The 112,199-nt window shown below is 65.2% G+C and carries 100 protein-coding genes, 3 pseudogenes and 1 CRISPR repeat array; of the genes and pseudogenes, 45 read left to right on the forward strand and 58 right to left on the reverse strand.

Features of this window, described 5'->3' with window-relative positions:
• Positions 1-108 (forward strand): annotated as a pseudogene (locus EYE42_RS12680) (IS5/IS1182 family transposase); the annotation flags it as partial.
• A 9-nt stretch (positions 109-117) separates the two neighbouring features.
• Here the strand turns inward: EYE42_RS12680 and EYE42_RS12685 are convergent.
• From EYE42_RS12685 to EYE42_RS16025, 3 genes are all read right to left on the reverse strand, one after another.
• Positions 118-726, reverse strand: a complete 609-nt coding sequence (locus EYE42_RS12685; protein WP_130991693.1) for a TetR/AcrR family transcriptional regulator — start codon at positions 724-726, stop codon at positions 118-120.
• Between the two features lie 128 nt (positions 727-854).
• Positions 855-1,415 (reverse strand): peptidoglycan L,D-endopeptidase MepK, encoded by a 561-nt coding sequence (gene mepK / locus EYE42_RS12690; protein WP_130991694.1) that lies wholly within the window; start codon positions 1,413-1,415, stop codon positions 855-857.
• Positions 1,416-1,557: 142 nt separating this feature from the next.
• Entirely contained in the window at positions 1,558-1,725 is a 168-nt protein-coding gene (locus EYE42_RS16025; RefSeq protein ID WP_165455787.1) for a hypothetical protein, read from the reverse strand.
• A gap of 126 nt (positions 1,726-1,851) precedes the next feature.
• Here EYE42_RS16025 and EYE42_RS12695 point away from each other — a divergent pair, with 126 nt between their 5' ends.
• The 4 genes from EYE42_RS12695 to EYE42_RS12710 are packed head-to-tail and all read left to right on the forward strand — an operon-like array spanning position 1,852 to position 6,002.
• Positions 1,852-3,318 (forward strand): L,D-transpeptidase family protein, encoded by a 1,467-nt coding sequence (locus EYE42_RS12695; RefSeq protein WP_246020785.1) that lies wholly within the window; start codon positions 1,852-1,854, stop codon positions 3,316-3,318.
• 59 nt (positions 3,319-3,377) lie between these two features.
• Positions 3,378-4,478, forward strand: a complete 1,101-nt coding sequence (locus EYE42_RS12700) for a UDP-3-O-(3-hydroxymyristoyl)glucosamine N-acyltransferase (RefSeq protein ID WP_130991696.1) — start codon at positions 3,378-3,380, stop codon at positions 4,476-4,478.
• A gap of 13 nt (positions 4,479-4,491) precedes the next feature.
• Positions 4,492-4,758, forward strand: a complete 267-nt coding sequence (locus EYE42_RS12705; RefSeq protein ID WP_130991697.1) for an acyl carrier protein — start codon at positions 4,492-4,494, stop codon at positions 4,756-4,758.
• The gene (locus tag EYE42_RS12710) at positions 4,755-6,002 is read left to right on the forward strand and encodes a beta-ketoacyl-[acyl-carrier-protein] synthase family protein (RefSeq protein ID WP_130991698.1); all 1,248 of its coding nucleotides are present in this window, start codon (positions 4,755-4,757) and stop codon (positions 6,000-6,002) included. The genes EYE42_RS12705 and EYE42_RS12710 overlap by 4 nt, the downstream gene beginning before the upstream one ends.
• 52 nt (positions 6,003-6,054) lie before the next feature.
• Here EYE42_RS12710 and EYE42_RS12715 read toward each other — a convergent pair whose 3' ends face one another.
• Complete coding sequence (locus tag EYE42_RS12715) at positions 6,055-6,882, reverse strand: invasion associated locus B family protein (protein WP_130991699.1); 828 nt, start codon at positions 6,880-6,882, stop codon at positions 6,055-6,057.
• Positions 6,883-7,353: 471 nt separating this feature from the next.
• Here EYE42_RS12715 and EYE42_RS12720 point away from each other — a divergent pair, with 471 nt between their 5' ends.
• The gene (locus EYE42_RS12720) at positions 7,354-8,916 is read left to right on the forward strand and encodes a helicase HerA-like domain-containing protein (protein ID WP_130991700.1); all 1,563 of its coding nucleotides are present in this window, start codon (positions 7,354-7,356) and stop codon (positions 8,914-8,916) included.
• On the opposite strand, the gene EYE42_RS12725 is transcribed toward EYE42_RS12720, so the two are convergent.
• Positions 8,879-9,286 (reverse strand): DUF6477 family protein, encoded by a 408-nt coding sequence (locus EYE42_RS12725; protein WP_211657944.1) that lies wholly within the window; start codon positions 9,284-9,286, stop codon positions 8,879-8,881. The two genes, EYE42_RS12720 and EYE42_RS12725, sit on opposite strands and share 38 nt — an antisense overlap.
• A 217-nt stretch (positions 9,287-9,503) precedes the next feature.
• Between EYE42_RS12725 and EYE42_RS12730 the strand changes: the two genes are divergently transcribed.
• Positions 9,504-10,643, forward strand: coding sequence for a DUF6456 domain-containing protein (locus EYE42_RS12730; RefSeq protein WP_246020787.1), 1,140 nt, complete (start codon positions 9,504-9,506; stop codon positions 10,641-10,643).
• A gap of 40 nt (positions 10,644-10,683) precedes the next feature.
• Here the strand turns inward: EYE42_RS12730 and EYE42_RS12735 are convergent, their stop codons facing one another.
• Complete coding sequence (locus EYE42_RS12735) at positions 10,684-12,165, reverse strand: catalase (RefSeq protein WP_130991701.1); 1,482 nt, start codon at positions 12,163-12,165, stop codon at positions 10,684-10,686.
• Between the two features lie 93 nt (positions 12,166-12,258).
• On the opposite strand from EYE42_RS12735, the gene EYE42_RS12740 reads away from it, so the two are divergent.
• Both EYE42_RS12740 and EYE42_RS12745 read left to right on the forward strand, forming a co-directional pair.
• Positions 12,259-13,164: a hydrogen peroxide-inducible genes activator gene (locus tag EYE42_RS12740; protein ID WP_130991702.1), complete on the forward strand. Its 906-nt coding sequence runs from the start codon at positions 12,259-12,261 to the stop codon at positions 13,162-13,164.
• Between the two features lie 71 nt (positions 13,165-13,235).
• Positions 13,236-13,982 carry a TerC family protein gene (locus EYE42_RS12745; protein ID WP_130991703.1) on the forward strand — a complete coding sequence of 249 codons (747 nt, stop codon included), beginning with the start codon at positions 13,236-13,238 and terminating at the stop codon, positions 13,980-13,982.
• 358 nt (positions 13,983-14,340) lie between these two features.
• Here the strand turns inward: EYE42_RS12745 and EYE42_RS16595 are convergent, their stop codons facing one another.
• The 8 genes from EYE42_RS16595 to EYE42_RS12785 form a co-directional block, all read right to left on the reverse strand.
• Positions 14,341-14,877, reverse strand: a complete 537-nt coding sequence (locus tag EYE42_RS16595; protein WP_165455788.1) for a hypothetical protein — start codon at positions 14,875-14,877, stop codon at positions 14,341-14,343.
• 184 nt (positions 14,878-15,061) lie between these two features.
• Positions 15,062-19,997: a CRISPR direct-repeat array (repeat unit 32 nt; unit sequence GTTTCGATCCACGCCCCCGCGTGGGGGGCGAC).
• A gap of 186 nt (positions 19,998-20,183) precedes the next feature.
• Complete coding sequence (gene cas2, locus EYE42_RS12755; protein WP_130991704.1) at positions 20,184-20,474, reverse strand: CRISPR-associated endonuclease Cas2; 291 nt, start codon at positions 20,472-20,474, stop codon at positions 20,184-20,186.
• Position 20,475: 1 nt separating this feature from the next.
• Positions 20,476-21,510, reverse strand: coding sequence for a type I-C CRISPR-associated endonuclease Cas1c (gene cas1c / locus EYE42_RS12760; RefSeq protein ID WP_130991705.1), 1,035 nt, complete (start codon positions 21,508-21,510; stop codon positions 20,476-20,478).
• Positions 21,507-22,145, reverse strand: coding sequence for a CRISPR-associated protein Cas4 (gene cas4 / locus EYE42_RS12765; protein ID WP_130991706.1), 639 nt, complete (start codon positions 22,143-22,145; stop codon positions 21,507-21,509). The genes cas1c and cas4 overlap by 4 nt, the downstream gene beginning before the upstream one ends.
• Positions 22,146-22,150: 5 nt before the next feature.
• The gene (gene cas7c, locus EYE42_RS12770) at positions 22,151-23,104 is read right to left on the reverse strand and encodes a type I-C CRISPR-associated protein Cas7/Csd2 (RefSeq protein WP_130991707.1); all 954 of its coding nucleotides are present in this window, start codon (positions 23,102-23,104) and stop codon (positions 22,151-22,153) included.
• Positions 23,101-24,849 carry a type I-C CRISPR-associated protein Cas8c/Csd1 gene (cas8c, locus tag EYE42_RS12775; RefSeq protein WP_130991708.1) on the reverse strand — a complete coding sequence of 583 codons (1,749 nt, stop codon included), beginning with the start codon at positions 24,847-24,849 and terminating at the stop codon, positions 23,101-23,103. The genes cas7c and cas8c overlap by 4 nt, the downstream gene beginning before the upstream one ends.
• A complete protein-coding gene (gene cas5c / locus EYE42_RS12780) occupies positions 24,846-25,610 on the reverse strand; it encodes a type I-C CRISPR-associated protein Cas5c (protein WP_130991709.1) in 765 nt (254 codons plus the stop codon). The genes cas8c and cas5c overlap by 4 nt, the downstream gene beginning before the upstream one ends.
• A gap of 329 nt (positions 25,611-25,939) precedes the next feature.
• Entirely contained in the window at positions 25,940-28,213 is a 2,274-nt protein-coding gene (locus EYE42_RS12785; RefSeq protein WP_130991710.1) for a CRISPR-associated endonuclease Cas3'', read from the reverse strand.
• 754 nt (positions 28,214-28,967) lie between these two features.
• Between EYE42_RS12785 and EYE42_RS12790 the strand changes: the two genes are divergently transcribed.
• The 6 genes from EYE42_RS12790 (at position 28,968) to EYE42_RS16115 (ending at position 33,248) form a co-directional block, all read left to right on the forward strand.
• Positions 28,968-29,381 (forward strand): hypothetical protein, encoded by a 414-nt coding sequence (locus tag EYE42_RS12790; RefSeq protein WP_130991711.1) that lies wholly within the window; start codon positions 28,968-28,970, stop codon positions 29,379-29,381.
• A 71-nt stretch (positions 29,382-29,452) separates the two neighbouring features.
• Positions 29,453-29,665: a hypothetical protein gene (locus EYE42_RS12795; protein ID WP_130991712.1), complete on the forward strand. Its 213-nt coding sequence runs from the start codon at positions 29,453-29,455 to the stop codon at positions 29,663-29,665.
• Positions 29,666-29,673: 8 nt separating this feature from the next.
• Positions 29,674-31,077 carry a TolC family protein gene (locus tag EYE42_RS12800; RefSeq protein WP_246020791.1) on the forward strand — a complete coding sequence of 468 codons (1,404 nt, stop codon included), beginning with the start codon at positions 29,674-29,676 and terminating at the stop codon, positions 31,075-31,077.
• Positions 31,074-32,441 carry a multicopper oxidase family protein gene (locus tag EYE42_RS12805; protein WP_130991714.1) on the forward strand — a complete coding sequence of 456 codons (1,368 nt, stop codon included), beginning with the start codon at positions 31,074-31,076 and terminating at the stop codon, positions 32,439-32,441. The genes EYE42_RS12800 and EYE42_RS12805 overlap by 4 nt, the downstream gene beginning before the upstream one ends.
• Positions 32,442-32,476: 35 nt before the next feature.
• On the forward strand, positions 32,477-32,947 hold the full coding sequence (locus EYE42_RS16110; RefSeq protein WP_170309509.1) for a cupredoxin domain-containing protein: 471 nt from the start codon (positions 32,477-32,479) through the stop codon (positions 32,945-32,947).
• A gap of 19 nt (positions 32,948-32,966) precedes the next feature.
• Positions 32,967-33,248, forward strand: coding sequence for a copper-binding protein (locus EYE42_RS16115; RefSeq protein ID WP_170309510.1), 282 nt, complete (start codon positions 32,967-32,969; stop codon positions 33,246-33,248).
• Positions 33,249-33,418: 170 nt separating this feature from the next.
• Here EYE42_RS16115 and EYE42_RS12815 read toward each other — a convergent pair whose 3' ends face one another.
• Positions 33,419-33,688, reverse strand: a complete 270-nt coding sequence (locus EYE42_RS12815; protein WP_130991715.1) for a hypothetical protein — start codon at positions 33,686-33,688, stop codon at positions 33,419-33,421.
• Between the two features lie 173 nt (positions 33,689-33,861).
• Between EYE42_RS12815 and phnD the strand changes: the two genes are divergently transcribed.
• The 3 genes from phnD to phnE all read left to right on the forward strand — a co-directional run bounded on the left by phnD (position 33,862) and on the right by phnE (position 36,481).
• Positions 33,862-34,743 (forward strand): phosphate/phosphite/phosphonate ABC transporter substrate-binding protein, encoded by an 882-nt coding sequence (gene phnD, locus EYE42_RS12820; protein ID WP_130991716.1) that lies wholly within the window; start codon positions 33,862-33,864, stop codon positions 34,741-34,743.
• Between the two features lie 120 nt (positions 34,744-34,863).
• Complete coding sequence (gene phnC / locus EYE42_RS12825) at positions 34,864-35,655, forward strand: phosphonate ABC transporter ATP-binding protein (RefSeq protein WP_130991717.1); 792 nt, start codon at positions 34,864-34,866, stop codon at positions 35,653-35,655.
• A gap of 10 nt (positions 35,656-35,665) precedes the next feature.
• Positions 35,666-36,481 carry a phosphonate ABC transporter, permease protein PhnE gene (phnE, locus tag EYE42_RS12830; RefSeq protein ID WP_130991718.1) on the forward strand — a complete coding sequence of 272 codons (816 nt, stop codon included), beginning with the start codon at positions 35,666-35,668 and terminating at the stop codon, positions 36,479-36,481.
• 164 nt (positions 36,482-36,645) lie between these two features.
• Here phnE and EYE42_RS12835 read toward each other — a convergent pair whose 3' ends face one another.
• Positions 36,646-38,892: a heavy metal translocating P-type ATPase gene (locus tag EYE42_RS12835; protein WP_246020793.1), complete on the reverse strand. Its 2,247-nt coding sequence runs from the start codon at positions 38,890-38,892 to the stop codon at positions 36,646-36,648.
• Positions 38,893-38,979: 87 nt separating this feature from the next.
• Here EYE42_RS12835 and EYE42_RS12840 point away from each other — a divergent pair, with 87 nt between their 5' ends.
• Both EYE42_RS12840 and EYE42_RS12845 read left to right on the forward strand, forming a co-directional pair.
• Positions 38,980-39,405, forward strand: coding sequence for a MerR family transcriptional regulator (locus EYE42_RS12840; protein WP_130991720.1), 426 nt, complete (start codon positions 38,980-38,982; stop codon positions 39,403-39,405).
• The gene (locus EYE42_RS12845; protein WP_130991721.1) at positions 39,402-39,731 is read left to right on the forward strand and encodes a YnfA family protein; all 330 of its coding nucleotides are present in this window, start codon (positions 39,402-39,404) and stop codon (positions 39,729-39,731) included. The genes EYE42_RS12840 and EYE42_RS12845 overlap by 4 nt, the downstream gene beginning before the upstream one ends.
• Before the next feature lies 1 nt (position 39,732).
• Here EYE42_RS12845 and EYE42_RS12850 read toward each other — a convergent pair whose 3' ends face one another.
• The 14 genes from EYE42_RS12850 to aldA form a co-directional block, all read right to left on the reverse strand.
• Positions 39,733-40,743: a phosphotransferase family protein gene (locus EYE42_RS12850; RefSeq protein WP_130991722.1), complete on the reverse strand. Its 1,011-nt coding sequence runs from the start codon at positions 40,741-40,743 to the stop codon at positions 39,733-39,735.
• Positions 40,740-41,957 (reverse strand): acyl-CoA dehydrogenase family protein, encoded by a 1,218-nt coding sequence (locus EYE42_RS12855; RefSeq protein WP_130991723.1) that lies wholly within the window; start codon positions 41,955-41,957, stop codon positions 40,740-40,742. Before EYE42_RS12855 ends, EYE42_RS12850 begins: the two co-directional genes overlap by 4 nt.
• Positions 41,958-41,964: 7 nt before the next feature.
• Positions 41,965-42,702, reverse strand: coding sequence for an SDR family NAD(P)-dependent oxidoreductase (locus EYE42_RS12860; protein WP_246020794.1), 738 nt, complete (start codon positions 42,700-42,702; stop codon positions 41,965-41,967).
• A gap of 19 nt (positions 42,703-42,721) precedes the next feature.
• Positions 42,722-43,996 (reverse strand): TRAP transporter large permease, encoded by a 1,275-nt coding sequence (locus EYE42_RS12865; protein WP_130991725.1) that lies wholly within the window; start codon positions 43,994-43,996, stop codon positions 42,722-42,724.
• Positions 43,993-44,481, reverse strand: a complete 489-nt coding sequence (locus EYE42_RS12870; protein WP_165455789.1) for a TRAP transporter small permease — start codon at positions 44,479-44,481, stop codon at positions 43,993-43,995. Before EYE42_RS12870 ends, EYE42_RS12865 begins: the two co-directional genes overlap by 4 nt.
• Positions 44,482-44,542: 61 nt before the next feature.
• The gene (locus EYE42_RS12875; RefSeq protein ID WP_130991727.1) at positions 44,543-45,547 is read right to left on the reverse strand and encodes a TRAP transporter substrate-binding protein; all 1,005 of its coding nucleotides are present in this window, start codon (positions 45,545-45,547) and stop codon (positions 44,543-44,545) included.
• A 34-nt stretch (positions 45,548-45,581) separates the two neighbouring features.
• On the reverse strand, positions 45,582-47,312 hold the full coding sequence (locus EYE42_RS12880) for a thiamine pyrophosphate-binding protein (RefSeq protein WP_130991728.1): 1,731 nt from the start codon (positions 47,310-47,312) through the stop codon (positions 45,582-45,584).
• Positions 47,313-47,406: 94 nt separating this feature from the next.
• Complete coding sequence (locus tag EYE42_RS12885; protein ID WP_130991729.1) at positions 47,407-48,975, reverse strand: class I adenylate-forming enzyme family protein; 1,569 nt, start codon at positions 48,973-48,975, stop codon at positions 47,407-47,409.
• A gap of 62 nt (positions 48,976-49,037) precedes the next feature.
• Complete coding sequence (locus tag EYE42_RS12890) at positions 49,038-50,306, reverse strand: ABC transporter substrate-binding protein (RefSeq protein ID WP_165455790.1); 1,269 nt, start codon at positions 50,304-50,306, stop codon at positions 49,038-49,040.
• Positions 50,306-51,142 (reverse strand): type 2 periplasmic-binding domain-containing protein, encoded by an 837-nt coding sequence (locus EYE42_RS12895; RefSeq protein ID WP_130991731.1) that lies wholly within the window; start codon positions 51,140-51,142, stop codon positions 50,306-50,308. The genes EYE42_RS12890 and EYE42_RS12895 overlap by 1 nt, the downstream gene beginning before the upstream one ends.
• Positions 51,143-51,160: 18 nt before the next feature.
• A complete protein-coding gene (locus EYE42_RS12900; RefSeq protein WP_130991732.1) occupies positions 51,161-52,900 on the reverse strand; it encodes a PQQ-dependent dehydrogenase, methanol/ethanol family in 1,740 nt (579 codons plus the stop codon).
• A 50-nt stretch (positions 52,901-52,950) separates the two neighbouring features.
• Entirely contained in the window at positions 52,951-53,487 is a 537-nt protein-coding gene (locus EYE42_RS12905) for a c-type cytochrome (protein ID WP_130991733.1), read from the reverse strand.
• A gap of 108 nt (positions 53,488-53,595) precedes the next feature.
• Positions 53,596-54,276 (reverse strand): GntR family transcriptional regulator, encoded by a 681-nt coding sequence (locus tag EYE42_RS12910; protein ID WP_165455791.1) that lies wholly within the window; start codon positions 54,274-54,276, stop codon positions 53,596-53,598.
• Positions 54,277-54,373: 97 nt separating this feature from the next.
• Entirely contained in the window at positions 54,374-55,807 is a 1,434-nt protein-coding gene (aldA, locus tag EYE42_RS12915; protein ID WP_130991735.1) for an aldehyde dehydrogenase, read from the reverse strand.
• Between the two features lie 223 nt (positions 55,808-56,030).
• Here aldA and EYE42_RS12920 point away from each other — a divergent pair, with 223 nt between their 5' ends.
• The 7 genes from EYE42_RS12920 (at position 56,031) to EYE42_RS12950 (ending at position 66,801) form a co-directional block, all read left to right on the forward strand.
• Positions 56,031-57,002: an ABC transporter substrate-binding protein gene (locus EYE42_RS12920; RefSeq protein WP_130991736.1), complete on the forward strand. Its 972-nt coding sequence runs from the start codon at positions 56,031-56,033 to the stop codon at positions 57,000-57,002.
• A complete protein-coding gene (locus EYE42_RS12925; RefSeq protein WP_130991737.1) occupies positions 56,999-58,699 on the forward strand; it encodes an ABC transporter permease in 1,701 nt (566 codons plus the stop codon). The genes EYE42_RS12920 and EYE42_RS12925 overlap by 4 nt, the downstream gene beginning before the upstream one ends.
• Positions 58,687-59,760: an ABC transporter ATP-binding protein gene (locus EYE42_RS12930; RefSeq protein WP_130991738.1), complete on the forward strand. Its 1,074-nt coding sequence runs from the start codon at positions 58,687-58,689 to the stop codon at positions 59,758-59,760. Before EYE42_RS12925 ends, EYE42_RS12930 begins: the two co-directional genes overlap by 13 nt.
• Before the next feature lie 383 nt (positions 59,761-60,143).
• Positions 60,144-61,358 carry an MFS transporter gene (locus EYE42_RS12935; protein WP_130991739.1) on the forward strand — a complete coding sequence of 405 codons (1,215 nt, stop codon included), beginning with the start codon at positions 60,144-60,146 and terminating at the stop codon, positions 61,356-61,358.
• A 12-nt stretch (positions 61,359-61,370) separates the two neighbouring features.
• Complete coding sequence (nirB, locus tag EYE42_RS12940) at positions 61,371-63,797, forward strand: nitrite reductase large subunit NirB (RefSeq protein WP_130991740.1); 2,427 nt, start codon at positions 61,371-61,373, stop codon at positions 63,795-63,797.
• A complete protein-coding gene (gene nirD, locus EYE42_RS12945; RefSeq protein WP_130991741.1) occupies positions 63,794-64,129 on the forward strand; it encodes a nitrite reductase small subunit NirD in 336 nt (111 codons plus the stop codon). The genes nirB and nirD overlap by 4 nt, the downstream gene beginning before the upstream one ends.
• Positions 64,130-64,146: 17 nt before the next feature.
• Positions 64,147-66,801 carry a nitrate reductase gene (locus EYE42_RS12950; RefSeq protein WP_130991784.1) on the forward strand — a complete coding sequence of 885 codons (2,655 nt, stop codon included), beginning with the start codon at positions 64,147-64,149 and terminating at the stop codon, positions 66,799-66,801.
• A 71-nt stretch (positions 66,802-66,872) separates the two neighbouring features.
• On the opposite strand, the gene EYE42_RS12955 is transcribed toward EYE42_RS12950, so the two are convergent.
• The 4 genes from EYE42_RS12955 to EYE42_RS12970 all read right to left on the reverse strand — a co-directional run bounded on the left by EYE42_RS12955 (position 66,873) and on the right by EYE42_RS12970 (position 71,057).
• Positions 66,873-67,445: a DUF2076 domain-containing protein gene (locus tag EYE42_RS12955; protein WP_130991742.1), complete on the reverse strand. Its 573-nt coding sequence runs from the start codon at positions 67,443-67,445 to the stop codon at positions 66,873-66,875.
• A gap of 338 nt (positions 67,446-67,783) precedes the next feature.
• Positions 67,784-69,226, reverse strand: a complete 1,443-nt coding sequence (locus tag EYE42_RS12960; RefSeq protein WP_211657945.1) for an aldehyde dehydrogenase family protein — start codon at positions 69,224-69,226, stop codon at positions 67,784-67,786.
• Positions 69,226-70,023, reverse strand: coding sequence for an SDR family NAD(P)-dependent oxidoreductase (locus EYE42_RS12965; RefSeq protein ID WP_130991743.1), 798 nt, complete (start codon positions 70,021-70,023; stop codon positions 69,226-69,228). Before EYE42_RS12965 ends, EYE42_RS12960 begins: the two co-directional genes overlap by 1 nt.
• An 86-nt stretch (positions 70,024-70,109) precedes the next feature.
• Entirely contained in the window at positions 70,110-71,057 is a 948-nt protein-coding gene (locus EYE42_RS12970; protein WP_130991744.1) for a LysR family transcriptional regulator, read from the reverse strand.
• A 120-nt stretch (positions 71,058-71,177) separates the two neighbouring features.
• Between EYE42_RS12970 and EYE42_RS12975 the strand changes: the two genes are divergently transcribed.
• Positions 71,178-72,125 (forward strand): glutathione S-transferase family protein, encoded by a 948-nt coding sequence (locus EYE42_RS12975; protein ID WP_130991745.1) that lies wholly within the window; start codon positions 71,178-71,180, stop codon positions 72,123-72,125.
• A 24-nt stretch (positions 72,126-72,149) separates the two neighbouring features.
• Positions 72,150-72,560 (forward strand): ester cyclase, encoded by a 411-nt coding sequence (locus EYE42_RS12980; RefSeq protein ID WP_130991746.1) that lies wholly within the window; start codon positions 72,150-72,152, stop codon positions 72,558-72,560.
• 19 nt (positions 72,561-72,579) lie between these two features.
• On the opposite strand, the gene EYE42_RS12985 is transcribed toward EYE42_RS12980, so the two are convergent.
• A complete protein-coding gene (locus EYE42_RS12985; protein WP_130991747.1) occupies positions 72,580-74,070 on the reverse strand; it encodes a fumarate hydratase in 1,491 nt (496 codons plus the stop codon).
• 208 nt (positions 74,071-74,278) lie between these two features.
• Between EYE42_RS12985 and EYE42_RS12990 the strand changes: the two genes are divergently transcribed.
• The 9 genes from EYE42_RS12990 (at position 74,279) to EYE42_RS13030 (ending at position 86,557) form a co-directional block, all read left to right on the forward strand.
• On the forward strand, positions 74,279-75,472 hold the full coding sequence (locus tag EYE42_RS12990; RefSeq protein WP_130991748.1) for an ABC transporter substrate-binding protein: 1,194 nt from the start codon (positions 74,279-74,281) through the stop codon (positions 75,470-75,472).
• Between the two features lie 10 nt (positions 75,473-75,482).
• Entirely contained in the window at positions 75,483-76,088 is a 606-nt protein-coding gene (locus EYE42_RS12995; protein ID WP_130991749.1) for a glutathione S-transferase family protein, read from the forward strand.
• Entirely contained in the window at positions 76,085-76,837 is a 753-nt protein-coding gene (locus EYE42_RS13000; protein ID WP_211657946.1) for an ABC transporter ATP-binding protein, read from the forward strand. Before EYE42_RS12995 ends, EYE42_RS13000 begins: the two co-directional genes overlap by 4 nt.
• The gene (locus EYE42_RS13005) at positions 76,830-77,528 is read left to right on the forward strand and encodes an ABC transporter ATP-binding protein (RefSeq protein ID WP_130991750.1); all 699 of its coding nucleotides are present in this window, start codon (positions 76,830-76,832) and stop codon (positions 77,526-77,528) included. The genes EYE42_RS13000 and EYE42_RS13005 overlap by 8 nt, the downstream gene beginning before the upstream one ends.
• A 1-nt stretch (position 77,529) precedes the next feature.
• A complete protein-coding gene (locus tag EYE42_RS13010) occupies positions 77,530-78,417 on the forward strand; it encodes a branched-chain amino acid ABC transporter permease (protein ID WP_130991751.1) in 888 nt (295 codons plus the stop codon).
• Positions 78,418-78,427: 10 nt separating this feature from the next.
• The gene (locus tag EYE42_RS13015) at positions 78,428-79,381 is read left to right on the forward strand and encodes a branched-chain amino acid ABC transporter permease (RefSeq protein ID WP_130991752.1); all 954 of its coding nucleotides are present in this window, start codon (positions 78,428-78,430) and stop codon (positions 79,379-79,381) included.
• A gap of 17 nt (positions 79,382-79,398) precedes the next feature.
• Complete coding sequence (locus tag EYE42_RS13020; protein WP_130991753.1) at positions 79,399-80,496, forward strand: CaiB/BaiF CoA transferase family protein; 1,098 nt, start codon at positions 79,399-79,401, stop codon at positions 80,494-80,496.
• Between the two features lie 151 nt (positions 80,497-80,647).
• Positions 80,648-85,942, forward strand: coding sequence for an ExeM/NucH family extracellular endonuclease (locus EYE42_RS13025; RefSeq protein ID WP_130991754.1), 5,295 nt, complete (start codon positions 80,648-80,650; stop codon positions 85,940-85,942).
• Positions 85,943-85,978: 36 nt separating this feature from the next.
• A complete protein-coding gene (locus EYE42_RS13030; protein WP_130991755.1) occupies positions 85,979-86,557 on the forward strand; it encodes a hypothetical protein in 579 nt (192 codons plus the stop codon).
• A 102-nt stretch (positions 86,558-86,659) separates the two neighbouring features.
• Here EYE42_RS13030 and EYE42_RS16035 read toward each other — a convergent pair whose 3' ends face one another.
• The 15 genes and pseudogenes from EYE42_RS16035 to soxX all read right to left on the reverse strand — a co-directional run bounded on the left by EYE42_RS16035 (position 86,660) and on the right by soxX (position 100,597).
• Complete coding sequence (locus EYE42_RS16035) at positions 86,660-86,827, reverse strand: hypothetical protein (RefSeq protein WP_165455792.1); 168 nt, start codon at positions 86,825-86,827, stop codon at positions 86,660-86,662.
• Positions 86,824-88,191, reverse strand: a complete 1,368-nt coding sequence (locus EYE42_RS13035) for an amidase (protein ID WP_130991756.1) — start codon at positions 88,189-88,191, stop codon at positions 86,824-86,826. The genes EYE42_RS16035 and EYE42_RS13035 overlap by 4 nt, the downstream gene beginning before the upstream one ends.
• The gene (locus EYE42_RS13040; RefSeq protein ID WP_130991757.1) at positions 88,175-89,599 is read right to left on the reverse strand and encodes a TRAP transporter large permease; all 1,425 of its coding nucleotides are present in this window, start codon (positions 89,597-89,599) and stop codon (positions 88,175-88,177) included. Before EYE42_RS13040 ends, EYE42_RS13035 begins: the two co-directional genes overlap by 17 nt.
• Positions 89,600-89,645: 46 nt before the next feature.
• Positions 89,646-90,230, reverse strand: coding sequence for a TRAP transporter small permease subunit (locus EYE42_RS13045; RefSeq protein WP_130991758.1), 585 nt, complete (start codon positions 90,228-90,230; stop codon positions 89,646-89,648).
• Positions 90,231-90,296: 66 nt separating this feature from the next.
• Entirely contained in the window at positions 90,297-91,433 is a 1,137-nt protein-coding gene (locus EYE42_RS13050; protein ID WP_130991759.1) for a TRAP transporter substrate-binding protein, read from the reverse strand.
• 267 nt (positions 91,434-91,700) lie between these two features.
• Positions 91,701-92,039, reverse strand: a complete 339-nt coding sequence (locus EYE42_RS13055) for a c-type cytochrome (protein WP_130991760.1) — start codon at positions 92,037-92,039, stop codon at positions 91,701-91,703.
• Between the two features lie 55 nt (positions 92,040-92,094).
• The gene (locus tag EYE42_RS13060) at positions 92,095-93,468 is read right to left on the reverse strand and encodes a PQQ-dependent sugar dehydrogenase (RefSeq protein WP_130991761.1); all 1,374 of its coding nucleotides are present in this window, start codon (positions 93,466-93,468) and stop codon (positions 92,095-92,097) included.
• A 558-nt stretch (positions 93,469-94,026) separates the two neighbouring features.
• Complete coding sequence (locus EYE42_RS13065) at positions 94,027-94,464, reverse strand: pseudoazurin (RefSeq protein WP_130991762.1); 438 nt, start codon at positions 94,462-94,464, stop codon at positions 94,027-94,029.
• A 119-nt stretch (positions 94,465-94,583) separates the two neighbouring features.
• Positions 94,584-95,294: pseudogene (locus EYE42_RS13070) on the reverse strand (c-type cytochrome); the annotation flags it as partial.
• A complete protein-coding gene (gene soxC / locus EYE42_RS13075; protein WP_130991764.1) occupies positions 95,278-96,549 on the reverse strand; it encodes a sulfite dehydrogenase in 1,272 nt (423 codons plus the stop codon). The gene soxC and the pseudogene EYE42_RS13070, both read right to left, overlap by 17 nt.
• A gap of 14 nt (positions 96,550-96,563) precedes the next feature.
• Entirely contained in the window at positions 96,564-98,255 is a 1,692-nt protein-coding gene (gene soxB, locus EYE42_RS13080) for a thiosulfohydrolase SoxB (protein ID WP_130991765.1), read from the reverse strand.
• 75 nt (positions 98,256-98,330) lie between these two features.
• Positions 98,331-99,200, reverse strand: coding sequence for a sulfur oxidation c-type cytochrome SoxA (gene soxA / locus EYE42_RS13085; protein WP_130991766.1), 870 nt, complete (start codon positions 99,198-99,200; stop codon positions 98,331-98,333).
• Positions 99,201-99,262: 62 nt separating this feature from the next.
• Complete coding sequence (gene soxZ, locus EYE42_RS13090; RefSeq protein WP_130991767.1) at positions 99,263-99,592, reverse strand: thiosulfate oxidation carrier complex protein SoxZ; 330 nt, start codon at positions 99,590-99,592, stop codon at positions 99,263-99,265.
• 22 nt (positions 99,593-99,614) lie between these two features.
• Positions 99,615-100,061: a thiosulfate oxidation carrier protein SoxY gene (soxY, locus tag EYE42_RS13095; protein WP_130991768.1), complete on the reverse strand. Its 447-nt coding sequence runs from the start codon at positions 100,059-100,061 to the stop codon at positions 99,615-99,617.
• Positions 100,062-100,117: 56 nt separating this feature from the next.
• Positions 100,118-100,597 carry a sulfur oxidation c-type cytochrome SoxX gene (gene soxX, locus EYE42_RS13100; RefSeq protein WP_130991769.1) on the reverse strand — a complete coding sequence of 160 codons (480 nt, stop codon included), beginning with the start codon at positions 100,595-100,597 and terminating at the stop codon, positions 100,118-100,120.
• Positions 100,598-100,775: 178 nt separating this feature from the next.
• On the opposite strand from soxX, the gene EYE42_RS13105 reads away from it, so the two are divergent.
• Together EYE42_RS13105 and EYE42_RS13110 are read left to right on the forward strand one after the other, a co-directional pair.
• Complete coding sequence (locus EYE42_RS13105) at positions 100,776-101,180, forward strand: ArsR/SmtB family transcription factor (protein ID WP_130991770.1); 405 nt, start codon at positions 100,776-100,778, stop codon at positions 101,178-101,180.
• 13 nt (positions 101,181-101,193) lie between these two features.
• Positions 101,194-102,240, forward strand: coding sequence for a YeeE/YedE family protein (locus EYE42_RS13110; protein ID WP_130991771.1), 1,047 nt, complete (start codon positions 101,194-101,196; stop codon positions 102,238-102,240).
• 32 nt (positions 102,241-102,272) lie between these two features.
• Here EYE42_RS13110 and EYE42_RS13115 read toward each other — a convergent pair whose 3' ends face one another.
• Together EYE42_RS13115 and EYE42_RS13120 are read right to left on the reverse strand one after the other, a co-directional pair.
• Positions 102,273-102,755 (reverse strand): DUF302 domain-containing protein, encoded by a 483-nt coding sequence (locus tag EYE42_RS13115; protein ID WP_130991772.1) that lies wholly within the window; start codon positions 102,753-102,755, stop codon positions 102,273-102,275.
• 36 nt (positions 102,756-102,791) lie between these two features.
• A complete protein-coding gene (locus EYE42_RS13120; protein ID WP_211657947.1) occupies positions 102,792-103,235 on the reverse strand; it encodes a thioredoxin domain-containing protein in 444 nt (147 codons plus the stop codon).
• A 115-nt stretch (positions 103,236-103,350) separates the two neighbouring features.
• On the opposite strand from EYE42_RS13120, the gene EYE42_RS13125 reads away from it, so the two are divergent.
• Genes EYE42_RS13125 through EYE42_RS13140 form a run of 4 tightly spaced genes read left to right on the forward strand, consistent with a single transcriptional unit; the run spans position 103,351 to position 106,549 of the window.
• On the forward strand, positions 103,351-104,088 hold the full coding sequence (locus EYE42_RS13125; RefSeq protein WP_130991773.1) for a cytochrome c biogenesis CcdA family protein: 738 nt from the start codon (positions 103,351-103,353) through the stop codon (positions 104,086-104,088).
• Positions 104,085-104,624 (forward strand): thioredoxin family protein, encoded by a 540-nt coding sequence (locus EYE42_RS13130; RefSeq protein ID WP_130991774.1) that lies wholly within the window; start codon positions 104,085-104,087, stop codon positions 104,622-104,624. Before EYE42_RS13125 ends, EYE42_RS13130 begins: the two co-directional genes overlap by 4 nt.
• Before the next feature lie 39 nt (positions 104,625-104,663).
• On the forward strand, positions 104,664-105,590 hold the full coding sequence (locus EYE42_RS13135) for an MBL fold metallo-hydrolase (protein WP_130991775.1): 927 nt from the start codon (positions 104,664-104,666) through the stop codon (positions 105,588-105,590).
• A gap of 20 nt (positions 105,591-105,610) precedes the next feature.
• Complete coding sequence (locus EYE42_RS13140; RefSeq protein WP_130991776.1) at positions 105,611-106,549, forward strand: MBL fold metallo-hydrolase; 939 nt, start codon at positions 105,611-105,613, stop codon at positions 106,547-106,549.
• An 83-nt stretch (positions 106,550-106,632) separates the two neighbouring features.
• On the opposite strand, the gene EYE42_RS13145 is transcribed toward EYE42_RS13140, so the two are convergent.
• Positions 106,633-107,952, reverse strand: a complete 1,320-nt coding sequence (locus EYE42_RS13145) for an MFS transporter (RefSeq protein WP_130991777.1) — start codon at positions 107,950-107,952, stop codon at positions 106,633-106,635.
• A gap of 148 nt (positions 107,953-108,100) precedes the next feature.
• Here EYE42_RS13145 and EYE42_RS13150 point away from each other — a divergent pair, with 148 nt between their 5' ends.
• A complete protein-coding gene (locus EYE42_RS13150) occupies positions 108,101-108,604 on the forward strand; it encodes a MarR family winged helix-turn-helix transcriptional regulator (protein WP_130991778.1) in 504 nt (167 codons plus the stop codon).
• Between the two features lie 79 nt (positions 108,605-108,683).
• Here the strand turns inward: EYE42_RS13150 and gph are convergent, their stop codons facing one another.
• The 5 genes and pseudogenes from gph to EYE42_RS13175 all read right to left on the reverse strand — a co-directional run.
• On the reverse strand, positions 108,684-109,349 hold the full coding sequence (gph, locus tag EYE42_RS13155) for a phosphoglycolate phosphatase (protein WP_130991779.1): 666 nt from the start codon (positions 109,347-109,349) through the stop codon (positions 108,684-108,686).
• A 55-nt stretch (positions 109,350-109,404) separates the two neighbouring features.
• Positions 109,405-110,109: an HAD family hydrolase gene (locus EYE42_RS13160; RefSeq protein WP_130991780.1), complete on the reverse strand. Its 705-nt coding sequence runs from the start codon at positions 110,107-110,109 to the stop codon at positions 109,405-109,407.
• Positions 110,099-110,794, reverse strand: coding sequence for a ribulose-phosphate 3-epimerase (rpe, locus tag EYE42_RS13165; protein WP_130991781.1), 696 nt, complete (start codon positions 110,792-110,794; stop codon positions 110,099-110,101). The genes EYE42_RS13160 and rpe overlap by 11 nt, the downstream gene beginning before the upstream one ends.
• Before the next feature lie 57 nt (positions 110,795-110,851).
• On the reverse strand, positions 110,852-111,934 hold the full coding sequence (fba, locus tag EYE42_RS13170) for a class II fructose-bisphosphate aldolase (RefSeq protein ID WP_130991782.1): 1,083 nt from the start codon (positions 111,932-111,934) through the stop codon (positions 110,852-110,854).
• 153 nt (positions 111,935-112,087) lie between these two features.
• Positions 112,088-112,199, reverse strand: a pseudogene (locus tag EYE42_RS13175) (erythrose-4-phosphate dehydrogenase); the annotation flags it as partial.

Consider the following 112,199-nt stretch of genomic DNA (forward strand, 5'->3'; position numbering starts at 1 on the left):
TTCTGTCGCATCAAGGACTTCCGCCGCGTCGCCACCCGCTACGACAAGCTCGCCTGCACCTACACCGCAGCCATAGCCCTCGCCGCTATCGTCACGTGGTGGTTATGAGGCTGGACCCTAGTCGGACCGTTGCCCCAGCATGGCGGCGGCAGACTGGATCAGCGACAGGTTCTCGCGCGCGGTTGCCAGGAAATCCTCGACCTCGCCACGTGCCCAGGCCTTTGTGGCGGCATTGGTCGCGGCGACAATGGCGGCGGCCAGGATCTCGATCTGCGCGGGCTTCGCCTCGGGGCAGCGGCGATGCAGAAGGTCTCGCATCTGCGCGCGGCGCGACAGAACGGTGGAATTGCGCAGGGCGTCCAGCTTGGGGTCGGTATCGGCCAGGATCAGGATATGGCGCAGCATGTCCCGTTCATCCATGAACCGCGACAGATGCGCGGCGATCAGGCGGTCCAGATCCTCGATCAGGATGCCTTTGCCCTTGATGAATTCCTCGGATGCCGTGGCGGGATAGTCGGGCGGCGGCCCCATCATGGCCGCTTCCTTGTAGGGATAGTAGTTGAAAAAGGTCCGGGTGCTGATTCCCGCCTCGCGGGCAATGGCCTCGGTCGTGACATTCGCAACGCCGTCCTGCACGGCCAGGCGCACCGCGGCCGCCTGGATCTTCTTGGCGGTTCGGTAGCGGCGCGTCATGGGAACCATTGGATTACCTTCGATATTGGTCATGGCCAAAGCCTTGATGAGCGCAAGGGCGCCGTCAAGCGGCTTGGCAGAGCCTGTGTCCCGATGTCATGCAAAAACGCCGCACGCGGGTGCGTGCGGCGCAGGTCCGGCGATCATGGGTCCAGTGACGATCAGGCGCCCCAGTTGCGGACCGGACCGCAATCCATGTGAACGAAGTTCGACCGCGAATACTTGCCGACCCCGCCTGCGCGACACGACAAGGCGGCCCGGTACATCTGGTTCACCGAACGCGACTTCAGCCGCAGATCCGCTGCCTTGCCAACCATGTGCAGGGAATTTCGCGCCACCCCGCTGGAACTGCGGCGCAGCATCGCGTTGGTGCGCGGCGACCGGTATCCCGACAGCATCATGTAGGGTTCATTGGTTTGCAGCAGCCGATGAGAGGCCGCTGCGACATCGACCGCCCGGGGGTCGATGCCGATCGCCTCGCCCGTGCGCCAGTCGCGCATGAAGATGTTGATCTCGTTCAGCGCCTCGCGGATGTACCGACCGTCCACCCAGTAAACGGTATCCAAGCTTTCGCCCGTCCGGCCCGAATACATGCGGATGCGGCGCATGTCGCCCGCGCCTCGCAGCAACCCGAAGGCGTTCGCCATGACGGGGGCTGCCGCAACGGTTGTGGCCGCGAATGCACCAAGGAGGCTGCGGCGCGAAAGAAGGTCGAATGTCATGTCAGATCGCCTGTCCCGTATCGTCTTTTTCCGCCACATTCGATGCGACGCCGCCGAGGTTATCCCCGGCTTCTTAACAATATGTCAAAAGACCGTGCGGTCAAAACCAGATTCGTGTTGCAAGAGAGTCGAGGGACTGCATTTAAGCGGTTCTTTGCCGATGGCGGCCGCTTGTGGCAAGATTGCCCGGCCCCTGTGGCGGCTGCGCAACGGCCTGGGCGATTTCCTTAAAAAGCCCTGTAATCACTAGAATAATGACGGTTTTCATGCAAGCATCGGTTATCTGGAATGGGGTGCTGGTATGTGGCATGGGCTTGTCCTTGCGGTCTTTGCGCTGAGCACGTTCACGCAACCTGCGGTTGCTCAGCATTCCCTGGCTGTCAGCCCTGCCATGGGTGTTGCCTCGGCGCCACGCCTGGATTTCTCGGCTGAGGAGATGGCTCTGGCCCAGGCCGTCGCGCCGATTCCCGATCTTGCCTCTTTCTATGGCGCCTACGGACAGCGCCCGCTTTTCGATGGACCCCAGGGCGCACTGCGTCGGCAGGCTCTGGCGGGGGCGATTGCCCGGGCCCCCTCCCATGGGATTGCTGCCGAACGCTATGGTGTCCGATCGATGCCCGGTGTTCCCGGTCCCCTCGCCGATGAGGTGGGCCATGCCCGCATTCTGGCACGCTATCTTCGGGACATGACAGGGGGCGTCGTCAGCCCCTCGACCGTCGATCCGCTGATCCGGCGCGAGGTTCGGCGGCCACCAATTCCGGATCTGATGCGAGATTTTGCAGCCTCCGATGATCCGGCCAGCTTCCTTGAGGGACTGCAGCCTCGCCATCCGGCCTATCGCGCCCTTCAGCAGGCCTTGTCGGCCGGCGACGATGCCAGGGTTCCGGCAGGTTTGCCCCGCATCCTCGAGGGTCTCTGGCGGACCGGAATGCGGGACGACGCCATTCTGGCCCTGCGCGCACGGTTGGACAGCCTCGGGTTTGTGGTCCCGGCCGCGGATCCGCGCCTTTACGACGCGGCTTTGGCGGATGCGGTGGCCCAGTATCAAGGGACCGTGGGCCTGCCGCCGGATGGAATCGCCGGGCCCCGAACCATCGGTCGCCTGAATGGCGACACGCCCGATGACGATCGAGCCCGCGCCATCATCGTCGCGCTTGAACGGATGCGGTGGATGGGAGCTGATGACCTGGAGGCCCGTCATGTCTGGGTGAACATTCCCGAATTCAGCGCGCGGATCATGGAGAACGGGACCGAGGTGTTTCGCACCCGTGTCGTCGTCGGCAGTGCCGAACGGGACCGGCAGACCCCCGAATTCTCGGACGAGATCGAATATGTCGTGCCAAATCCCCGCTGGAATGTGCCCCGCTCGATCACCGTCAAGGAATATTTGCCCCAGTTGCAGGCCAACCGGCACGCCGTATCCCATCTGGACGTGGTGGACGGCAACGGCAACGTGATCGCGCGTGATCGGATCGACTTCGGTCGCTATACGGCCGCGACCTTCCCCTATCGGATGCGCCAGAAACCCAGCGAGGATAATGCCCTGGGGCTGGTCAAATTCATCTTTCCCAACCCCTGGAACATCTATCTGCACGATACACCCACCAAGCATTTGTTCCAGAATGCCTCGCGCGCCTATTCCCATGGCTGTATCCGGATCGGCGATCCCTTTGATCTTGCCTATAATCTTCTGTCGATCCAGACTGACGATCCTCGCGCCATGTTCCATCGCGCCCTGGATCGCGGGTCCGAGGCCTGGCTGAAGCTGACGCCTGCCGTGCCGGTTCATCTGGTTTATTTCACCGCCTTCCCGGATGCCACGGGCACTATCCGGCGCTTTGACGATGTCTATGGCCGCGATGCGGCGGTCTATGACGCGATCCGGCAGGCCGGGCTGGATTAGGCCGGGCTGGATTACGGCGGTCAAACCGACTAGATCGCTTTCCGACAGGGGGGCGATCCATGGCAATCACCGTTCGCGAACTGGCGCAGGCACTGGATGCACGGGCTTGGGGGGATCTGGACCTGCCGGTGACGGGCGCAGCCGAACCCGCCGCCACCGATCCGGTCGGACCCCAGGGCGGCACAATCGCCATGGCCATGGCTCCGAAATATGCCGCCGCCCTGAAGCCCGGCAGCATCGCGATTCTGGCAGAGGGCATGGACCCCGAGGCATTGGGCCTGAGGGCGGCAATCCTTGCGCAGCGGCCGCGCCTGCTGATGGCGGGGCTGACGCGGGCCTTCGATCCCGGTCCCGGCATCGCACCCGGCATTCATCCCACGGCCATCGTCGATCCGTCGGCGACCATCGGGCCCGATGCGGCGATCGGGCCGTTCGTGGTGATCGGCGCGGGCGTCAGAATCGGACAGGGCGCCCGGATCGGGCCCCATGTGTCGATCGGGCGGGGAACGGCGGTGGGCGATGACGCGCTGATCCACGCGGGCGTCCGCATCGCCCACGGCGTCACGGCAGGCGATCGGCTGATCGTGCAGCCCGGCGCCGTGATTGGTGGCGACGGCTTTTCCTTCGTCACGCCCGAGGAATCGGGGATCGAGGAGATTCGCCGCACCCTGGGCAGCCGCGACGCGATCCGGCAGCAGCACTGGACCCGCATCCATTCGCTGGGCGGGGTCGAGATCGGCGATGATGTCGAGATCGGCGCCAACGCGACCATCGACCGCGGCACGATCCGCGCGACCCGCGTCGGCAACGGCACCAAGATCGACAATCTGGTGATGCTGGGCCACAATGTCGTGGTGGGTGACGACTGCCTTTTGTGTTCGCAGGTGGGCATCGCCGGATCATCGCGGGTGGGCAACCGTGTGGTTCTGGCCGGGCAGGTCGGCGTAAACGACAATATCGAAATCGGCGACGACGTGATCGCGGGCGGGGCCAGCAAGATATTCACCCGCGTGCCCGCCGGGCGGGTGATCCTGGGCAATCCGGCCGTCAGGATGGAGACGCAGATGGAGATCCAGAAGGCCATGCGCCGGTTGCCGCGATTTGCGCAACAACTGGCAAAACTTCAGGAAGCTGTTACACGGCTGTTGGAAAAAGGCTGAAGCAGGAGGCGTCATGAACGACCAGATCAGAAACCGCATCCGGGCGATCATCGCCGAACAGGCCATGTTGGAGCCCGAGCAGATTTCCGACGATTCCACCCCCACCGAACTGGGCATCGACAGCCTCGGGCTGGTCGAGTCCATCTTTGCGCTGGAGGAGGAGTTCGACATTTCCATTCCCTTCAACGCCAACGAACCCGACAAGTCCGACTTCGACATCTCGACCATGGGAACCATCATGGCGGCGGTCGAACGTCTGGTGGCGCAAAAGGCCGCATGACCCTGGACAGCACCAGCCGCGCCGCGGGCAATGGCGGACGCCGGGTCGTCATCACCGGGGCGGGCACGATCAATGCGCTTGGCCACGATGTGCCCGCCACCCTGACGGCCTTTCGCGAAGGGCGCTGCGGCATCAGCCAGCTTGATTTCCAGGATGTTGACCGCTTGTCGATCCAGATCGGTGCACAGGTCCACGACTGGCGGGCCGAGGATTATTTCAACCGCCAGCAGATCCTGCTTTACGACAAGTTCACCCAGTTCACCCTGCTGGCGGCCAAGCAGGCCGTCGCCCAGTCTGGACTGGATTTCCAGGGCGAACTGGGCCTTTGTTCAGGGGTTGTCCTGGGCACTGCGGGCGGCGGGCTGAACACCTGGGACGAAAACTATCGCGCCGTCTATGAGGAAGGAAAGAACCGCGTCCATCCCTTTGTGGTGCCCAAGCTGATGAACAACGCCGCCGCCAGCCATGTCAGCATGGAATTCGGCCTCCGCGGGCCGGCCTTTACGGTGGCGACCGCCTGCGCCAGTTCCAACCACGCGATGGGCCTGGCCTTCCAGATGGTTCGGTCGGGGGCTGCGCGCGTCATGCTGACCGGCGGATCCGAGGCGATGCTGTGTTTCGGCGGCGTCAAGGCGTGGGAGGGGCTGCGCGTCATGTCCAGGGATGCCTGCCGCCCGTTTTCCGCCAACCGCAACGGCATGGTTCAGGGCGAAGGCGCGGGCGTCTTTGTCTTCGAGGATTACGAAAACGCCCGCGCGCGCGGCGCCGACATCCTGGCCGAGGTGGTGGGATTTGCCATGTCCTCTGACGCGCAGGACATCGTCATGCCCTCGGCCCAGGGGGCGGAACGGGCGATCACCGGGGCGCTGAAGGATGCAGGGCTGAATCCCGAAAGCGTGGGCTATATCAATGCCCATGGCACCGGTACGGCGGCCAACGACAAGACGGAATGCGCCGCCGTGGCCCATGCCTTCGGCCATCATGCCGACCGGCTGATGATCTCGTCCACCAAGGCGATGCATGGCCATATCATCGGCGGCACCGGTGCGGTCGAACTGTTGGCCTGCATCATGGCGCTGAGGGATGGCGTGATCGCGCCCACCATCAACTATCAGGAACCCGACCCGGAATGCGCCCTCGACGTGGTTCCGAACGAGGCCCGAGAGGCCCGTGTGGACGCCGTGCTGTCCAATGCCTTTGCCTTTGGCGGCCTGAACGCAGTGATCGCGCTGCGACGCATCTGATCGTATAAGGGGCATGGCCGCGCCCCGATCGGGGGCGCGGCCGGCTGGCTGCTCAGTCGGCCGGCGCATCCTCGGCGGGTGCTTCGGCCGCAGGGGCTTCCGCCGCCGGCGCTTCCGTTTCTGGGGCATCGGCCGCCGGGACCGGTTCGGCGGCATAGGCCGCCAAGGCGTCGAAGGCTGCGGTGAATCCCGACAACGAAACGGTCAGGCGGACCGGGTTTTCACGATCCCCGCCAAAGGGCAGCAGGCTGACGGTTGCCGTGCTGCCGCGCTTCAATGCCGTGACTTCGGCTTCTGTAAAGCCCAGACGCGACACGCAGCCTACCGGCGCGCAGAAGCTGAAGGGATAACCGTTCGGTTCGGCATTGCCGACGGCAAAGCCAAGCCCCTGGATCAGGTCGGTTTCCAGCGGCGCAACCAGGGTGGCGCCGGCCGCGACATCCCCATTGGTCAGCGGGATGACGGTCATTTCGGCAACCGAATTGCCCTCGTCATCCTGCAGCAACTGATAGAGTTCGCAAGGATCCTTGCCCTGTTCGGCTTTGAGGCAGCGGGTCGTCCAGTCGTCGTCGGTGGATTTGGCGTAATACTGCCCGACCTGCGGATCGGCGTTGTCGGAAGGCGCGGCGGCCGCGTCGGCAGCCGGCGGCGCGTCAGAAGCTGGCGGGGCGTCAGAAGCTGGCGGGGCGGACGGTTCCCCTTGCGCCGGCGCCGCCTCTGCCGGAGCCTGGGGGGCAGCCGGTGCTTCCCCAGCCGGTGCGTCCTGAGTCTCCTGGGCAGGCTGCCCGGCAGGTTCTGGCGATGCGGCATCCTGTGCGAAGGCCGGAACTGCAACCAGGGCAAGCGCGGCCAGAAGGGCCTGCGAGGGTTTGATCGGCATGGTCAATGTGATCCCTTTGCTGAATGCGTCCACGCGGCCTAGCATGTCCCATCGGCGCTGTCAGGCGGCGATCGGCGCCCGGCCTTCACCAAGCCTTGACCGTGCGAATCCTTGCCGGTCAGGGAAATCTCATCGGACCTTGGCCGATAGTGGTCCGTGGCTGGAATTGGAAAGGGTCGTGGATGAACCACGACCCTGGCGCCCTTGGCGCATTCCCCCTGCCGGACTGGCCGGTCATCATTGATGGGCACGCTAGTCTCGCAGCCTCCGTCCGTCAACTGTCCAGTCGGGCAGGTCCGGCCATGAAAAAAGCCGCGCCCGAAGGCGCGGCAGTCCAACAGGGAGGAAGGTTCGCGCATCAACGACCGTGGATGCCGAACGATTCCCATACTGGCATGAAGGTCTTAAAATAGTATTGTCGCGGCGAACGCCGGATCGCGGCATTCGGCAACACCACGAATGGGGACAGGCATGGCTGGCGTTGTGGATGGAACCGCGAACACGATTTTCGTCGGCGGTGCCGGGCAGGATCACGCGGTTCCCCAGGCGCTGCTGCTGAAATACGCAAATCGCCATGGCCTGATCGCAGGGGCCACGGGCACCGGCAAGACCGTGACGCTTCAAACGCTGGCCGAAAGCCTGTCCCTGGCGGGAGTCCCGGTGTTTCTTGCCGATGTAAAAGGCGATCTGGCCGGCATGGCGCAGCCCGGCAGCGGGGATGGCACGCACCATCAGGCCTTCGCCGACCGGGCCGCGCAGATCGGCCTGATGCTGGATTATCAGGCGTTTCCGGTGACGTTCTGGGATGTCTGGGGCGACAAGGGCCACCCCGTCCGCACGACGCCTGCCGAGATGGGGCCGCTGCTGCTGTCGCGCCTGATGGGCCTGACGGAGGCGCAGGAAGGGGTGATGAACATTGCCTTTCGGGTGGCCGACGCGCAGGGGCTGGCGCTTCTGGATCTCGAGGACTTACGGGCCCTGCTGGTCTGGGTCGGCCAAAACGCGGCCGACCTGTCGCTGCAATATGGCAATGTCGGCACGACCAGCGTTGGCGCCATCCAGCGAGCGCTGCTGGTCCTGGAAAATCAGGGCGGCGACCGGCTGTTCGGCGAGCCGGCGCTGGAATTGGCCGATATGATCCGGCAGGATGCATCAGGCAAGGGGATGATCAATATCCTTGCCGCCGACCGGCTTATGACGTCGCCCCGGCTGTATGCGACATTCCTGCTGTGGCTGCTGTCGGAGCTATTCGAGCAACTGCCCGAGGTGGGCGATTCCGATCGCCCGCGCGTTGCGTTCTTCTTTGACGAAGCGCATCTGCTGTTCGATGGCGCGCCCAGGATTCTGGTGGAAAAGGTCGAACAGGTCGCACGGCTGATCCGGTCCAAGGGCGTCAGCCTGTGGTTCGTCAGCCAGAACCCGGCCGATATTCCCGAAAGGGTTCTGGGCCAGCTTGGCAACCGCATCCAGCACGCGCTGCGCGCCTTTACCCCCAAGGATCAGAAGGCCCTGCGCATGGCCGCCGAGAATTACCGCCCCAATCCTGAATTCGACACGGCCGACGCCATCCAGCATGTCGGCATCGGCGAGGCAGTGACCTCCTTGCTCGAGGCAAAGGGCGTGCCGGGCATCGCGCAACGTACCCTGATCCGCCCGCCTTTCAGCCGCATGGGACCGGTTTCGGACGCCGAGCGGGCCGAGCTGATCAGCGCATCCCCCATGGGCCTGAAATACGGCCGCACGATCGACCGCGATTCGGCCCACGAAATTCTGGCCCGGCGGGCCGCCGGGGCTGCAACGGCCCAAGGCCAGGCCCCTGCAGACGATGCGGGGCTGTTCGACATGGACCGCCGCGAATACCGCAACGCCCGCCGATCCGAGCCGCGCGAGGATATCCAGCCGCCGCGCGGTCGGTCATCGCGCAGCGACTCGATCGTCGAAACCTTTGGCAAAAGTCTTGCCCGGCAACTGGGCACGAAGTCGGGACAGGCCATCGTCAGGGGCGTGCTGGGATCGCTGCTGCGGGGACGCTGAGCCCCGACCCGACCGAGGCCAGCATCGCCGCCCCGAGGCCCAAGCCCGTGCGGACCGGGGCAGGCGCATCGGCCACGGCGGCGCGCATTTCCGCCAGAATCGCGATCATCAGAAGAACATGACGATGCATGTCGTATTCCGCCAGTCGCTGGAGACGGGCATCGTTCATGACTGCCTCTTCCGCGCGAAGCCGGGGCAGGGACGTGCCGGGGGCGGGACAGCGGTCGGACCGCAACAGCCGCTTCAGATCCCGTTCGCGCCGCCAGCCGGACTGGCCTTCGCGCGCGGCACGGATCAGCACGCTGGGACGGCGGAGGGGCGCGGTCACAGGGCGGGGGCGAAAGGCGACGACATTCGGCATGTAGCTCATCGAGACTGTCCCATTCTGGTTGGTCCGATCAGCTTCACACAACCTTTGCGGGTGTTGCCTGCCGTCTTGTCGCAGCGTGCGCTGAGGCAACGCATCTTTAGGGTTTGTTAGGGAATGTTGCGGCTATCTGCTGGTTAGCAGCCGTTTCATTAACCACGCTTAACGCAACCCAGGGTGGTTCAGTTCCTTAGCCGCCCAGGATGACAAGGGACCAGACATGACGCTATTGACCGGTGATTTCGCCATCGACAGCTTTGCCGCGGAGCACCGTTCGCCATCCGAGGCAGCCATTCCCCAGGACAATCTGCCGGACGACGCGCGCCTTTACCTGCGCCATGTGGAGCAGGGCCAGTCGATCCGCGCCCTGGCGCGGGCCGAGGGCTGCCATGCCTCGACGATCCTGCGCCGGATACGCCGCTTCGAGGCTCGGCGCGACGATCCGCTGGTGGACGGAGCCCTGACCGAGGGTACCGAACGGCGGGGAATTCTGGACGACCGGCAAGCGATGCGCCTGTTGCGGCGTCTGGCCGAACCGGGCGCGGTTCTTGTGACGGCCGAGGGCATGGACCGTGCCATCATCAGCCGCGACGATATCCGAACCGCCGTTCTGGACCGCTGGATCGCCGAACTCATGGCGCTGAACGGATGGGTACTGCCGTCGGCTGCGCCGGGCCGGGTGCAGCGTTATGCCATTGCCCCCGCAGGCCGCGAGGCGCTGCGCCGGATGCTGCGCTCGCCCCGGCAGCGCAAGGCGGTGCCCGGCCCCGCCGATTTCACCGATGCCCGGCCCGTGGCCAACGACAACGATCTGGGCATGGCCGAGGCCGCGGCAGGCTTTGACCATGCGGAAAAACATCGTGTCTGGGACAGCCGGATCGTCCCCGATCCCGAAGACGGGCGCCGCCGCCGCCGTGCGCGCGTCAACATTGCCGAAAGCCCTCTGCTTCTTCTGGCGCGCCGTCGCGACAATGACGGCACGCCGTTCCTGACGCCCGGAATGGTCGGCGCAGGAGAGCGTCTTCGCGAGGATTTCGAGTTGGCGCAGATGGGGCCGCGGGTCACGCAGAACTGGACCGGCTTCATGACCTCGGGGATCGATGTCAGCCGCAGTGGCGGAGGCTATCGCGGGGGGTCCGAATCGGCCCGCGACCGGGTGGCGGTTGCGCTGCGCGATCTTGGCCCCGGCATGGGCGACATCGTGCTGCGGGTCTGCTGTTTCCTGGAAGGAATCGAAATGACCGAGCGTCGCCTGGGCTGGTCGGCGCGGTCGGGAAAGATCGTGCTGCGCTTGGCGCTGATGCGGCTGGAACGCCATTATCAGGAAACCTATGGCAGTGGATCGCGCCTGATCGGTTGACGAAAAAGGGGCACTCGGCCCCTTTTCCTTTGGTACAGGTTTACTCGGCGGCGTGGCGATGCGCCGCCTTTTCTGCCCGTGCAGCCCGGATGCCGGCCCCATAGGCGGGGCTGATGCGGTCGAAGTGAACCAATACCCGGTCAACCACGTCCTCGTCCGCGCCCTCCATGGCGGCGGCGATGTTGCGATACAGTCGCGCGCGTTCCTCATCGGACAATACGCGGTCATGCAAGGCGCGGGGCTGTTCGTAATCGTCGATAAGCTGCCGGTGGGGCTGGCGTGCGGCCACGCCGGCCAGACGCAGCGGCGGTTCGGTAAAGGACGGGTCTTCCACTGCGCCGCCCCGGCTGTTCGGTTCGTAATAGGCATCCGTGCTGCCGGTCACCTGACCGTAAAAGTTCATCTGCCCATCCTTGTGATAGTGATGGACCGGGCATTTCGGGGCGTTCACCGGCAGATGTTCGTAATGTGTGCCAAGGCGATAGCGATGCGCGTCGGCATAGCTGAAGACACGGGCCTGCAACATCTTGTCGGGGCTGTAGCCGATGCCGCGAACCTTGTTCGACGGACTGAAGGCCGCCTGTTCGATCTGTGCGAAATAGTTGTCGGCGTTGCGATTCAGTTCGAATTCGCCCACCTCGATCAGGGGATAATCCCCATGCGGCCAGACCTTGGTCAGGTCAAAGGGATCGTAAGGGGTCTTTTCCGCATCCAGTTCCGGCATGATCTGGACGAACATTTTCCAGCGGGGAAACTCGCCGCGGTCGATCTTGCCAAACAGCGCCTCCTGATAGCCTTCGCGCGTATGGCCGATGATCTCGGCGGCCTGGGCATTGGTATAATGACGATGGCCCTGCTGAGTCTTGAAGTGGAACTTTACCCAGAAACGCTCGCCGTCGGTGTTCCAGAAGGAATAGGTGTGGCTGCCGAAGCCGTCCATGAAGGTCGGATCCTGCGGCAACCCGCGATCCGACATCAGGATCGTCACCTGGTGCAGCGATTCGGGCACTTGGCCCCAGAAATCCCACATGGCGGTTGCGCTGCGCAGATTGGTGCGGGGATGACGCTTCTGGGTGTGGATGAAATCCGGAAACTTCAGCGGGTCGCGGACAAAGAACACAGGGGTGTTGTTGCCGACCAGATCCCAGTTGCCCTCATCGGTATAGAACTTGAGGGCGAATCCACGGACGTCGCGCTCGTGATCGGCGGCGCCCATCTCTCCGGCGACGGTCGAAAAGCGAGCCAGCATCGGGGTGGCCTTGCCCACCTGGCCGAAGATCGAGGCACAGCTATAGCGTGTGATGTCCTGCGTTACGGTGAAGGTGCCGAAGGCACCCCAGCCTTTTGCATGGACCACCCGTTCAGGGATGCGTTCACGATTCTGGTGTGCCAGCTTTTCCAGCAACTGATAATCCTGCATCAGCACCGGGCCGCGGTCGCCTGCTGTTTCGCTGTGCTGATTGGAAGCGATGGGCGCACCGGCGGTCGTGGTCAAACGGGGGCGGCTACGGTCCTGGGTCATGAAAACCTCCTGAAAATTGGCTGAACGAATGGGTGACACAGCAGGGTGATAATGTAAAATTGGAATAACTGACCCGCAGAATAAGGCTTCCTGATGAACATTACCCTGCGGCAATTGCGCTATTTTCTGGCGTTGGCCCGGCACACGCATTTCACGCGCGCTGCCGAGGAAATGCATGTGACTCAACCTGCCCTGTCCATGCAGATCCGTGCCCTAGAGGATGACATCGGCACGGCCCTGGTGGAACGCACCCCTGCGGGCGTCGTTCTGACTCCTCAGGGCCGCGCCCTGGCCGAACAGGCGCGGCTGGTGATGGCTGCCATGGCGGGACTGGAACAGGCGATGCGCCAGCCGGGGCGGGGCGGGAGGCTGATGCTGGGGATGATTCCGACGGTCGCCCCCTATCTGCTGCCCGAGGCGCTGCCGATCCTGCGCGCCCGCGACATTGGCCGCGACCTGCATCTGCGCGAGGCTCAGACCGACCGGCTGGTCGAGGAACTGTCGCAGGGGCGGCTGGACGCGGCCGTGACGGCTACGGCGCCGGATACGGCTGATCTCGTGGCGGTGCCGCTGTTCACCGACCGTTTCTGGCTGGCCGGCAGCCGCGACCAGATCGCGCGGTTCGGCAGTCTGCATCCCGGCCCGCGCGATCTCGATCCGGGACGGCTGCTGCTTTTGGACGAGGGGCACTGCCTGGGCGACCAGGCGCTGGAGGTATGCGGCTTGGGAAGAGGCGCAGCGCGGCTGGATCTGGGGGCCGCGTCGCTGTCCACGCTGTGCAGGCTGGCTGCGCAGGGGATGGGTCTGACCTTTCTGCCGCAGATCGCCGTGCGGCAGGAACAGGCTGCGGCCCCCGGCCTGTCGGTTGTGGCCTTTCCCGAACCGCAGCCCTCGCGGCAGGTGATGCTGCTGCGCCGCGCCTCGACCCCGGCGCAAGGATGGTTCGACGACCTGGCCACGATCCTGGCGCAGGCGGGTGAAAAGGTCATTGCCGGTTGAAAGGATGCAAGGGAACTGACAGGACAGGCCAAGACTTTTCATTCCGATAGAAGCCGAACCGGACCAATCTCATGCAGAACATCCTTGCCCTCATGCAACAACCCGAAGCCTGGGTCGCCCTGGGAACCCTTGTGGTGATGGAGGTGGTTCTGGGCATCGACAATCTTCTGTTCATCTCGATCCTGTCGAACAAGCTGCCCGAGGATCAGCGGGAACGGGCACGCAAGATCGGCATCAGCCTGGCCCTGGTGCTGCGCCTGGGCCTGCTGGCGACGGTGGCCTGGATCGTGCAACTGACCCAACCGGTCGTGACCCTGCTTGGAAACGAATTTTCCTGGAAGGACATTATCCTGATTGCAGGGGGCCTGTTCCTGGTCTGGAAGGCGACAAAGGAAATCCATCACCACGTCGATCCGACCGATCACGAGGATACGATGATCGGAACCGCTGGAATGACCTTCGGCAGTGCCATCGTACAGATCCTGATCCTGGATCTGGTCTTTTCGATCGACAGCATCATCACCGCCGTCGGCATGACCCCACATGTCGAGATCATGGTGGTCGCCGTCGTCACCGCCGTGACCGTGATGCTGCTTGCCGCAAACCCGCTGGCCAACTTCATCGGCAAGAATCCCACGATCGTGATGCTGGCCCTTTCCTTCCTGCTGCTGATCGGCACCACGCTGATCGCCGAAGGCTTTGGCGTCGATGTGCCCAAGGGCTATGTCTATGCGGCGATGGCCTTTTCGGCCACCGTCGAGGGTCTGAACATGTGGGCCAGAAATGCGCGACTGCGCAAAAAGGCCGCCGCACGCTAAGGGAAAGATCAAATCCGCAGGGGCCGCCAAAGCGGCCCTTGTTTCCCGATCCGGAGGGCTGGTACCCGAGGTCGGTGTGTCTGATCCATTCCAGAACGAGTTCCTGCCTGTAGGCTGGTGTCGGGGTTTCGAACCATGGGGAAACGTCGAATGCATGTGACACAGCCATGGTAGTGACCTGCCGTCCTGTACGGTAGAAGCCGGACCGGTTCGGCATTGGTCCCTGACGCCACCTCTGCCAGCAAGGGGAGGTTGTGTAGTCTGGGCGACAGCAAAAAAGCAGCGCTATCCGGCCGCGTGGCGCTGGCTCAGCAGAAGCAAATCACCCATCAAAGCCTTCTTCCACGAAGATTGGGAATCACGCCTCAAACGTGATGAATAGCTCCTGAGCCGCTTGAAGCATCTGCGTTGGCCACATCTGCCGCTTCCAGCGTCGAGCGGAACCGGATTTTCGAGCGCTCGACGTGACGGAAAAAGGCTTCCTGCGCGCGTTCACGATTTCCCGAAGCAAGCGCGTCCAACCGCCTATGCGGCGAAGTTCTCGACCCCGTCCGGCGTGGCGCTCGGCCTTGCTCGTGGGCATGCCAATCTCGGCGACTTCACCGAGGAGGCGATCGCCGATCCCGAATTGCTTCGGCTTTGCGCGCTTGTTGATTTCGAGGTTGACCCCCATAACCCCTATCCCGGAGCCTAGACCGGCCATGTGCGCATCGAGTACGAGAACGGCGCCGTGGACGAGGCCGACCAGGGTCACATGCGCGGCGGCATCGAAGAGCCCCTGACGCGCGAGGAAATCGACGCCAAATTCCGGGCCAATGTCGCATTCGGCGGACATGGCGATGCCGGCGCGCTTCTTGACGGATGCAATCGCATCGGCCGCATGAGCGGGGGCCATGAACTGATTGCGGAGCTGGCGAAATGAAAAACGAAGACCTGACGGATCGGGTGGCCCTCGTCACGGGGGCGTCACGCAACATTGGCCGCGCCATCGCCGTCGCTCTGGCTTCGAGGGGCGCCAATGTGATCGTGCATGTGGCGACCGACACATCGGCCGGGACCGAGACGGCCGGGGGGCCACCGTTTCGATCCACGCCCCCGCGTGGGGGGCGACTCGCAACTGCGTCCTGCTTGATCGCGATGGTCGGGTTTCGATCCACGCCCCCGCGTGGGGGGCGACGCGGCATACTTCGACCGGCTGGCCGACACCTATTCCGTTTCGATCCACGCCCCCGCGTGGGGGGCGACGATAGGTCCGTCCCACGTCTCCCGCTCGACCGCGTTTCGATCCACGCCCCCGCGTGGGGGGCGACCCCGGCTCGACCGCATAGCAGTCGGGCGGCAGGTAGTTTCGATCCACGCCCCCGCGTGGGGGGCGACAAAAACGCCATGGTCAGCGTCCGCCCGGACGGCCGTTTCGATCCACGCCCCCGCGTGGGGGGCGACTCTTCGAGAACTGCCAGGTCCGTGATGACATACACGTTTCGATCCACGCCCCCGCGTGGGGGGCGACCTGCCGGGGGCCTCGCCTATGGGCAGCATTTCGTTGTTTCGATCCACGCCCCCGCGTGGGGGGCGACGATGGCGATGGCCTCGTCCTGGGGCAGCGGCTCGTTTCGATCCACGCCCCCGCGTGGGGGGCGACGCAACGCCTGCATGGTGGAGCACGTCTTCAAGCGGTTTCGATCCACGCCCCCGCGTGGGGGGCGACGCCCCCTCGCAACTGGAAGCCGCATACCAGGTCTGGTTTCGATCCACGCCCCCGCGTGGGGGGCGACAGCACGAGCGGCAGGCGATGTTCGCGCTGTTCCTGTTTCGATCCACGCCCCCGCGTGGGGGGCGACATCCCCGCGACTTCCCAGGTCATCGAGGATTTCTGGTTTCGATCCACGCCCCCGCGTGGGGGGCGACATCTGCCCGGTGACGTTCACGCCGTTCATGCGCAGTTTCGATCCACGCCCCCGCGTGGGGGGCGACAAATGCGCGGGACGTTATTGTAAGGCGCGGAATTGTTTCGATCCACGCCCCCGCGTGGGGGGCGACACCGGGTCCATCGGCGTCTCCATGGCGGCTATGGCGTTTCGATCCACGCCCCCGCGTGGGGGGCGACCGCCTCGGCAGCATCAAGCAGGCCTCGCTGACGCAGTTTCGATCCACGCCCCCGCGTGGGGGGCGACGTCAAGGGTGGGGGGGATCATGTCGGAGACGAACAGTTTCGATCCACGCCCCCGCGTGGGGGGCGACCTGCGGACAACACGACCAAGGACCAGACCTCGCTGTTTCGATCCACGCCCCCGCGTGGGGGGCGACGCGTCGGCCAACTGGTCGGACTGTGCGATAACCTTGTTTCGATCCACGCCCCCGCGTGGGGGGCGACGCGCGCGTAGCAGCATTTCGGGACGCGTCGCGATGTTTCGATCCACGCCCCCGCGTGGGGGGCGACGCCTTTTTGAACGGCATTTCGGTTTCGGGATCACGGGTTTCGATCCACGCCTCCGCGTGGGGGGCGACCGCGCGCCAGCCCGTCGCCGTCCTCTGGTCCGCTGTTTCGATCCACGCCCCCGCGTGGGGGGCGACCGCAGTCGTCGCCGCGATCCCGACCGGCAGCCCGGCGTTTCGATCCACGCCCCCGCGTGGGGGGCGACGAGTTCAGGGGGTTCTTTCCTAGATTGTTGGCCTGTTTCGATCCACGCCCCCGCGTGGGGGGCGACAAATCGCGCATGAAATTCGGCAGGGTCGAAACATCGGTTTCGATCCACGCCCCCGCGTGGGGGGCGACTTCGGCCACGGAATAAAGTTATCCGTGTCCCGAAGTTTCGATCCACGCCCCCGCGTGGGGGGCGACAACGAAAAAGGGCGGCCCAAAGCGGGACCGCCCAGTTTCGATCCACGCCCCCGCGTGGGGGGCGACGCCTGCGTGGCCGTCGCCATGGCGTCCAGCCCGCCGTTTCGATCCACGCCCCCGCGTGGGGGGCGACGCCACGGTTGCCGTGTCCGTCATGGCAACATTCTGTTTCGATCCACGCCCCCGCGTGGGGGGCGACATTCGGCCACGGAATAAAGTTTTCCGTGTTCCGAAGTTTCGATCCACGCCCCCGCGTGGGGGGCGACACGATCCGGCACTTTGGGACCTGACACAACATCCCGTTTCGATCCACGCCCCCGCGTGGGGGGCGACCGGCGTCATGCCGGGCTTCCAGCGTTCTGGAAGAGGTTTCGATCCACGCCCCCGCGTGGGGGGCGACTTCCTTCGTGCCCCCATAGAGGGCATCCCGCAAATGTTTCGATCCACGCCCCCGCGTGGGGGGCGACTCGACAGCATTTCCTGCTGGCGCATGACGCCCAGGTTTCGATCCACGCCCCCGCGTGGGGGGCGACCGGCGCAGCTCGTCGTCGAGCCCCTCGGATTCGATGTTTCGATCCACGCCCCCGCGTGGGGGGCGACTGCGCGATCACCATGTCACGGTCGTCATCCACCGTTTCGATCCACGCCCCCGCGTGGGGGGCGACGGCCACCGCATCGGCCACCATTGCCGACTTCGAGGTTTCGATCCACGCCCCCGCGTGGGGGGCGACAAGGAATGGGCCGTTCTCGGCCTTATCGGCAAGGTTTCGATCCACGCCCCCGCGTGGGGGGCGACAAATACACCCGTGACACCGACCAGGGTAACCCCGTTTCGATCCACGCCCCCGCGTGGGGGGCGACTTCTTGGTGGAGGCGGACGCCGTGTTCGTACCGACGTTTCGATCCACGCCCCCGCGTGGGGGGCGACTCGGAAATCTGTCGGGGCAGCCGCCGTTGGGACAGTTTCGATCCACGCCCCCGCGTGGGGGGCGACGCCATGGGCGCCCGCGTCCGGCCCTACTGATACGAGGTTTCGATCCACGCCCCCGCGTGGGGGGCGACCTAACGTGTCAGCAATAGACCGCCTGATTGCACAGTTTCGATCCACGCCCCCGCGTGGGGGGCGACGAGGCAGACATGGCGTGGATGAAGGCGGTAAATTGGTTTCGATCCACGCCCCCGCGTGGGGGGCGACATCTTCCGCGCCTCTGCGCTTCCCGGCAGTGGAGTTTCGATCCACGCCCCCGCGTGGGGGGCGACAACTGGAATTCCAGTGCATCTATCGGGCTGACACGTTTCGATCCACGCCCCCGCGTGGGGGGCGACTTGTGCTGTAACAGCCATGTAACACTACATAGGCGTTTCGATCCACGCCCCCGCGTGGGGGGCGACGAACAGATCTACTCCGTGTTTCAAGTGGCGTGGGTTTCGATCCACGCCCCCGCGTGGGGGGCGACAAAAGCTTGCGTTGTCGGATCAAAAGCCTTCGCAGTTTCGATCCACGCCCCCGCGTGGGGGGCGACCGCCGCCGCACAGCCCGCCCCCGATGAGGTGGCAGTTTCGATCCACGCCCCCGCGTGGGGGGCGACTATAGGGCAAGGGCTCGTCGGAAATGCCGGGCACGTTTCGATCCACGCCCCCGCGTGGGGGGCGACTAGCGCAACCGGGCCAGGTTGTGAGCGCCGTGGTTTCGATCCACGCCCCCGCGTGGGGGGCGACTTGCCCCCCGACGGATCGGACGCGGCCGCCGGAAGTTTCGATCCACGCCCCCGCGTGGGGGGCGACCGCGGTATCCAGACCCCAAATGCAGGCCATCGTCGTGTTTCGATCCACGCCCCCGCGTGGGGGGCGACTGGATCAGGTCGGAAATCTCGGCTTCCTGCGTAAGTTTCGATCCACGCCCCCGCGTGGGGGGCGACGCGGTCGCGCGGCGCGCCGCCCTTAGCCTTGGAGTTTCGATCCACGCCCCCGCGTGGGGGGCGACAAAGTCATTGGCAGAGGCGTTGTCTGTGATCCAAGTTTCGATCCACGCCCCCGCGTGGGGGGCGACGCGTCATAAGCCTTGGGCCGACGAGATGATCAGGGTTTCGATCCACGCCCCCGCGTGGGGGGCGACGGACTTTCGGATGCCTGTTCAGCGGCTCATTGCAGTTTCGATCCACGCCCCCGCGTGGGGGGCGACGCGATCATGCCGCAGCCCCGGCGTTCTGGAAGAGGTTTCGATCCACGCCCCCGCGTGGGGGGCGACCCGGCGCACCGCCGCGGCGGATGCAGATGCGGAGTTTCGATCCACGCCCCCGCGTGGGGGGCGACATGTGCGCGTGACCAGTCGAGACGCTGACAGGGTGTTTCGATCCACGCCCCCGCGTGGGGGGCGACGGCCCGCTGCCGCCAGCTCCATGATGCCTTCCAGTTTCGATCCACGCCCCCGCGTGGGGGGCGACAGGAGCGCGCCGTGGCCGCCAAGAGGGCCAACGAGTTTCGATCCACGCCCCCGCGTGGGGGGCGACCTGCGGTCGATATGCCGATAGGCCACGCGCGGGTGTTTCGATCCACGCCCCCGCGTGGGGGGCGACTGTTCTGGACACGGTCGACCTCGTCCAAGCGACTGTTTCGATCCACGCCCCCGCGTGGGGGGCGACCAGATGCTCGGTCTTCACGATGCCGGGCGTCAGCGTTTCGATCCACGCCCCCGCGTGGGGGGCGACGACGGCCTGGACGGGGGCGGGGGAAGGGGAAGGGGTTTCGATCCACGCCCCCGCGTGGGGGGCGACCTGGCAACGTCCGTGCAGGGCTATCTTGGTCAGATGTTTCGATCCACGCCCCCGCGTGGGGGGCGACGCCGTGTCGGCCGCGACGACGGCTGAAACGCACATGTTTCGATCCACGCCCCCGCGTGGGGGGCGACCGTGGCCGGGACGCTGGAATTCCGCCCAGGCATTGTTTCGATCCACGCCCCCGCGTGGGGGGCGACAGGCTGGTGCTGGTGGTGAGCTAAGGCAAACCGGCGTTTCGATCCACGCCCCCGCGTGGGGGGCGACGCACGCCCCCGTCCGACGACGGGGCATTGCCCGCGTTTCGATCCACGCCCCCGCGTGGGGGGCGACAACTTCCCCTTTGAAGGTCACGACATGGGCAAAGGTTTCGATCCACGCCCCCGCGTGGGGGGCGACTGCCGAGGATTTAACCTGTTTGAAGGCATAAGTGAATCCTCAAGCAATTGCGAAGGCCGAGCTAACGGGCGCTCGGGTTTCAGAGCGGGAAAATCCCGCTCTCTATAAGACAATGATTTCAAAAAGCTGGCCAGGATGCGAACCTGCGCGGAAAAACCGGCACGCTTTGGGTTCGCACAACGGCGTTTAGACGATCAGGGGACCGTTGAGATCCGTGGCGGGCTTGGCGCCGACATGCTCGACGCGGCGGGTCCAGTTCGCACCCAAGTAATAATAGCGAAGACTGTCATGCGCAGGCCGAATGATGGCCTCGAGCCGCGCCTTCAGCCTGGTCCATTGCGCCGGATCGACCTCGATTTCAAAAACAGAGAACTGCACGCGCTGGCCATAATCCTCGCAGGCGCGGGCAACCTGGCGCAGGCGTTTCTTGCCGCCTTCCTCCAAGGTATTCACGTCATAGGTCACAAGAACCAGCATGTCAGCTCCAGAACCAGGGGGGATAGGCGTCGATGTCGCCGCGCAGGTGGCGGGCCAGCATCTGCGCTTGAAGATAGGGGACAAGGCCGAAGGGCGCCTTTTCGCCAAGGAAGGGGTGCAGGCGTTCTTCCTTTTTGCGTTCCTGCCAGGCGGTCAGCACCAGCTTGCGGGCGTCGTCGGACATCAGAACCGCACCGCCCTCCATTTGGCGAAAATCGCCGGCGCGCAGTTGCCGCCGGTTGACCAGCGACAGGGCCAGCCGATCGGCAAGGGGCGCACGCAGTTCTTCCATCAGGTCCAGGGCCAGCGACGGGCGCCCTGGCCGGTCGCGGTGCAGAAAGCCGACCGCCGGGTCCAGGCCCACCGCCTCGCATGCCGAACGGCAGTCATGGGTCAGAAGCGTATAAAGGAACGACAGCAGCGCGTTCATCGCGTCCAGCGGCGGGCGGCGGGACCGGCCGGTCCAACGCAATTCCGGATCAGGCGCGCGGATCAGATGGTCGAAGATGGCGAAATACAGATTGGCCGCCTCGCCTTCAGATCCGCGCAGCAGGTCGATGCTGTCATCTTTCAACTGCACCCGGCGCAGGATCGTCGCCATGCGGTCGGTGGTTGTTTCCAGGCCGGCGCGCGCCGCCGGGTCCATTTCGGCGCCGTAATCGCGCAGCGCCCGGCGAATGACCGCGCGTTGGTTGGCGATCTTGCCCAGGACGATCGAGCGCACGATGTCCTCGGCCGCCTCGGCCTGGCGGTATTGGGCGCGGCGCAGCAGCACGTTGCCCGCCACCGGGCCCTCGATCCGGGCCTGGAAGCGTCCTGCCCGGTCCAGGATCGTAATGCTGATGCCGCGTCCCGCGCAGGTGCCGATCAGCGCCGGGCTGACCAGGATCGGCCCGAACACCACGACCGAGGCCAGCATGTGCAGCGGCACCCGCGCCTTTTCGGCGCCCTCGATCTCGGCCACCAGGTTCTCGCCGTCCTTTTTCAGGGCGGCGCCTTCGGTGGTGACATAGACGGTGTTGAGCAGTTTCTTCACGGTGCCTCCAGCGCGCGGGACAGCATCCGGTCGCGCCATTGCCGCACCGGGCGGGCGACGGTGTCCGGGCGGCAGAGGTCAAGCAGCGAACAGGCCCGGCAGCGCGACTTGTGCGGCGTGGGCGGCGGGGTGATGCGGCTGGCAAGGACGGCCGCAAGGTCGGCGATGGCGCCTTGGGTCAGCGCGCGAAGGTCGGGATCGAAGGGCACGGTGACGCGGCGCTTGGTCTGGGCATAGAACAGCGCGCCTTCGGGCACGGACCGGCCGGTCATCTCCTCGAGGCACAGGGCCTGGGCGCAAAGCTGCGCCTCGTCGGCGCGGTGCAGTTTCGGCTTGCCGCGCTTGTATTCGACCGGGAAGGCGGTTTCGCCATCCGGGCCGGGCGCGAATTCAACCAGATCGGCCACCCCCGTCAGGTTCAGCCGCCGCGAGGCCAGCGGCAGCGCCAGCACCCGCCGCACCCCGCGCGCCTTGCGGCTGCCGCCCTTGTCGGCCACCGCGTGCAGCACGTCGCCTTCGGCGGTAAAGCGGTTTTCGGCCCAGACCCGTTCCAGATGGATCAGCGCCGCCTGTCGCAGGCAATAGACCGCGTGCTGCACCGCCGAGATGGGGATGGGTTCCGTATCGGCGGGCATGGGGGTCAGACCAGATCCAGAACCTCAACGCCGTCCGGCAAGCCGTCGCGGTCAATCTGAACGACATAGTCCGAAAACTTGCGCGCCGGTGCGTGGTTGCCAAGCCCGCGATCATCCAAGGCGCGGAATTCGCCATCCACGTTGCGGCCAATGGTGACACGGTCGAACAGCTTGTGCGCCGGGGCGTTGCCAAGGGCATTTTCATGCCGGAAGACGATCAGGCGCCGGGTCGTCATCTCGCCCCGCGCTGCCGAACGGTCGTGTTCGAACATGTTCGTCAGGGCCTCGAACAGCAGTTCCAGGTCGGCTTCGGAAAACCCGGTCCGTTCGGCGAACTTGGCCGAGATGAAGCCATGCGCGACATAAAGGCCGTAAGGCACAATGTGCTTGCGGCCCATGGTGCGGTTGTCGGTTCGGGTGTCGCCGTCCTCGGCACCCTCGGCACGTTTTTTCTGTTCTGCCTCGTTGGTGGCGGCCATCCGGGTAATCGAGATTTCCACCGGCAGGATCGGCTCGACCGAATTGGCAAAGGTCATCTGCACCGGCCCCTTGACCTGTCCGCAGTTGATGCCGGTGGACATGACCGCGCCAAAGGTCCGCACGTCGAAGAAGTTGCGGCACATCCAGTCGCGCAATTCCCTGGCCTCGGCGTCATCCCTGGGGTTCAGCTTGGCCTCTTTCTTGCCGGACGTTTCGCCCCGCAGGGCGGTATAGGCTTGACGGTGTTTTTCGTTCAGAATCGCGCCTTCCTGGACATAGATGTGGTGCCCGGCCTCGCCCGTCCGGGCCAGTTCGACATAATTACGGATCTTGCGTTTCAGGCTGACATCGCTGACCAGCCCGTGGCTGGTCTCGGGGTCCAGCCGAGGCAGGTTGCCCGCATCCGGGTCACCGTTGGGATTGCCGTTGGCGACATCGAAGATCAGCACGAAGTCATGGCGGCGGGAAAGCGTGGTCATTCGGTCACCTCGGAAACAGATTCTGTTTGTGGAGCAGACGTCTTGCGTAAACTAGCTTGGTGGTAATACCCCAAGGCAAACTTAGCCTGTGCGGTCGGTGGCAGGGAAGCTGGAAATGGTTCTCCTGAAACATCGAGCAGATTGGCAATCTTTTCTATTTCGTCCTGAAGGTAGTGCGCGAACGCAGGCTTTTCTTTGCGAATCTTGCTCAAATGATTGAATGCGTTTGCTGCAAGAGATCCAAAGACGCGAGATGGCGTGGAGGATGCTGATCCATAAAATTTATCTCGGATAGTAGCATTCACATTTTTACCTAAAGCAGTTTTCTGGACATTTTCGTAAGCAGCGAACAAGCGTCCTAGCACATAGCCAATGTCCTTAGATGTGGGATCCAAAGCCACAGGAGCCTCCCTCGAATTGAAATTGCGGATCAGGACGGATTTCAGGATCGCGGCGCGCAGGGCGTTCACCTCGCCATCGGCGCGGATGCGCATCAGCGCGGTGGACATCAGCGTCAGCGGATAGGGGGTGCCGGTGACGATCGCGCGCATCCAGTCGCCCGCCACCAGCGGCGGCACGTTTTCCCGTTTGCCCAGCACGGCCAGTTCGGTCAGGTAACGCCACAAGGGCGGCCAGCCGTCGCGGGGCGGTGGTTCGATGGCGATGTCGGTCAGATAGCGCCGATAGTTTTCGGCCAGCGTCCCGAAATCGTTTTCCCACCAGAACCGCACCGACAGGCGGGCGGCGTTGGGGGCCAGACCCAGGACATGAAAGCGCACCCCTTGGGCCAGTTCGGGGGCGATCTGGGCCAGCGGCTTGCCGTCGCGCATCAGCAGCAGCTTGTCCCGGATCTTGCCTTCTTCGATTGCCTCGTCGTCCCCGGCATGGGTGCGCGCCCCGAACATGACGGCCACCCATTTGTCCGCCTTCTCGGCGGCGGCCTGATCCGCGCAATCGGCCCAGAATATCGTCGAGGCATCGCCGATCTGGATGCGGTGGTTCGGGTCGGCAAGGTAACGGTTCAGCGCGGTGGTATAGGCAAAGGCGGCGGCCTCGGACACGGGGGCGTTGTCGCCCTGTTCGTGGCCATAGGAGGTGAAGGCATCAAGGTTGAACGAGATCAGACTGGCACCCGAGGATTGCGCCCCCCAGACGCCCTTGATCGACGGATGCAGCCGCGCCACCGGGGCGGCGTCGCCGGTGACAAGGCAGATTTGCGGGTCCGAGGCTCCTTCGGCCCCGATCTTGCGCCACAATTCCCTTGCGGCGGGGCGATCATGCAGAAAGGTGAATTCGGATGACAGGCGGAACACCAGGTTCTGGTCGCGAACATCGTCGTGCCATATCGGGGCAGCAAACCTTTCGGGTGTCCAGCCTTCCAGAAACAGGCGCAAGGCTGCAAGCCCTTCATCGGTGGCGTCGGTCAGCCAATCCAAGTGTTTCGCCTTGAAGGCCGCATGTTCCTCGGACGTGCGTTTGCTCAGGCCACTGGTGATACCCAGCACATAGGCAGTCTTGTCCCACAGCACATTGGGATCGATCCCGACCGTGCGCTTCTTGGCCTGCGGCACCAACATCATCCTGGGACTGCGCTTCTTGTCGTCGCCGCGCAGATCCACCACCTCGGCCACCGATCCGTCCGGGTTCAGCACCACGCAAAAGCCGATCTTTTCGGACGAATAGCCGAAGGGCGGGGCGTCGGGCAGGCGGTCATGGGCGCGGACCAGGGCGGCAAGCAGGCTCATCGTTTCACCTCGGGGCTGCCGGGGGGCGGGACGTCGATCACGCCGTTGCGCAGCGTGGCGCGGAACAGCAGCGACGGGCGGCCGGGGGCGGCGTGGTCGATGTCCCACAGCATGAAGCCCAGATCGCGCGGCGTCCCAAAGCCAAGGTCCGGCATTTCGGCCTGGCGCGCCCGGGACGGGGCCGGTGTCGTGGTGGGTGTGCCGCCTTGGCAAAGATCGCCCCAGCCGGGGCCTTGGGGGCTGGGCAGGGATGCGCCAGGATCGACCAGCGCAAAGCTGGCGGCGAATTCGCGGGTGCCCAGACAAGGCTGGTGAAAGCACTGTCCGCGCGCGGCGCGGCGGTTAAAGATGTCCAGATGCTTGCCCTCGGTGTCCGAGGCATCGGCGCGGGCGGTCAATTCGAAATGCGCCTCGATCACATAGGCGGGGTTGACCAGCACGGTCGAGGCGCGCTGCTGGCGATCCTCATCGACCAGCAGTTGCACACCTCCCAGGTCGCCCCGGTTCATCGCCCGCTTGATCGTGCCCGCCGGGGCCTTGTGGCCGACCTCGTTGCGGCGGATGGACTGAAAGCGGATCGGTTCCAGCACATGGATGCGGTCGATCACCCAACGGATCGCGGGCTTCCAGTGGATCGCCTCGAGGATGCCGCGCGCGGCCGATGGGGGCATCACGTCGTAGGACGTGCGCTCGACCTTGAGTTCCGGGCGGGTGAACAGGGCATGACGGCCCCAGACGTGCAATCGGATACCGTAGGTCACTTTTTACCCCAATATTTAGAATCACATTATCCATTCGCCATCTTCACGCAAGCGAGATTCTATGTAAGCTATAACCCTCACCGCAAGCGGCGAGGGTTATCTCCAAACAGCAGAAAACCTAGGTTTCTATCCACACCTTGCAGGTGACATTTACTGATTAAGGAAGCAGTCTTAACACCACCCGTAAAGCTAAAGCAGTGCATTCCAGCAACGCTTCTAGGAGGCGATTAGGCGTTGGGGGCTTGAAGAACATGGTCGGCTCCATCCTCAGATGCCTAAAAATAGATCTAGAATGGCAGCTTGTCAACTTCCTAGGATTTCTTCTGAAATCAAATCACCGCCATATCTGCATCCAGGTAATCTGCCCGTTCCCACCACAAACCGAAATCCTTTCGGTAAAGGCTATCGGTTTCCAGCACGCAGAACTGGTCGCCGCGCAGGTCGGGGGCGCGGAACGTGGCGTGGCCATTGGCCAGCAACAGATCGCGGGCCTTGGCGGGCACCTGCACCGTGAACATCTGCACGTCCCGCGCGATGGCACTTGACGGAATATCGGCGACCGTCAGTCGGTCCACGATCTTGCGGGCTGCGTCCTCGGTTCTGACGATGACCGGGACCATCGGGCTGTCGATCATGCGGAACGCCTCGGCGGTAGTCCGATAAGCAAAGTCTGTGCCTGAATGACCAATCTTGAACTTATCGAGGATGCCTTCCCGATCGAGTTCCTTGTTGCCGTTTTTGTTGGTGCCAGCCATCGCTCGCCAATAGACCTGTTCGAACCAGTCGCGGATCGCCTCGGCGTCCAGCAGGTTTTTATGGCCGAACCGGGCGGCAGTGCCGCGCATCGCGTCGGCCAGCGGCTTGATCTGCCGGTGGGGCGGGTGGCCGGGGGCGCTGAACACGGTCAGGGTGCTGTCCTCGACCGGGCGCCGGCCTTCGCGGTTCACGCGGCCTGCGGACTGGACGATGCTGTCCAGCCCAGCCTCGGCCCGCCAGCCTTTCGGAAAATCCAGATCGACCCCGGCCTCGATCAGACTGGTGGCGATCAGGCGACAGGGCTGGCCGGTGGCCAGCCGCTGCTGGATGTCGGCGATGATGCCGCGGCGATGGGCGGGATACTGGCGGGTGGTCAGGTGGACCAGCCCATCCAGCCCCTCGGACCGCGCGGCCTGGAACAGTTCCAGCGCGTGGCGGCGGCTGTTGACGATCATCATGGCTTTCGGCGTGTCGCGAAGGGCGGCGATCAGGGCGTCGTCGTCCATTTCTCCGCCGTCCCGGATGCGGGCGCGGCGCAGGCGGCGGGCCAGTCCCGTGACGTCGGGGGCCAGTTCGCGCCCGGCCAGCGGCAGGCCCCCCGCCAGTTGCGCGCTGTCGAAGGCGGGCTGGGTCGCGGTGCAGATGACAACCGTGCAGCCGTAATGGATTGCCAGCACATCCAGCATCCGCAGGACCGGCATCAGCAAGGGGCGAGGCAGAACCTGCGCCTCGTCAAGGATGACGATTGACCCTGCGATGTTGTGCAGCTTGCGGCAGCGCGAGGGACGGGCGGCGAACAGGCTTTCAAACAGTTGCACGTTGGTGGTGACAACGATGGGCGCCGCCCAGTCCTCCATCGCAAGGCGCAGCTTGTCGCGCCCCTGCTGGCCCGGGCGCTCGGTGTCGATCGAGGAGTGATGTTCCAGCACCACGTTGCCGAACAGGTCGCGAAAGGTCTTTGCGGTCTGGTCGATGATCGAGGTATAGGGGATCGCATAGATGATCCGCCGATGCCCGTGACGCGCGGCGTGATCCAGCGCGAACCCCATCGAGGCCAGCGTCTTGCCGCCGCCCGTCGGCACGGTCAGGGTGAACAGGCCTGGCGACATCTCGGCCTTGTCCCGGACATGGGCCAGGATATCCGCGCGCAGACGGTTCAGGTCGTTGGGTTCGAAACCCGTCATCCGCTGGTCAAAGGCTGCCCGCAGGTCTGGCAGGATGTCGGACAGGGCGGGCCATTCGCGATCATGCTGCCGGTCCTCAAGCCGGTCGTAGAACGCCTCGGTGTCCTTGAAGTCGGCATCCACCAGGCAGGAAAACACCATCCGCCCGGCGACCGACAGGTCGAATCCGGCCTGGTCTCCGGGCCGGACCTTGGGCATGATCTCGTCCGCCAGCGGGCCAAGATCCGCCTCGGCCGCGGCGGTGATAGCGGGGGGGAGGGGGTCGCGCTGGCGAAAGCCCTCGATCCGGCGGCTGCGGGCAGCGTCCGACCCGGTGGCGTCCGGCAGGCCCGCATGGTGGCCCAGGATGGCATGGGCCAGAACCTCGGCCACCCAGGTCTGAGAGGTGGACTTGGCGCGTTCCAGCAGCAGGCTGGCCCCGGCGGACGAATGATCGACCGGTGATCCGTTGCCGTGCAGGCGTCGCTGGAAGGCTGGGTCATATTTGCCAAAGTCGTGATACCGCCCAGCCATCTGTGCGCACCGCGACAGGCCGGCATGCCTCCCCGTATCCGCCGCACGACAGGCGGTCTGGTCTAAGTGGACTGGAAGGGCCTGCCAATCACTGCAATCACTCTGCTTGCCCGAGTGAGCAAAATAGGGCTTTGAGGATTTTGAATACATCCATCACCTTGATCTGGGACTTTGGCCATCCACAACCTCGGACATGACTTTACAAATGCTATGGGGCGTCCCGTATGGCCGCAATCGTGTTAGTTTCTATCTAAGAATGATCCGGGTTCAGAGTAAATCCTTGGAGCGGGACGGCCTTGCGCCAACTGATCCAACCCGCCTTCTGACCGAAAGAGGTGTGATCTCCTCCAAGGGTTCGGCGGCCAAGGGAAATATCCTGCCCAAGCATCCTCGCGTGAGCCATTGCTGCCATCAACTACCTTGGACGACCTGCGATTGCCGGCGATTAGCGGCTGTTCCTTCAGCGCAAGCCGAGATCGCCTTGGGATTACATCATCCCAGAGTTGGCTCTTTGACGTCAAGAACTGCCGAGCCCGATGACCCGCAAGCCGGGTGGCGACTGCGGGATGGTCGATATCTTCATCCTGGTTCCACAGCGTGACGAATAGGCCATGCCAGGGGCGGTGAAGCTAGTCTTCGCCTTGGTCAGGTGCCCCAGCATGATCATCGGCGCGTCGATGAACCTGCGCATTGCGAACGGGGGACAGATGCCGTTTCAGTCGCAAAATCTTCCGCCAAGCCAGACCGGCAGAGGCCATCACCACCCGGTCTGGGAACATCACAAAAATCAAGACCCGCGCGAGGGACGAAGCTAAACCTTCGGTTGAGTGTCGGTTTGGCATTTTCCTGCCGACAGCAGCAGAATTGCATTGCCGCGGCATTCCGGCGGATTTAACGAGACGGCATGTGGATCCTGCTTCGTCAGCTTGTTGCCTTGTTTGTCGTGACGATTGTCGCGGCAGGTCTGGCCATCTCGATGACCACGGCAGCGATGGCCCTGGATTGTGAAATCGCGGCGCTGCGTGCGGTTCCCGATAGCGCCATTGATGGGGCTTTCGCCGCGGATTCCGATCGCTTCGGTCAACCCGCGCTGACCGACACCAGTGCGCATGCACACCAGGAGCATGACAGCGACGGCGGCTCTCTTGATGCCGGTGCTTCTCATTGTGAGGCCCATGCCTGTCCTTCAAGCGCGATCCCCGCGTTCCATGCCCTTATGCCTTCTGCCGATGTGGGCCAGAGCCTGACTGTGATACGCGCCGGATCCCTGGTCGAACTTACGGTCCCGGAAGGACTCCGCCGCCCTCCGCGCGGCTGATTGGAATGATGTCTGCTGCGGTCTGAAAACCGCACCTTTCTTGTTCCAATCCCAAGCGGAATCCCAAACTCATGAAACCACTCGTCACGGCGGTCTTTCCGCTGTTGGCAGCAGCCTGCGCGCCGCTGCCGCCACTGGACCTGTCCGTCCCCGCTGCCGCGGATGCCGCAGGCCCCGTTTCCATCGCTCCATCCGGACCATCGGTCGACTACACGCCCCGGCAGGTTGCCGAACCTGCGGACTGGACCACCCTGAACTCTCGACAGATCGGAGGCGTCGAATGAAAAAACTCTTGTTTCTCCCGCTCGGGGCCGCTCTGACGCTGTCGGCCTGCGCCGATGTCGGAACGATGCGCACAGCCAGCGATCAGCGGGCCGGGTTTGCCCCGGTGTCCGACATCTCTCGACGCGCTACGGGTTCGGACGCCGTCTGGCTGCAAAGCCCGGCGGAACGACAGGCGAATGCTCAGCGGGTTCGCGCCTTGGCGCATGGCAAGACGCTGAATGCGGATCAGGCGGTCCAGATTGCCTTGCTGAACAATCCGGGGCTTCAGGCGCGGTATGCGGACCTGGGTCTGTCGGCGGCCGACCTTTGGGAAACCGCGCGCGGCCCGGTTCCATCGGTGGGTTTGTCGGTTTCCGGCTTGGCGGGCGGCGACGTCACCCGCTCTATCGAGGCGACGCTGATCGCGTCGATCCTCGATATCGTGACTCAAAAACCCCGTACGAAAGCGGCCGAGATCCGGTTCCGGCAGGCGCAACTGGCGGCGGCGGGCGAGACGCTTGCCCTTGCACATGAAACGCGCCGCAGTTGGATCGAGGCGGTGGGGGCCTTCGAGGCGGCGGCCCTGATCGGCCAGTCGCAGAACACGGCAAATGCAGCCTCGGAACTGGCGTCCGAACTGGGCGCCACGGGTGCGCTGAGCCGAGCCGATCAGGCCCGAGAGCACGCCTTCACAGCCGAATTGGCCGCCGAACAGGCGGCCGCCAGACTGGAGGCACAGCTTGCCAAGGAAAAGCTGGTCCGGCTGATGGGCCTGTGGGGCAGCGGGACCGAGTTCTTTGTGCCCGATCGTCTGCCGGCACTGCCCGGCGGCGCCCCTGGCCGCGCCGACATCGAGCGGTCGGCCCTGGCCAATCGCGTCGATCTGGCCGCCGGCCGCCTGGAATTGCAAGCCATTGCCAGCCAGTACCGCCTGGATGGCCAGACCCGGATGATCGCGGATGCCGAATTTGTTACCGGTGTCGAGATCGAACGCGAAGACGGCGAATCCAGACGGTCTCCGGTCCTGGATGTCGAGTTCCAGATCCCGGTCTATGACACGGCAGGTCTGCTGTCACGTCGCGGACAGCTTGAATACATGCGCTCGGCCAACAACCTGGCACAGGCAGCCGTCGATGCCCGGTCCGAAGCCCGCGCGGCCCATACCGCAGTGACCGGCAGCTATCAGATCGCCCGGCACTGGCGCGACCAAGTGCTGCCGTTGCGGCGCGAGATCAACGAACAGGCGCTCCTCAGCTATAACGGCATGCTGACCTCGACCTTCGAGCTGCTGAACGATGCGCGTGAGGAACTGGAATCGCAGCTGAGCGCCGCCGAAGCAAAACAAAACTACTGGCTGGCCGAGGCCGACGCCACCGCGGCGATCTGGGGCGGGGCGACCGGCGGCGCGGGCGATGAAGGAGACGAGGGATGATGAACCGCAGAACCATGCTGGGTGCCGGGATCGGTGCCGGTGCGGCGGCGTTGGCCGTAAAGGCGGCTCAGGCCGAGACACGCTTTCGCGATCTGCCGGAAGCGGCCAGCACCGACAACCCCAATACCCAGGTGCCGCCGCGTCCCACAACGGGGATCGAGTATAACCCCGTCGTCACTCTGAACGGCTGGTCGCTGCCCTATCGGATGAACGGCAACATCAAGGAATTCCACCTTGTCGCCGAGCCCGTCGAGCGGGTCATGGCCGACGGGATGGTGGCCCGCCTCTGGGGCTATAACGGCCAGTCCACCGGGCCGACGATCGAGGCCATCGAAGGCGAACGGGTCCGCATCTATGTCACCAACCGCCTGCCGGAACATACCTCGGTTCACTGGCACGGCATGATCCTGCCGTCCGGCATGGATGGGGTGTCGGGGTTGAGCCATCCCGGCATCCCGTCCGGCAAGACGTTCGTTTACGAGTTCGATCTCGTGAAGTCGGGGACGTTCATGTACCACCCGCATGCCGACGAGATGGTCCAGATGGCCATGGGCATGATGGGATTGTTCATTGTGCACCCGCGCGATCCGGCCTTCATGCCGGTGGACCGCGATTTCGCCTTTTTGCTGGCCGCCTATGACATCGATCCGGGCACCTATATCCCGCGCGTCGCCGAGATGACCGACTTCAACCTGTGGACCTTCAACAGCCGGATTTTCCCCGGCATCGATCCCCTGGTGGTGAACCGGGGCGACCGGGTCCGGGTGCGGGTCGGCAATCTGACCATGACCAATCACCCGGTCCATATGCACGGCTATGATTTCGAGGTGACCTGCACGGATGGCGGCTGGGTCCGGCCCGAGGCACGCTGGCCGGAGGTCAGCATCGATATTCCGGTAGGCGCAATGCGCGCCTACGAATTCAACGCCGTTCACTTGGGCGACTGGGCAATCCATTGCCACAAGTCGCACCATACCATGAATGCGATGGGGCACGAACTGCCCACTCTCATCGGTGCCGACAAGGCGCGTGTGACGGAGATGATCCGCAGGCATCAGCCGGACTACATGCCGATGGGGACCGCCGGCATGGCGGACATGGGCGAGATGTCCATGGAGATTCCCGAAAACACCATCCCGATGATGACCGGCTGGGGACCCCATGGCCCGATCGAGATGGGCGGCATGTTTTCCGTCGTCAAGGTGCGCGAGGGGATCGCGCCGGACGACTATTCGGATCCGGGTTGGTACGAGAACCCTCCCGGTACGCAGGCATGGGAGTGGACGGGCGAACTGCCTGAACATGCCAGCAACGACAGCCCAGAAACCATTTTGACGCCTCGCGGCGGCAATCGGCTGGGCTGACCCCGACCATCGAGCAACGACGCAGGAAAAATCTGATGAAATCCTTGATACTGATCACGTCCCTGGCCCTAGTCCCCACCCTTGCATCGGCTGCGGGCACTCATGAGGGAAGCCATGACCACCCCATGGGTTCCCCCGCGACACAGGGGGAAACCAAGACCGTCGAGGTGACCATGCGGGAAACCGACGATGGCGCCATGGTTTACGAACCCGCAGAGCTGTCGTTCGCAGCCGGCGAGACCGTCCGTCTGGTCATCACCAACAAGGGCGAACTGGAACATGAATTCGTCATGGATACCGTTGAGGCCAATGCAAAGCACAAGGAACTGATGGCAAAGTTTCCCGAGATGGAGCACGAAGACCCGAATGCGGTCCGCCTCCAGCCGGGCGAGACCGGGGAAATCCTCTGGACCTTCACGAATGCAGGCGAATTCGAATTCGCCTGCCTGATGCTGGGCCATTACGAGTCCGGCATGCACGGCCCCCTGAACGTTACCAAATCCTGAAAAAAGCAAGGACAAGACCATGAAACTGATCCAACTGACCGCAGCCGCCCTGATCTTTTCTGCCGGTGCCGCTATGGCCGATACGCACATCACCAGCGGGACCGTCACCAAGATCGACACCAAATGGAGCAAGGTGACGATCGATCACGAGGAACTGAAGAACCTCGACATGCCGGCCATGAAAATGGTCTTTCAGGTGGCAGAACCCGAGATGCTGGAACAACTGAGCGAGGGAAAGGAAATCCGGTTCGCCGCCGATCGCGTGAACGGCAAACTGACCGTCACGGAGATCGTCCAATAACCTCCCTTTAAATCGGGGTGACGAAACGGGGTCACCCCACGCGCTGATCGGTCAAGCTGGTATTTGCACTGCAGACCAGCTTGGCACGAGGCTTATGACAGGACAGGCGGCGGCGGTGGTGGCCGCGCGATCGGCCCAGCGGGCGGCGGCCTGATGGTCCTGTTGCTGGATCAGCATCTGCGCACGGACCCGTGAATGCCGTAGCGCAGCGGGACGAGCGGACTGAGACGGAGCAAGGTGTCCAGACCCGCGAACGTCGCAGCCGCCTTTCCCGTCAGCATCTCGGTGAAGGCCCCGGCGTAGATTCCCTGAGCATAGCTGGGGTTCAGTGCGGTCGCGCGGGCCAGCCACTCGGCGGCGACTTCGGGCTCGTCGGTCAGCCAAAGCGAACGACCCATGATGAAGTCTGCAATCCGACGGCAGAGGCCCTTTCGCAGCATGCCACGTTCCACCGAACAGTTCCGGGCGCAACGGTGCAGGGGGTTCTTTCACGACGAAAGGTCAGCTCGCTGCCCACGGGTCGCTTCATGCAATGGTCATTCATTTGTAACGGCAGTGTCACCTGTGGATGAAAGTGTGTGCTGTCTCGAGGTTGGAAAAGGGGGTTTGAACGATGAAGATATTCTACGCCGCAGCCATGGCAGCGACCGCACTGATCGGCACGACGCAGTTTTCCGCCGCACAGACCGCTGCTGACGTCTGTCCGGCTACGTTGCGCATGGCCGATACCGGCATCGAAGGCATGGGCGGTCTGGCAGAAGCTTTCGGGCCCTTCGCTGAAAAATTCCAAGAGGTCTCTGGTGTCAAGCTCGAGATGTTCGGCCTCTCCAACCGCACGGCCGCAGGCACCGCTCTACAGTTCGAAGAGGTCGACCTGGTTTTCGCCGGCCCTTCGGAATTCGTGCTCTTTGCAGAACGCAATCCGGATATTGAAATCCTTTTCTCGATCAACCGCCCGCATTACGGCACGAGCTTCTTCGTTCCCGCCGACAGCGACGTGCAATCCCTCGAGGATCTTCGTGGCAAGCGCGTGGCGCTCAAGGATGTCGGTTCCACTTCGGGCCACATCTTCCCAAGCCAGATGCTGGTTTCGGCCGGCCTCGATCTTGACCGCGACCTGGAAATCGTGATGGCCGGTGACGCCCGCGTCGCAGCGCTGGTCAACGGTGACGTCGATGCGATGGGTGGCGGCAACCGCGACATCGACGATGTGACCGCCTTCGATCCGGATTTCGAATACCGCGTGATTGCCCAGAGCGATGTTCTGCCTGGTGACCCGATCATTATGCGCGGCAGCCTGGCCGAAGACTGCAAGGCGGCGCTGCGCGAAGTGTTGGCTGCCAATGCCGATGCGCTTTGGACCGCCTTGATCGAGACGCCGCGCAACAACGACAAGTTCCTCGACAACGACGCCAGCCTGACCTTCGACATGACGGCTGACGATTACGACATCGTTCGGGAAGCCTATGAGGCTGCCGGCATCGAGCTGAACTGACGGTTCCGCGTCGAGGCCCAGCGGCTGACTGCTGGGTCTTTTCCGACGACATCAGAGCGCGCCTTCAGGCTCTGGCTGCGGCCCGATCCGCGGATGCGTATCGTATAACTGGACATGACAATGGCTGCTGCGCTTGAGGTCAAGGGCCTGAAAAAGAGCTTCGGGGACGTGACGGTCCTTCGGGGCGTCGATTTTACCCTGGCAAAGGGCGAAGGCGCCGTGCTGCTCGGCGCCAATGGCTGCGGCAAGTCCACGATGCTGCGCTGTCTCAACCGGCTGACGTCGTTCGAGTCAGGCACCGTCCGGGTTCATGGAACCGATGTATCGACGCTGGCCGGCGCCAAACTCAAGATCGTGCGCCGCGAACTCGGCTACGTCTTTCAGCAATTCAATCTGATCGGGAACGTGTCGGTGTTTCAAAACGTGCTGTTCGGTGCGCTCGGTCATCCCGGCGGCGGATTGATCAACTCGCTCTCGGCATTTGCGCCGCAAGCGGAGCGCGACCGCGCGATGCACTGCTTGGAGAGGGTCGGTTTGGCCGACAAGGCGCCGTTTCGCGCCCATGCACTCTCTGGCGGCCAGCAGCAGCGCGTCGCCATTGCACGGATGTTGATGCAGAGCCCGACGATCGTGATCGCCGACGAGCCGATCGCCAGCCTCGATCCGAAAGCCGGGCGCGAGGTGCTGGAGCTTCTCTTCCGCATTGTATCGGAGGAGCGTCTGACGGTGCTCTGCACGCTGCACCAACTCGACCTCGCCCGCGAATTTGGCCCGCGGATCATCGGCATGAAAGACGGACGTGTCGTAATCGACGCAGCGACCGACAGCATTCACATCTCGGAACTCGAAGGGCTCTACCGAGCAGACGGGGCGACCAGCGCGGCCTCGGCGTCACGCCACGCAGCGGAATAAGGACAGGGCCATGACGACAGACATCCATGACAATGCCGTCGCCGTGCCCGCAGCGCCGCCGCGCTTTCACCGTCCGTCAGTCTTTGCGGTCGTCATCGCAATCGCGTTCGCGGCGTTTTTCATCCAAGGTGTGCTGCTGGCAGGCATCACGCCAGAGCGCCTGATGCGCGGTATTGTCAATCTTGGTCGCTTCATCGCGCTAGCGATGCCGCCAGATTTCACGAAACTTGACGTTATCGCCTATGCAATGCTCGAAACATTGAACATGGCGATCGTGGGTGTTGCGGTTGGTGTCGTGCTCAGCGTGCCTTTCGCGCTTCTGGCATCAACCAATACGACACCGCACCGGCTGGTGCGGACCGCGACGCAGTTCGTGATTGCGACGATGCGCACAATCCCGGACCTCATCTGGGCGCTGATTTTCGTCGTGGCGGTGGGGCTTGGACCACTCGCCGGAATCCTTGCCATCATCGTCGATACGATCGGGTTTTGCGCGCGCTTCTTTGCAGAGCGCATCGAAGAGGTGCGGCCAGGACCATCGGAGGCGCTGGCGTCGACGGGGGGCGGGCGCTTGTCGGTCATCTTCGGAGCCGTAGTGCCAGAAACGTTCGCATCCATGACCGGCACCAGCCTTTTTGCGGTAGAAAAAGCGATCCGCTCGGCTGTCACGCTCGGTCTCGTCGGCGCGGGCGGGATCGGGGTGGAACTCTCGACGGCAATGCGGCTCTTCAACTTCGACGAAGCGGCGGCGATCGTCATGGTCATCCTTGTCGTCGTTGTGGGTTTCGAGCAGATATCCTCTCTGATCCGTCGTCGGGTGATGTAACAGCTAATCACCCTTTGCCAAGCAACTTGCCATCGCAAAATCTCTCAATCGGTCGTTCAGCGAGGATGGTTGTTCAATAGGCGAAGCTGACCCCCAGGCGACGTCACGACAGACCAGATCCCGATGGCGAAGCTTGAGACAGCCTGCCCGATGCGTGCGGCAGGTCATGTCTTCTCGGGGTTATAGGCCAAAAGCCGCAGGGCGTTCAGCGTGACCAGCACGGTGGCGCCGGTGTCGGCCAGGATCGCGATCCAGAGGCCGGTGATCCCCAGGACGGTTGTCACCAGGAACACGACCTTCAGGCCCAGGGCCAAGGCCACGTTCTGCCGGATGTTTGCCATCGTTGCGCGGGCCAGCCTGACCAGGGCCGGGATATCCGTCACACGGTCGCGCAGGATCGCGGCATCCGCCGTTTCCAGCGCCACATCGGTGCCCGACCCCATTGCCACGCCGATGCCGGCCTGCTTCAGCGCGGGGGCATCGTTGATGCCGTCCCCGACCATCATCACGCCCCCCCGGTCGCCCATGGCGCGGATCGTGGCCAGCTTGTCCTCGGGCAGCATCTCGGCCCTGAACTCGGCGCCCAGGCTGGCGGCGATGGCGGCGGCGGTGCGTGGGTTGTCGCCGGTCAGGATCGTGGGGGTCATTCCCATGGCGCGAAGCTGGCGAACGGCCTCCACGGCGTCGGCGCGAGGTTCGTCGCGCATGGCAATCAGCCCCAGCGTCGATTGGCCCTCGAACAGGACGGCGACCGTCTTGCCCGCTTCCTCCAGGGTCGTCGCCTGGTCGATCCAGATGCCCTGCAAGGCACCCTGTTCCGCGGCATGGCGCGGATTCGCGATGGTCAGGCTGCGGCCATCGACCGTCGCCATGGCCCCCTTGCCGGGAAGGGCGCGGGCCGCCGTGGCAGGCGGCACCGCAATCCCTTCGGCCTGGCGCAGGATCGCCTGGGCAAGCGGATGGCTTGACCCGGTCTCGACGGCGGCGGCAAGGCGCAGCACCTCGGCCTCGCTCATGCCGCCCGCCGGCACCACATCCACCACCTGGGGCCGGCCATGCGTCAGCGTGCCGGTCTTGTCAAAGGCGATCTGCCGGACGTTGGCCGCCGCCTCGATCACCGCCCCCCCTTTCATCAGAAGCCCCCGCCGCGCCCCTGCCGACAGGGCCGAGGCGATGGAGGCCGGGACCGAGATCACCAGCGCGCAGGGGCAGCCGATCAACAGAAGCGTCAGGCCACGATAGATCCAGGTGTTCCAGTCGGCGCCGGCCGCAAGCGGCGGCACAAGAACCACGGCGACCGACAGGATCACGATCAGCGGCATGTACCAGCGGCTGAAGCGGTCGATGAACCGTTCGGTCGGCGCGCGGGCTTCCTCGGCCTCTTCGACCAGACGGATGATGCGGGAAATCGTGTTGTCCTGCGCTTCCTTCGTGACGCTGATACGAAGCGCGGCCTCGGTGTTGATCGACCCGGCAAAGACCGCCTCGCCCGGCCCGCGGGTCTTCGGGATGCTTTCGCCGGTCACCGGGCTTTCATCGACGCCGCTGGTGCCGTCGACGATCACCCCGTCCGCCGGGATACGGTCACCGGGGCGGGCAAGGACGGTCTGGCCGACCGCCAGCGACGCCGCCGGCACCTCGCGGGACCCCGCCCCGTCGACAAGAAGCGCGGTTTTCGGCACCAGGTCGGCCAAGGCCCTGATGCCATCGCGGGCCTTGTTTGCGGCAACCCCCTCGAGTACCTCGCCCACGGCGAACAGAAACACCACCAGGGCCGCCTCCTCGGCTGCGCCGATGAACAGCGCGCCGATGGCCGCGATCGTCATGAGGCTTTCGATCGTAAAGGGCTGACCCATCCGCAACGCGGCAAAGGCCCGTTGCGCAACCGGTGCAACGCCGATCACACAGGCTGCGAAGAACGCCCAATAGCCAATCTCGTGCCCGCCCGTCAGGTCCACCGCCCAGGCCGCGGCCAGCAAGAGCCCCGTGCCGATGACCAGTCGCCCCTTGCCGGTCTGGAACCATCGCCTGCCGCGGTCGGCCGGATCGTCATGCAGATGGCCGGAACTGTCGTGACCATTGTTGTCCGTTCCCGCCGCCCCGGGGCGGTCGCGGCCATCGCCATGCCCTTCTGCGGTGTCCTGCGGCAAGGCCGCGTCGGGCAGCACAAAACCCTTTTTCTTCGGAACAGCCGCGCCGCGCGGGGCGATGCCATATCCAAGCGCCCGGACCGTTTCCTCGATCTTTTCCCTGGGGGTCGTTTCGGGCGTCAGATTCAGCGTCAGCTTTTCGGCCATCAGCGCGACCGACACGTCGCTGACCCCCGGCATCCGCTCGACCGCCCGCGTGACCTTGGTGACGCAGGACGCGCAATCCATGCCACTGACGCTCCATTCCAGCCGTTCCGCCATCGCCGTTCCTTTTCTTGCATCCATTGTCCGAATCGGATCGGCATTCTATCTAGGGGCTCTAGTCGCTATAGCTTCAAGGACAATCTTATGCTGACCATCGGCAGGCTCGGGCAGGCGGCGGGGGTCAAGGTGCCGACCATCCGCTATTACGAACAGATCGGCCTTTTGCCCCCGGCGGACCGCAGCGCCGGCAACCAGCGGATTTACGACCGCGCGACGCTTGACCGTCTTTCCTTCATCCGCCATGCGCGCGAGCTTGGCTTTTCGCTCGAGGCGATCCGCGATCTTCTCAGCCTGTCGGACAAGCCTGACCAATCCTGCGCCGCGGCCGATGCCATCGCCAAGGCCCAATTGCAGGCGGTGCAGGCGCGCATCGCCCGGTTAAGGGCGCTCCAGACCGAACTGCACCGGATGATCGACCAATGCGCCTGCGGCACGATCCGGGACTGCCGTGTGATTGAAACGCTTGGGGATCACAGTCTTTGCGCCCAGGACCACGGTGCCGAGGCATGATCCCATGGCCCAGCCTGGGGATCTATGCGCTTGCGGCCGTGGCCGAGATCGCGGGCTGTTTTGCGGTCTGGGCCTGGATGCGCCTGAATGCAAGTCCGCTGTGGCTAATCCCCGGCATGGCAAGCCTTGCCGCCTTCGCCTGGGCGCTGAGCCTTGCGCCCTCGGACTTTGCAGGTCGCGCCTACGCGGCCTATGGCGGGGTCTACATCGCGGCTTCGCTTGGCTGGCTGTGGATCGTCGAAGGGGTCAGGCCGGACCGTTGGGATCTGGGAGGCGCCGCGATCATTCTGGTCGGCGCGGCGATGATCCTGTTCGGGCCACGGTGAATCATCCCTGACCGGACCCTTCTTCCAGAACCTGCCAGGCCCGCTGGGCAAATCGTCCGGCCAGGGGCGCATAGCGCGCCGCCTCGGGATCGGCGGCGTTGCCTGCCTTGGCGCGGTCGGCGATGCCGACAAAGATCACCGCGAAACGGAACAGGGCAAAGGCGATGTGAAAGGGCTGCGGGGCGGGAACCTGGGGCAGGATGTCGCGATAGGCGGCAAAAAATTCCGCTTCGTCCGGAATGCCCGGCGTTTCCGCGCCCAGGATGCCGCCGTATTCGTCCGGGCTGGTGTGAAAGGGCATCGCCACAAAGCCCAGATCCGCCAAGGGGTGACCGATGGTCGAAAGTTCCCAGTCCAGCACGGCGATCACGCGCGGCTCGGTCGGGTGGATCAGCATGTTTCCCAGGCGGAAATCGCCATGCGCGATGGATGTCAGCCCGTCGTCGGGGGGCTGCACCTGTGCCAGCCGCCGCGACAGCGCCAGCAACAGCGCGTCTTCGGCAAAGCTGGAAGCCTCGAGCTGACTGGTCCAGCGATGCAGTTGCCGGGCGAAATAGTCGCCGGGACGGCCAAAATCCGACAGCCCGATCGCCTCGGGCCTGACACGATGCAGCCGCGCCAGGGTCTGCACCATCGACAGATAGATCGCGCGCCGGTCGGCAGGCTCCAGTTCGGGAAGGCGACAGTCCGAGAAAACCCGGCCTTCCACGAAATCCATCAGATAGAAGGGCGTGCCCAGCAGGGCAGGGTCCTGATGGAACAGCACGGTCCGCGGCACCGGCACGTCGGTGTCGGCCAGCGCGTGCATGACCCGGAACTCGCGGTCGATGGCATGGGCGCCCCTGAGGATCTCGCCGGCCGGCTGCTTGCGCAGAACCATCCGGCGGGCGCCGTGATCGACGATAAAGGTCGGGTTCGACTGCCCGCCGCCGATCCGCGTCAGCCGGGTTTCGGCAGGGCCGAAATGGCCGGACAGGAAAGGGCCGAGCTGCTCGGGCGTGATCTCGTTCATGCGGTTTCTCCGGTGACCGGCCAGGACCAGAAATCCCGGCCCTCGGTATCCAGGTTGCGGCTCAGCACCATCTTGTGCACTTCGTCCGCGCCATCGACCAGCCGCGCCTGCCGGGCATAGCGATAGATCCATTCCAGCGGCGTATCCTTGGAATAGCCGCGAGCGCCGTTGATCTGGATTGCGGTATCGGCGGCCTTGTGCAGCAGATTGGCGACATGGACCTTGGCCATCGACACCTCCTTGCGGGCATAGCTGCCCTGATCCAGCGCCCAGGCCGCCTTCATCACCAGCAGGCGCCCGACCTCGATCTGCATGGCCAGATCGCCCAGCATGATGCTGATGCTTTCGCGTTTCGACAGCCGCTCGCCAAAGGCAAATCGTTCGTGGGCATAGGCCGTGGCGATCTCGACGCAGCGCTTGGACAGCCCCAGCCAGCGCATGCAATGGGTCAGCCGCGCCGGCCCCAGCCGTATCTGCGTCAGCTTCAGACCGTCGCCTTCGTTCAGCAGCATGTCCGATGCGGGGATTTCCATATCCTCGAACACCAGTTCGCAATGGCCGCCATGCTCCTCGGGACCCATGATCGGGATGCGGCGGTCGATGCGCCAGCCGGGCGTGTCGCGATCGAACAGAAAGGCGCTGAGCCCCTTGCGCGGATCGTCCGAGGTGCGCGCGATCAGGATGAAATGGCGTGCGTCCTCGGCCCCGGTGATGAACCATTTGCGGCCTCGGATGCGGTAGCGGTCGCCCTGGCGGGTTGCGGTGGTCAGCATCATGCCGCCGGGGTCCGAGCCCGAGCCGGGATGAGGTTCGGTCATCGCAAAGGCCGACCGAACGCGGCCGTCCACGATGGGCTGAAGCCAGCGTTCCTTCTGCCGGGGCGTGCCGACCTTTTCCAGCACCATCATGTTGCCGTCGTCGGGCGCAGCCGAGTTGAACACGACCGGCCCGAAGATCGAGCGGTTCATTTCCTCGTAACACACCGCCATGCCCATGCGGCCCAGATCCTGACCGCCGGTTTCCTGCTTCAGTTGCAGGCACCACAGACCCTCGGACCTGGCCCTGGCGCGCAGCGTTTCAAGAAGATCGAGGCGGATGTTCTCGTGCGGGTCGAAGCTGGCGCGATCCTGTTCGAGCGGCAGAAGCTCGTTTTCCACAAAACGGGCGATGCGGCGCCGATAATCCTCGATGCGCGGGGAAATGGTGAAATCCATCGAAACCTCACAGGCTGGAGCAAAGGTGGCCGCCGTCAACGACGATGGACGATCCCGTCATGTAGCGTGATTCCTCGGAACACAGCAGTCGCAGGGGCGCCTCGAGGTCCGAAAGCTGACCCAGACGGCGCTGCGGAATCCGCCGGATCAGCGTCTGGCCTGCATCGGTGGCGAAGAAATCGCGGTTTAGGGGCGTCTCGATATAACCGGGGCAGAGCGCATTCACGCGGATGCCGTACCGCGCCCATTCCAGGGCCAGGGCTTGCGTCAGTTGCACCACCGCCGCCTTGGACGCGGTATAGGCGGCGACATTGCCCGCCACGCGAAAGCCCAGGATCGAGGCCACGTTCACAATGGCGCCGCCTTTCTGGTCGCGCATCCGCCGGGCGGCCGCCTGCGCCACATGGAAGACGCCCTTGACATTGGTGTCGAGCACCTTGCCGAATTCGGCAGGATCGGTGTCGATGGCAGGCCCGGTGGCGGTGATCCCGGCATTGTTCACGACCACGTCGATGCGCCCGTCGACCTGCCCGAACGCCTGCGCAACCGAGGCCGGATCGGCCACGTCCATCGCCACTGCCTCGGCCAGTCCGCCTGTGTCGCGGATTGCCTGGGCCTGCCGGGCGATCCGATCTTCGCTGCGGGCGGCAAGGATCACGCGGATGCCGTCCTGCGCCAGGACCTGGGCGAAATGCGCGCCAAGCCCGCTGGATGCCCCGGTAACAAGGATGGTTCTGGGATGCACCTGCACCTCCTTTTGCATGTCAGTATCCCGGCAGGATGCGGTACCACAGCGCAATTCCGGGCACATAGGTGATCGCCGCCAGCATGACGAGGCAGGCCAGCAGGAACCAGCCGATCTGACGCAGCAGCGCCATGATCGGAATGCGGTTCGTCAGCGAGGCCACGTAGAGATTGGCGGCAAGCGGCGGCGTCAGCAGGCCGATCTCGATATTGATGACGACAATGATCCCGAAATGGATCGGGTCGATCCCGTATTGGGTGGCTGCGGGGGCCAGCAACGGACCCATCAGAAGAATGGCCGCGCTGGTTTCCATGAACATGCCGACCACCAGCAGCGCCAGATTGACCAGCAGCAGGAACAGCAGCGGGTTCTGCGTCAGGTCGATCGCAAAGGTCGCAAGGTCTTGCGGAATCTGTTCCAGGGTCAGCGCCCGGTTGAAGATCGTGGTAAAGCCGATGATGAACATCACAGCAGCCGCACTGATCGCGGCGCGCACGAAGGCGTCGCCAAGCTGGCGCGATCCGACCGAGCGCGAGACGACGATGTAAAGCAGGGCATAGACCGCAGCCACGCCCGCCGCCTCGGTGGGGGTGAAGATGCCCGTGTAGATGCCGCCCAGAACCATGACCGGCATGAACAATGCAGGCAATGCCGACAGGAATTCGGCTGCAAAGGTCCGGCTGGCCGTCGCCGAGGGGGCCTCGTGTTCGATGCCATTCTCAAGGACATGGCGCGCCCGCAGGGCATGGACCGCCATGATCGCGACGACAAAGATCAGACCCGGCAGCAATGTCGCCAGGAAAAGCTGGGTGATCGACGCGCCCACCGCCGAGCCATAAAGGATCAGTGGGATCGACGGCGGCAGCAGAACCCCCAGCAGGCCGGCCGAGGCGTTGAGCGCACCGACATATCCGGGCTTGTAGCCCCTTTGCAGCATCTCGGGGCCAAGCGCGCGCCCAATGGCCGCGACGGCTGCGACCGACGAACCCGTGACCGCCCCCATCATCGCGCTGGCGCCGATCATGATGTGACCCATCGAGGCCGGGACATGCGCCATCATGCGCTTGCTGACGCCGACCAGTTGGCGGGTCAGGCCGCCCTGGGTCATCAGCTCGCCCGCCAGCATGAACAGCGGGATGGCCAGGAAGGGATAGACCAGCAGCGCGTCCAGGGTCGTTTGCGCGGCATAATCCAGAGAAACGTTCCAGCGTTCGGGCTGGATCAGGATGAACAGCGAAAACGCGATCCCGACCGGCAGGCCGATCAGCAGAAAGCCCAGAAGAACCAGGATCATGGCGCAACCCCCCGGTTGTCGGGGCCGATCGCCATCGCGATCACCTGCAGGACAACATGAAAGGCCATCAACGCCATTCCCACCGGGAACAGCGCCGCCAGCGGCCACAAGGGCGTCCCCAGATCAAGCAGCTTGTCGCCCGTCAGACGGAATTCCTGCATCAGGATCCAGCCGCTGCGAAAGTAGATGGCGGCAAAGGCCAGCACTCCAACCGCCGTGATGGCCGCCGCCGCCCGGCGCAGCAGGGGGCTGCCCAGGGCATGGACGATCTCGACCGAGATATGGCTGCCCAGATAGGTGCACAGGGCGCCCCCGATCAGGGTCAGCGGGACCAGTGCGGCAAGGCCGATTTCGGAATAGTTCGGCAGCGCCAGCCCCAGGTTGCGCACCACGACCGATGCGACCGTGGTCAAGGCCATGACCAGCAGCGCCACGGCGCAGACAGTCTTTTCACCCGCCACGATTCCCCTTTCCAGCGACTGCATCCGGCGGAACCACGGGTACCGGTCCGCCGGTAAAGGGGGGCGCGCCGCCGTCCCGCCGCGTTCAGCCATCGATCAGGGTCCGCAGCTCGGCCACCCGCTCCTCGCCATAGACGGGGGTCAGTTCGGCCCAGACCTCTTCGGCCAGCGCGCGGAATTCGGCCACCGCCTCGGGGGACAGTTCGGTGATCTCCAGCCCGGCGGCGCGAATGTTCTCAAGAGCGGTTGCGACATTCTCGCGGTTGCGCTGGACCTGCCACTTGCCGACCTCGTCACCGATGGCTGTCAGCAGCGCCTGATCCTCGGGCGAAAGATCGTCCAGGGCCCGCTGGCTGGCAGCGATGCTGGACATCACATAGGAATGGTTCGACAGGGTGACGTATTTCTGCGCTTCGAAGAAACGCGCCTGGTCGATCAGGATGACACCGTTTTCCTGCCCATCCACGGCGCCTTGCTGAAGCGCGGTGAAGATTTCCGGAAACGGCAGGGTGACGACCTGAACGCCCGCCTTCTCGAACAAGAGCTTCAGCGACTGCGACGGCACCACACGCATCTTGAGGCCCTGCAGATCGGCCACGGAAGCGACCGGCCTGCGCGAGTTCGAGATGGCGCGGAAATCGTTCTCGAAATAGCCGAGGTTCTTCAGCCGGTGACGCTCCATCGTCTCGTTCAGGGTGCGATGGATGACGTTCGGCTCTCCGTAATAGATCCGGTCGGCTTCCTCATAGGATTGCGCCACGAAGGGCAGGATGTGAAAGTCGAACAGCGGATCGATCCCGACCATCGAGTTCGGGTTGATGAAAGCCAACTGAATGGTGCCGCGCGACAGCTCGCGCCCGATCGCCTCGTCACCGCCAAGCTGGCCCGCCGGAAAGACCGCGACCTCGATGCGTCCGTTGCTGCGCTCACTGGCCAGTTCCGCAAAGCGGTTGGCCGCCTCGCCGACCGAACTTTGTTTGGGAAAGACGTGGGCCAGCCGCAGCGTGACCTCTTGGGCCTCCGCCGCCAAAGGCAGCGCAAGGCCGACAGCCAGCGCCCATGCGCGCGACAGTTTTCGTACGATATTCATGTTCTTCTCCCTTGATGTCCTTCTGGCGGCAGGCTCACTCCTCCGATGATCCTGCCAGCCACTCCCGTTCTGCGGTGTCCCAGGCTTCAAGCGCCTGGTAATCGGGCACCCATGCCAGACCCGATTTGCTGTCCGAGGACGCGATATCGGGGCTGGTCACTGCATCGATCAGCGCAGGCGCGCCGTTGCGCACCACGGCCAGCGCCTGATCCAGCGCCGGGCCGATTTCCTCGTGCGTCGTGACTCGCCATGCCTGCATGCCAAAGGCGCGGGCCATCGCCGCATGGTCGGCATATTGCAGCCGCGTGCCGACGACGCGGCCAAAGCTTTCCGTCTGGTCGCGGACCTCGATCGCCCATGACCCGTTGTTGCTGATGACGATCAGCGCCGGGACGCGATGGCGCACGGCCGTGTCGATCTCCATGGCGGTAAAACCGAAGGACCCGTCGCCCGTGACCGCCACGACCTGTCGTCCCGGGGCAGCCTTGGCCGCGCCGATGGCAAAGGGCGTGGCAATACCGATGCAGCCCAGCGGGCCGGGGTCGAGATAGGTCCGACCCTCGAGCGCGACGCGGGCAAAGCTGAGGATGTCGCCGCCGTCGGCGATGACGATGGCCTCGGGGTCCAGCCTGCGGCGGATTTCGGCCAGCAGGCGGTTCGGGTTGATGCGGCCATCGGGTCCGGGGGGCGCCGAATCCATCTTGGCCTGCATGGCCCCGGCGCGCGCGCGATGTCCCTGGGACATCTCGGCCAGCCAGGAGCGCCCCCCGGTCAGTCCGCTTTGGGAAAGCCGTTCGGCCAGTGCCGCAAGGATTTCGGCCACCTCGCCAGCCAATGCGAGACTGCCCAGCCGATTGTCCGAAAGTTCGGCCTGCTGATCCGAAATCCGCAGAAAGGCCGCGTTCCCAAAGACCGCAGGCGAGCCGTAGGCAAGCTGGAAATCCAGCTTGCGGCCCACGGTGATGACCAGATCCGCCTGTTTCATGGCGGTCCCCCGCATCGCGGCGATATGGGACGGGTGGTCGGACGGAACGAGGCCCTTGGATTCGCCGGTATCCAGATAGGCCGCGCCCGATGCTGACAGGAACGCGGCCAGTTGGGGCCCTGCGCCATTCGCCCCCCGCCCCGAGACCACAAGCACGCGGGAGGCGCGGGCGATCATGTCGGCGGCGGCATCCAGATCGGCGGCAAGGGGCACCACCCTGGGGCGGTCCCTGCCGCGCAGATGCTCGCCCTGGCACAGCACCGGGGGCACGGTTTCCCGCTGCAGGTCCACCGGCAGGTCCAGATAGCTCGGCCCGGCCTCGCCGGCCTGTCCCATGGCCGCGGCGATGGCCGCGTCCAGTTCGCGCGGCACGGCGGTGACGTGGCGCACGGTGCGGGCATACCGGGTCAGGGGGCGCAGGAATTCGACATGGACCATGTCCTGCAGCGCACCGCGGTTTTCCTGCGGACGAGGCGGCAGGCCCGAGATCACCAGCACCGGAATGCGCGAGACATGGGCATTGGCGATGCCGGTCATGGCGTTCGTGACGCCCGGACCGGCAGTGACCAGGGCCACGCCCAGCCGGCCGCTGACGGCTGCGGCGGCATGGGCCATCATCACCGCCGACCGCTCGTCGCGCACATCGACGATCTCGATGCCTTCGGCGTCCAGCGCCATCCACATCGGCATGATATGTCCCCCGCACAGCGCAAACACCCGCTGCACGCCGCGCGCCTTCAGGGTCCGTGCAACCAGCGCCGCAACCGTGACATCCGTCATTCTTCCGTCCCTCCTAACCTGAACCGTTTGTCTGGAAATCGGGAAAAGAACCCCGACCCCGGACAGGGTGCCCCCATGTCCCGCAACCGCCGCATCAGGCTGCGGCGGTCCGATCCATCAGCCGTTCGCGCAGCAGGCGGTGCTGCACCTTTCCCGTCGCGGTGCGCGGTATGTCCTCATCGGCCACAAAGCTGATGCTGCGCGGCAGCTTGAACCGCGCGATCCGGGTTTCGCACCAGGCGATCAATTCCCGTTCCGAGGCGCTGGCGCCGTCGTGCAAGACGACGACCGCATGCACCCGTTCGCCCCATTTCTCATCGGGGAGCCCGATCACGGCCACATCCCTGACGGCAGGAAACGCGCCCAGCACCGTCTCCACCTCGGAGGGATAGATGTTTTCGCCGCCGGATATGATCATGTTCTTCTTGCGGTCGATCAACCGGATGAAGCCCTGTTCGTCGCGCAGCGCCATGTCGCCCACGGTGCAATAATCCCCGCGGAACGCCTCGGCGGTCTTTTCGGGCTGGTTCCAATAGCCGTCGAAGGTATAGGGCGTGCAGGAATACAGCTCTCCGGCGCTGCCGTCGGGAACCTCGTTCCCGGCGTCGTCCAGCAACCGGATCGGGGCAGAGCCCACGCATTCGCGCCCCACCGTGCCGAGGTTGGTGAACTGTTCATCGGGATGCAGCATCGTGACCCAGCCCGCCTCGGACGAGCCGTAAAGCTCGAACAGGCCCGAGTTCGGAAACATTTCCATGACCTCGCGCTTGGTGTCCGCACGGGCCGGCGCGGACGAGATCATCATCTTTCGCATCGCGCCCAGGTCACGGTTGCGGCCCGCCTTTTGTGCGGCCAGCATCATGATGTAGTGCGTCGGCACCAGCGAGGTGAAGGTAGAGCCGATCCTTTCCATCACCGACAGGGCATGTTCGGGATCAAAGCTCGGGCGCGAATAGATCGTGTTCACGCCGCCGCAATGTGCGAACGAGCAAAAGAAGTTCAGCGAATTCGCGTGGCACATCGGCATGACCAGCAGCGCGTCGTCCTTGCGGCCGATCGACAGTTCGATCTCGGTGACCAGCGACACCAGTGTCATGCCGCGATGGCTGCGGATCACCCCCTTGGGCTTGCCGGTCGTGCCAGAGGTGTACATCAGCGCCCATGGATCGCTGTCCGCAACCACCGCGCCCGGCGCGCTGTCGGACGCCTGGGCAATCAGATCCTCATAGGACCGCCAACCCGGGGGGGGCGTCTCGGCCCCGAAATGGACAAAGCGGCTTGCGGAAACCGGCAGGCTTTCGCGCACTTCCTCGATCAGCCCGTGCAGCGCATGTTCGGCCAGCACGCAGGCGGCCCCCGCATCCTCGAGAATGAAGCGCATCTCAAGCGCGGCAAGGCGGAAATTGAGAGGCACCACGATCAGTCCGGCCTTGGCGCAGGCCGCATAGATTTCGGCCCATTCCAGCCGGTTATAGGCCAGCACGGCGACGCGATCGCCCTTGACCAGCCCCAGTCCGGTGGTCAAGGCATTCGCCAGACGCCGCGCCCGGGCATTCCATTGCCCAAAGGTCAGCGCGCGGTCCAGATCGCGGGCGCCCAGTCGATCCGGGGCCATTCGCGCCTGAGCATCGAGCAGGCCACCCAAAGTCAGCAACTGCCTCATGTTTCCTCCTCGACCCAGCCGGGCCTTTCCTTCATCGGTTCCTTGCCGCCTGAACCGGCGGGCTATCCAGCGCGGGGCGCCGTCGCACAGTCCGCCGCCGCCGTCGTTCGCGGTTCGATCAGGCCAAGCAGTTCGGCGCGTCCGGTCATGGCCGCCGGGGTCAGATCGCTGGTGGCGGCGGGATCGACCCGCACCGCGTAAAGCGTCTGGCACAACTGGCCGGTCGCGGCGTCAAAGCTCGCGCCGTCCTTGCCGATGGCAGGGGCGCGCGTCGGATCGGACATCCATGCGGCCAGATCGCGACCGCCGGTGGCGCCGACGGCGTCCGCCGCCTGGGCCGTAAGGCGGAGGGCGGCCTGCGCGGCCCAGGCCGAGGCATCCATCGGAACGCGCCAGCGGGCCAGAAAATCGGCGCTGAGGGCGGCGGCCTCGGCCCTGTCCACCCGTGCTTCCCACAGCGCGACGCGCGCGGCGCTGCCCGTGGTCGGCGCAAGCTGGCGACAGCGGTTGTAGAAATCGCGGGTCTGCGTGGCGGCCCAGGGAAAGCCGGTGATGGGCAGTTCTGCCTTCATGCTTTCGGCGGTGGCCAGCAGGTTCAGTTGCACCAGCCAGTCGGTCAGCAGCAGCGCCACATCCGCACCGCTGTCGCATGCCTCGGACAGCGCCCGGCGGAACATGACCGATTCCCCACCGACCGTGCTGATCCCCGCGATCCGGGCGCCCGCGCGATCCAGCTCGTTCTGGGCCCGAACAAGCAGATCGGCATGGGTGGAGTCGTCCTGCTGGATCAGATGCCAGCGATGGCGGCCCTGACCTGCGTGCAGTTCGTGCAGGGCGGACAGATAGGTGCTGCCCGCCGCCTCGAAGTGCAGCGCGTTGCCCCCGCAGAACCTGCTTCGCAGCGCATCGGCCGGGGCGGCAATGTTGATGAAAAGAGCGCCGGCATCCTGCGCGACCGTGCCGATTGCCTCGGCGTCTTCTGCCGAAAAGCCGCCGATCAGGACCGTCGCGCCATCGCGTTCGACCAGCCGTTCGGCCGCACGCTGCGCCGGTTCCGCATTGGGCGCGTTGGCCAGCAGCAGCCTGTGGGGTTCGGTGCCGGCGGGGGTGGCGCGTTCCAGATCCTCGGTTGCGATCAACAGGCCCTTGCGCGCAGCCTCGGCAGGGATCGACAGGTTGCTGCCGACCAGCGGCAAGCCGCCGCCGGCAAGGGGCAGGATCGCACCGACCCTGAGCGATGGCCGGGCCGCACGCACCAGAGCCGGGGCGGCAAGGCCGGCTGCCAAGGCCGTTGTCAGGATATGCCGCCGCGTCAGGACAAGGGACGGCATCATTCCCTCCCTTCGCGGGGGGCGCCGCCGCGGCGGTTGACGGGCCGTGTCGGGATCCCCGCATCCCGCAGGACCACCTGGATTTCATCCCATCTCTGATCCAGGGTCCGATCGATGTCGTTGCGCAGCGCAAGGTCGCCCGGCCTCATGCCGATCGTGAACATCGCCACCATGGGCAGCACCGGCAGGTCGATTTCGGGCGTGACCAGGGAAAGGCGCAGTCCGGGCCGGTGCGCGGCCACCGACGCGGCCGTCGGCCCCCAGAGAATGGCCAGGTCGATCTCGTTGTCGGCCAAGGCCTGGACCATCCGCCCGGTGGCCGCATCATCCAAGCGGGCCTGCGGGAAATAGCGCAGCCGGTCGGTCAGGCCGCGCTTGGCCAGGGCGATGACCGGCGGGATCGGATGCTGCGGATCGCCCGCGACCCCGATGCGCAGCGACCCGAGCGCAGGATCATCCAGCGAGGCGGGCAACCGGGCGCCGCCATCCTGCGTCATGAAGACGAACCCGGTCGCATAGTACACCTGGGATGTCTGGAACCCTTGCCGCTTGTCCGGCACGCTCAGCGCGATGTCGCATCCGCCCCCATGCAGGAACCGGCGCAAGGTGCGGGTGCGCCGGTCGGGCAGGGGAACGATCTTCAACTCGGCCCCCATCGCCTCGGCAAGGATCGTGGCCACGCGGTCGTCGATGCCGGTCCCGTCGGGGCGGGTGTAGGGTGCCGAATCCGGCGCCCTGCACACCGACAGGGTCCATGCCCGGGCGGGGGCCGGGATCAGCGGCAGGGCCAGAAGGCCTGCCAGTCCCAGGATCGTCCCCCATCCGCGCATGGCCATGGCTCCCTCCGTTCCGTTTCAGGGCAGGGCGAACACGTAGACCGTGCCACCCTGAGGAACTTCGGTCTTGGTGCCCCAGGCCGCGTCGATATAGCCCTGGAAACGTTCGGCATCGACGCCCCAGCCGGTCGTGACGGCGATGTACTGCTTTCCGTCAACCTCGAAGCTGGTGGGCGGAGAGACCACGCCGCCATCCAGCCGGGTGGACCACAGTTCGTCCCCGGTTTCCGCGTCAAGGGCACGGAACATCGCGTCGTTGGTGCCGCCCAGGAAGACAAGGCCGCCCGCTGTGGACAGGGTCGGACCCCAGTTCGGCGACTTGAAGTTCACCTGCCACTTCTTTTCCATCGTGCGGATGTCCCAGGCCTGCACGGCCCCGATATGATCCTTGGCCGCGTCGGTCGGGGTCATTTCCAGGCCGGAACCCAGGAACAGCACGCCCGGTTCGTATTCGACCGGGGAACCTTCCATGGACCCGCAATGGTTTTCGTTGACCGAGATGAACACCGTCGCGGTTGCGGGGTCATAGGATTCCGCCGGCCAGTCGCGCCCGCCCCAGGCCGAGGGGCAGAATTCGACGCGCTTGCCGAGGCCGGGCAGGTTTTCCTGGTTGTATTCGGGACGGCCCGTTTCCGGATCCAGCCCGGTGAAGGCGTTCTGGTACACATAGGGCTTGCCCTCGATAAAGGACAGTTTCCCGTCGCTGCGGTCCAGCTTGTAGATATAGCCGTTGCGGGCGAACCGGACAGCCAGCTTCTGCGCCTCGCCGTTTTCGCCCTCGAGGTCGATCAGCGTCGGCGGGACGACCTCGTCCCAGTCCCAGGTGTCGTTCCAGTGATACTGGAAATGGGTGGCGATGGCGCCGGTGTCCGGATTAACACCGATGGTCGATGTGGTGTACAGGTTGTCGCCCGGCCGCAGCGCACCCACCCAGGGCGCGGCGTTGCCGACGCCCCAATAGGCCAGGTTCGCCTCGGGGTCATAGTTGCCGGTGATCCAGATGGGGCCGCCCCCGGTCTGCCAGGTGTCGCCCGGCCAGGATTCGCTGCCCGGCTGGCCTGGTTCGGGAATGGTATAGGTTTTCCAGACAGGATCGCCGGTTTCGGCGTCGAAAGCCTGCACAAAGCCGCGGATCCCGAACTCGCCGCCCGAAACTCCGGCCATCACCTTGCCGTTCACGACCAGCGGGGCAAGGGTCGAGTAATAGCCTTCGAGCCAATCCGCCATGGTCTGGGACCACAGCTTCTCGCCCGTGCGCGCGTTCAGCGCGACCACCATCGCATCCTGGGTCGCGATGAAGACCTTGTCCTCCCACAGGGCGACACCGCGGTTGGCGGGATGAACGGGCACCAGGTCGGGGGGCAGCGGATGCTGATAGCGCCAGTGTTCCTCGCCCGTCTTGGCATCCATGGCGATGACCTGGTTGTCATGCGTGGTCATGAACATCACGCCGTCGTTGACGATGGCTGCCGCCTGATGGGCGCCGCTGGCGGGCAACGCCGTGAATTCCGGTGCCGGGCGATAGGGGCCGGTCGGATGGCTCCACACTTCGGTCAACTGGGCCACGTTGTCCCGGGTGATCTGGGTCAGCGGGCTGTGGGCCTGGCCGTCATAGGTGCGGCGGGTTTGCAGCCAGTTGCCATCTTCGGGATTGGTCAGGCGTTCGGCCGTGACGTCGCTGTAATCGGCGATCTCGGCCAGGGCCGGTCCCGCCAGCACAAGGGCGATCAGCGAGACCGATCGGAAAAGTCCGTGCATTTAAGTCTCTCCTCCATGTTGAGTGGTGCCGGGCAGGCTGGGCCGGCGCCTTATCGCATGTCCTGGACGTCCTGCGGGGTGACGGGTCCATAGGCGTTGCCCCAACTGTTGCGGGCAAAGGTGGCGATGGCGGCGATCTGGTCATCGTCCAGATGACCCCCTAGGGCCGGCATGTAGCCTGCCCCGTTGATGATCATTCCGGCGATATAGCTGGGATCGGCGATGTTCTCGTTTCCGGCCAGGGGAACCCCTGCCTTGCCCCGCATCCCGTGGCAGCGCCTGCAGTTCTGGAAGAACAGCTCTTCGCCATCGGCCATCATCTCGGGGGTGACGCCTTCGGGCAGGGCCGCCGTCTGGTCACCCGTCTGGACATCCGCCGCCGCCGGGGCCGCCGCCGAGGGGGCTGCCGCCGAGGGGGCCGCCACGGCGGGCTGCGTCGAAGATGTGCCTTCTGGTTGCGCGGCCGGGGTTGTGGCGGCCTCATCGGCAGCCGCAGACGGTTCCGTTTCGGCCGAAGACAGGACAGGCCATGTCGCCGTCGACAGGGCGCAGGCCAGAATCAGCCCCTTGGTCAGACTCAGCTGCATTTCTCCCCCCTGCTGCTGAATTCGGAATTCAGAATGTGGCAAGAGGTCGAGGCTGTCAACTGATTCGCAGGCTTCGGCGCCATCCGGTCAGAAGAATGGTTCAGTTATTCAGAGTTCACGTTCGGAAAGCGTGCGGAGCAGCGCATTCTGTGCGCCAATCACATGATGAGCCGCCAGGCGTTCCGATGCGGCAGGATCACCCGCCAGCAAGGCATCCAGGATTTCACGATGCTGATGCCACACGATCTTGCCCCGTTCTGCGTGCAGCAACACGGCGATCATCACGCGGCGGAGATAGTTCCAGTGTGCCGAGGCCGTGTCCGCAATAAAGGGATTGCCCGACATTTCGTAGATGAAGGAATGAAAGCGGACATCGTGACTGACGGCATCGGGGGCGCTGTGGCGGTTTCGCGCGGCTTCCCCCTCGATCAGGATTTCCTCTCCGCGCCGGCGCAGTTCGGCGGCCCAGGGGGACGACGCGGCAGCCCTTTCCGTCACCAGCCGCGCGGCCAGTTGATCCAGCACGATGCGGATCTGGTAATGATGGATCACGTCATCGGGGTTCAACGGCGCCACATACAGCCCTCGGGCGCCCACCTCGACCACCAGCCGTTCGTTTTTCAACAGCAGCAGTGCCTGCTGCACCGGCTGGCGCGACACCCCCAGTTGCGCTGCCAGTTCCTCTTGGACCAGATGGGTGCCGGGGGTCATCTTGCCATCGCAGATGCTGTCGCGAATGGCCGTATAGACCTGTTCGGCACGGCTGGGGGCGGTGGCGATGGGGTGCATCTCAAAACTCCTGCTTCGACCGAAAACGGCCGGATGGTTCCCCTCCGGCCGCATGGTGCCGACACGTTGCGGCGGTCGTCAACAAGCAACTCAGAGTTTAGTTCTGGACATAGCAGATATGGGTTTCCGTGTATTCATACAGCCCATGCTTTCCATCCGCGCCGCCAATTCCGGATTTTCCGCGGCCGGCATGGAAGCCCTGCATAGCCTCGAAGTTCTCCCGGTTGACATAAGTCTCGCCAAAGCGCAACTCGTTGCAGGCCCGCATCGTCGATCCGACATTCGTGGTATAGATCGACGAGGTCAGCCCGTATGACGTGTCGTTGGCATAGGTGATCGCCTCGTCCAGGCCATCGACTTCGACCAGGGGCAGCACGGGGCCAAAGGTTTCACGGCTGATGATGTCCATGTCCTGCCGGCAGTTGACCAGCACCGTTGGCTTGTAGTGGTTGCCGACGCCCAGATCGGCTACATTGCCCCCCAGGGCGGGCTGGGCACCCGAGTCGATGGCCGAGCGGACCAGCGCGTCGATCTTTTCCACGCCGGCGCGGTTGATGATCGGCCCCATGTCGATTTCGTCATTGCCCAGCGGATCGCCATAACGCACCGCATCCATGGCCTTGACCAGCTTGTCGGTGAATTCATCCGCCACGCGCCGGTCCACATAGACGCGTTCCGCGGCGTTGCAGACCTGCCCGGTGTTCAAGGTCCGCGACTGGGTGATGGCCCGCGCGGCAAGATCCAGATCGGCATCCGCCGTGACGATGGCCGGCGCCTTGCCGCCCAGTTCCAGGTTGACCTTGGTGATGTTCGTCGCGGCATCGGCCATGATCTTGGACCCGGTTTCCACGCTGCCGGTAAAGCTGACCATGCGCACGTCCGGGTGCTGGGTCAGGGCCCGCCCGGTGGTGCCGCCGCGGCCATAGACGATGTTGAACACGCCCTGGGGCAGGCCGGTCTCGGTCACCAGCCGCGCGAACAGGGCAGCATTGTTCGGGGTTTCTTCGCTGGGTTTGATGACGATCGTGTTGCCCGTGATCAAGGCCGGGGCCATTTTCCGGGCGATCAGGAAGAACGGAAAGTTCCAGGGCAGAATTCCCGCCACGACGCCGACAGGCTGGCGGAACAGGAAAATGTTTTCCCCCGGACGGTCGGATTGAAGAATCTCGCCCTCGATCCGGCGCGCCCATTCGGCCATGTAGTCGATGTAATCGGCCGTAAAGGCCGCCTCGACCCGTGCCAGCGGCAGAATCTTTCCCTGTTCCTCGGAAATGACCCGCGCGATTTCTTCGGCATTGTCGCGTATCCGGGCCGATATCTCGCGCAGGAACCCGGCGCGCTGGATCGCGGGCAGGCGTTCCCAGTCGCGTTGCGCGCGGCGTGCGGCATCCACCGCGGCGCTGACCCCTTCGGCCGAGGTGTCGGGCACCTGCGAGATGCGCGTATCGCGCGCCGGGTTGAACACGTCGATAAGATCGCTGCCGGCACTCTCGACAAAGCGGCCGTTCACGAAATTCTGCTGAATCGTCATTGAGCTTCTCCTCCCACAGCCGCCGATCTCGTCCCGAGACAGCGATTCGCCCTTGGTGACGAGATGAGGATAAAAGTATTGCATTCTGAATTCAAGGAAACTGTCCCCATCGGTTCAACCCTGCCGCATCAGGCCCGATACGGACCATCGTGGATCTGTCATCGTTTCGTCACCCGGCGCAGATATGGCCTTGCCTGAAAACGAAATCCGTCTGGAGATCACCATGTCCCGTCTTGCCCTTGCGATGATGCCCTTTCTGGCGATACCGGCTGCCGCCTCGGCCGAAACACTGAGGCTTTACACATCGCAGCCGAACGAGGATGCCCAAAAGACCGTGGACGCCTTCGAGGCCGCCAATCCCGGAATTGACGTCGAATGGGTGCGGGACGGCACAACCCAACTGATGACGCGCATGGCCGCCGAGATTGAGGCAGGCGCCCAGCAGCCGGACGTTCTGCTGATCGCCGACACGGTCACGCTGGAAGGACTGGCGCAGGACGGCAAGCTGGCGGCCTATGCCTCGCCCGAGGCCGACGGCTATGATCCGGCCCTCTACAGCGCGGATGGCTATTACTATTCGACCAAGCTGATCACGACGGGCATCGTCTACAACACCGGGGCGACCGACATCCCCGCCTCATGGGCGGACCTCGAGAAGCCGGAATACAAGGGCATGGTCGTTTCGCCCTCGCCCCTCTACTCGGGTGCGGCGCTGATCCATCTTGCGACGCTGACCGGCAATGGCGATCTGGGATGGGATCATTACGAGGCGCTGGCCGCCAATGAGGTGCGGGCCGAAGGCGGCAATGGCGGCGTGTTCAAGGCGGTTGCCTCGGGTGAAAAGCCCTATGGCATCCTGGTGGACTACATGGCCCTGCGGGCCAAGGCCGAAGGTTCGCCCGTCGATTTCGTCTTTCCCGCCGAAGGTCTGACCTATGTGACCGAGCCGGTCGCCATCATGGAAGGCGCGGCCAGCCGCGAGGCGGCCGAAAAATTCGTCGATTTCGTTCTGTCCGAGGAAGGCCAGCAACTGGTCGCCGACATGGGCTATATCCCGGCGCGTAACGGCATCTCCAGCCCCGAGGGCTTTCCGTCCCGCGACAGCCTGAAGCTGATGGAATTCGATGCCGCCAAGGCCCTTGCGGACACCGAAGCGAACAAGGCCCGCTTTGCGGAGATCTTTGGCGTTCAATGACCGCCATTTCCGGGGATGCCGTCAGCCGGTCCCTGGACCGGCTGATTCCGTTGCTGATGCTGCCGGTCGTGCTGATCGCGCTTGGGCCGATCATGCGCCTTCTGGCCGAAGCCCTCGGCATCGGCAGTGGCCTGACGCTGTCCCATGCGGCCGAGGTTCTGGGCCGCGACAGCACGCGGATCGCCTTGTGGCATTCGCTTGTCACGGCGGGGTCGGGCACGGTGATCGCGGTCCTGATCGGGGCCGCATTTGCCTTTGCCGTTGCCCTGACCGACATCCGCGCCAAGGGGGCGCTGGTGTTCTGCCTGATGATTCCGATGATGATCCCGCCGCAGATCACCGCCCTGGCCTGGATGCAGGTCACCGGACCGTCCTCGGTCCTGTTGCGCACGCTTGGCGCCGCGCCGCCGCTGGGCAGTCCGCAGCCGTTGCATTCCGCTTGGGGAATCGCGGTGCTGCTGGGCATCCAGCACGCCTCGATCGTGTTTCTGACCCTGCGCGCGGGCCTGCGGTTGATTCCCGGCGATCTGATCGAGGCGGCCCGAATTTCCGGCGCCCGGGGCTGGCGGGTCTGGGCGCAGATCGTCCTGCCGCTCAGCCTGCCAAGCCTGGCCGCCGGCGGCGCGATGACCTTTGTCACCGCCCTTGGCAATTTCGGCATTCCTGCGATGCTCGGCATTCCCGCCCGTTACTCCACGCTGCCTACCCTGATCTATCAGCGGCTGACGGGGATGGGCCAGTCGGTGCTGCCCGAGGTGGCGGTGCTGGCGTTGCTGATCGGAACGGTCGCAATCGCGGGGGTGCTTGCGGGCAGGCTGTTTTTGGGCCGTCGCGCCTATGGCCTTGCGGGATTGTCCGCGCAGCCCTTGACCCTTTCGCTCGGCCGCAGGCGTCCGCTGGTCGAGATGCTCTTGTGGATCTTTATCGTCCTGACGCTTGTGGTGCCGCTTCTGGCGCTTCTGGCGACATCGCTGATCCCCGCCTATGGGGTGCCCCTGACAGCGGAAACGGCAACCCTCCGCGCCTGGGTCGAGGTTCTGCTGAACCAGCCGGTCACGCGCCGCGCCTATGCCAATTCCCTGTTCCTGGCGGGCCTGGCCGCCCTGATCCTGATGGCCGTCGCCATTCCGCTGGCCTGGATCACCAGCCGCCGCCCGACGCGCATGACCCGCGCCGTCGATACCCTGATCGACCTGCCCTACGCCTTGCCGGGGGTGGTGCTGGCAATCTCCTGCATTCTGGCGTTTATGCGGCTGCCTTTCGGGATCACGCTTTACGGCACGCTGACGATCATCCTGCTGGCTTACCTGTCGCGCTTTCTTGTCGTGATGCTGCGCCCGGTACAGGCGGCCATCGGCCAGCTTGACCCCGCGATGGAGGAAGCGGCCGCCAGCGCAGGGGCGCGCCTGGGCCGCCGCCTGCGCACCATCGTGCTGCCCTTGGCCGCGCCCGCGGCGGCGGCAGGGGCGATCCTTGTGTTCCTGACGGCGGTGAATGAACTGACCGTTTCGGCCCTTTTGTGGACGGGCGGAACGGAAACGCTGGGCGTGGTCATCTTCAACCTCGAGGACAGCGGCGATACGGTGATGGCCTCGGCCCTTGCCGCCTCGATCGTCGCGCTGGTCATCCTTCTCATGGGAATCGTTCAGCTTGGTTCGTCCCGTCTGCCAAAAGGAACCGTGCCATGGCAGATCTGATCTTTTCGGGGATTTCAAAGACCTTTGCCGGCGCACGCGCCCTGGACGGGATCGACGCCCGGATCCAGAAAGGAGAGTTCGTGGCCCTTCTGGGTCCGTCGGGCTGCGGCAAGACCACGCTTTTGCGCCTGACGGCGGGATTCGAGGTGCCGGACACCGGCAGCGTGACCCTGGACGGGCAGGTGCTTGCAGGGCCGGGAACGTTCGTGCCGCCCGAGGACCGCAACATCGGCATCGTGTTCCAGTCCTATGCCCTGTGGCCGCACAAGACCGTGGCGGGCAATGTGGCTTACCCGCTGGAGGTGCGGCGGCTTCCCGTGGCCGAGCGCCGACGCCGCGTGGCCGAGGCGCTGGATGTGACCGGCCTGACGGCCTTTGCCGACCGCGCGCCCGCGCAACTGTCGGGCGGGCAACGGCAGCGTGTGGCGCTGGCCCGCTGCCTTGTGGCCGATCCGCGCGCGGTGCTGCTGGACGAGCCGCTGGCCAATCTCGATCTTGCGCTGCGCGCCGCCATGCAAGAGGCATTCGCGGCCTTTCACCGCCGCACCGGCGCGACGATGCTGTATGTCACCCACGACCAGACCGAGGCGCTGGCCTTTGCCGACCGCGTGGCGGTGATGCAGGGTGGCCGGATCAGGCAGTTCGATTCGCCCGAAGCCCTTTATGACCGCCCGCAGGATTGTTTCGTGGCGGGCTTTGTCGGCGATGGCGCGGTGATCGCCCTTGCCGCCACGGATACGCCCATCGGCGGCCGTATCGTTGTCCGGGCGGTTGGCCAGCCGATCCAGGCCCGGTGCGGCAGCGCCGCGCCGACCCATATCTGTGTTCGCCCCGAACAGGTCCGCATCGATCCGGCCGGCCCCATCCGCGCCCGTGTCAGCGGATGCGCCTATCAGGGCGGACGCTTTCGCCTGGTGCTGGAAACCCAAGGCGAGACGCTGGTCGCCCATGCCCCCCGCCGTGCCCATCCGGGCGAGGAGATGTGCCTGTCCCTGGGGTCGCCCTGGGCCTTTCGCGATCCGGCTGCGCAAGTCTTTCCCCAAGCGATGCAGGACGCCTGACAAACCGGTCGGAGCGCGCGCCGGGTCCGGCTGGTTTTTCCGTCCCGATCGGCGGCCCGCGGCCGGGTCGTTCCGTCAGCCCGCCGCCATGGCGTCCGGTTCGCGTTGGCAAACTGACCAAAGCGCGGGCAGGGGCGCACAAACTTGCCGCGTCCGGGGCATGGATACGGGCAATGCGTCTGAAAACCGCACAAAAGGCTTGGGCGTGGCTGGGACGGTGGCTAAGGATCGACCCATGGCCCGGCGCAATGATGTGCCACAAGGCCCGCTCGCAACGATGCGGCATTTTCCGAAAGCGTGACGGCCTGGCGCCGGTCTATCGGGCGACCGCTGCTGCACGCTTTCCGACAGCCCCTGATTTCAGCCTGCCATCGGAGCCATCCATGTCCGCACCATCCCCCGCCGCCTCCGGCGACGCGCATCGCGCCCTGACCCTGTCCACCGCAGCCTTTACCGTCTGCTTTGCGGTCTGGACGATCTTTTCCATCATCGGCATCCAGATCAAGCAGCAGCTTGGCCTGTCCGACACCCAGTTCGGCCTGCTGGTCGGGATGCCCATCCTGACCGGATCGCTGGTGCGGGTGGTTCTGGGCGTCGCCACCGACCGCATCGGCGGACGGGCCGTCTATACGCTGACGATGCTGGCCGCCGCGGCGGCGACCTTTCTTCTGTCCTGGGCCACGACCTATCAGCAGATGCTGTTGGCCGCGCTGGGCGTGGGCATCGCGGGCGGTTCCTTTGCCGTGGGCGTGGCCTATGTCTCGCGCTTCTTCGACGGGACGCGGCAGGGCACGGCGCTGGGCATCTTTGGCGTCGGAAATGTCGGTGCGGCGCTGACCAAGTTCGTGGCGCCCTTTGTGATGATCGCGTTCGGCTGGCAGGCCACCGCGCAGATCTGGGCGGGGGTGCTGGTCTTGACCGCCCTGGCGTTCTGGGCCTTGTCCAAGGACGATCCCGTCACCGCCGCCCGCCGGGGCGACCGCACGCCCCTGCGCAGTTTGCGTGCCGAATTCGCGCCCCTGCAGAACCTGAGGGTGTGGCGCTTTTCGGCGTATTATTTCTTCAGCTTCGGGGCCTTTGTCGCGCTGGCGCTGTGGCTGCCCCATTACCTGATCGGGGTTTATGGCCTTGACGTGAAGACCGCCGGCATGATCGGCGCGGCCTATTCGATCCCGGCCTCGATTTTCCGGGCCTATGGCGGCGTGCTGTCGGACCGGATCGGCGCGCGGGCCGTGATGTATGCGACATTTCTGGTGTCGCTGGCTGCCACGGGCATCCTTGCGCTGCTGCCCGGCCTGCCGGTCTGGGCCTTTCTGGCCGTCATCTTTGTTCTGGGCTTCTTCATGAGCCTGGGCAAGGCCGCCGTCTATAAGCATATCCCCACCTATTACCCGCAGAACGTCGGCGCGGTGGGCGGTCTGGTCGGCATGATCGGCGGCCTGGGCGGGTTCGCCCTGCCGCTGCTGTTCGGCTGGCTGAAGGACGGGACCGGCGCCTGGGCCAGTTGCTTCTGGGTGCTGTTTGCCCTGGTCGCGGCCTGCACGCTGTGGATGCACCTGTCGATCCGCCAGACCCGGACCACCCTGCAAGCCGCCTGAAAGGACCGCGCCATGAAAAGGAAACTTGTCGTCATCGGCTCGGGCATGGCATCAGGCCGGTTGCTGGAACATCTGTTCGACGCCGCCCCCGACGCCTGGGACGTGACCCTGTTCAATGCCGAGCCGCGGGGCAACTACAACCGCCTGATGCTGTCGCCGGTGCTGTCGGGCGAAAAGACCTATGACCAGATCGTCACCCATGACGATGCCTGGTATGCCGCCCGTGGCGTTGATTGCCGGTTCGGCGAACCGGTGGTCGGGATCGACCGGGCGAACCGGGTGGTGCATTCCAACCGCTCCAGTGCGCGCTATGACGCTCTGGTGATCGCCACCGGGTCCGCGCCCTTCATCATCCCCGTGCCGGGCAAGGATCTGCCGGGCGTCGTCGCCTATCGCGATCTGGAAGACACCCGGGCGATGATGGACACCGCGGGCAAGGACGCCGTGGTGATCGGCGGCGGCCTGCTGGGGCTGGAGGCCGCGGCGGGCATGGCCGCGCGCGGCGCCCGCGTGACCGTCGTCCACCTGATGGGCCACCTGATGGAACGCCAACTGGATCCGGCCGCCGGTTATCTGCTGCAACGCGACCTGGAACGGCGCGGCATCACCGTGCATTGCAAGGGCGCCACAAAGGCGATCCTAGGCACCGACCGGGCCGAGGCCGTGCTGCTGGAGGACGGGACCGTCTATCCCGCCGATCTGGTCTGCATGGCCGTGGGCATCCGCCCCGAAACCCGGCTGGCCGTGGACGCGCATCTGGAGGTCGAACGCGGCATCGTCGTGGACGACGCGCTGCGCACCAGCGATCCGCATATCTTCGCGCTTGGCGAATGCGTCGAACATCGCGGCCAGGTGTTCGGCCTTGTCGCGCCGCTTTATGACCAGGCCAAGGTGCTGGCAAAGACGCTGATGGATCAGGATGCGGTCTTTGCCCCGGTCCAGACCGCCACCAAGCTCAAGGTGACGGGCTGCGACCTGTTCAGCGCGGGCGATTTCGCCGAGGCGCCGGGACGCGAGGACATCGTGTTCCGCGATCCGGGGCGCGGCATCTACAAGCGGCTGGTGCTGGAAAACGACCGCATCGTCGGCGTGGTCATGTATGGCGATACCGCCGATGGGGCCTGGTTCTATGGCCTGATGAAGGACGGAGCCGACATTGGCCCGATGCGCGACACCCTGATCTTTGGCCCGGCCTTCCAGGGGGGGGCCGCCGCGGACCCTATGGCGGCCGTTGCAGCCTTGCCGCCTGAGGCGGAGATCTGCGGGTGCAACGGCGTTTCCAAGGGCACCATCCTGAACGCGGCGGCGGGCGGGGCCTGCACGCTGGAGGCGATGCGGTCCTGCACCAAGGCATCGGCATCCTGCGGCACCTGCACCGGACTGGTCCAGCAGGTCATGGCCCTGGCCCTGGGGGGCGAGGTTCAGGACGCCCCCGCCGGCATGTGCAAGTGCACCGACCACAGCCACGAGGACGTGCGCCGCCTGATCCGGTCGATGGGGCTGAAGTCGATCCCCGCCGTGATGCAGGATCTGGGCTGGAAGACCGTGGGCGGCTGCCATTCCTGCCGTCCGGCGCTGAATTACTACCTGCTGGCGGAATGGCCGCTGGACTATCGCGACGACCGCCAGTCGCGGTTCGTCAACGAACGCAACCATGCCAACATCCAGAAGGACGGCACCTATTCGGTCGTCCCGCGCATGTGGGGCGGTGTCACCACCCCCTCGGAACTGCGCGCCATCGCCGACGCGGCCGAGAAATACGACGTGCCGATGGTCAAGGTCACGGGCGGCCAGCGCATCGACCTGCTGGGGGTGCGCAAGGAAGACCTGCCGCACATGTGGGCCGACCTGAACGCCGCCGGTCTGGTCAGCGGCCACGCCTATTCCAAGGGGCTGCGCACGGTCAAGACCTGCGTGGGCAGCCAGTTCTGCCGGTTCGGCACGCAGGATTCCACCGGCCTGGGGATCCGGCTGGAACAGGTTCTGTGGGGGTCGTGGACGCCGCACAAGGTCAAGCTGGGCGTGTCGGGCTGCCCCCGCAACTGCGCCGAGGCGACGTGCAAGGACGTGGGCATCGTTTGCGTCGATTCGGGGTATCAGATCAGCGTCGCCGGTGCCGCCGGGATGGAGGTCAAGGAAACCGAGCCGCTTGCCACCGCCGCCACCGAGGACGAGACGGTCGCCATCGTTACCGCCTTTGTCCAGCTTTACCGCGAAGGCGCGCGATACCTGCACCGGCCCTACAAATGGGTGGCGCGCGTGGGCCTGGACTGGATCAAGGCGCAGATCGACGACCCCGCGACCCGCGCCGCGCTGATCGAGCGGTTCGAGATCAGCCAGTCGGTCTATCGCCGCGACCCCTGGGCCGACCTGTCCACCCCTGCCGAGGTGCCCCGCTGGGCGCCCCTTGCAGACCTGACGCTGGAGGCCGCGGAATGACCCTTTTCGTTGACATCGGCTCGCTGGACGACATCCCCCGGCAGGGCGCGCGCGTGGTCAAGACCGCGCAGGGCTGCGTGGCGGTGTTCCGCACCGCCGACGACCAGGTTTTCGCATTGGAGGATCGTTGCCCCCACAGGGGCGGCCCTTTGTCCGAAGGCATCGTCCACGGCACATCCGTCACCTGCCCGCTGCACAACTGGGTCTTTGACCTGAATTCCGGCCAGGCGCAGGGCGCGGACAAGGGCGGCGTGCTGACCTATGCCATGCAGGTCCGTCAGGGCCGCATCCTGATCGACGCGGGCCTGATCCGCCGCAGCGCCGCCGCGTAAGGAAACCCATCGTGAACATGCAAAGCCCGCGTCCCGCCGTCCGCACCACCTGCCCTTATTGCGGGGTCGGTTGCGGCATCCTGGCCACGCCCGACGGGGCAGGCGGCCTGACCGTGACCGGCGATCCTGAACATCCGGCCAATTTCGGTCGCCTATGCGTCAAAGGCAGCGCCTTGGGGGAAACGGTAGGGCTGAAGGGCCGGCTGCTGGCCCCCCGCATCGGCGGGCACGAGGCGACATGGGATCACGCTCTGGATCTGGTGGCGCGTCGGTTTTGTGACACCATCGCCGCCCATGGGCCGGACTCGGTGGCGATGTATGTTTCGGGCCAGTTGCTGACCGAGGATTATTATGCCGCCAACAAGCTGATGAAGGGATTCATCGGCAGCGCGAACATCGACACGAATTCGCGGCTGTGCATGGCATCCAGCGTGGCGGGCCACAAGCGCGCCTTCGGATCGGACACCGTGCCCGGCCTTTACGAAGATCTGGAACAGGCCGATTGCGTGGTCCTGGTCGGATCGAACCTCGCCTGGTGCCACCCCGTGCTGTATCAACGTCTGGCGGCGGCCCGCGATGCGCGGGGCACCAGGGTCGTGGTCGTCGATCCCCGCCGCACCGCCACCTGCGACATCGCCGACCTGCACCTGCCGCTGGCGCCCGGATCGGATGCCGTCCTTTTCAACCTGCTGCTGGCCGAAATCGAGCGGCGCGGCCTGGTATCCGAGAAGCCCGAGGGTCTGGACGAGGCGCTTGCCGCCGCCCGCGCCACCCTGCCGGGCGCGACCGGCCTGCCGCACAGCGCCCTGCGCCAGTTCGTGGACCTGTGGTGCGACAGCGATCGGATCGTCACCGTCTATTCGCAAGGCGTCAACCAGTCCGACAGCGGCACCGACAAGGTGAACGCAATCCTGAACTGCCATCTGGCGACCGGCCGTATCGGCCGCCCCGGCATGGGGCCGTTCAGCGTTACCGGCCAGCCCAACGCCATGGGCGGGCGCGAGGTCGGCGGGATGGCCACCATGCTGGCCTGTCATCTGGATATCGAAAACCCCGTCCATCGGGGGGCCGTGCAGGATTTCTGGCAGGCGCCGCGCATGGCGGCAAAGCCGGGGCTGAAGGCCGTCGACATGTTCCGCGCCGTCGAGGACGGCCGGATCAAGGCGTTGTGGATCATCTGCACCAACCCCGCCGTGTCGATGCCCGAGGCGGATCGCGTCGCCCGCGCCCTTGCAGGCTGCGATTTCGTGGTGGTGTCGGACATGATCGCCCGGACCGACACCACGCGGCTGGCGCATGTGCTGCTGCCCGCGACGGGTTGGGGCGAAAAGGACGGCACCGTCACCAACTCCGAACGCCGTATCAGCCGCCAGCGCCGCGTCCTTGCGCCAGCCGGTCAGGCCCGCGACGACTGGCGCATTATCGCCGGCGTGGCCGCGCGCATGGGTTGGGGCGATGCCTTCGCCTGGGACGGCCCGGCGCAGGTCTTTGCCGAACATGCGGCGCTGTCGGGGGTGGCGGGGGCGCTTGGCAGCGACTTCGACATCTCAGGCCGGGCCGGGATCACGGCAACGGACTACGATCTGCTGGAGCCGTTCCTGTGGCCGCAATCCGCCGCCCGCCAGGGCGGGCGCTTTTTTGGCGACGGGCGGTTCCATACCCCCTCGGGCAGGGCACGGATGGTCGCGGTGGCCCCACGCCCGCCACAGCCCACCAGCGACGGCCATCCGTTCCGCCTGAATACCGGCCGGGTGCGGGACCAGTGGCACACCATGACCCGCACCGGTCTGGCGCCACGCCTGTCGCGCCATCTGGCCGAACCGTTTCTGGAACTGCATCCCGCCGATGCCGCGCGGCTGGGTCTGGCACCCGCGGCCCTTGCCGAGGTTTCAAATCCCCATGGCCGCGCCATCCTGCGGGTGCTGGTGACGGACCGGGTGGCGCCCGGCCATCCCTTTGCCCCGATCCACTGGACCGACGAGACGGCCTCGTGCGGCCGCGTCGATGTGCTGGTGCCGGGGGCTGTCGATCCCCATTCGGGTCAGCCTGCGTTGAAATCGGCTACGGTCGCCATCCGGCCTTTCCCGGCGGACTGGTACGGCTTTGCGATCTCGACACGCCAGATCAGCCCCGACTGCGCTTACTGGGCGCGTGCCGTCCTGCCATCGGGTCAACAGGCCGAACTGGCCGGGCAGGGAGAGCCGCAGGACTGGTCCGAGACCGCTCGAACCTGGTTGGGCATGGCCGGAGAGCCGCTGGTTTTCCGCGATCCGCGCCAAGGCCTGGTGCGGATGGCGTTTGTGCAGGAAGGACGCCTTCAGGCCGCACTGTTCGTGGCGCCGGGGCCCGTGGCGCTGTCGCGCGGCCATCTTGCCGCATCCCTTGGCGCCGACTGCGGGGGCGAGATTCTGGCCGGCCGGCCTGGTGCCGACCGGATGGACGCGGGGGCGGTGGTCTGCGCCTGTTTCGGCATCGGGGTGAACACGATCCGGCACGGCATCGCCACGCAGAACCTGATGACGGTCGAGGCCATCGGCCGGGCGCTTGGGGCGGGAACGAATTGCGGATCGTGCAAGCCTGAACTGAAGGGCCTGCTTTGCGCCGTCGCAGGACAGCCACAGCCGGATGATCCCTCATCCGGGAAACGCGCACTCATGGAATCGCGCGGATAGGATTGCGGGCTGCGAAAACGGACGCCTGACGGCAAGGCAGCATCCGCAGCGGGGCGGATGCTGCCGTTTCCTCATTCCTCGCCGCCGCCATCGTCGAAGCCGCCGTCGTCATAGGCTGCCTCGTCGGCCATGGGTTCGTCGGCCAGGGGTTCGGCCGCAGCGGCGTCGCCGGCAAACATGCCGCCAATTGCGTTGCCCAGCAGGACACCGCCGGCGACGCCCATCGCGGTCTGGGCCGCGCCGGCCAGGAAGCCGCCTCCGGCCGGGCGCCCACTGCTCCACGGACCCGCGCCTTGCGCAGTGGCACCACGGCCCTGCGGGGCCTGGCCATGGGGCGCGGACTGTGGACGATAAGGCGTCCCAGGCCGCGCGGCCTGGGACGCGTTGCCCCCGAACAGCCGCCCGAACATTCCGCCCCCCTGCTGGGGCTGGTTCTGCAGATGGTCGATCTGCTGCTGCGCGGCGTTCAAGGCCTGTTCCTGCATGATGACGGTCTGGGCCAGATAATAGGCCGCACCGGGATTGCGTGCCATCTGATCCGCGATCAGGCGCTCGGCCTCGGGGTCGCGATGGGGCTGGGCGGCGGCCGCCTGATCCAGTTTGCTGAACAGCCCCTCGATGGCCTGCCGGTCGTTGTGGTCCATGGTTGTCCTTTCCTCCTGCGATCGCCTGCGCCAAGCCTCAAGGTTCGACGCAAGGGATCATGCGGATGGACAACGCGCCCGCGAGGGCCGGTTGCAGTCAAATCTCGACATCGTGATGTGTAGCCGGGAGGCGGCGCAGGTCATCCCACAAAATGCGGATCGTCCTTTCGATGCAACGATCCGGCCGGTTCCGGCGGTGGTTCCGCCGGGAACCGCAGGCGCGATGTCGTTTCGGCGTTGGCGATGATCCCCGCGACCCCGCCGCCCCTGGCGATGCCGGTGGCGGGAACCCACCGGGGTGGCACATATCCCGCCGCCCGCAATCGCCTGCCGGGCCTTCAGCCCGGCTCGGCCACCTTGACCGTCACGGTCTTGACGTGACCATAGTGATGCAGCGCCTCGATGCCCTTTTCGCGGCCATAGCCGCTGTGCTTGTGGCCGCCGAACGGCGTCTGGACCGACATGGTGTTCCAGACATTGACGAAGATCTGCCCGGCCTCGATCCGGTCGGCCACCCGCAGCGCGCGGCTGATGTCGCGGGTCCACAGCGTGCCGATCAGGCCATAGTCGCTGTCGTTGGCAATGGCGATCGCCTCGGCCTCGGTGTCGAAGGGGATGACCACGCCGACCGGGCCGAAGATTTCCTGCCGGGCAATGCGCATGTCGTTCGACACGTCGGCATAGAGCGTCGGAGCGATGAAATGGCCGTCGGGATGCCCTTCGACCCGGGCCACGCAGCCTCCGGCGACAAGGCGTGCGCCATCCTCGCGCGCGACGTCGAAAAAGCCCTGGACGCGGCGGAATTGCGGCGCGGTGATGATCGGACCCAGGCTTTCGCCCGGCACCAGGGCTTCGACCGCGGCCCGTGCGGCGTCCAGAAACCGGTCATAGATGCCGCGCTGCACCAGAATCCGCGTGCCCGCCGAACAGACCTGCCCCGCATTCAGCGTGAAGCCCTTGACCGATTCGCGCGCCGCCAGATCCAGATCGGCGTCGTCGAACACGATGTTGGCCGATTTCCCGCCCAGTTCCAGCGTCAGGGGGATGATGCGTTCCGCCGCGATGCGGCCGATGGCCTGACCCACGCCGACCGACCCGGTAAAGGCCACCTTGCGCACGCCGGGATGACGCACGATCGCCTCGCCTACGGTGGCGCCGGTGCCCAGAACCACGTTGATCACGCCGTCGGGCAGGCCGGCCTCGGAGGCCAGTTCGGCCATGGCGATGGTCGTCTGCGATGTCACCTCGGAAGGCTTGGCCACGACCACGTTGCCTGCGGTCAGCGCCGGCGCGATGGCGCGGGCGGCCTGGTTCAGCGGCAGGTTCCAGGGTGTGATGACGCCCACGACGCCAAAGGGCTCGCGCCGGGTAAAGACATGCTGGTCCGGCGCCACGTCCAGCACATCGCCCGCCGGCAGATAGACAAGGCTGCCATAGAATTCGAAATAGGCGGCGCTGCCCTCGATTTCGGCCAGGGCAGTCGCCATGGGCTTGCCGGTATCGGCCCGTTCCAGCGCGGCCAGATGGTCGCGGTTGGCGCGCAGCGCGGCGGCGATGGCCATCATCACCCGCCCGCGTTCGGCCGCCGGATAGCGTCGCCAGTCGTCGGCGGCGGCCTGCGCCGCCGCGACCGCGCGATCCACATCCGCCGCCGTTCCCGCAGCCACATGGCCCGCCACCCGTCCCGATGAGGGATTCACGGCCTCGATATAGTCGTTGGACGAGGGAACGGACCTGCCGCCGATCCAGTGATCCAGCCGATACATGCCTGCATCCTCCATCAGCGCACCTTCAGCGTGATGCCGCCATCCAGAACCAGCTCGATCCCGGTGATGAAACGCGATTCATCCGACGCCAGGAACACCGCCGCATGGGCCACGTCCCATCCGTCGCCCATATGGCCCAGCGGCACAAGCGCGTCGCGTGCCGCCACCATCGCCTCGGTCGAGCCATAGACCCCGGTCACGTTGCCCTTGTGGATCAGCGGCGTGTTCATCAGTCCCGGCAGGATGGTGTTGCAGCGGATGCCCTTGGGGGCATAGTTCAGCGCGATGTCGCGGGTAAAGGCGTTCACCGCGCCCTTCGAGGCCGAATAGCTGATGCAGCTATAGCCGAGGCTGTGGGTCGAGGCGATCGAACTGATGTTGATGATCGAGCCCTTGCCCTGCGCGGTCATGATCGGCAGCACCTCGCGGCAGGTCAGATACAGGCTCTTGACGTTGATCGCCATCAGCCTGTCCCATTGCTCTTCGGTCAGGTCTTCGGGACCGCCCGGGTCGATGATGCCGACGTTGTTGTGCAGCACGTCGATGCGGCCAAAGGCCTCCATCGCGCGGGCGACGCTGGCCTTGACCGCATCGGCTTGTGATACGTCGCACACATCGGCCTCGACCGTGCCGCCTTCGCTGCGGATGATCTCGGCGGTTTCCTCGGCGGCCTCGCGGTTGATGTCCAACGCAAAGACGCGGGCACCTTCACGCGCGAACTGCACGGCGGCGGCCTTGCCGTTGCCCCAGCCCGGCCCGACCGAGCCGGCCCCGGTCACGAAGACCACCTTGTCCTTCAAACGATCGCCCATGCGCATCCTCCCGTTAGGGGGCCAATCTGGGGCGGGTCGGGGGCCGGGGGGAAATATCTTTCCGGTCTTGTGATTAGAGGCAGGGGCTATAGCGGCGCCCCGGCGACGGACTGCGCCTTCCAGATACCGCGGCGCACCAGATCGCCGATCACGTCGATGGTGATGCGCTCGGCCTCGGCACTGGCGCGGCTCATGGGTTTGGCCGGATTGCGCACCAGATAGACGGGGCGCGCCATGCGGGGGGCCGTAATGGGCGCCATCACCAGTTCGCCCCGCTCGACAAAGTCGATGGCGGCGGCCGGGGCCAGGATCGTATAGCCGCTGCCCCGCGACACCATGGTCTTGATCTGGGGCAGGGCGTCCATCTCGGTCGCGACGGTCAGGGTGATGCCCTGGCTGCGCGTATAGCGGTCGATCATGGTGCGCAATCCGTGATGGCGGGACGGCAGGACCATCTCGACCGGGGCGAGATCGGCCAGGCGGACGGGGCTGCCGGGTGGGCTGGCAAAGGGCCAGGCGTCCGGGGCGGCAAAGAAATACAGCTCTTCGGTCATCAGCAGGGTATGGGTCAGGTGCCGCACCGCGCTGATGTCGTAAAGGATGCCCAGGTCGATCGACTGATCCTCGAGCCAGGTCTGGATGAAGCCGCTCATCGCCTCGACCGCGCGCAGGCGGACCTTGGGCAGTTCGATCCGCACGGTTTCGGCCAGGGGGACCGACAGGACCATCGACACCGAACTGGGCAGGCCGAAGCTGACCTCGCCCACGGCGTCGCCGCCGGACTGGCGCACGGCGTCGATGGCGGTTTCCATCGCGCGGGCGATCTGCTGGGCATGGGACAGAAGCAGTTGGCCCGATTGCGTCAGCGACACCCCCCGGGGCGAGCGTTCCAGAAGCTGCACGCCCAGCTCGCGCTCGAGCGAGATGACGTGCTGGGACAGCGACGGCTGGGCAACCGACACGCGTTGCGCGGCGGCAGACAGCGATCCTTCCTCGGCAATGGCGATGAAATAGCGGAGCTGCTTGATGTCCATCCCGGCCCCCGCCGCGTCAGAGGTTTTCCCTATCGGACCCCCAGAAAAACGCTCTGACAAGGGGCAGCCTGCTGCTGCTAGGCTTTTCGGATATCATCGCAGTTCGGGGAGAAACGCAAGATGACGATGCCGATCCTGCATCACTACGACCTGTCGCCGTTTTCCGAAAAGATTCGTCTGGCGATGGGGTTGAAGGATCTGGACTGGGGATCGGTCAAGGTGGAGGCGGTGCCGCCGCGCCCGGCGTTGAACGCGCTGACGGGCGGTTATCGCCGGGTGCCGGTGCTTCAGATCGGGGCCGACATCTTTTGCGACACCGCGGTCATCTTCGACGTGCTTGAACGGTTGCGGCCCGAGCCCACGCTGTATCCGCAAGGGGCCGGGCTGGCCAAGGGCCTGTCCCTGTGGTGGGACCGCGCGACCTGGATCCCCGCCATCGGCGTGCTGGTCGATCATATCGGAGAGCATCTGCCCCAAGCCTTTCTGGACGACCGACGCGAACACTATCTGGGCATCGACATCTCGAAGCCCGCCATGGCGCCGATGCTGGCGGCCCATGTCCAGCAGATGACCGCCATGGCCGACTGGCTGGATTCGATGCTGGGGCAGGGGCATGACTTCCTGACCGGCGACCGGGTCAGCGCCGCCGACCTGACCTGCCACCATTCGCTGTGGCTTCTGCGCGCCAATGCGGGGGCCGAGGTGATCGACGCGCAACTGCGGCTGTCGCCGCGCGTGACCGGCTGGATGGGCCGCGTGGCCGCCCTGGGCCACGGCCGCCCGACCCCGATAACCCCCGATGAGGCCCTGGCCGCGGCCCGCGATGCCCGTCCCGACCCCGCGCTGCTGCCGACGGGCGACGATCCCAGCGGCCTGACGATCGGCGATCTCGTTTCGGTCACGCCCGACGACAACGCCCGCGTTCCGGTGACCGGCCGCCTGGCTGGTGCCGACGCGCAAGAGATCGTTCTGGCAGTTGCCGGCGAGACGGGCGATCTGCATGTGCATTTCCCCCGCGCGGGCTTTCAGGCCCTGCCCGCCCGCGACCAGGGCCGCGATGCCGCCTGACCTTATCATCCGACAGGACATTCCATGAGCATCGAAACCAACAAGCAACTGGCACAGGATTACTTCAAGGCCTTCGCCACCAAGGACGAGGCCTGGCTGCGCGCCCATGTCAGCCCCGGCTATGTCCGCCGCGACACGACATTGCCCTTCGAGGTCAAGGGCCCCGAGGGTGTCCTGCAACTGGGAGACGTTCTGCTGGGGGCGTTCTCGGACATTGCGCTGGACATCAGGGATGTCGTGGCCGAGGGGGACAAGGTCCTGATCCGGCTTGACTTCAGCGGCACGCACAGTGGTCCTTTCGGGGACCATCAGGCGACCGGCAAAAGGTTCTCGGTGATGGTGCTGGACCTGTTCCGGTTCGCGGACGGCCAGATCGCCGAACAGTGGCCCGCCATCGACAATCTGGGCCTGCAACGGCAGATCGGCATGATCTGACGGACCGCATGCGGCGCGATCAGCGCCGCCAGGCCTTCGGGCCGATCTCGTGGATGGACCTGCCCTGTGTATCGACGGCCAGCATGACCGGCATGTCCTCGACCCGAAGGCGATAGATCGCCTCCATCCCCAGGTCGGTCCAGGCGACCGGCTCGGCCTCGCGGATGGCCTGGGCGACCAGATAGGCCGCGCCGCCCACCGCGATCATGTAGACCGCGCCGTGCTCTGCGATGGCGCGCAGCGCCTCGGGGCCGCGTTCCGCCTTGCCGATCATCACCTTCAGCCCGGTGTCGCGCAGCACCCGGTCGGTGAAGCGGTCCATCCGTGTCGATGTGGTGGGACCGGCGGGGCCGATGACCTCGTTGCGGACCGGATCGACGGGGCCGACGTAATAGATCGCGCGACCGCGCAGATCGACGGGCAGCGCCTCGCCCCGGTCCAGCACCTCGACCATGCGCTTGTGGGCGGCATCCCGGCCCGTATACAGGGTTCCCGACAGCAGCAGCCGGTCGCCCGGTTGCAGGCTGTCCAGCAGATCCTGGTCCAGCGCATCCAGGTCGATCCGCCGCGCCTGGGCGGCCGCGGTTTTCAACGTGATGTCCGGCCACAGCGACAGGTCGGGCGGCGCGAACGCCGCGGGCCCCGACCCGTCCAGCGTGAAATGGACATGACGCGTGGCGGCGCAGTTGGGGATCAGCGCCACGGGCAGGGACGCGGCATGGGTCGGAAAGTGCCGGATCTTGACGTCAAGCACGCTGGTCAGGCCGCCCAGACCCTGCGCGCCGATGCCCAGCGCGTTTACCCGGTCGCAGATTTCCAGCCGCAAGGCGTCCGCCGCGTCGCGCGGACCGCGCGCACGCAGGTCGTCGATGTCGATGGGGTCGTTCAGGGCCTCCTTGGCCATGGCCATGGCGCGGTCCACGCTGCCGCCGATGCCGATCCCCAGCATCCCGGGCGGGCACCAGCCCGCACCCATGCCGCGCACCTGTTCCACCACCCAATCCGCGACCGAGGCCGAGGGGTTCAGGACCGCGAAACGTGTCTTGTTTTCCGAACCCCCACCCTTGGCCGAGACCGTGATGTCCACCCGGTCCCCCGCCACCATCCGTGTCAGGATCATCGCGGGCGTGTTGTCGCCGGTGTTCTTGCGCGTGTCAAAGGGGTCGCGCACGACCGACGCGCGCAGCGGATTGGTGTCCAGCAGATAGGCGCGCCGCACCGCGTCATCGACGATTTCCTGCAAGGGGCGCTGCCAGTCCAGCCGTGCCTGCACGCCGATATCTACAAAGACGTTGGCCACCCCCGTGTCCTGGCAGATCGGCCGCTGGCCCAGGGCGCACATACGCGAATTCACCAGAATCTGAGCGATGGCGTCACGGGCGGCGGGGCTTTCCTCGCGCGCGTGGGCGGCGGCCATCGCCGCCACGAAGTCGGGCGGATGATAGCAGGCGATGAATTGCAGCGCCTCGGCGATGCTGTCGATGACATGGCTTTCGGTGATCGGCTTCATCGGTGGCCTTCTCCTGTGCTGGCGCCGACTGTGCCACGGGACGGGCGGCGGGCCTAGCCGAGGGGCTAAAGGCAAAACCTATCGCCTCTAGCGCGCCTTGCTATTTTCGTGGCCGTCGTCCGCAGGGTAGCCTTGTCGCAAGGGAGAGCGGTGTCGGGCGGTCGCGAGGAGGCGCCCGGCACCAAGACCCATCATCGGGGAGGATATCATGAAGACATTTCTGACCACGGTCGCTGCGGCGGCCCTGATTTCGTCTGCCGCCATGGCGCAGCAGGACGGGCCGGTGCGCATTCTGGCGCTGGACGACCTGACGGGAATGTATTCCGGCAATGGCGGCCCGAACACCGTGCGCGCCATTGAGATGGCCGTTGCCGATTTCGGCGGCGAGGTGCTGGGCCGCCCCATCGAGGTCCTGTCGGCCGATCACCAGAACAAGCCCGACGTGGGCTCGGCGCTGGCGCAGCGATTCATCGACGAACAGGGCGTGTCGATGATCGCGCTGGGTGGGTCCAGCGCGGTCGGACTGGCCGCACAGGGCCGCGCGGGCGAAGCTAAGGTCATCACCATCAGTTCCGGCGGCTATGCCCCGAATTTCTCGGGCGACCAGTGCACGCCCTATTCCATCCACTGGGCACCGACCACACGCGAACTGGCCCGTGGCGTCGCCGGCGCGGTTGTCGAACAGGGGGGCGACACCTGGTACCTGCTGACAGCCGACTATGTCTTCGGTCATGCCTTGGCCAAGGATGCGACCCAGGCGGTCGAGGAGGCTGGCGGCCAGGTCGTGGGCGAAACGGTCCATCCGCTGAACACGAACGACATGGCTTCGGCGCTGCTGTCCGCGCAGGGCTCGGGCGCCAAGGTCTTTGGCATGGCCAACGCCGGGACCGATCTGGAAACCACCATCAAGCAGGCCGCCCAGATGGGCCTGTCGGGCAATCTGGCCGCGATGCTGGTTTTCGACAACAACGTGCAGGCCCTGGGGTTGGAGGCCGCGCAGGGCATCCGCACGACCACCTCGTTCTATTGGGACCACAACGATGCCAGCCGCGAATTCGGCAACCGGATCATGGAGATGAATGGCGGCCAGGTGCCCACGATGGGCCATGCGGGGGCCTATGCCTCGACGCTGCATTATCTTCAGGCGGTGGAATCGGCCGGCACCTCCGATCCCGATGCGGTCATCGCCGCGATGAAGTCGAACCCGATCACCAGCGGCATCTTCGAGAATGCAAGCATTCAGGAAAACGGTCGGGTGGTCATGGACATGCTTCTGGTCGAGGTGAACTCTCCCGATGAATCGACCGGTCCCGCCGATCTCTACGAGGTGATCGCGACAATTCCGGGCAAGGATCTGTTCCTGCCGGCCGCCGACAGCGGCTGCCCGCTGACCGCGAACTGAGAGCCGGGCGATGAAGCTGCTGAAGAACACGACCTCGCCCTTTGCCCGCCTGGCCCACGCCATGCTGATCGAGGCGGGCGCCGCGCCCGAGGTCGAACTGGTGAACCCCTGGGCCGACCCCGAGGCGCTGACAGAGGCAAATCCCGCGCGTCGGGTGCCGGCGCTGATCCTGGACGACGGCACCATCCTGACCGAGGCGATGCTGATCGCCCGCCACGCAACGGCGATCAGCCCGCAAGGATCGCATCTGCGCGACGACGATCCGGCCAAGCTGGCCATTGCAGGGCTGGGTTTCGGCACGATCGAGGCAGCGGTCTATATCATGACCGGGCGCAAGATCGTCTCGAACGATCTGGCGGTCACCGACTTCGACCGCCACCCGGTCGCGGATCGCCGCCGCGGCGCCATGCGCGACAGCCTGACCCGGATCGAGGCGCAGGCCGACCGGCTGTCGCACGACCGCATGGGGCTGGCCGAACTGATTGTGGCGGACGCGATCCAGTATCTGGATTTCCGCTTTCCGGGTGCCGACTGGCGTCCGGCGATCCCGCGGCTTGACGCCTGGCTGCGGGACGCGATGGCGCAGCCCTCGGTCCGCGACACGGTACCGACATGAACATGCCCGTCCTGTCGGCGCGGGGGCTGACCAAGCGTTTTGGCGGCTTTACTGCAACCGACGGCGTTAATCTGGATGTTGCGCAGGGCACGATCCATGCGCTGATCGGGCCGAACGGGGCGGGGAAATCGACCCTGTTCGCGCTGCTGACCAAGTTCCATACCCCGACCGCCGGCCAGATCCTGCTAGATGGCGAGGATATCACCCGGCTGTCCCCGCCCGAAATCGTGCGGCGCGGGATGGTGCGGTCCTTTCAGATCTCGGCCGTCTTTCCGCATCTGACGCTGCTGGAAAACGTCCGCGTCGCCCTGCAGCGGCGGGTCGGTCTGGACCGGCAGTTCTGGCGCCCCGCCTCGGCCCTGTCGCGGTTGGACGGGCAGGCCATGGAACTGCTGGATCAGGTCGGGCTGGCCGATCATGCCCATAGCCTGGCCAGCGCCATGTCCTATGGCCGCAAGCGCACGCTGGAGATCGCGACCACGCTGGCGCTGGACCCGCGTGTGATGCTGCTGGACGAACCGATGGCCGGGATGGGGCGCGAGGATGTCGTCCTGATCGAGTCGCTGATCCGCCGTGTGGCCCGGGGCCGGACGGTGCTGATGGTGGAACACAATCTGGGTGTGGTCGAGACACTGGCCGACCGTGTCACCGTGCTGGCCCGCGGCGCTGTCCTGGCCGAGGGCAGCTTTGCCGAGATCCGCGCCAATGCCGAGGTGCGGCGATCCTATATGGGGTCCGATCATGGCTGACCTGCTGAACATCCAGGGGTTGCAGGGCTGGTATGGCGAAAGCCATGTCCTGCACGGGATCGACCTGACGGTCCGGCCGGGCGAGACGGTGGCCCTGATCGGCCGCAACGGCGCGGGCAAGACCACGACCCTGCGCGCGCTGATGAAGCTGCTGGACCGGCGCGCGGGCCGGATAGAACTGGACGGACAAGATCTGATGGCGCTGCCCCGCCACAAGGTCGCCGGGCGCGGGCTGGGCTATGTCCCCGAGGAGCGCGGCATCTTCACCAGCCTTTCGGTGGCCGAGAACCTGCGATTGCTGCCCCGTACCGGCAAGGGCATGGACGACGCGCAGATCTTCGAATTCTTTCCGAACCTCCGCGAAAGGCTGTCCTCGGACGGGGGCAAGCTGTCGGGGGGCGAACAGCAGATGCTGGCCATCGCGCGGGTGCTGCGCACCGGACCGCGTCTTCTGCTTCTGGACGAACCGACCGAGGGGCTGGCCCCCGTGATCGTCCAGCGCATCGGCCAGATGCTGCGGGCCCTGAAGGATCAGGGGCTGGCGATGCTGCTGGTCGAACAGAACCTGTCCTTTGCCCGAGCCCTGGCCGACCGGTTCTATCTGATCGAGAACGGCCGCATCACCGGCAGCTTCGATCGTTCCGAATTCGAGGCGCACGCCGACCGCGTCGCCGCCACCGTGGGGGTCTGACATGGCCGAGTTTATGGGCATCCCGCTTCCGGTTCTGTTCGGACAGCTTCTGATCGGCCTGTTCAACGGGGCGTTCTATGCGATCCTCAGCCTGGGACTGGCGATCATCTTCGGGCTTTTGCGGGTCATCAACTTTGCTCATGGCGCGCTTTACATGCTGGGGGCGTTTGCGGCCTTCCTGATGGGCGAATGGCTGGGCCTGTCCTTCTGGGTGCTGCTGATCGCGGCGCCTCTGGCGGTTGCCGCCTTTGCCGCTTTGGTCGAAAGGCTGCTGCTGTCGTGGCTGCGGGGGCTGGACCCCCTTTATGGCCTGCTGCTGACCTTCGGTCTTGCCCTGGTGATCGAGGGATTGTTTCAATGGCGCTTCGGCGTGGCGGGGCAGCAATTCCCGATGCCTGCCTCGCTGTCGGGCACGACGATCCTGGGTCCGCTGATCCTGCCCCACTATCGTGTCTTCGTGATCCTGGCTGCCCTGGCGGTCTGCCTGCTGACCTGGGCCGCGATCGAGCGCACCCGGATCGGCGCCATCCTGCGCGCCGCGACCGAGAACCGCCCCCTGGCCGAGGCCTTCGGCTTCAACGTGCCGCTGCTGATGACGGCGACCTATGCCTTTGGCGCAGGGCTGGCAGGCTTGGCGGGCGTGCTGGCGGCGCCGGTCTTTCAGGTCAGCCCGTTGATGGGCACGAACCTGATCATCGTCGTCTTTGCCGTGGTGGTGATCGGCGGCATGGGGTCCATCGGCGGGGCGATCCTGGCGGGACTGATGCTGGGACTGGCCGAGGGCCTGACCAAGGTCGTCTATCCCGAGGCATCGAACATCATCGTCTTCGTCATCATGGCGATTGTTCTGTTCTTCCGTCCCGCCGGCCTGTTCGGCAAGGCAGCCTGAGGTGTCACAGATGACCGACCTGTCCCTGACCACCGCCTCGCGCCCCCGCGTCATGCGCCTTGCGGTGCCCGCCCTGCTGCTGGCCCTGCTGGTGGTTGCGCCGATGCTGGCCTATCCGCTGTTCGTGATGAAGCTTTTGTGCTTTGCGCTGTTTGCCTCGGCCTTCAACCTGCTTCTGGGCTATACGGGTCTGCTGTCCTTCGGCCACGCCACCTTTTTCGGCGGGGCGGGCTATGTCACCGCCCACGCGATCAAGGCCTGGGGGCTGGAGCCGCTGTCGGCCATCCTGCTGGGCACGCTGGCCGCCACGGCCATGGGGCTGGTCATGGGCGCGGTGGCCATCCGGCGGCAGGGCATCTATTTCGCAATGACCACGCTGGCGCTGTCGCAGATGGCCTATTTCCTGTTTCTTCGCGCGCCGTTCACCAATGCCGAGGATGGCATCCAGAACGTCCCGCGCGGCGCGGCCCTGGGCCTGATCGACCTGAACGACATCACCCATCTTTATGTGCTGGTCGCGGGCATCTTCGTGCTGGGCATGGGCATCATCTGGCAGGTGATCCATTCCCCGTTCGGTCATGTCCTGCGCGCCATCCGCGAGAATGAAACCCGCGCCCAGTCCCTGGGTTACCGCGTTGACCGCTACAAGCTGGGGGCCTTCGTGATCTCGGCCGGGCTGACCGGTCTGGCGGGGGCCACGAAGGTGCTGGTGTTTCAGATCGCCACGCTGAACGACGTGTCCTGGCAGATGTCGGGGTCGGTGATCCTGATGGGGCTTCTGGGGGGCGTCGGCACCGCCGCGGGCCCCAGCGTGGGCGCCGGTCTGATCATCACCATCGAGAATTACCTGGCCACAACGGGCTTTCCCGTGCAGGTGATCCTGGGCCTGATCTTCATCCTCTGCGTGCTGACGTTCCGCCAGGGCATCGTCGGCACGCTGGCTGCGCGGCTGCGTCGCGCCTGAGCATATCGGAGCCATCCATGACCCTTCCCCTGACGGGCCTCAAGGTCGTGGCCGTCGAACAGGCGGTCGCCGCCCCCTTTGCCACCTCGCGCCTGGCCGACGCCGGGGCCGAAATCATCAAGATCGAGCGCCCCGAGGGCGATTTCGCCCGCGGCTATGACGCCGCTGCGGCGGGTCAGTCCAGCTATTTCGTCTGGCTGAACCGGGGCAAGTCCTCGGTCGTGATGGATCTGGCCGACCCCGCCGACAAGGCGCGTTTCGCCGAACTGGTCGCCGGGGCGGATGTGCTGGTGCAGAACCTGAAACGCGGCGCCTTGGCGCGGCTGGGCTTTGCCCCCGAGGATTTGCTGGCCCGCCACCCCCGGCTGATCACCTGTTCCATCACCGGCTATGGCGAAGGCGGCCCCCTGGCCGACCGCAAGGCCTATGACCTGCTGATCCAGGCGGAGTCGGGCCTGTGTTCCATCACCGGCGGCCCGTCCGAGCCGTCGCGCGTCGGCATGTCCATCGTGGACGTAGCGACCGGAGCCACCGCCCATGCCGCGATCCTCGAGGCGCTGATCGCACGGGGGATCACGGGGCAGGGGGCGAATATCTCGATCTCGATGTTCGACGTGATGGCCGACTGGCTGACCGTGCCGCTTCTCAATCACGAGGCGGGCCACAGTCCCCGGCGGGTCGGGATGGCGCACCCCTCGATATCGCCCTACAGCGCCTTTGCCACGTCGGACGGCCAGTTGGTCCTGATCTCGGTCCAGAGCGACCGGGAATGGCGCAAGCTGGCCGAGATCTTTCTGGGGCGGCCCGACCTGGGCCGCGACCCGCGCTTTGCCACAAACGTGGCGCGGGTTGCCAACCGCGACCAGACCGACGCAATCGTGGCGGCGGCCTTTGCCGGCATGACCGCCGATCAGGCGGTCGCGCGCCTGTTGCAGGCCGATGTGGCGCTGGCCCGGGTGAACGACATGGCGGGACTTTCCGCCCATCCGCATCTGCGGCGCATCACCGTCCAGACGCCGAACGGTCCGGTCAGCTATCCCGCGCCTGCCCCCCAGATCGCGGGCAGGGCACGCGGCTATCGTCCCGTTCCGGCCTTGGGCGAGATGCAGGAATAATCCCGAAGGCGGTGCCGGCCCGAGGCGCCGCTGCTGCCCGGTAAAGGCGGAAATCCGCAAGGGATTAAGAAAGCTTTAACGAACTGTCAGAGATCCGTCATTTACTTCCGTTAACCGTTCAAGCCTGAATGGCGAGCAGGAGTGGAATGCGATGTCGGATTTGGTCATTACCGGGGTTATCGACGGCCCGCTGACGGGCGGTCTGCCCAAGGCGATCCAGTTCTATGTGCTTGACGACATTGCCGATCTTTCGGCCTATGGCATCGGGTCCGCCAACAATGGCGGCGGCTCGGACGGGGCCGAGTTCACCTTTCCGGCCCAGCCTGCGACCCGGGGCAGCGTCCTGTATGTCGCCACCGAATCCACCGAATTTCAAAGCTATTTCGGTTTTGCCCCCGATTTCGTCAGCGCCAGTGCCGCCTCGATCAACGGGGATGACGCCATCGAACTGTTCCGGGACGGGACGGTCGTCGATGTGTTCGGCGATGTGAATGTGGACGGCACCGGGCAGGCCTGGGATTATCTGGACGGCTGGGCCTCGCGCAAGCCGGGCAGCCTGCCCAGCCCGATCTTCGACGCGGCGGAATGGACCTTTTCGGGACCGAACGCGCTGGACGGCACCACGACCAATGCCGGGGCCGGCAATCCCTTTCCCGTATCCGGTTACGGACTGCCCCAGCCCTTGGTCATCAACAAGGTGCTGGGTTCGACCGCGGGCGCGGATTCGGAATTCATCGAACTGGTCGGTCAGCCGGGGCAATCACTGGCGGGCTATAGCCTGATCGTCGTCGAATCGGATGCCAGCGCAGGGTCGGTCGTGAACGGCACGATCGACGCGCGGTTCGATTTCGCGGCCGATCATGCCGTGGGCGACAACGGGTTCTTCTTAGTGGGGAACGATCTGGTGCAGGGCGTTTACGGCGTCGCGCCGAACGCGCTGATCCCGCAGAACTTTGTCGAGAATTCCAGCTATACCCTGGCCCTTGTGGAAACCGCCTCGCTGACCGGCAACGCCGTTACGGGCACCGAGGTCGTTCTGGACGCCCTGGGCGTCACCGATGGCGAGGGGGCGTCCTTCTTCCACTTTGGCGCCCCGGTGATCGGCCCGGACGGCACGAACCTTCCCGCCGGCGCGATTCGCGTGGAAACCGGCGTGGACACCGATCAGGCGTCGGATTTCGCCTTTGCCAGCTTCGGCAACGATCCTGCCGTCAATCAACCGACCGCCGGTACCTTTGGCGGTGATGGCGGTGGCAGCTATGCCGAGGTGAAGATCCATCAGGTCCAGGGCGCGACCAATCTGGCCGACGGCACCCTGGTGGGCGTGCCGGGTGCGGCCGACGAAAGCCCGCTGCTGGGCCAGGCGGTCCGCGTGCAGGCGGTCGTCACGCAGATCATGGCGGGTCTTGGCGGATTTTACATCCAGGAGGAAGACGGCGACGCGGATGGCGATGTCTATTCCTCCGAGGGCATCTTCATTGCCTCGACGGCCGCCGTGCAGGTCGGCGACCTGATCACGGTCGAGGGCATCGTCGGCGAAACCGGGGGCGAGACGCGCATCACCGCCGCATCGGTCGCGGTGGAATCCAGCGACAACGCGCTGCCTGCGGCCACGGAGATCGAATTTCCGACCGCGACCGTGCTGCGCGATGCGGATGGCGATTACGTCGCCAATCTGGAAGCCTACGAGGGGATGCGCGTCACCGTCCCCGAACAGATGACCGTCAGCGAACTGTTTCAGCTTGACCGTTTCGGCACGATGCGCCTGACCTCGGAAGGCCGGATCGAAACCTTTACCCAGACCAACGCCCCCAGCGTCGAGGGGTATCAGGACTTTCTGAAGGAGGTCGCGTCCCGGTCGCTGGTGCTGGACGACGGATCGAATGCCCAGAACCCGGCCGACCTGAACGTCCCCTTCCTGGGCGACGATGGCATCCTGTCGGCGGGCGACAGCTTTCGCATGGGCGACGGCTATACCGGCCTGACGGGCGTTCTGTCCTTTTCGCACGACAGCGCCGCGGGCAGCGAAGAGCCTGAATACCGGATCCACCAGCCTGCCGAGGGCACCCTGGTTCAGGAAAATCCCCGCCCTGTCGATGCGCCCGAGGTCGGCGGCACCGTCAAGGTGGCAGCCTTCAATGTGCTGAACTATTTCACCACCATCGACGGCGGCACCGGGCCTGACGGCAGCCAGTCCCCGCGCGGCGCCGACAATAGCACCGAGTTCGCGCGTCAAGAGGCCAAGCTGGTCGCCGCGATCACCGCGCTTGATGCCGATGTCATCGGCCTGACCGAAATCGAGAACGATCCGGCGGGATCGGTGTCGCTGACGGCGCTCGTGTCGGCGCTGAATGCGGCGGGCGGCACTTGGGGCTTTGTCGATGCGGGCGCGATCGAGGGGGTGCAGGGCGGCGTCCTGGAGGGCGACGCGATCAAGAACGCCTTTATCTACAATACCGAAACCATTGCGCTGAACGGCGATTTCGCCCTGCTGGACGAAGCCGTCGATGCGCGCTTCGAAACCGAAGGCGTGCAGCGCCCGTCGATTGCCCAGACATTCACCGAAAAGGCCAGCGGCGAAAGCTTTACCGCCGTTGTCAACCATCTGAAATCCAAGGGATCGCCCGTGAACGGCGACGTGGATAGGGGCGACGGGCAGGGCGCCAGCGCCAATGTCCGCACCAGTGCGGCCGAGGCCCTGGCCGACTGGATCGCGGGCGACCCCACCGGTACGGGCGAAGATGACGTGATCCTGCTGGGCGACTTCAACGCCTATCGGCAAGAGGACGCGATCACCGCGCTGCGGTCGGGCGCCGACGGGGTGCTGGGCACCGCCGACGACATCACCGACCTGGGCGCGATGTTCGACGCCGGCAGTCCCAGCTATGTCTTCGATGGCATGACCGGCACGCTGGATTATGCCTTTGCCAACGCCAGCATGGTGGGCAAGGTGACGGGCGCGGGCTATTGGAACATCAATGCCGACGAGGCCGATGCCCTTGACTACAACACCGATTTCGGGCGCGATCCGTCGCTGTGGACCGGCGATGCCTTCCGCTCGTCGGACCATGATCCCATCGTCGTTGGCCTTGATTTCGGCGGTCCGGCGCAGATGGTCTACAACCTTGAAATCCTGCACATGTCGGACCAGGAGGGGAACGGATCGTCGGTCGTCTATGCGCCCAATGCCTCGGCGGTGCTGAATGCGCTCGAGGCGCAAGATCTAGGCAATGACGGGCTGTCGGACAACACGATCCGGCTGGCGTCGGGCGATGCGATCATTCCCGGCGCCTTTTACGACGCATCGGCTGCGGTCTTTGGCCATGGCGGCGTGGCCGACATCCAGATCCTGAACGAAATGGGCTTCCAGGCGGTCACGCTGGGCAACCATGAATTCGACAAGGGCACGGCCGAGCTGGCGCGACTGATCGGCGGCACCGCCACGGCCAGCTTTGCCGCCCTGACCGGCACCGCGCTGGAAGGGATGGCCTTTACCGGGACCGACATGCCCTATCTGTCCGCAAACCTGGACGTGACCACGGACCCGAACCTGGCACCCCTGTATGCGGCGGGCAAGATCGCCAAATCCACCGTGATCGAGGAAGGTGGCGAATTGATCGGCGTCGTCGGCGCCACCACGCCGACACTGGCCCGCATCTCGTCCTCGGGCGGGGTGACGGTCAGCCCGGTCTGGGCGGGCACAACGCCCACCGAGTCGGAACTGGATGCCCTGTCCGCGATCATCCAGGCCGAGGTCGATGCCCTGCTGGACGCCAACCCGACAATGAACAAGGTGATCCTGCAAACCCACATGCAGATCCTGGGGATCGAGGAATCGCTGGCCGCCCGCCTGTCCAGCGTGGACGTGGTCATCGCCGGCGGATCGAACACCCGCCTGGTGGACGAGACGGACCGGCTGATCGACGGCGACGTGGCCCAGGGCACATATCCGAAATTCATCGCCAATGCCGATGGCGGCGTGACCGCCCTGGTGAATACGGACGGCAACTACAAATATGTCGGCCGCCTGGTGATCGACTTTGACCAGAACGGCAACATCGTCCAGGAAAGCTATGATGCCACCGTGTCCGGCGCTTATGCCACCGACAGCCGGGGCGTTGCCGATCTGGGGGCCGAAGCCTTTGTCGATCCCGAGGTCCAGGCCCTCACCGACGCCATCGAGGCGCAGATCATCGCAACGCAGGGCAATGTCTTCGGCGTGTCCAACGTGTTCCTGAACGGCAACCGCGCCGGGGACAATACGGCTGACAGCCCGGACGGTGTGCGGACCCAGGAAACGAACCTGGGCAACCTGACGGCCGACGCCAACCTCGCCTATGCGCGTGACTATGACGACACGGTGCTGGTCTCGATCAAGAACGGCGGCGGCATCCGCACCTCGATCGGCGAAACCGTAGTGCCGGCAGGCAGCAACGAGGCCGTGCGCGGCCCCAACGGCGCCCTTCTGGACAGCGACGGCAACGTCATCAAGCCCGAAGGCGGCATCAGCCAGGCCGATATCCAGGCCGCGCTGGCCTTCAACAACGATCTGACGCTGATCACCGTGACCCGCGCCAATCTGGTCGAGGTGCTGGAACATGCCGTCGCGCAGGCGCCGGCTGCCGCCGGCCAGTTCGCCCAGGTTTCGGGCATCCAGTACAGCTTCGATCCGGCTCAGCCCGCCGGATCGCGCATCATCAGCGCGGCCATCACCGATGCCGACGGCAATGACATCGACGTGCTGGTCCGGGGCGGAGAGATCGTCGGCGATGCCGGGGGCCAGGTGCGTCTGGTCACGCTGGGCTTCCTGGCGGATGGCGGCGACGGCTATCCGTTCAGGCCCATCGACCGGGTCAGTCTGGGCGATCTGGACGGCGACGGCGTGGCCGATGCGGTGCGCGACGGTGCGGCGGACTTTGCCGACAACGGCACCGAACAGGATGCCTTTGCGGAATATCTGGCCGAATTCTTTGCCACCCCGGATACCGCCTATGACATGGCCGACCTGGGATATGGTGGGGACGACCGCATCCAGAACCTGGCGTTCCGCAGCGATACGGTCATCGACCAGGCCGATCTGAACATCGTGATGGGCACCTCTGGCCGTGACCGGCTGGAAGGTACGGAGGGCGACGACCTGCTGATCGGCGCGGGCGGCAACATGGACCATTTGACCGGCGGTGCAGGCGAGGACGTGTTCTTCTTCGGCTTCGAGGCGCTGGACGGCATCCGCGCCCGCACCACCGTCATGGACTATGAGGTCGGTGTGGACCGGATCGCATTGGCCCAGGGCGTTGCGGTGGCCAGCCTGCAACAGGCCGGCAAGACCGTCGTGGCCTATCTGGACGACCCGATGGGCCGCGATGACGCGATCTACATCCGCGGCGACGGCGTTACGGTCGCCAACGTCACCTTTGAAAACGACTACCTGCTGGTGGGCGCGTAAGCGCGCCCCCGGCCCATCCTTGTGGGAACCATTGCCATGTTCAAGTTTCTGTCTGCCGCCATCCTTGGCCTGTTGCCGCTGGGCGCAAGTGCGGCGCCTGTCGCCTCTCCCGTCATCGACGTTCCGCTGGCCAGCGGGGCATTCGTGGCCTTTGACGGCCGGGGCGACTTTCTGGGTTTCGATGCCCCCGCCGCCAGCCAGGGCCTTGCCGTCACGGGCGAACTCGAGGCCGATCTCAGCGTCAACTTCGACCTTGCCGATCCCTATGGCGATGCCGACGGCGCCTTTGCGCTGCGCGATGACGGTCTGACGGTGCTCGAGGGCTTTCTGGACACGATCACCCCCGGCTCGGATATGCTGTCGCTGATCTTTACCGGGCTTTCGGGTGATCTGGCCGCTGCCTTTGGCGATGGCCTGACGGTCGATCTGTTCTTTTTCGACAGCCTTGGCGACGATCCTTTGGCCGCCCTGACGGGAGGCATGAACTACGACATCGCCTATGTGGTCGAAGGCATCGCCCAGCCGGCCCCCATCCCCCTGCCGGCGGGCGGCCTGCTGTTGATGTCGGGGATCGGCCTTCTCGCTCTGCGGCGGCGTTGCAAAGCGCAGGCCTGAACCCTGATCCGCCGCGCGCGTAAAGGCGCGGCATTCTTCTGATCAGCGCGCCCTTGCCGATCGGCAGGGGCGCGTTGGTCCTGACGCGGCGGTTTTTGCCTGTCAGCCCGACCGGCTGCGCCGTCCGAAGGTCGTGTAAAGATCCCACGCCGCAAGGGCCAGCGTGATGCCGACCACGCCGATCAGGTCCAGCCGCGGAACGTGAATGACCAGGATGGCAAGAAACGCCACAAGAAAGACAAAGGCCAGAACAGCCATAAGAAGATTCATGATGTCGATCCTTCATGCCGTGAGGTTTCGAGATGCGCGGCCAGCCAGCGGGCCGTGCGCAGCAGCCGGGCGTCATCACCGCGCCGCCCGACCAGTTGGATGCCCATCGGCAGGCCGTTTTCGGCCTTGAACACCGGCAGCGTGATCGCCGGCATTCCGGTCAGGGTCCAAAGACCGTTGAAGATCGAATCGCCGGTATCGGCCAGACCCCTTGGCGCGGGCCCTGGCGCGGCGGGGCACAGGATCGCATCGCAGCGCGCGAAGACCGGCTCCATCCCCGCATTCAACACCGGACGCCAGTCAAGGGCCGCAAGATAGTCGCGGGCAAGCACCGCCTTGCCTTCGTCCATGGCGGCGCGCAGGATATCGGACATCCGGTCCTGTCCGCGGCGTTCCAGCGAATAATAGCATTTCGCCATCTCGGCCATGTTGATGCGGCGGCGGATCGCGGCGGCGTCCTCCAGGCCCGGAACGTCAACCTCGAAGCACTGATCGCCCAGAAAGGTCGCCAGTTCCTGCACGGCGGCAATGGTCTGCGGCTCGGCCTTGTCCCAGCCGGGCGGTTTCAGCAGGGCAAAGGCCGGCGTCACGGGCGGCGGCGCCATGGCCGTGTCCAGCAGGCGCGGCGACGGCAATGCCTCGGTCGCGCAGTCGGCGGGATCGTGGCCGGCCAGAACCTCGGCCAGCAGGGCGCAGTCGGCGACGCTGCGGGCGAAGACACCGACAGTGTCCAGGGTCTGGGATTGCATCAGGATGCCCGTCCTGGGGATCAGCCCAAAGCTGGGCTTCAGGCCGACGATTCCGCAAAAGGCCGCCGGGCGGATCACCGACCCGCCGGTCTGGGTGCCCACCGCCAGCGGCACCATGCCCGCAGCGACCGCCGCCGCCGACCCTTGCGACGATCCGCCCGGCGTATGGTCACCGTCATGCGGGTTGCGGGTCTTACCCGGATGCAGGAACGCGCATTCGGTCGTGACCGTCTTGCCCAGGATCACCGCGCCTGCCGCCCGCAGCCTTGCGACGATCCAGGCGTCTTCGGCGGGAACGCGGCCCCCGTCGATGGGGGTGCCGTTTTCGGTCGGGATGCCCCTGGTGTCGATGATGTCCTTCAGCCCGACCGGCAACCCGTGCAGCGGTCCCAGCGACCGCCCGGACTGGCGCCACTGGTCCAGACGCTGCGCCTGCGTCAGGGCGTGATCCTCGTCCAGCCAGGCCCAGGCGCCGACCTGAGGCTCCAGTTCGGCGATCCGGTCCAGGCAGGCCCGCACCAGATCGACCGACCGCAGCGCGCCCGAGGCCAGGCGGTCGCGCATCTCGACCGCCTCGAGCCCCAGGACGGCCTGTCTCTTATCGCGAGGGGCCATAAACGGCATCCGGCAGGCTGAAGACGATCTGCGGAAAGATGTACATCAGCAGCATGGCGATCAGGACCAGCCCGCAATAGGGCAGCACCCCCGCAAAGATCTCGGTCAGCTTCATGCTGGGCGGCGCGATGCCTTTGAGGTAATAGGCGCTCATCGCCATGGGGGGTGTCAGGAAGCTGGTCTGGAGGTTCAGGGCCACGAGAACTCCGAAGAACAGCGGGTCGATCCCGAACAGCGGCAGCAGCGGCAGGAAGATCGGCACGAAGATGATGATGATCTCCGACCACTCCAGCGGCCAGCCCAGCAGGAAGATGATCAACTGTGCGATCAGCAGGAACTGGATCGGTGTCAGGTCCAGGCCCTGCACGAACTCGGCGATGACCTGCTCTCCGCCCAGATAGCTGAAGACCGCAGAGAAGGTATAGGAACCGACGAACAGCCAGCAGACCATGGCCGTCGTCCGCACCGTCAGATAGACGCTCTCGCGCAACCGGGAAAAGGTCATCGCCCGATAGGCGACGGCCAGCAGGATGCCGCCAAGGGCACCGATGGACGCGGCCTCGGTCGGCGTGGCAAGGCCGAACAGGATGGAGCCCAGCACCGCCAGAATCAGGACGGCCAGCGGCAGAAAGCTGGTGGCCAGCATCCATATCAGCTTGCCCAACGGCACGCTTGGCAGCTCTGCCTCGGTGGGCTTGGGCGCCAGCGACGGGTTCAGGATCGCGCGTGTCACGATATAGATGAAATACAGGCCGACCAGCACAAGGCCGGGCAACATAGCCGCTGCATAGAGCCGCACGATCGAAACCCCGGACGAGGCCGCATAGACGATCAGCATGATCGACGGCGGGATCAGGATCCCCAGGGTTCCGCCGGCACAGATGATACCGGCCGCAAAGCTGTGGTCATAGCGCATCTTCAGCATCTGCGGCAGCGCCAGAAGGCCCATCAGGGTGACGACCGCGCCCACGATCCCCGTGGCTGTCGCGAACAACGCGCAGGTGATCAGCGCCGCCACGCCAAGCGCGCCCGGCAGGTTTCGCGTCGCCACCGCCAGGGTGCCGAACAGCTTGTCCACGATATTGGCGCGTTCCACGATGTATCCCATGAACAGGAACAGCGGGATCGCGGTCAGAACCTCGTTCGAGATGACCGTATAGGTCTGGTTCACGAACAGGTCGAAGATCCGGTTGTTGTAGAATCCCTCGATCCAGAGCTGGGTGGATTCCCACAAGCCGGCGTCGTCTTCCAGTCTGTTGAACGATCGCCACATCCGGCTCGGATCATAATAGGCGTAATAGCCGAAGCCGATGCCGATCGCCATCAGCGTGAAGGCGATCGGAAACCCCAGGAACACACAGAAGATGAAGATGCCCAGCATGAACAGGGCGATCTGCGGATCGGTCACGGCGCTAACTCCAGATTTCGGATTGGCATGAAGGATGAAACCGGCGTCAGGCCGGGCCGTGCGGCTGTTCTTCGGTCGCCTTTTGCATCAGGATCGTCTCGGTTTCCTCGACATCCCAGTCCAGAGGCGGCCAGGTGCCGGTGCGGATGCACATGATGCAGCGCATGACCTGCGCGATCCCCTGAAGAAACAGCAGAATCCCCGCGGCGACGATCACCGTTTTGAACTGATAGATGGGAATGCCGGCGGGGCTGTTGACCGACACCTCGCCATAGTTCCAGGACCGAGCGGCGTATTTCCAGCCGGCAAAGATCAGCGCCAGAATGCCGGGAAAGAAGAACAGGAAGTACAGGACCAGATCCACCCGCGCCTGGGTCCGGTCAGACCACAGCCGATACAGGAAATCGCCGCGCACATGGCCGCCGCGCGACAGCGTATAGGCGCCCCCCATCATGAACATGGTGCCGTACATCATGAAGCTGATGTCCAGCGCCCAGGGCGTCGGCTGGTTGAACAGGTACCGGACCATCACCTCGTAGCTCATCCCGATGGTCATCAGGATGACCAGCCAGCCAAAGGCCTTGCCGAACCAGGCCGACAGGCTGTCGGAAAACTGAATGTATCGCTGCATTGCTGAATGTTCCCAAGGACCGCGTCACAGTTTCGGGGGGCGCGGGGTGCCCGCGCCCCCGGCGGGTCACAGCTTCAGCTTGCCCGGATAGTAGTGCTCGAAGGCCAGTCCCAGGTCCGGTGCGTTCATCAGTTCGTAATAGGCGACCTGTTCGGTCCAGGCGCGCTGGCTGTCCATGACCTTCTTGTTGAAGGGATCGGCCTCGAGATCGACGATCAGCTTGTCCCAGGCGTCAAGCTGGGCGGCCAGGATTTCCTTTGGCGTGCGGTGCACCGTGACCCCGCCCGCCGACAGTTCGGCCAGATCCTTGGAGTATTCGCGCATCGCCAGCGCCAGGTTCGAGGTTGCCGAGGCCTCGACGCCATAGCGCAGGATGGCCTGCAGATCCTCGGGCAGGTCGTCCATGAAGTCCCGGTTGAAGATGAACTCGAAGGACTCGGATGCCTGGTGATAGGACGACAGGTAATAGTTCTTGGCCACGTCCTGCGCACCGAAGCGGCGGTCGGACGACGGGTTGTTGAATTCAAAGGCGTCGATCACGCCGCGCTCCATCGCGGGCACGATCTCGCCGCCCGGCAACTGGGCCACGGACATGCCCATGCCCTGCAACAGGTCCGCCGCAAGGCCCACGGTGCGGTATTTCAGCCCCTGAACGTCGGCAACCGTGTTCACCTCGTTCTTGAACCAGCCGAAGGGCTGCGCCGGCATCGGCATGCCCATGTAGCCATAGACGTTCAGGCCCAGGATATCCTGGGTCAGTTCGCGATAAAGCTCGGCCCCGCCGCCTTGATAGAACCAGGCCAGCATGGTCGTGGCCGACCCGCCGAACACCGGGCCGGTCCCGAAAAAGGATGCCGCCTTGGACTTGCCGTACCAATAGACGGGAACGGTATGAGTGGCATCGATCAGGCCATCATGGACCGCGTCCATCACCTGAAAGGCGCCGACCACGGATCCGGCGGGCATCAGGTCGATCGTCAGGCGGCCGCCCGACATCTCCTCGACCCGGGTGGTGTATTCGCGCGCCATGTCCATCCAGATATCCGAGGCCGGCCACGAGGTCTGCATCTTCATGACGATCGGGGCCTGCGCCAGCACGGGCGGCGCGGCCAGGGCGGTGGCCGCTGCCGCGGTCCCGCCCACGGCCCCCGTGCGCAGGAAAGAGCGGCGCGAGAATCGCGCGGATTCAACGGTATCGGTCATAGATGTCCTCCCAGACGATGAAGTCGCTTGGCGCGACGCAGTATTTATCCATTCGAGTAGAAACGGCGAAATCGGTTTGCGCAACTGGACTTTTTGTGGACATCCCCAATTAATTCGACAGTTGTTGGTAATTTGAGTGATCCCAGGCCCGACGGGAACGGCCTGGGCGGTCGATATCCCTCAAGCAAAGCGGAACCCCTGGCCGCATGGACAGGGGGCCTGGACCATCGCCGCCCGCGGCCTCAGGGCCGCAAGCGGGCGCCACGATCACTCGGGCAGGGTATAGGTCGCCGTGATCGAGGCATACCAGTCGGAAAGGGCCTTGATGTCCTCATCCGTCAGATCCTGGGCGATGATGGTCATCTGCGGATCCTCGCGCCGGGCGGCGCGAAAATCCTGCAACTGCTTGGACAGGTATTCCGCGCTCTGTCCGCCGATATTGGGGATCATCGGGTTGGTTCCCACGCCGTCGATCCCATGGCAGACCCGGCAGGTTTGGACAGGTTCGGGGGGTGTTCCGGCCGAATCCCCGGCACCTTGGGCAAGGGCCGCGCTGGCGCCCAGGCCAAACGCGGCAAACAGGGCCGCGCCGTGAAGTGATCTCATGATGTGCAGCTTTCCTTGGGTGGTGAGGGGGCGGCCAGAGCCGCCCCGATAAAGGTCAGTTGGCGGGTGCGGAAGGCGGCGTTGCGGCCGCGTCCCCATCGGTGTCGCCTGCGGCATCGTCCGGGGCCTCGTCGGTTTCCGGTTCCGCAGTCCCGGCATTGTCGGTGTTGCCCGACGCATCGCCGGTATAGGCGATCCGCCAGATCGCCCCCGCATAGTCGTCCGACACCAGCATCGAGCCATCGCGCAGGAAGGCGATGTCCATCGGCCGGCCGCGATATTCGCCGGTTTGTTCATCCAGCCAGCCGTCTGCGAACACCTCGGTTCCGGCGGCGTTGCCGTCGGCGTCAAGCCGGGTGAACATCACCCGCGCGCCCACCGGAGTGGTCCGGTTCCAACTGCCATGCTGGGCCGAGAAGATGCCGCCGCGATATTCCTCGGGGAAGGAATTGCCGCGATAGAAGCTCATGCCCAGGTCGGCGGCATGGGCATCGGTCTTGACTTGCGGCTCGATGAACTCGACCCCTTCGGGGCGGGGCACGTCCTTGTATTCGGGGACCTCGACCCCGGCATTGACCCAGGGGAAACCGAAATGCTGGCCGGCTTCGGTCTGGCGGTTCAACTCGCCCGGCGGGATGTCGTCGCCCATGCCGTCCACCTGGTTGTCGGTAAACCACAGGTCGCCGTTGGCCGGGTTGAAGTCATGGCCGACCGAATTGCGGATGCCGCGCGTGAACACCTCGCGTTCGCTGCCGTCGGTGTTCATGCGGATGATACCGCCGATGCCGATCTCGTCGTATTTCTGCAGCTTGTCCTGCGGCTGCACGTTGTAGGGCTGGCCCAGAGAGATATAGAGCTTGCCATCCGCCCCGACGCGGCAGACCCGCGCGGTGTGGTTGAAGCTTTCTTCCTCGACGGGGATCAGCTCGCCCTTGGGGACAACGGTGCCCACGGCGGGGTCGGGGCCTTCAAAGAAGAACTCGGCCGCAGGGAAGGTCAGCACCCGGTTGCGCTCGACGATATACAAAAATCCATCGGGCGAGAAACAGGGTCCGTTCGGAATGTCGAAGGTCAGCGAGGGGGCGAAATCCATGACCTCGTCGGCGACCCGGTTGCGGTCGCGATCCACGACCGACCAGACCTTGTCCTTGCGCGTGCCCACAAAGACCACGGTGCCCTGCGGCGCCACGGCCATGGACCGGGCATCGGGAACCACCGCGTAAAGGCTGATCTCGAAGCCATCGGGCAAGTTGATATGGGGCAGGATCGCCTGAAGCGATTCGGCGGTGGGGCCGGTCTGTTCGACCCGCGTAAAGGTGGCGTCGCTGCGCTGCATGCCCTGCAGCGCTTCCAGATCCTCCTGGGCAAGGGCCGGCGTGGCAATGGCGGTCGTCAGAAGCAGTCCGCAAAGTCCGATGCGTGTCATCATGTCTCCTCCCTGGTGCAGTCCCGTTCGTTTCAGGCAAGTTCTGGCGCCCCGTCCTGTTGGGCGCACGATCTTTTCGGTCAGGACCGATCCGGCCGCCTCGGGCGACATCGCAATTGAGTGCCACACGGGTTTGCCGGGCCTGAACGGATGTTCAACAATTGCGAAATATTCTCAACAGCTTTGTTGAGGGGGTCAGACGAATGACGCACACCGGAATTTTTCGCCCCTGCCGCATCAGGGTGACTTGCGCCAGGCCGGGCATGTGACTGCCAGGCTGGCCTGCACGGCAAATGTTGACGAGGCGGTGCGGGATCGGGCGGTTCGCGCAGCGGTGCCAAGGGGGTAATGGCCGCCACCAAAGGCTGAAGACCATTGGTTCAGGATGCGTTGATGATCGAAGGCCGCCTCGAGCCCTGCAGGACAAGGACGGTTCCTTGAAACCTGCCGCGGGGCTGGGGGCGTTCTGTCGAGCCGCGCGGGATGGGCGTCATGGCCGACAGCGATTGCCCTGCGAGGGGGGCCGACCGGCCCCCTCGCAGGCTTCTTGGGAACTGTCGGCTATTCGACCTGTGCGATGGCCGCGTCCATCCGCTCGCGCGCCTTTTTCGACATCTTCGCGCTCTTGGCGGCCTCCAGGTTGGCAGGGGCGTCGCCCACCTGGATCAGGCCCACCATGCCCATGCCGAAATGAGGGGTGCATTTGACGCCGTAAACCCCAGGCTCGGTCACGGTCAGGACGAACTCCTCGTTCAGCTTGCTTTTGAAGGTCTCGACCCCCTCGGGCAGGATGTCGGCGATGGCTTCGACGTTATGGCTCTTGTCAGTGGGAACAAAGGTGATGGTATCGCCCGGCTCGGCCCGGACGAAGGCCGGTTCGAATACCATCGGCCCGTCCTCGCCCTTGTTCAGCATCTGGACCTGATAGTCGGCGGCAAATCCGGCTCCGGAAAGGGCAAGAAGGGCCGCAGGAACGGCAAGGCAAGAAAGAAGGTTCATCACGTGGTTTCCTGTGTTGGAATCAATAACGGCGCGATCCGAATTTCGGTCGCGGTCCAATCCGGGCCATCGCGGCCCGGATCGCAGTCGGCCTTTCGGGTTCAGTTCAGGCCGACATCCTCAGCGGCATCCTCACCCTCCTCGGCCGGCGCCGCATCATCGGAACTGCCGGGTGTGACATCCAGAACCGATGCGCGCATGGTCACTTCCACCGATTCCTTGCAGTTTTCCATGCACGGTTCGGCCGAAAAGACGCCGTATTCCGTTTCCTCGCGGTCGTCCGGGATGAAGCCGTCCACGTTTGGCAACTGGACCTCGGTGAAGTTCTCGCGCGACAGAACGAAATCGTCCTCGACGAGGGCATTGGAGTACAGAAGATAGGCCACGATCGCATAGGTGTCGTCGGCCGACAGGATCTGAGCATTGCCGAACGGCATCGACCGGTGGACATAATCCCAGACCGTCGAAAGATACGGCCAATAGCTGCCGATGGTCTTTTCAGGGTTCTGCTGATCCAGCGTGCCCTCGCCCCCCGCCAGAGAGGGCCAGTTGTCCAGCCCTTCGGCAAAGTCGCCATGGCAGGCCGCGCAATTTTCCAGATACACTTCCTCGCCCGTCATCACGTCGCCGGACCCTTCGGGCAGGCCGGTGCCGTCGGGGCTGACATCCAGATTCCAGGCCGCCACTTCCTCGGGCAGCGCGGGGCGGCCCAGGCCCAGCGGTTGGGACGCGGCGGCTGCGTCCTGGGGTTGCGTGGCCGGCGTCTGGGCCATGGCCGGTCCCGCCGCGAGAATGATCAGCAGGGCGGCTGTTTTAGGAGACTTCGACATTTTCCGCGCTTCCGTCTTTCTTGATCCACCAGGTCTGGATACCGTTGTTGTGATAAATCGAGTTCTCGCCCCGGATCTCGCGCAGCGCGTTCTTGGTGGGCTGCACATAGCCTGTCTCGTCCACGGCGCGCGATTGCAGCAGCATTTCCTCGCCATCCCAGATGTGATCCAGATAGAACCGTGTCATTGCCATCCGCACCCCCGGCTGGGCCAGCCGCGCGGTGGTCCAGTTCCTGCCGCCGTCCACCGACACGTCCACCCGCGTGATCGCCCCGCGCCCGGACCAGGCCAGCCCGGTGATGACCATCGGGCCGGGGCCGTGCTTGATGGCCACTTGCGGGCTGGGGGCGGTCACGACCGATTTCGCATCCATCACCCAGGTCCATTTGCGCGAGATGCCGTTGTCCAGGGTGTCAGTGTATTTCGAGGTTTCCTCGCGGCTTTCGACCGGGCCGGCCGTCACCTCGATGCGGCGCAGCCACTTGACCCACAGGTTGCCTTCCCAGCCCGGAACGACCAGGCGCGCGGGATAGCCGTGTTCCTTGCGCAGCGCCTCTCCGTTGGCCTTGAAGGCGACCATCACGTCGTCCATCGCCTTTTCGATCGGGATCGAGCGGCCGTTCGACGAGGCGTCGGCGCCCTCGACAAAGATCCACTTGCCCTCGGGCTTGACGCCGGCCTCGGCCAGCAGGGTCTTCAGCGGCACGCCGACATATTCCATGTTGTGGATCATGCCATGGGTGAACTGCGATCCGTTCAACTGCGCGCCGGCCCATTCCATGCCGGTATTGGCCGCGCATTCGCAGAAATAGACAGCCTGGCTGCGCGGGAAGCGTTCCAGATCGTCATAGGTGAAAACCAGTTCGCGATCCACCAACCCGTTGATCATCAGACGATAATCGGACTTGGCCAGCTCGATCGCCCCCGAATGGTGGCGTTCAAAGGCACAGCCCGCCGGGGTGATCGTTCCATCAAGCTGATGGATCGGGGTGAAGTTGATCGAACTGATCGTGTCGGCGGTCAGCCAGGACACGTTGCGGCGGATCACATCGGATTCGAAATGGATGGGCAGGCCATAGGGCGTGGCATCCACGCCGTCGCCGGTATAGCGCGCCCAGTCCTGAACCTCGGTGATCAGCGGATCGGGGCCGCCCTGCGCGCGCGCCATGGCTGCGGCCGCAGGCAGGGCGACGCTTGCGGCCAGTCCGGCGCGCATGAAACCCCTGCGGCTGGTTGTTCCCGGTCTATGGGTCATGCGAACCCCCTCCTTCATAGTCCCTTGACGGTAATGTTCGAAACGGGCGCGTCCTGCCTCACCCCACCGCTCTTGCGGATATGGTCCTCGACCACGTCCCAGATCTGCGGCCCTTCGGTGCCTTCGTTGATCGAGGCCCAGCCGGCAACCACATAGCTGCGGGCGGGATCGATCGGGGTATCGTCGGCAATCAGGCGCAGGTCGGTGATGCGGTTGCCCATCGCGGCCATGGGGTCGATGCTGTAGGCAAGACCGCCAACACGCACCATGTCGCCCCCCTGCTGATAATAGGGGTCGGGGTTGAAGATGTTGTCGGCCACGTCCTCCATGACCGTCTTCAGCGTCTCGCCGGTCATCTCAGAGCGGTAGCACTGGCCATAGGTCATCGAGGTGACGGAATGGATGTCCTCGCGCGTGATGTCGCCCGGCAGGACCGATGCACCCCAGCGGACCCCGGGCGACAGCGCGATCTCGGCGTCGCGCTCCTCCAGGATGGCGCGGCAGATCACGTCGTCCCAGGTGCCGTTGAAATTGCCCCGGCGATACAGCAGGTGGTCGGTCTGTCCGATGACAGCTTCCAGATCCGCCGTGAAGGGGGCCCGGATATCGTCGATCAGCGCCGCCATCTCGGGGTCGGGCTGGATCACGTCGGAAAAGACCGGGATCAGCTTGTGGCGGAACCCCGCCATCCGGCCGCCCTGCACGTCCAGATCGACGCGGCTGACGAACTTGCCGTGGCTGCCCGAGGCGATGATGATCGTCTCGCCCACCAGGACCGGCTCGGGGATGGCGTCATGGGTGTGGCCCGACAGGATCACGTCGATGCCCCTGACCCGCCCCGCCATCTTGTGATCGACGTCAAAGCCGTTGTGGGACAGACAGACGACGAGATCGACGTTCTGGCTGCGTAGTTCGTCCACGACCTCCTGCATCCGTTCCTCGCGGATGCCGAAGCTGTATTCGGGGAACATCCATTTCGGATTGGCGATGGGCAGATAGGGGAAGGCCTGGCCGATCACGCCGACGGCCAGATCGCCCTTCTGGATGATCTTGTAGGGCTCGAAGGCGGGTTCGTCCCATTCGACATCATAAATGTTGGCGCCCAGGAAGGGGAACTGACACATCTCGATCAGTTCCTGCACGCGGGTCGTGCCGAAGGTGAATTCCCAATGGCTCGACATGGCCTCGATGCCCAACAGGTTCTGGACCCGGACCATGTCCTCGCCCATGGTCTTGAGACTGGTATAGCTGCCGTGCCAGGTATCGCCGCCATCCAGCAGGATCGAATCCGGACGGGCGGCGCGGATCGCCTTGACCACCGTGGCAACCCGGTCGAAGCCGCCCATGCGGCCATAGCTGCGTGCAAGGGATTCAAAATCGGGATAGGTCAGGGCATAGGCTTCGGGACTGCCGGGCGCGATGCCGAACATCTTCTGGAAGCTCTCTCCCACCACATGCGGCACGCGGCCTGCGGCCTCTCCGACGCCGATGTTGGTGGCCGGCTCGCGGAACCAGACGGGCCGCAGATGCGCATGGGCATCGGTGACATGGATCAGCGTCAGGTTGCCGAAATCGTCGAACTGCAACAGTTGATCCTGCGTCAGCGCCTGCTGCGCCATCGCGCGCGACCAGTTCGTCATTCCCAGCCCGGCAAGGATCGCCGAGGTCGCCAGACCAGCCTGTAGAAATTCCCTGCGCGAAGCCACGTTCACCTCATCATATTCATATATTTGCACGTGTTATGTGCAGTAATCCGCCGCGCACGGGCACGGCGGCGGTGGTCAATGCCGGACGGCAGGGGTTTCGACGGGCAGGCCCAGACCGCGCGAGGCGACATACAGCTCAAGTTCGCGGAACTCCTGGCTGCCGGCCTCGAAGGGCACGCCGCGGGTGTCGCGGACGCATCCGACAAAACGCTGATGCGTCGATACCGCACCCTGGTCCTTCAGGCGATACAGCGGAAAGCCGTTGATCTGCCCCTGGCTGAGATGGTCCGAGCGGATATAGTTGCCATAGTTGTCCTCGTGGCAGTTCGCGCAGGACATCTCTAGCTGGCCATAACGGGTATAGTACATTTCCTTGCCCTTTTCCCAAAAGGGCGCGGCCTCGCCGTCGATGGCGACCGCGACGGGCATGCCGCGCGACTGCAACCCGATGGCGGCCGTCATGTTCTTCATCTCCTGGCTGTTCCACCCCCAGGCCTCGGCGCCCATGCGGTTGGTACGGCAGTCGTTGACGAAGTTCTCGAGCGACCACAGTTCGCCTTTTTCCGTCACCTTGGGCAGCGCGGCGCGAACGCCCTTCATGCTGTCCTCGATGGCATTGTGGCAATCCGCGCAGGACTTGCCCTCGGTGCCGTCGGGTGTGTTCCAGGTCTCGATCCCGGCATCCACGAACAGGAACATCGGGTTGTCGAAGTCGTCCTTTTGCATCGCCCGCGTATCGGGGTCGCGGAACAGCCAGCCGGAATAGATCGTATCCCCCAGGGCACCATCAAGATGCGCGGGCGCCGGGGCCTGGGTCGGCACTTCTTCCTCGCCATTGATGACCAGTTGGTCGTCCTGGGCGGGCTCGGCCCGTGGGCCGGTGGCGATCAGGGCCAAAGTCGCCGCCAGGACCGTCACCGCCGTCATGGTATGTTGCAGCTTCATCTTGCCGTTTTCCTTTCTGGCGATGTCGGCACCCAGGACCGGATCGGGCCGGGGTCTTGGAATCAGGAAACCTCGACCTTTTGCGCGTCTTCGTAAACGGACCCGTCGTCGTCATACCAGGTGAACTTGAATTCCCCGGTTTCCGGCACCTTGGCGTCGAATTCCAGATAGGGATTCGTGCTGATCGCCGGTTCCAGGGTGGTATCCAGCACCATCTGACCGTTGAATTCGGCGGTGAAGCGGTTGATGATCGACCGGGGAATGAGGTTTCCGTCCTTGTCCTTGCGCTGACCGGACTCCATCGGATGCGAGATCAGCGTCTTGATGGTGATGACCTCGTCCTTGGTTGCGGTTTTCGGGACGCGGACGCGCGGTTTGACGTTTTCTGCCATGTTCCTGTTCCTTTTTCCTAAATCAGCCGCCGCAACCGCCGATGGTGACCTTTACGTTGGCTGCGGTACGCACAAAGCTGCCATCCGCCATCTTGGCGACCGCAACCAGATCCTGCGTCTTGAGCAGCCGGATGCGCGTGGCTGCGGCCTGGCTTGCGGCCAGGGGGCCGAAGTTGAAGGTCGCCACGCCCGGCGTCGGGTTTTCCGTGGCAAGCACCAGGATCGCCGAGGCGCCCGGCGCCTCGACCGAGATCGGCACCGTGTTCCCGTTCTCGGCGATCTCGGGCGCGGTCAGCGTCACCCCGTCGCCTTCCGAGACCTCTGCCCCACCGGTGAACTCGGCGATTATTTCATCGGCCGTCTTGACGGGCGCGGTCGTAGCCTCTTGTGCCCGCAGGCCGATCGGCAGAATCGCCAGCCCGGCCAGACCGGCGCTTGCGGCCACAATGGCGCGTCGTGATATCAGCATGGTTACCTTCCTTCCTTGTCACGCTGGCTGGCCACCCCGTCCGGGGCGCCGCCGCGTTATTCGCTGAGAGTCATCAGATAGGCGACGACATCCTCGACCTGCTGGGCGGACAGGATCGGCTTGATGTCCTCGGGCTTCTCGGGCGGTTTCGCCGTATAGGCGACCCCCGGGCGGATGAACGGACCGACCTTGTACATTCCCGGCATGAAAGACTCGGGGAAGGTGCGCTTTGCATCGATGACGATGCCGCGCAACTGCGCCTCGGTCCAGCGATCCCCCGCGCCGTCCAACTGGGGGGCGATGTCGCCCTGGAACGGCACGTCCGGCATGGCCTCGATGGCATGGCAGGCAACGCAGTTCCCCAGGGCATTCGTGGTCATGATGACCTTGCCCTCGTCGGGATTTCCCGGCGTGCCTGTCAGCGATTCCGCGACCGAGCCATCCTCGGACCAGGGAACATCTTCTGGCGCAATCTCGGCCATCGCCGGCAGGCCAAAGCCCGCCACAACTATTGTAAGCGCCAAAATCCGGTGCATGTGCCCTCCCCCAAAGGCGCAAAAGCCGTCCCTCGCGACTCGTGCAGGACTCACCTTAATGGCTTTGGATCGCGATGCAACGTTTATATTGCAATAATTGAATGTCTCATCGTTATCGTGCTGGACAGCCATCAGCGCCGCGGGCTAAAAAGCCCGGTATTGCACAGGAAGGGTACCGATGAACGGAGCGGAAGGTTTCGCACGTTTCAGTCTGGCGAACCTGCTGTTCGGCCAGGCCGATCCCAAGGCGCCGCGCTCGGCTGCCGCGCAGGCGGAACCGGCGGCACGCTCTGCTGCGATCGAGGAAGCGGCCAATATCTTCAAGACCCTGGGTCATGAGGGACGGTTGCTGATCCTGTGCCACTTGGCGCAAGGCCCGAAAAGCGTTGGCGAGCTGGAAGGAATGCTTGACGCCCGGCAGTCCGCGGTCAGCCAGCAGCTTGCGCGTCTGCGGATCGAGGGATTGGTGACGGCGCGCCGGGACGGAAAGACGATCTTCTATTCGCTCAAGGATCCGCGGATCGGCGAACTGCTGATCTGCTATGCGCGCATCTTTGGCGGCGCAGACCAACGGAACATGTGACGGGCATCCGGCCATGACAGCGGACATCGCGGCGGGATTGCAGGCCGGCATGGTTGGCCTGGGGGTCGGCATCCTTCTGGGGCTGTGCGCGCGGCTGGGCGATTTCTGCACGCTGGGCGCCCTGGAAACGGCGCTGATCGGCCAGGATTTCCGCCGCTTTCATATCTGGAGCCTTGCGCTGGGTGTCGCCATTCTTTCCACCCATCTGGCCGATGCCTGGGGCATGATCGACATCGGCCGCAGCCTGCATCACGCCATCGCCTGGAACCCCGTGGCCAGCATCGCGGGCGGGCTGCTGTTCGGCTATGGGATGGCCATGGCGGGAAATTGCGGGTTCGGGGCCCTGGTGCGGGCCGGCGACGGCGACATCCGGTCGGTGCTGATCGTAGTGGTCCTGGGGATCGCCACCTATGCCACGCTTGCCGGGCCGCTGGCGCCGCTGCGCGTGTTCGTCTTTCCCCAGACCGAGCAGGACGGGCGATCCGGGATCGCCGAGGCGTTCTCGACCCTGACGGGACTCGATCCGGTCTGGCCGGCCGCGGCCCTGGGGCTTGCGCTGATCGCAGCGGGGCTTCGCCATCCGCAGGTGCGCCATTCGACTCGAACGATCATCTGTGCCATTGGCGTCGGACTGTCCGTTGTTCTGGCGTTTGTCGGCACCACGCTGGTGGCGGGCCGCGGCATGGATGCCGTTTCCGTCGAAGGTCCGTCCTATACCGCGCCGGTGGGCCGGACCATCCTGTATCTGATGACCGCGACAGGAACGCTGCCGTCCTTCTCGGTCGGTCTGGTGCTGGGCACGCTGGCCGGGGCGGTGGCAGGCTCGCTGTGGCGCCGCAGTTTCCGGTGGGAGGCTTGCGACGATCCGCGCGAGCTGGGCCGCCAGTTGGGCGGGGCGATCATGATGGGCATCGGCGGGGTCATCGCCATGGGCTGCACCATCGGGCAGGGACTGACCGGCACCGCCGTGCTGGCCTGGTCAGGCCCGGTGACGCTGATGGCGATCGCCGCCGGGGCCTGGGTGGGCCTGCAGCGGCTGCTGCTGCCCGAGGATGTATAGGGTTCCGGCCATCCGACCGACCCGATGCGCGGCTATTCGGTTCCGGTGTCCACCAGACCGGTCAGCATGTCGTTCACCGGCTTCATCGTCTCGCCAGGATAATAGCGGTGGCCCACGACAACCGTGCCGGGTTCGTCGGCCCGCTCATAGACAAAGATCGTATAGGGGCAGTACTGGATGTTGGCCGGATCGGCCTCCATCACCTGGCGCGAAACCGTTGCCGAACAGAAGCTGAAGATGTCGGCCTGGGTGAACAGATCCTTGGCGCCGCCGACATCCTCCTTGGTGCGGGACAGCATCTCGCCGACATGGCTTGTCAGGTCGATGACCAGTCCTTCGTTGGTGATCGCCTGTTCGACGGCAAAGGCCACGTCGTCGAACGACCCTTCGACCGTGCGGACATAGGCAGTGCTTTCGGTGTCCGGCGCGGACGCGTCCTGTGCGGCTGCCTGGCCGTGGATCAGGAAAAGGGCCGCAAACGCGGTGCACGCCCCAAGGATGGCTGTCTTGTTCATCTGATCGTTTCTCGTGCTTTCATGAGGCGTTAACCGTCAGGGGCCGGAATCCGCCGGCTCGGACGGGACGGCGCCGGCCGGATCGGCCGCCGACCATCCCGCGTCGTGCAAAAGGCGTTCAAGCATCACCCAGAAGAACTGATCCCCCGCATAGCCCTCGATCCGGCCGACCTCGCGTCCTTCGGACAACAGCACGAAGGTGGGCGTGAAGGCCGGCGGACGCCCGGTCAGGGTGACATCCTCGGGCAGGGGCGCATAGACATCAAGGCGCTGCAACGGCGCGGCCTGGCCTTCGGGGGTCTTGGGATAGGCCGGGCCGATCTCCTCGTTCCACTGCCGGCAATAGCTGCATCCATCGCGCTCGAACATCAAGAGCTGGAAGGGTGCTGCCGATGCGGCACCGGCCATCGCGCACAGGATCGCCAAGGCCGCGATCACGGCAGCAAGGCGGAAACAGACCGGATTCAGGGTCGAGGCCATGGGAACCGCATTGACGGGTGCAGATACGTATTTCAATATGATGATATAAAGGTGTCATTGCAAGCGCGGTGGAAAAGCCCTGTCCTGTTCCGCCTGACTTGCCGGAAGGTTGCCGATGCCCGAAATCTCCTTTGGCGGTGCCGCCGTTGCGGGATTGCTGTCGTTCCTGTCGCCCTGCATCCTGCCCATGGTGCCGTTCTATCTGTGCTATCTGGCGGGGATCTCGATCACCGAGATCAGGGGCTCTCGGGGGATCGATCCGCTTGCGCGGCGGCGGCTCGTGCTGGGGGCCATCGCGTTTTCGCTGGGCGTCACGACGATCTTCGTGATGCTGGGCCTGGGCGCGACGGCGATCGGATCGGCCTTTTCCCGCTGGCGGACGGAATTATCCTGGGTGGCGGCCGGCATCCTGGGGGTGTTCGGACTGCATTTTCTGGGCGTCATCCGCATCCCGTTCCTGTATCGGCAGGCACGAATGGAGTCCTCGGGCAATCCGGCGACGCTGGGGGGCGCCTATCTGATGGGGCTGGCCTTCGGGTTCGGCTGGACCCCCTGCGCGGGTCCGGCCCTTGCCGCGATCCTGTTCCTCGCCTCGGGACAGGACAGCCTGTGGCAGGGGGGGGCGTTGCTGCTGGTCTATGGCCTGGCGATGACCCTGCCCTTTGTGGTGATCGCGTTCTTTGCCCGGCCCTTCCTGGACTGGGTTTCGCGACACCAGCGGATGCTGGGCATGGTCGAGCGGGTCATGGGCGCCATGCTGATCCTGTTCGCGGTCCTGATCGCCACGGACGGGGTCAACCGGATCGCCGCCGTGATGGTGAACAACATGGATTGGAGTGCGACAACACGATGAAACGCCTTTTCCTTTCCCTGATGCTGCTGTCCCAACCGGTCGCCGCCGGCTCTGTGCCGTTGGGCGACGACGGCCTGCACAAGCCGGACTGGCTGAAGAACGGCTTCAAGGTTCTGGCCGAAGACCTTCAGGATGCTGCGGCCGCCGATCGCCACCTGCTGCTGATCGTCGAGCAAAGGGGCTGCATCTACTGCGCCAAGCTGCACAACGAGGTGCTGACCGATCCCCGTATCGACAGCCTGATCCGAGAGCGGTTCGACGTGGTTCAGGTCGATCTGTTCGGCGGAACCGAATTGACCGACATGGACGGCGAGGTTCTGACCGAAAAGCGGGCCGTCGCGAAATGGGGCGTCGCCGTCACCCCCACGCTGATCTTCCTGCCCCGGACGCCGCCCCCCGAGGCCGATGTCGGCCGCGCCGCCATGGCGGTCATTCCCGGCGTCCTGGAGGCCGACGATCTGCTGGCCGTTCTGGAATGGGCGGCGGCGGACGGCCCGGCCACCGGCCAGGACATCGCCGACATCCTTGCCCGCTAGAACCGCAATCCCCGCCCCGCTGACCCCAAGGACATTGCCATGCACATCGCCCGCCGCTTTTTTCTGGTTCGTTCCGCCGCCCTGATCGCCACCGCAGCCCTGCCGATCGGTCCGGCGCGCGGCTGGGCCGTCACGACGATGACCGCGGGCGACCTGCGCATCGACAGCGTGTCTGACGGCCATATCGAGTTTCCGCCCGACTTTGCCTTCTCGACCATTCCCGAATCCGAACGGACCGACCTGTTGCGCAGCCTGGGGATCGACCCGCAGGCGGTGGTGCGCAGCCCGCTGAACGTCACGCTGTTGCGCCAGGGGGACCGGGTGGTGCTGTTCGACGTGGGCTCCGGTCCCGACTTCGTGCCCACGGCCGGCAAGCTGGCCGAGGCGCTTGCCGCCGTCGATGTCGCCCCCGAGGATGTGACGGATGTCGTTTTCACCCACGGCCATCCCGACCACCTGTGGGGCCTGCTGGACGATTTCGACGAACCGCTGTTCGCTAATGCCGCCCTGCACATGGGCCAGGCCGAATTCGACTATTGGACCGATCCTGCCACGATGGACACCATCGGCGAGGAACGCCAGTCCTTTGCGGCGGGCGCCATGCGCCGTCTGACCGTCGTGGGCGACCGGATCACGCGCTTCGAGGACGGGGCCGAGGTTCTGCCCGGTATCCGCGCCGTCATGACCCCCGGCCATACGCCCGGCCACATGTCCTTCCAGGTCGGCACGCCGGAAAGCGGTCTGTTCGTGACCGGCGATTTCGTCACCATGCTGGCCGGTTTTGCCCGCCCCGATCTGGGCACCGCGACCGATCACGACCCCGAGCTTGCCGCCCGGACACGGGCCGCAACGCTGGCGCAACTGGCGGACCAGGGCTGGACGATCCTTGGCTATCACCTGCCAGATGGCGGCATCGGCCGCGTCCGCCGCGAGGGCGAGGCGTTTACCTTTGAAAGCGAGGTGTGACGATGGGGTCCGGGATTCGGATGATCGCAGCCGCCCTGACGGTTCTGGCGACCACGGCGCAGGCCGAGGACGCGCCTGACAAATATCCCGGCTCGGTTCTCTACAGTGCGCCGGTCGAGGTGGCGCCGGGCATCTATAGCGCGATCGGCGCCACCCAGCCGCCGACCTACGAGAATGCGGGCCACAACAACAACCTGTCCTTCATCGTCACCTCGGACGGGGTGGCGGTGGTCAACGGCGGCGCGTCGTGGAAGCTGGCCGAGGCGCTGCACGCCGAGATCCGCAAGATCACCGACCAGCCGGTCAGGCTGGTCATCAACGAAAACGGCCAGGGCCATTCGATGCTGGGCAACAGCTACTGGGCCGCGCAGGGCGTCCCCAGCCTTGCCCACGAGGACGCCGCCCGGGCGTTCCTTGACAGCGAGGGGCCGGGCGGGCTCGAATCCCTCAGATCCTATGCGCGCGAGAACGCCGAAGGCACCAGCATCGTCGAGCCTGCGGAAACCTTTTCCGACCGCAAGGACATCCAGATGGGCGACACAAGGATCGAGGTGCTGCACCTTGGCCCGGCCCATTCGCCCGGCGACACGCAGGTCTGGCTGCCGGACAGCAAGGTGCTGATCGCGGGCGACATCGCCTTTTCCGAACGGATGCCGCCGATCTTTCAGGGAACCTGCACCCCTTGCTGGATCGAAACCTTTGAAACCAAACTGGAACCGCTGGACCCCCGGATCATCGTGCCCGGCCACGGCGCGCCGACCGATCTGGAAACCGTGCGCCATGCGACGGTCGGCTATCTTACGGATCTGCGCGCCAAGATCGCCGAGCATCTGGACAATGGCGGCGACCTGTCCCAGGCCTATTATGTCGATCAGTCCCAATGGAGCTGGATGGACACCTTCGAGGAACTGGCCACCAAGAATGCCGGCGTAGTCTTTTCGGAGATGGAGTTCGAATAGGCCGGCTGCCGGAACGGCGGCATTGGAACGCCGGTTGGACGGCAGGACAGCTTCTGCACCCTGACCCGTCGCCTCCCTGGGGGCTAGTCCAGGGTCTTGCCCCGCATTTCGGGAACCGCCCTCAGCGCCAGAACCGTCGCCAGCGAACAGGCCATGACGTAATAGGCGGGCGCGATCGGGCTGCCGGTGGCCTGGATCAGCCAGGTCACGATGAACTGGCCGAACCCGCCGAAGATGGCGACCCCCAGGGCATAGACCAGCGACATGCCTGTGGCCCGCACCTCGACCGGAAAAATCTCGGCCAGGGTGATGATGACGGTGGCCCCGCCCGTGGCGTTGAGGATCGCCAGGCCCGCGACGATGGTCAGCAGCGTCCCCAGCGTCGGGTTGGCATTCAGGGACAGGAAGGCCGGATAGATCAGCACCAGAAGCAGCAGATAGGAAACGAGGATGACCGTCTTTCGGCCGATCCGGTCCGAGATCGCCCCGCCGATGGGCGATGCCACAAGGGTCACGAACCCGGCGGTGACCCCGGCCAGCAGCCCGGCGGTCGGCGACAGGCCCAGTTGCGTGACCGCATAGGTCGCCATGTACAGCACCACGACTGCATTCGCCGCCGTGCCGCCGATGATAAGGGCGACACCGGTCAGGATGCGGGGAAGATGCGACCCCATCGCCAACCGCAGCGACGACACCGCGCGCGTTTCGGCGTGCTGTTCGTTGGCGTGGCTTTCCTTCAGCGCACGGCGCAGCCACAGGCCGACCGGAACGATGCCGACGCCGATCAGGAACGGGATGCGCCATCCCCAGGCCGCGACCTGTTCGGGCGTCAGAGCGCTGTTGATGATCAGCGCGACGCCAGCACCGGCCAGCACCGCCAGGCCCTGACTGGCCAGTTGCCACGAGCCGAAAAAGCCGCGGCGGTCGGCTGGTGCATGTTCGGCCAGCAGCGTGGTGGCCGCCCCGACCTCTCCTCCGGCCGAAAAGCCCTGGATCAGGCGGCCCAGCACGATGATGACCGGACCCAGGACGCCTGCCGTGGCATAGACCGGGGCCAGGCCGATCATTCCGGTCCCCAGGGCCATCAGCATCAGCGTCACCACCGTCGCCCGCTTGCGCCCCCTGCGGTCGGCATAGGCGCCCAGCACCACGCCACCCAGCGGCCGCATCAGGAAGCCCACCCCATAGGTCGCAAAGGCGAACAGCAGTTGCGCGGTCGCGTCCTGCGCCGGAAAGAACAGTGCGCCGATGGTGCGCGCAAAGAAACTGAAGACGACGAAATCAAAGAACTCGAGCGCGTTGCCGATGGTGCAGGCGGCAATAAGACGGCTGTGCGAGATCTGGCCCCGACGCTCGACATCATCGCCGGGCGCCTCGGCCTCGGCTGGATAAGCAGCAGGCATGGTTTTTCTCCCTGAAACAGCGGCGGGCATTCTTGTTCCGGGCTGGCCCGCGCCATCATAGCGATAGGGGAAATAATTGCATTTTGCAACTGTTGCTGGACGCATGTTTTTTGATTAGCCTTCCCCCTCATGCAATCCCGGTTTTTTTATGCTGAAGCAAAGCCTGACCTATCAACTCGCGTCCATCGCCGAAGACGGGATCGGCAATGCCGGCCGGATTTTCGAATCGCGGTTTGGCTGGACCGTCTACGAAATTCGCGTTCTGCGGCTGGTTCGGGACAATCCGTCCATCACCTTTACCCAGCTTGCAAAGCTGACCAGGTTCGAACGGACGGCCGCATCGCGGATGCTGTCCCGCCTTATCAAGGCCGATCTTGTCAAGCGCACGAATTCGCCCGTCGATGCACGGCAGTTCACGCTGACCATCACCGCGACCGGGCAGGAGCTTTGCGACCAGGCCGATCCGATCAGCCTTTCGCTCGAGGCGCTGATGCTGGAACCCCTCAGCGAGGACGAGCAAAAAGCCCTGCGCGCGATGCTGACCCGCGTCCTGACATGGGTGCGAGGCGATTATGCCCTGAAGGTGGTCGAGCGGTTCCCGGAGGCCCGATCGGGCAAAGCGAACGGCAAAAACACGCGGCGCAAGACCTGACCCGCGCCCCGCGATCGGCGGCGGGGCGATCCTGGCCGGAGGGCGAGGTCGGGGGCCACGAGAGCGGGGGTTCCCGCCCTCAAGAAGGCATATCGGCCTTCATGGCATCGATCCGGCCGGGCAGGGACAGGAAATCCTCAAAGACGAACAGATGCGGCAATTCCTCGGCCGGGGTCTTGCGATAGCCATGCGCATACAGCGCAAACGGCACATCCGCCCGACGTGCGGTTTCGGCGTCCACCTCGCTGTCGCCGATGTACAAAAGCCTTGGCGCCGCAAGCGCGGCAAAGGCGGCCTGCAACGGCGCCGGGTCGGGCTTTTTCTCAGGCAAACTGTCTCCGCCGATCACCACATCGAAAAAGCGCAGAAGGTCCAATGCCTCAAGGATGCTGATGCTGGGCGCGCGCAGCTTGTTCGTGCAGACGCCAAGGCGGTATCCCCCGGCCTTCAGCGCGGCAAGCGTTTCGGGGACATGGCCATAAGGCCGGGTCAGAGTGGCCGGGCTGGCGGTGTAATGGGTCAGCATGGCTGCGTTCATTTCGGCGCTGCGGGACGCAGGAATGCCGCGATCCTCCATCACCAGACGAACCAGGTTGGGGATGCCGTGACCGATAAAGCTGGTCAGTCGCTGTAACGTCAAGGGCATCGCCCCGACATCCGCCAGCATCCGGTTCGCTGCGGCATGAAGGTCGGGGGCGCTGTCCACCAGCGTACCGTCAAGGTCGAAGACAAGGGCGCCGCTCATGGTGTTGTACTTTCTGTGGGTGCGGTTTCGGGCGAGGGGGGATGCAGGCGCTTCCTTAGGCGGGTTGATCGGCGCAGATCAGGCGGACAATCCCGTCGATCCCGCCCAGATCGGCAACGCTGTCCACCACGGCAAGCGCGCCCGAGAAATCGTCGCCTGCGGTATAGACCGATGGAGTAACGATGCAGGGCAAACCTGCGGCCAGTGCCGAACGCAGCCCGTTTGTGCTGTCCTCGAAGGCCACGGCCTGCGACGGCGTCACATGCAAACGCTCCAGCGCGAGATCATAGATTTCGGGCGATGGCTTCTTTGCCGCCACCTCATCGCCACAGGCGATTGCCGAAAAAATCGCCTCTGGCGGCAACCCAAAGGTCGCAGCGCACAGGGCATCCACATTGGGACGGCTGGTCGTGGTGGCAATCGCCACCCGCAGCCCGGCACTGCGGGCCTCCTGGATCAGGTCGGCGATGCTGTCGCGCAGGGCCAGCCCGCCCGCCGCCATCAGCGCACTGTATCGGTCGGTCTTGGCCCGGTGCAGCGCGGGGATATCAAGGCTGGCCGGGTCCAGTCCCAGGTCGGCCATGTGCCGGGCGATCCGCTCTTTGCCGCCGGTGGTCAGCAGCAGGCGGCGGTAATCGGCCCGGCTCCAGGTCCAGCCGATTCCCTGGTCGGCAAAGGTGTCGTTGAAGGCCTGGCGGTGCAGTTCCTCGGTTTCGGCCAGCGTGCCGTCCACATCGAAGATCAGTGCTTCAAGCGGCATGGGCGGCCCTTTGGGCTGCATCGCGAAGGGCGCGGATATTGTCGCCGTAAACCGTCGGATCGGCGACCGAACCGCCGCGGAACACCGCTGATCCTGCCACCAGAACATCGGCGCCCGCCTGCACGACCTTTGGCGCCGTTCCCGGATCGACGCCGCCGTCGATCTGGATGTGAATGGGGCGGTCGCCGATCATGGTCCGCAGGGCGCGGATCTTGGGCGTCATGTCGATGAACTTCTGCCCGCCAAAGCCGGGGTTCACCGTCATCACGCAGACCAGATCCAGCATGTCCAGCAGATGCGCCACCGCCTCGGCCGGAGTGCCGGGGTTCAGGGCGGCCCCCGCCTTCATGCCCGCCCCCTGGATCGCCTGAAGCGTCCGGTGGATATGCGGCCCGGCCTCGACATGCGCGGTCAGCACATCCGCGCCCGCATCGGCATAGGACTGAATATAGGGATCGACCGGCGCGATCATCAGATGCACGTCCATGACGGTCTTGACATGCGGCCGGAACGCCTTGACCGCCATGGGACCAAAGGTCAGGTTCGGCACGAAATGGCCATCCATGACATCCACATGGACCCAGTCGGCGCCTTGGGCCTCGATCGCCTGAATTTCGCGTCCGAAATCGGCGAAATCGGCCGACAGGATCGAGGGGGCGATCTTGATGGAACGGTTGAAGCTCATGGGTCTGGTCCTTTCAAGGCAGGCGGGCGGGCAGCAATGCGCCGCCCGTAACGGGGTTCACTCTGCCGCCAGCCCGGCGGCGGCCACGGGATCGAGCGCACCCGAGGCATAGCGCCGGGCCATGTCGTCCAGCGGGATCGGCTTGATCTTTGCGGCATTGCCCGCCGTGCCGAATCTTTCGAACCTGTCCAGGCAAAGCTTTTCCATTTCCTGCATCGCGGGAATGGTGAACTTGCGGGGGTCGAACTCGGTCTTGTGGGATGTCGCCACCTTGCGGAACTGGGCGGTGATCGCCATCCGGCTGTCGGTGTCGATATTGACCTTGCGCACGCCGGATTTGATGCCGCGCTCGATCTCCTCGACGGGGACGCCATAGGTCTGGGGCATCTCGCCGCCGAACTCGTTGATCATGTCCTGAAGATACTGCGGCACCGAGGATGACCCGTGCATCACAAGATGCACGTTCGGAATCCTGGCATGGATCTTTTCGATCTGGTTGATCGCCAAGGTCTCGCCGGTGGGCCTGGACGAGAACTTGTAGGCGCCGTGCGACGTGCCGCAGGCGATCGCCAGCGCGTCGACCCTAGTCAGGCGCACGAACTCGGCCGCTTCGTCGGGATCGGTCAGAAGCTGGTCGTGGCTGAGCCTGCCCTCGGCGCCCGATCCGTCCTCCTGGCCGGCCTCGCCCGTTTCCAGCGAGCCAAGAACGCCCAGCTCGCCCTCGACCGAGGCGCCGATCCAGTGTGCCATGCGGGCCACGCGTTCGGTGATGGCGACGTTGTAGTCCCAGTCGGCCGGGGTCTTCATGTCTTCGCGAAGCGAGCCGTCCATCATCACCGAGGTGAAGCCGTGCCGGATCGCCGAAAGGCAGGTCGCCTCGTTGTTGCCGTGATCCTGGTGCATGCAGATCGGGATGCCGGGATGCATTTCGGCCAGCGCCTGGATCATGTGGCGCAGCATGATGTCCCCGGCATAGGACCGCGCACCGCGGCTGGCCTGGAGGATGACCGGCGCCTCGCATCTGGCGGCGGCGTTCAGGATCGCCAGACCCTGCTCCATATTGTTGATGTTGAAGGCAGGCACGCCATAGACGTGTTCGGCAGCGTGATCAAGAAGTTGGCGTAGCGTAATCAGGGCCATGGAAAATCTCCGTCAGGCAGCGTGGGCGGCGGATCGTGGCGCCGCGATGCCAGAAGGCGTCCTGCCATCCGGCCGTTTCGTGGATGCCCTTTCAGGGGCACCGATAACATCAAGAGCCTCGGGTCGGTCTCTGGCCCTCTGGCACCCCCCCCCTCACCCCATTTTGCCCATTGCGACGGCGGTATCGGACATTCGGTTCGAGAAGCCCCATTCGTTGTCGTACCATGTGAGGATGCGGCACAGGCGTTTTTCCATGACCTTGGTC

This window comes from Paracoccus subflavus (assembly GCF_004310345.1).
Taxonomy (GTDB): domain Bacteria; phylum Pseudomonadota; class Alphaproteobacteria; order Rhodobacterales; family Rhodobacteraceae; genus Paracoccus; species Paracoccus subflavus.

Bases quoted from the DNA above. Each gene is read 5' to 3' on its own strand.
- EYE42_RS12685 (WP_130991693.1), bottom strand. From the start codon at position 726: ATGACCAATATCGAAGGTAATCCAATGGTTCCCATGACGCGCCGCTAC.
- mepK (WP_130991694.1), bottom strand. From the start codon at position 1,415: ATGACATTCGACCTTCTTTCGCGCCGCAGCCTCCTTGGTGCATTCGCG.
- EYE42_RS16025 (WP_165455787.1), bottom strand. From the start codon at position 1,725: ATGCCACATACCAGCACCCCATTCCAGATAACCGATGCTTGCATGAAA.
- EYE42_RS12695 (WP_246020785.1), top strand. From the start codon at position 1,852: ATGGCTCTGGCCCAGGCCGTCGCGCCGATTCCCGATCTTGCCTCTTTC.
- EYE42_RS12700 (WP_130991696.1), top strand. From the start codon at position 3,378: ATGGCAATCACCGTTCGCGAACTGGCGCAGGCACTGGATGCACGGGCT.
- EYE42_RS12705 (WP_130991697.1), top strand. From the start codon at position 4,492: ATGAACGACCAGATCAGAAACCGCATCCGGGCGATCATCGCCGAACAG.
- EYE42_RS12710 (WP_130991698.1), top strand. From the start codon at position 4,755: ATGACCCTGGACAGCACCAGCCGCGCCGCGGGCAATGGCGGACGCCGG.
- EYE42_RS12715 (WP_130991699.1), bottom strand. From the start codon at position 6,882: ATGCCGATCAAACCCTCGCAGGCCCTTCTGGCCGCGCTTGCCCTGGTT.
- EYE42_RS12720 (WP_130991700.1), top strand. From the start codon at position 7,354: ATGGCTGGCGTTGTGGATGGAACCGCGAACACGATTTTCGTCGGCGGT.
- EYE42_RS12725 (WP_211657944.1), bottom strand. From the start codon at position 9,286: ATGAGCTACATGCCGAATGTCGTCGCCTTTCGCCCCCGCCCTGTGACC.
- EYE42_RS12730 (WP_246020787.1), top strand. From the start codon at position 9,504: ATGACGCTATTGACCGGTGATTTCGCCATCGACAGCTTTGCCGCGGAG.
- EYE42_RS12735 (WP_130991701.1), bottom strand. From the start codon at position 12,165: ATGACCCAGGACCGTAGCCGCCCCCGTTTGACCACGACCGCCGGTGCG.
- EYE42_RS12740 (WP_130991702.1), top strand. From the start codon at position 12,259: ATGAACATTACCCTGCGGCAATTGCGCTATTTTCTGGCGTTGGCCCGG.
- EYE42_RS12745 (WP_130991703.1), top strand. From the start codon at position 13,236: ATGCAGAACATCCTTGCCCTCATGCAACAACCCGAAGCCTGGGTCGCC.
- EYE42_RS16595 (WP_165455788.1), bottom strand. From the start codon at position 14,877: ATGGCCCCCGCTCATGCGGCCGATGCGATTGCATCCGTCAAGAAGCGC.
- cas2 (WP_130991704.1), bottom strand. From the start codon at position 20,474: ATGCTGGTTCTTGTGACCTATGACGTGAATACCTTGGAGGAAGGCGGC.
- cas4 (WP_130991706.1), bottom strand. From the start codon at position 22,145: ATGCCCGCCGATACGGAACCCATCCCCATCTCGGCGGTGCAGCACGCG.
- cas7c (WP_130991707.1), bottom strand. From the start codon at position 23,104: ATGACCACGCTTTCCCGCCGCCATGACTTCGTGCTGATCTTCGATGTC.
- cas8c (WP_130991708.1), bottom strand. From the start codon at position 24,849: ATGAGCCTGCTTGCCGCCCTGGTCCGCGCCCATGACCGCCTGCCCGAC.
- EYE42_RS12785 (WP_130991710.1), bottom strand. From the start codon at position 28,213: ATGTATTCAAAATCCTCAAAGCCCTATTTTGCTCACTCGGGCAAGCAG.
- EYE42_RS12790 (WP_130991711.1), top strand. From the start codon at position 28,968: ATGTGGATCCTGCTTCGTCAGCTTGTTGCCTTGTTTGTCGTGACGATT.
- EYE42_RS12795 (WP_130991712.1), top strand. From the start codon at position 29,453: ATGAAACCACTCGTCACGGCGGTCTTTCCGCTGTTGGCAGCAGCCTGC.
- EYE42_RS12805 (WP_130991714.1), top strand. From the start codon at position 31,074: ATGATGAACCGCAGAACCATGCTGGGTGCCGGGATCGGTGCCGGTGCG.
- EYE42_RS16110 (WP_170309509.1), top strand. From the start codon at position 32,477: ATGAAATCCTTGATACTGATCACGTCCCTGGCCCTAGTCCCCACCCTT.
- EYE42_RS16115 (WP_170309510.1), top strand. From the start codon at position 32,967: ATGAAACTGATCCAACTGACCGCAGCCGCCCTGATCTTTTCTGCCGGT.
- EYE42_RS12815 (WP_130991715.1), bottom strand. From the start codon at position 33,688: ATGCTGCGAAAGGGCCTCTGCCGTCGGATTGCAGACTTCATCATGGGT.
- phnD (WP_130991716.1), top strand. From the start codon at position 33,862: ATGAAGATATTCTACGCCGCAGCCATGGCAGCGACCGCACTGATCGGC.
- phnC (WP_130991717.1), top strand. From the start codon at position 34,864: ATGGCTGCTGCGCTTGAGGTCAAGGGCCTGAAAAAGAGCTTCGGGGAC.
- phnE (WP_130991718.1), top strand. From the start codon at position 35,666: ATGACGACAGACATCCATGACAATGCCGTCGCCGTGCCCGCAGCGCCG.
- EYE42_RS12835 (WP_246020793.1), bottom strand. From the start codon at position 38,892: ATGGCGGAACGGCTGGAATGGAGCGTCAGTGGCATGGATTGCGCGTCC.
- EYE42_RS12840 (WP_130991720.1), top strand. From the start codon at position 38,980: ATGCTGACCATCGGCAGGCTCGGGCAGGCGGCGGGGGTCAAGGTGCCG.
- EYE42_RS12845 (WP_130991721.1), top strand. From the start codon at position 39,402: ATGATCCCATGGCCCAGCCTGGGGATCTATGCGCTTGCGGCCGTGGCC.
- EYE42_RS12850 (WP_130991722.1), bottom strand. From the start codon at position 40,743: ATGAACGAGATCACGCCCGAGCAGCTCGGCCCTTTCCTGTCCGGCCAT.
- EYE42_RS12855 (WP_130991723.1), bottom strand. From the start codon at position 41,957: ATGGATTTCACCATTTCCCCGCGCATCGAGGATTATCGGCGCCGCATC.
- EYE42_RS12865 (WP_130991725.1), bottom strand. From the start codon at position 43,996: ATGATCCTGGTTCTTCTGGGCTTTCTGCTGATCGGCCTGCCGGTCGGG.
- EYE42_RS12870 (WP_165455789.1), bottom strand. From the start codon at position 44,481: ATGCAGTCGCTGGAAAGGGGAATCGTGGCGGGTGAAAAGACTGTCTGC.
- EYE42_RS12875 (WP_130991727.1), bottom strand. From the start codon at position 45,547: ATGAATATCGTACGAAAACTGTCGCGCGCATGGGCGCTGGCTGTCGGC.
- EYE42_RS12880 (WP_130991728.1), bottom strand. From the start codon at position 47,312: ATGACGGATGTCACGGTTGCGGCGCTGGTTGCACGGACCCTGAAGGCG.
- EYE42_RS12885 (WP_130991729.1), bottom strand. From the start codon at position 48,975: ATGAGGCAGTTGCTGACTTTGGGTGGCCTGCTCGATGCTCAGGCGCGA.
- EYE42_RS12890 (WP_165455790.1), bottom strand. From the start codon at position 50,306: ATGCCGTCCCTTGTCCTGACGCGGCGGCATATCCTGACAACGGCCTTG.
- EYE42_RS12895 (WP_130991731.1), bottom strand. From the start codon at position 51,142: ATGGCCATGCGCGGATGGGGGACGATCCTGGGACTGGCAGGCCTTCTG.
- EYE42_RS12900 (WP_130991732.1), bottom strand. From the start codon at position 52,900: ATGCACGGACTTTTCCGATCGGTCTCGCTGATCGCCCTTGTGCTGGCG.
- EYE42_RS12905 (WP_130991733.1), bottom strand. From the start codon at position 53,487: ATGCAGCTGAGTCTGACCAAGGGGCTGATTCTGGCCTGCGCCCTGTCG.
- EYE42_RS12910 (WP_165455791.1), bottom strand. From the start codon at position 54,276: ATGCACCCCATCGCCACCGCCCCCAGCCGTGCCGAACAGGTCTATACG.
- aldA (WP_130991735.1), bottom strand. From the start codon at position 55,807: ATGACGATTCAGCAGAATTTCGTGAACGGCCGCTTTGTCGAGAGTGCC.
- EYE42_RS12920 (WP_130991736.1), top strand. From the start codon at position 56,031: ATGTCCCGTCTTGCCCTTGCGATGATGCCCTTTCTGGCGATACCGGCT.
- EYE42_RS12925 (WP_130991737.1), top strand. From the start codon at position 56,999: ATGACCGCCATTTCCGGGGATGCCGTCAGCCGGTCCCTGGACCGGCTG.
- EYE42_RS12930 (WP_130991738.1), top strand. From the start codon at position 58,687: ATGGCAGATCTGATCTTTTCGGGGATTTCAAAGACCTTTGCCGGCGCA.
- EYE42_RS12935 (WP_130991739.1), top strand. From the start codon at position 60,144: ATGTCCGCACCATCCCCCGCCGCCTCCGGCGACGCGCATCGCGCCCTG.
- nirB (WP_130991740.1), top strand. From the start codon at position 61,371: ATGAAAAGGAAACTTGTCGTCATCGGCTCGGGCATGGCATCAGGCCGG.
- nirD (WP_130991741.1), top strand. From the start codon at position 63,794: ATGACCCTTTTCGTTGACATCGGCTCGCTGGACGACATCCCCCGGCAG.
- EYE42_RS12950 (WP_130991784.1), top strand. From the start codon at position 64,147: ATGCAAAGCCCGCGTCCCGCCGTCCGCACCACCTGCCCTTATTGCGGG.
- EYE42_RS12955 (WP_130991742.1), bottom strand. From the start codon at position 67,445: ATGGACCACAACGACCGGCAGGCCATCGAGGGGCTGTTCAGCAAACTG.
- EYE42_RS12960 (WP_211657945.1), bottom strand. From the start codon at position 69,226: ATGGAGGATGCAGGCATGTATCGGCTGGATCACTGGATCGGCGGCAGG.
- EYE42_RS12965 (WP_130991743.1), bottom strand. From the start codon at position 70,023: ATGGGCGATCGTTTGAAGGACAAGGTGGTCTTCGTGACCGGGGCCGGC.
- EYE42_RS12970 (WP_130991744.1), bottom strand. From the start codon at position 71,057: ATGGACATCAAGCAGCTCCGCTATTTCATCGCCATTGCCGAGGAAGGA.
- EYE42_RS12975 (WP_130991745.1), top strand. From the start codon at position 71,178: ATGACGATGCCGATCCTGCATCACTACGACCTGTCGCCGTTTTCCGAA.
- EYE42_RS12980 (WP_130991746.1), top strand. From the start codon at position 72,150: ATGAGCATCGAAACCAACAAGCAACTGGCACAGGATTACTTCAAGGCC.
- EYE42_RS12985 (WP_130991747.1), bottom strand. From the start codon at position 74,070: ATGAAGCCGATCACCGAAAGCCATGTCATCGACAGCATCGCCGAGGCG.
- EYE42_RS12990 (WP_130991748.1), top strand. From the start codon at position 74,279: ATGAAGACATTTCTGACCACGGTCGCTGCGGCGGCCCTGATTTCGTCT.
- EYE42_RS12995 (WP_130991749.1), top strand. From the start codon at position 75,483: ATGAAGCTGCTGAAGAACACGACCTCGCCCTTTGCCCGCCTGGCCCAC.
- EYE42_RS13000 (WP_211657946.1), top strand. From the start codon at position 76,085: ATGAACATGCCCGTCCTGTCGGCGCGGGGGCTGACCAAGCGTTTTGGC.
- EYE42_RS13005 (WP_130991750.1), top strand. From the start codon at position 76,830: ATGGCTGACCTGCTGAACATCCAGGGGTTGCAGGGCTGGTATGGCGAA.
- EYE42_RS13010 (WP_130991751.1), top strand. From the start codon at position 77,530: ATGGCCGAGTTTATGGGCATCCCGCTTCCGGTTCTGTTCGGACAGCTT.
- EYE42_RS13015 (WP_130991752.1), top strand. From the start codon at position 78,428: ATGACCGACCTGTCCCTGACCACCGCCTCGCGCCCCCGCGTCATGCGC.
- EYE42_RS13020 (WP_130991753.1), top strand. From the start codon at position 79,399: ATGACCCTTCCCCTGACGGGCCTCAAGGTCGTGGCCGTCGAACAGGCG.
- EYE42_RS13025 (WP_130991754.1), top strand. From the start codon at position 80,648: ATGTCGGATTTGGTCATTACCGGGGTTATCGACGGCCCGCTGACGGGC.
- EYE42_RS13030 (WP_130991755.1), top strand. From the start codon at position 85,979: ATGTTCAAGTTTCTGTCTGCCGCCATCCTTGGCCTGTTGCCGCTGGGC.
- EYE42_RS16035 (WP_165455792.1), bottom strand. From the start codon at position 86,827: ATGAATCTTCTTATGGCTGTTCTGGCCTTTGTCTTTCTTGTGGCGTTT.
- EYE42_RS13035 (WP_130991756.1), bottom strand. From the start codon at position 88,191: ATGGCCCCTCGCGATAAGAGACAGGCCGTCCTGGGGCTCGAGGCGGTC.
- EYE42_RS13045 (WP_130991758.1), bottom strand. From the start codon at position 90,230: ATGCAGCGATACATTCAGTTTTCCGACAGCCTGTCGGCCTGGTTCGGC.
- EYE42_RS13050 (WP_130991759.1), bottom strand. From the start codon at position 91,433: ATGACCGATACCGTTGAATCCGCGCGATTCTCGCGCCGCTCTTTCCTG.
- EYE42_RS13055 (WP_130991760.1), bottom strand. From the start codon at position 92,039: ATGAGATCACTTCACGGCGCGGCCCTGTTTGCCGCGTTTGGCCTGGGC.
- EYE42_RS13060 (WP_130991761.1), bottom strand. From the start codon at position 93,468: ATGATGACACGCATCGGACTTTGCGGACTGCTTCTGACGACCGCCATT.
- EYE42_RS13065 (WP_130991762.1), bottom strand. From the start codon at position 94,464: ATGAACCTTCTTTCTTGCCTTGCCGTTCCTGCGGCCCTTCTTGCCCTT.
- soxC (WP_130991764.1), bottom strand. From the start codon at position 96,549: ATGACCCATAGACCGGGAACAACCAGCCGCAGGGGTTTCATGCGCGCC.
- soxA (WP_130991766.1), bottom strand. From the start codon at position 99,200: ATGAAGCTGCAACATACCATGACGGCGGTGACGGTCCTGGCGGCGACT.
- soxZ (WP_130991767.1), bottom strand. From the start codon at position 99,592: ATGGCAGAAAACGTCAAACCGCGCGTCCGCGTCCCGAAAACCGCAACC.
- soxY (WP_130991768.1), bottom strand. From the start codon at position 100,061: ATGCTGATATCACGACGCGCCATTGTGGCCGCAAGCGCCGGTCTGGCC.
- soxX (WP_130991769.1), bottom strand. From the start codon at position 100,597: ATGCACCGGATTTTGGCGCTTACAATAGTTGTGGCGGGCTTTGGCCTG.
- EYE42_RS13105 (WP_130991770.1), top strand. From the start codon at position 100,776: ATGAACGGAGCGGAAGGTTTCGCACGTTTCAGTCTGGCGAACCTGCTG.
- EYE42_RS13110 (WP_130991771.1), top strand. From the start codon at position 101,194: ATGACAGCGGACATCGCGGCGGGATTGCAGGCCGGCATGGTTGGCCTG.
- EYE42_RS13115 (WP_130991772.1), bottom strand. From the start codon at position 102,755: ATGAACAAGACAGCCATCCTTGGGGCGTGCACCGCGTTTGCGGCCCTT.
- EYE42_RS13120 (WP_211657947.1), bottom strand. From the start codon at position 103,235: ATGGCCTCGACCCTGAATCCGGTCTGTTTCCGCCTTGCTGCCGTGATC.
- EYE42_RS13125 (WP_130991773.1), top strand. From the start codon at position 103,351: ATGCCCGAAATCTCCTTTGGCGGTGCCGCCGTTGCGGGATTGCTGTCG.
- EYE42_RS13130 (WP_130991774.1), top strand. From the start codon at position 104,085: ATGAAACGCCTTTTCCTTTCCCTGATGCTGCTGTCCCAACCGGTCGCC.
- EYE42_RS13135 (WP_130991775.1), top strand. From the start codon at position 104,664: ATGCACATCGCCCGCCGCTTTTTTCTGGTTCGTTCCGCCGCCCTGATC.
- EYE42_RS13140 (WP_130991776.1), top strand. From the start codon at position 105,611: ATGATCGCAGCCGCCCTGACGGTTCTGGCGACCACGGCGCAGGCCGAG.
- EYE42_RS13145 (WP_130991777.1), bottom strand. From the start codon at position 107,952: ATGCCTGCTGCTTATCCAGCCGAGGCCGAGGCGCCCGGCGATGATGTC.
- EYE42_RS13150 (WP_130991778.1), top strand. From the start codon at position 108,101: ATGCTGAAGCAAAGCCTGACCTATCAACTCGCGTCCATCGCCGAAGAC.
- gph (WP_130991779.1), bottom strand. From the start codon at position 109,349: ATGAGCGGCGCCCTTGTCTTCGACCTTGACGGTACGCTGGTGGACAGC.
- EYE42_RS13160 (WP_130991780.1), bottom strand. From the start codon at position 110,109: ATGCCGCTTGAAGCACTGATCTTCGATGTGGACGGCACGCTGGCCGAA.
- rpe (WP_130991781.1), bottom strand. From the start codon at position 110,794: ATGAGCTTCAACCGTTCCATCAAGATCGCCCCCTCGATCCTGTCGGCC.
- fba (WP_130991782.1), bottom strand. From the start codon at position 111,934: ATGGCCCTGATTACGCTACGCCAACTTCTTGATCACGCTGCCGAACAC.